We start from the raw sequence: 102,348 nt of genomic DNA on the forward strand, positions 1-102,348 counted from the left end.
GTCGCCCCCGGGGCCCCCGGGGGGGGGGGGGGGTGCCCGCGCGGGGGGGGGGGGGGCGCGCCCCCCCCCCCCCCCCCCCTGGTGCCGGGTCGGAAAGGGGCAGGAGCGGGATGGGTGAGGCCACCCCGCCCCTTGTTGGGTCAGGCGCTGCGGAGGTGGGCGCCGGTGCTGCTGGTGGCCTGGGCCACCGCGGCGTCGCGGGCGGCGGTGGTCTCTTCGACGGTCAGCGTGCGGTCGGCGGCGCGGAAGCGCAGGGTGTAGGCCAGGGACTTGTTGCCCTCGCCCACCTGCGCCCCGGTGTAGACGTCGAACAGCCGGATGGACTCCAGCAGCTCGCCCGCGCCCTCGCGCAGCGCGGCCTCGACCTGCGCGACCGGCACCTCTGCCGGGACGACGAGCGCGACGTCCTGCGTGGCGACGGGGTAGGAGGAGACGGGCACCGCCTGCACCGCCCCGGGCAGGGCGGCCTCCAGGACGCTGAGCTCGAGCTCCATCGCGCACGTGCGCGGCGGCAGGCCGAAGGCCTCGACGACGCGCGGGTGCAGCTCGCCGGCGTGGCCGACCAACGCCTCTCCCACGTACAGCGCCGCGCACCGGCCCGGGTGCCACGGCTCGTGCCGGTCGGCGCGGACCACGGGCTCCAGCCCGGCCTCACGCACGACCAGGCGCGCGGCCTCCACGGCGTCGGACCAGCCGGCCGGGCGTCCCTGGCCCCACCAGCCGGAGCGGTCGAACTCGCCGGCGAGCACCACCGCGACCCGCAGGGGCTGGCGGGGCAGCGCCGCGGCGATGCCGTCCAGCTCCCCCTGCGACGGCCGGCGCTCGACGCCGAGCACGGGCGCCTTGGCCGGGGCGCCGGGCTCGGGCCGGTAGACCAGCCCGGACTCGAACAGCGCCACGTCGCCGAAGCCGCGCCCGACGTTGCGGACCAGCGTCTTGAGCAGGCCGGGCAGCAGCGTGGTGCGCATGAGCGGTTCGTCCTCGCTCAGCGGGTTGGCCAGGCGGAGGGTGCGGCGCCGCGCGTCGTCCGCGGAGAGCTGCAGGCCGTCCAGGTCGCGGGTGCCGATGAACGGGTAGGCGAGCGTCTCGACGTACCCGGCGGCGGCGAGCGCGCGGCCCACGCGGCGGCGCAGCCGCTGGGCCTCGGTCAGCCCGGCCCCGGCCGGGGCGGCGGGCAGCACCGAGGGCAGGCGCTCGTAGCCCTCGAGCCGGATGACCTCCTCGGCCAGGTCGTTGGGGTCGGTCAGGTCGGGACGCCAGGAGGGCGGCGTCACGACCAGCAGCTCGGCCGGGTCGGGCCGGGCGGGCCCCTCGAGCACGTCGGCCGGGACGGCCTCGGCGACCGCCTGGCCGCTGGCGGCGCCCTGGGCGACGACCGTGCAGCCGACCTGCTCGAGGCGGCGCACGACGGTGTCGCGGCCGTAGGCGACGCCGGCGACCTGGTCGGGGTGGTCGGCCGGGATGACGATCGTCGCCGGCTCGACGTCGACGAAGGCGTGGGTGACCCCGGCCTCGGCGGTGCCGCCGCCGAAGGCGACCAGCATCTGCACCGCGCGCCAGGAGGCGTACAGCGGCAGCTCGGGGTCGACGCCGCGTTCGAACCGGCGCGATGCCTCGCTCACCAGGTTGTGGCGGCGCGACATGCGCGCCGTGCCGGTGGCCGAGAAGTGGGCCGCCTCGATCACCAGCTCGGTGGACTCGCCGGAGATCTCGGTGGCCAGGCCGCCCATCGTGCCGGCCATGGAGATCGCCCCGGAGGAGTCGGTGATCAGGATGTCATCGGGGTGCAGCTCGCGCACGACGTGGTCGAGCGTCTCGAGCCTCTCGCCCGGCTCGGCCCTGCGCACCACGATCGGCCCGGTGAGCCGGGAACGGTCGAAGGCGTGCAGCGGCTGGCCGAGCTCGAGCATGAGGTAGTTGGTGACGTCGACGGCCAGCGACACCGGGCGCATGCCCGCGCGGGCCAGGCGCACCTGCATCCACATGGGAGTCTCGGCCGAGGGGTCGAAGCCGGACACCGAGCGCAGCACGAACCGGTCGCAGGCCGTCGGGTCGGCGATCGAGGCCGGGTGGGCCTCGTCGTCGAAGGCGGGCGGCTCGATGTCGGCCGGGTCGCGCCAGGGCACGCCGAAGGCGGTGGCGACCTCGCGGGCGACGCCCCTGATCGACAGGGCGTACCCGCGGTCGGGAGTGACCTCCAGCTCGATGACGTCGTCGCGCAGGCCGAGCAGCTCGACCACGTCGGCGCCCAGGTGGGTGTCGGCGGGCAGGATGAGGATGCCGCTGTGGTCCTCGCCGATGCCGAGCTCGCGCGCCGAGCAGATCATGCCGTCGGAGACATGGCCGTAGGTCTTGCGGGACCCGACCTCGAACCCGCCGGGCAGGACGGCGCCCGGCAGCGCCACCGCGACGCGGTCGCCCACGGCGAAGTTGGTGGCGCCGCAGATCAGCCAGCGCGGCGCGGCCTCGCCGACCTCGACCGAGCAGTAGCGGATGGGCTTCTTGAACCCGGCGAGCTCCTCGATCGACAGGACCTCGCCGACGACGACGTTCTTGATGTCGTCGCCGACCGACTCGATCGACTCGAGCTTGAGCCCAGCGGCGGTGAGCTTCTCTGCGACCTCGTGGGCGGTGGCGGCCGGCAGGTCGACGTACTCCCGCAGCCAGGAGAGCGGGAACTTCATCAGGCCTCCATACCGAACGGGAGCGTGAAGCGCACGTCTCCCTCGACCATGTCTCGCATGTCCTCGGCGTTGTTGCGGAACATCAAGGTCCGCTCGACGCCCATGCCGAAGGCGAACCCGCTGTAGCGCTCGGGGTCGACGCCGCAGGCCACCAGCACGCGCGGGTTGACCATGCCGCAGCCGCCCCATTCGATCCAGCCCTCGGACTTGCAGGTGCGGCAGGGCGGGTTGCCCGGCACGGCCGAGGCGCCCCGGCAGACGAAGCAGCGCAGGTCCATCTCGGCCGACGGCTCGGTGAAGGGGAAGTAGTTGGGCCGGAACCGGGTGCTGATGCCCTGGCCGAACATGACCTCGGCGAACCGGTCGAGCGTGCCCTTCAGGTGGGCCATAGTCAGGCCCTCGTCGATGGCCAGCCCCTCGACCTGGTGGAACACCGGGGTGTGGGTGGCGTCGAGTTCGTCGGTGCGAAAGACCTTGCCCGGCGAGACGACGTAGACCGGAAGGTCGCGCGACAGCAGCGCGCGGATCTGCACCGGGGAGGTCTGGGTGCGCAGCACCATGCCGGAGTCGACCGAGCCGACGAAGAAGGTGTCGTGCTCGGAGCGGGCCGGGTGGTCGGGCGCGATGTTGAGCGCGTCGAAGTTGAACCACTCGCCTTCCAGCTCAGGCCCCTCGGCGACCTCGTAGCCCATGGCGACGAAGGCGTCGGCGATGCGCTCTTGGAGGGTGGTGAGCGGGTGGCGGGCGCCGCGCGGGCGGCGGTCCCACGGCAGGGTGACGTCGACGGTCTCCTCGACCAGGACGCGCTCGTCGCGCTCGGCGGTCAGCACGGCCTGCCGGGCGGTGAGCGCCTCGCCGATGGTCTTGCGCGCCCCGCCGATGCGCTTGCCGGCCTCGGCGCGGGCCTGGGGCGGAAGGGCGCCGATCTCGCGGTTGGCGAGCGCGATCGGCGACCGGTCACCGGCGTGGGCGAGCCGCACTTGCTTGAGTTCGTCGAGGTCGGCCGCCGCGTCGATGGCGGCTACGGCTTCGGCCTCCATGCGCGCCACCTCGTCGGCGTGCAACGGCGTCACCTCGACCGGGTCATAGGTGTTCGACAAGAGAGAGCTCCGTATCCAGGGCTTGAGCGGGCACGAGTCTAGTCCGTCCAGAGTGGCGGACCGGCCACGAACGGTGCGCTGTGGACGACCACCGCGATCATGCGCGAACGGGGCGGCGCTCACAGCCTCCTGACCGCGGCCGGACCCCGCGACCGCTGCCGCGGTCGGGCGCCGGACGCGACGCGGCCGAGCCGGCGGATGCCGGCGTGGTGTCGCCCACCGGCCGGTCCCGACGCCTCAGGCGAAGTCGGGGGTGCCGGCGGGCATGGTAAATCGGAACTCGGCGCCCCCGCCGGGCGCCCGCTGCACGGTGATCGTGCCGCCGTGGGCCTCCACCAGGCCCTTCACGATGAACAGGCCGAGGCCCGTGCCGCCGCGGCGGCGCCCGTTGCCGCGCCAGAACTGCCGGAAGACGCGCGAGGCCAGCTCGGGTGCCACACCCTCACCCTGGTCACGCACGGACACGGCTACTCCCCACTCGACGGGCTCCACCACTATGGTCACCGTACCTCGCCCGTGGCGCACCGCGTTTTCCAGCAAGTTGCCGAGGATCTGGTCGATCTTGTCCTGGTCGAGCCACATCTCGGGGAGCTCGCCGCGCGTCTCCAGGCGGAAGCGGTCCTCCGGCTCGCCCGCGGCGACCCGGCCGGCGATGATCTTGCGGGCCCGGGCCGGGACGTCGACCACCTGGCGGTGGATCTGCAAGCGGCCGGACTCGATGCGCGAGACGTCGAGCAGCTCGGTGATCAGCCGCGTGACCCGGTCGGCGTCGGCGTTGACGGTCTCGAGCATCACGCGCTTCTGGTCGTCGGTGAAGCGGCTCCACTTGGCCAGCAGAGTGGCGGTGAACCCCTTGACGCTGGTCAGCGGGGAGCGCAGCTCGTGGGCGACGGTGGAGACCAGGTCGGCCCGGCTGCGCTCGAGGCGGGCGCGCGCCGCGGCGTCGCGCAGGGTGACCACGACGCGCTCGACCTCGCCGCCCCGCGCGGGTCTGCGGACGAACCGGGCCGCGACCAGCAGCTCGTGGCCGCCGGGAAGATACAGGGAGCACTCGGGCTGGCGGCTGCGGATGCGCAGCCCTCCGTAGGCGTCCAGCCACTTCCACCAGTCGCGGCCGTCGTCGTCGCGGAAGGGCAGGACGTCGGGGAAGTACTTGCCGACGACGGCGTCGCCCCCCACGCCGGTGAGGCGGCAGGCGGCCCGGTTGAAGGCCACCACCCGGCCGCGGCCGTCGGCCACGATGACGCCCTCAGGAAGGTCGTCGACGTCGATCGAGCACGCGGCATCGGCGCCCCGCCGGTGGGTTTGCTCGCCGCGCACTATCGCCTCCCTCGACCCCTACAGCGCCGACAATAGCGGGTTTCCCGTACCCGGCGGCAGCCCCGCGCCAGCGCGGGACGGCACGCCTCGCCCGAAACATGGCGAGTTGTCCGGTAACGGATTTCCGGGCGGGCCGCAGGGGTCAGCCGGCGCGGCGGGCCCGCGCCGAGGCGTAGAGACAGACGGCGGCCGCCGTGGCCAGGTTGAGGCTTTCGGCGCGCCCGTAGATGGGCACCCGGACGACGTCGTCGGCCAGGCGGAGGATCTCCTCGGGGAGCCCCCACGCCTCGTTGCCGAAGATCCACGCCGTCGGCCCGGCGAGGTCCACGTCGTCGAGCGTCCTGTCGCCCGCCCCGTCGGCCGCCAGCACCCGCAGGCCCTTGTCCTTCAGGTGACGCACGGTCTGGGCCACCGGCGCCGCGGTGACCACCGGCAGGTGGAACAGGCTGCCGGCGCTGGCCCTGACGCACTTGCCGTTGTAGGGGTCCACCGAGGCGTCGGTGAACACCACCGCGTCCGCGCCCGCCGCGTCGGCCGTGCGCAGGACGGTGCCGGCGTTGCCGGGGTCGCGCACGTGAGCGAGCACGGCGACGAGCCCGGCCGTCTCGGTGACGGCCTCGGCGAGCGGGACGTGCACGAAACGGCAGACCGCGAGCAGCCCCTGCGGCGTGACCGTCTGGGCCAGCTCGGCCATGACCTCGCCGCTGGCGCCGTGCACCGGCACCCCCGCCAGCCTGGCGGCGGTCACGATGTCGGCGTGCCTGCTCTCGGCCTCGGCGGTGGTGAACAGCTCGACCGCGACGCCGGGCAGCGCCAGCGCCTCCCTGACGGCCTGCGGGCCCTCGGCCAGGAAGGACCGATCGCGGTCCCTGAACGCCCGCTTGGTCAGGCGCTTGGCGGCCTTGACCCGCGGCGACTTGACATTGGTCAGCTCGGACCCGGCCATGTGCCCCCTTAGCAACCCCCGGACCGCCGCGGCATGGCCCGCCGCGACGACCCGGAAAACGACGCGGAAAACGACGCGGAAAACAGTGAACGACCCGCTCCACGAGAGAACGAGTCGTTCACCAGGACGTGCGTCGCGATCAGCTCGCGGCCGGCGCGTTCACGTCGGCCGGAAGCGCCTTCCTGGCGGTCTCGGCCAGCGTGGCGAAGGTCTGGCTGTCGTTGACGGCGAGATCGGCGAGGATCTTGCGGTCGACCTCGACACCGGCGGCCTTCAGGCCCTGGATGAACCGGTTGTAGGTGATGCCGTTCGCGCGCGCCGCGGCGTTGATGCGCTGGATCCACAGCCGCCGGAAGGCGCCCTTCTTGTCCTTGCGGTCGCGGTAGGCGTAGGTCAAGGAGTGGAGCATCTGCTCCTTGGCCTTGCGGTACAGCCTCGACCGCTGACCCCGGTAACCACTCGCCCGCTCGAGGACGACGCGGCGCTTCTTCTTGGCGTTGAGCGCCCGCTTTACGCGTGCCATTGTTCTATCTCCCCGGGGGTTCGGTTACTTACCGAGCAGCTTCTTGATCTTCTTGGTGTCGGCATCGGACATGACGACCTCAGGCTTCAGACGGCGCGTCAGCGTCGACGACTTCCACTCGTTGTAGTGGGCACGGTTCGCGCGCCGGCGAATGATCTTGCCGCTGCCGCTGAGGCGGAACCGCTTCTTCGCACCGCTGTGCGTCTTCATCTTCGGCATCTCAGCCGTCTCTCCCTCGTTCGTCCGTGCCGATATCCCGGGTCAAGGTACCCCAGCCAGGCCGTTCGGCCGGCTGTGGCACCTCACCCGGTGTCGGTGTTCTCTACGCTCGCCGCCGGATCGTCAGGCGGGCCGCGTCACTCGTGCGGTTCCGAAGCCCCCGCCATGTCGGCGCCGACGCTCACGTCGTCATGCTCGATGTTCACGTCGTCATGCTCGATGTTCACGTCGTCATGCTCGATGTCGTCATGCGCCGGGTCGTCGGTCCGCGCGCGCGCGGCGGCCTTCTCGGCCTTGGCCTCGGCCTTCTTCTTGTGCGGCCCGATCACCATGATCATGTTTCGGCCGTCCTGCTTGGGCTGGGACTCGACGAAGCCGAGCTCCGTCACGTCCTCCGCCAGCCGCTGCAGGAGCCGGAAGCCCAGCTCGGGGCGGGACTGCTCACGCCCGCGGAACATGATGGTGACCTTGACCTTGTCCCCCGCTTTGAGGAACCGCACGACGTGACCCTTCTTGGTCTCGTAGTCATGCGGGTCGATCTTCGGCCGGAGCTTGATCTCCTTGATGATCGTGTGCGCCTGGTTACGGCGCGCCTCGCGTGCCTTCATGGCGGACTCGTACTTGAACTTGCCGTAGTCCATGAGCTTGCACACGGGCGGACGAGCCGTGGCCGCGACCTCGACCAGATCGAGATCGGACTCCTGGGCCAGCTTCAGGGCGTCTCCGATGGAGACGATGCCGACCTGCTCGCCGTTCGGGCCCACGAGGCGGACCTCGGGCACACGAATGCGCTCGTTGATGCGGGGCTCAGTGCTGATGGGACCTCCTAGGTACCTGGCATTTCCGCGTTCGTGCTCGACCGTGCCATGGGGCCTCACGCCGGAAAGCGAAAAGCCCCGCACGTCGCGCATGCGGGGCCACCGAGCTCTCAGATCATCGATCGAGAGCTCCCCGGAGTAGTCCGGTAGTGATCCTTGACCCGCCGGCCTCACAGCCGATCAGGTGGGAGGAAGACCTCCGCTTGCGCGTCCAGCGCGCACGCCGGACCGATCAAGCAGCAACATTACCACAACACCGTGCCCCCGCCGAATCATCCCACACCCCTGTCACCCTGCGCGAGCCTTCCGGTGCAGAGGGCAACGAAACGGCCGTTCGCCAGGGGCCGGAAGCTCAGTGTGTACGGGCCGAACGCCTGAGCAACTCGGTCTCGCCGGCGGCGCGCACCGGGTCCACCGGTACGGGGGCCTGGCCGGTGTACAGCTCGACCTGGCGGACGGCCTGGTGGAGCAGCATGGCGAAGCCGCCGATGACCGTTCCGCCCTTGTCGCGGACGGCGCGCGCGAGCCGGGTGGGCCAGGGGGCGTAGACCACGTCGAAGACGGCGGGCACGACCGCCACGGCCTCGGCGTAGGCGTCCGCCGCGCCCGACGGCAGAGTCGAGATGGCCAGGTCGGCGTCGAGGGCGGCGCCCAGCTCGTCGAAGCGCCGGACCGACAGGGCCATGCCGAGCCGGTCGGCCACCTGTGCGGTCTCCTCCGCCCGCGACCGGTCGCGCACGACCAGCGTCGCCTCCCGGAGCCCCAGCTCGCGCAGGGCGGCGAGCGAGGAGCCGGCCGTCGCGCCGCCGCCGAGGATGGTCGCCGAGCGCGGCGCCGCGACCCCCGCCTCGGTGAGCGCGCGGACGATGCCGTGCACGTCGGTGTTCTCGCCGTGCCGCGCTCCGTCCCGGAACACCACCGTGTTGACCCCGCCCACCCGCACGGCGAGGTCGGCGACGGTGTCCAGCAGCGGCAGGACCGCTCGCTTGAGCGGCATGGTGAGCGACAGCCCGGCCCATTCGGGGCCCATCGTGGCCATCAGCCCGGCCAGGCCCGCCTCGTCGCACTCGATGGCGTCGTACCGCCAGCCGGTGAGGCCGAGCGCCCGGTAGGCGGCGCGGTGCAGGCACGGCGACAGCGAGTGCGCGATCGGCGAGCCCAGGACCGCGGCGCGGCGCTCCATCAGCCGCCCGCCTGGTTGCGGTTGAACTCCTGGACGAACCTGTCGTGCTCTTCCTGGGAGTCGGTGAACTTGGTGATGCCGCGCTTGGTGTCGGTGGTGACGAAGAACAGCCAGGGCCCGTCGGCCGGCTTGAGCGTGGCCTTGATGGCGTCTTCGCCGGGGTTGGTGATCGGCCCCGGCGGCAGGCCCGGGCGCGCGTAGGTGTTGTAGGCCGACTTGCTCTTCAGATCGGCGTGCGTGGCGGAGACGCCGAACTTGTTCAGGCCGTACATGACGGTGCTGTCCATCTGCAGCAGCATCGGCGGCGTGCGCTGCAGCCGGTTGTAGATCACCCGGGCGACCTTCGGCATGTCGCGCTTGCTGCCCGACTCGGCCTGCACGATGCTCGCGATCGTCAGGACCTCCAGCGGGGTGTGGCCGACCCGCCGGGCCCCGGCCACCAGGCCGACATCGTCGGCGGCCTTCTTGTACCGCTCGACCATCGCGGCGAGCAGGTCCTCGGGGGCCGACTTGGGCGAGACCTCGTAGGTGGCGGGGAAGGCGAAGCCCTCGAGCCGCTTCTTGGCGTAGGACGGCAGGTCAAGCGCCTCGGCGTCCTTGGCCGCCTTCTCGAAGTCGCGCACGGGCTTGCCGGTCGCGGTCGAGAGCTGCTGGAAGATCTGGGAGAGCCGCAGCCCCTCGCGCACGGTGAGAGTGGTCTGCAGGCGGCGCTTGGGGTCCAGGAGGGGGACGGCGTTGGCCGCGGCCATGCCCTTGCGGAGCTTGTACTCGCCCGGCTGGAGGGAGGCGCTCTTGCCGGCGGCGCCGATGGCGTTGATGAACGCCCGCTCGCTCGCCACGACGCCCTGGTCGACCAGGGTCTGGGCGATGTCGGTGGCGCTCTGCCCCTCTTTGATCTCCACGAGGACCTCGCCGGAGCCCTGGCCGGTGTAGTCCTTGGGGATCGTGACGCCGCGGATCCAGTTGTAGCCGAAGTAGCCGCCGACGCCGAGGACTCCGACGATGATGACGATCGCGACGAAGAAGGCGACGAAGCCCTTGCGCCGCTGGCGCCGCTGGCGCTTCTTGCTGCGCCTTTGCGCGGATCGGGAACCACGAGACCGGCGCCGGGGACCTTCGTCGTCCTCGGCACCCAGCAAGCTATCGAGGTCGAGATCGTTCATGGGTGCGTTCGCCAATCTCCCGGTCGGACCGGCCCGCCGTCAAGCCAGTGCTCACAATCGGCAGGACCTACCGTATGGCCGGTCGGTCCGGCGCCGGGGGTCGCGCCGGTCCGCGTCACCGGGCGTGTACGGGAGGGGACGGCCGTACCGCCGGGCATCAGTGGTGCTGCCCGAGACGTTTGTGCAGCTCTTCTCGGTACTTCACGAACTCACTCTCTTTGTCAGTGAATTTCGTGATTCTACGCTGTGGGTCGACCGTGACAAACCAGTACCAATCACCCTTTGCCGGACGAAGTGCCGCGCTGAGCGCCGCCTCACCGGGGTTGCTGATCGGCCCGGGCGGCAGCCCGGGGTGCATGTAGGTGTTGTAGGGGGTGTCGCGCTTGATCTCGGCGTTCGACGCCACGATGCCGTGCTTGCCCAGGCCGTACATCACCGTGCTGTCCATCTCCAGCTTGGCTCCGGACGCGAGGCGATTGTAGATGACTCTGGCGATCTTCGGATAGTCGGCCTCCCTGCCCCCCTCCGCCTGCACGATGCTGGCGACCACCACCGCCTCGCGCGGCGTGAGGCGCAGGCGGGCGGCCTCGGCCTCCAGCCCGACCTGGGCGGCGGCGCGCCTGAACCGGCGGACCATCGACCGCAGCAGGTCGCGCGGGGTCGTCGTGCGCTCGATGTCGTAGGTCGCGGGGAACAGGAACCCCTCGGCGGCGCCCTTGGCGTAGGCGGGCAGCCCGAGGTCGGCGGGGCGGGCGAGCACCTTGGACAGCTCGGCGGCGGGCAGGCCCGACCCCTTGGCGAGCCGGGCGACGGCCTCGGCCGCGCGCAGCCCCTCAGGCACCGTCACCCGCTTGCGGATCCTGGACTGCGGCGCGAGAAGCGAGTCCAGCGCGGAGGCGGCCGCCATGCGCTTGCGCAGCAGGTAGCGCCCCGGCCGCAGGCTGCCGGACTGGCCGCGCTCCTCCACGGCGTGCACGAACGCGCGTGCGCTCGCCACCACCTCCGCCTTCACCAGGACCTCGGCGATCTGCCCCGCGCTCGCGCCCGGGGCGATCTCGACCACGACCGGGACCGTGCCCCTGCCCTCGAAGTCGGCGGGCCTCATCAGTGGCCGGAACAGGGTGAGCGCGCCGGCCAGCCCGGCCGCGATCACCACGGCGCTGCCGCCGGCGACCAGCAGGAGCAACCCGCGGCGCCCGCGGTCGGCGCGGGCCCGTTCGTCGTCCTCCTCGCCGCCCTCGTCGCTGAAAGCGATCAGGTCGCCGGGGTCCTCGGGATCGTCGGGCCTGTCGGGGCCGTCCGGCGGCCCGTCCTGCCGCTCGCGCCCGTCCCGTTCCCCGTCGGCCTCGTCCGGGCCCATCGGAACGCCACGGCCCCGCACCTCCGGCCCGCCGTCGTGCTGTTCGATGCGCGTCGAAACCGCTCGCTCCGCCGCGTCCGCTCGCTCCGCCCCGTCCGGACGGACGTCCCGGTCCGGTGCGTCCGCGCCCGCCGCGTCCGCTCGCGCGGGCCGGTCGGATGTGGTGGGCGGAACGTTCCAATCATCCCGCTTCACATCGGGCACATCAGGGGAAACGTTCGGGTCGCCGGGGCCGCCGGGGCCCGCCTGGCGGGTCACCGCGCGGGCCCGGCGCTCGATTCCCCGCCGGGGCGGCGCCCCGGCGGCTCGACGGGTCTGCCCGGCGGGGCGCCGCTCGCCCGCTCGGCGTCCAGGGCGGCCTGCAGCAGCACCACGGCGGCCGCCTGGTCGACCACCTCGCGCTGGTTCTTGGCCTTCACGCCGCTGGCGCGCAGCCCCTGCTGCGCGGTCACGGTGGTCAGCCGCTCGTCGTAGAGCCGGACCGGGGTCGGCGCCAGCCGCCCGGCCAGCCGGACGGCGAACTCGCGCGCAGCGGCGGCCGCGTGGCTCTCGCGGCCCGACAGCGAGGTGGGCAGGCCGACGACGATCTCGACGGCCTCGTGCTCGCCGGCGATCGCGGCGATGCGGTCGAGGTCGCCCCGGCCTCGCCGCACGGTCTCCACGGGGGTGGCCAGCAGGCCCGAAGGGTCGCTGCGGGCCACCCCGACGCGGACGGAACCCACGTCGACGCCGAGCCGGACGCCCGCCCTCACGGCGGGCTCCCGATGCGGGCGCCGGTGTTCAGGACAGGGCCTCCCGGACCGCGTGCTCGACGGCGCCGAGCGCGTCGCCGATCGCCTCCGGACGGGCGCCACCGCCCTGCGCGACGTCATCCTTACCGCCACCGCCACCCCCAAGTGCCTTGGCGGCGACGCCGACCAGTCGCCCGGCCTTGAGCCCCCGGGCGCGCCCCGCATCGTTCACAGCGGCGACCACGACCGGCCGGTCGGCGGGAACACCAGCGATCACGATCATCGCGGCGCGGTCACCGGGGAACCGGCCGCGCACGTCTAGGGCGAGTTTACGCAGGTCATCGGGCGAAGTGCCGTCAGGCGCGCGGTGGGTGACGACCGAAACGCCCTCGATGTCGCGGGCGGAGGCCGCGAGCTCGCCGGCCACCGCGAGCACCTGGGCCGAGCGGAGCTTCTCCAGCTCGCGCTCGGCGGTGCGCAGGCGGGTGACGATGCCCTCGACGCGCTCGGGCAGCTCTTCGCGGCGGGCCTTGAGCTGCTCGCTGAGCTGGGCCACCAGAACGCTCTCGCGGGCCAGGAAGCGGAAGGCGTCGATGCCGACCAGGGCCTCGACCCGGCGCACGCCGGCGCCGATCGACGCCTCGCCGAGCACCTTGACCAGGCCGAGCTGGCCGGAGCTGGCGACGTGGGTGCCGCCGCACAGCTCGCGGGAGTAGTCGCCGACCTCGACGATGCGGACCTCGTCGCCGTACTTCTCGCCGAACAGCGCCAGGGCGCCCATCGACCGGGCCTCGTTGAGCGAGGTGTGGTAGGCGTGGACCTTCAGGTCGTTGATCAGGATGGCGTTGACCTCGTCCTCGACGTCGCGCAGCACGCTCGGCGGGACTGCGCCGGCCGCGGTGAAGTCGAAGCGGAAGCGCCCCGGGGAGTTCTCGGAGCCGGCCTGCGCCGCGCTCTCGCCGAGCGCGTTGCGGAACCCGCGGTGCACCAGGTGGGTCGCGGTGTGGCTGCGGGAGATGGCCCGGCGCCGCTCGATGTCGATCTCGGCGTGCGCCTGGTCGCCCACGCGGATCTCGCCGTCGCGGACCTTGCCGCGGTGCACGACCAGGCCGGCGAAGGGCGACTGGACGTCCACGATGTCGACGTGCGCGCCGCCGGTGCCGATCACGCCCTGGTCGGACAGCTGGCCGCCGCCCTCGGCGTAGAACGGGGTGCGGTCGAGGACGACCTCGACCGTGGTGCCCGCGCCCGCCGCCTGCACCGAGGCGCCGTCGACGAGCAGGCCGATGACGGTGGCCTCGGCGGTGGTCAGGTCGTAGCCGAGGAAGTCGACCTTGCCCGCGCGGTCGAGCAGCTCGCCGAGCACGGAGATGTCGGCGTTGCCGGTCTTCTTGGCCGCGGAGTCGGCCTTGGCGCGGTGGCGCTGCTCGTCCATGAGGCGGCGGAAGCCCTCCTCGTCGACCTGCAGGCCCTGCTCGGAGGCCATCTCCAGCGTCAGGTCGATGGGGAAGCCGTAGGTGTCGTGCAGCTGGAAGGCCTGGCCGCCGGCGAGCGTCGCGGTGCCCTTGCGCTTGGTCTCCTCGACCGCCGCGTCGAAGATCGCGGTGCCGGTGCGCAGGGTGCCGAGGAAGGAGGTCTCCTCGGCGTCGATCACCGTGTGGATGTGCGCGGCGTCGCTCTTGAGCTCGGGGTACTGCCGGCCCATCGCCTCGATGGTGGTGGCGGTGAGCTCGTGCATGTAGCGCTCTTCGCCCGCGCCGAGCAGGCGCAGGTTGCGGATGGCGCGGCGCAGCATGCGGCGCAGGACGTAGCCGCGGCCCTCGTTGGAGGGCAGCACGCCGTCGCCCACGAGCATGACGCCGGCCCGCAGGTGGTCGGCGATGACGCGCAGCGAGACGTCGGCGCGCGTGCTGCGGCCGTAGCGGGACTTGGTGAGGTCGGCCGCCCGGTCGAGGATCTTGTAGGTGGTGTCGATCTCGTAGATGTTGTCGACGCCCTGCAGAATGGCCGCCATGCGCTCGAGGCCCATGCCGGTGTCGACGCTCTTGGCGGGCAGCTCGCCCGAGACGTCGAAGTCGACCTTGCTGCGGACCGCGCTGAGCTGGAACTGCATGAAGACGTTGTTCCAGACCTCCAGGTAGCGGTTCTCGTCCGCGACCGGGCCGCCTTCCTTGCCGTAGTCGGGGCCGCGGTCGTAGTAGATCTCGGAGCAGGGGCCGCCGGGGCCGGGCACGCCCATGTGCCAGTAGTTGTCGGCCAGGCCGCGGCGCTGGATGCGCTCGGCGGGGATGCCGACCTTGTTGTGCCAGATGCCGAAGGCCTCGTCGTCGTCGTGGTAGACGGTGACCCAGAGGCGCTCCTCGGGGAAGCCGAAGCCGCCCTCGGACTCGGGCCTGGTCAGCAGCTCCCAGGCGTACGGCAGGGCCTGGTCCTTGAAGTAGTCGCCGAAGGAGAAGTTGCCGAGCATCTGGAAGAAGCTGGCGTGCCGGGTGGTCTTGCCCACCTCGTCGATGTCGAGCGTGCGCACGACCTTTTGGGCGCTGGCCGCCCTCGGGAACGGCGGCTTCTTCTGGCCCAGGAAGTAGGGCTTGAAGGGCACCATGCCCGCATTGACCAGCAGCAGCGTCGGGTCCTCGGCGACAAGGCTGGCCGAGGGCACGACAGTGTGACCGCGCTCCTCGAAGAAGCGCAGGAAGCGGCGGGCGATCTCTGCCGACTCCATCTCAGCGGCCATCCTTTACGTCGTTTACGTGGATTTGTTCAACACTGTCGATGCCGAAGCGCGCTCGCAACTCGGTTTCCCTGCCGGCCGCCAGGCGCCGGACGTCGCCGGCGAGAAGGCGCGCCTCCTCGGCGAGGCCCATGGCGCGGTCGGCCGTGCGGCGCGCGACGTGGTCGGGCTTCAACGCTTGCAGCTTACGCATCACCCAGACCGCGATGTACGCGCCCAGGGCCATGTAGAACAGCCGGCGGATCACGCGCGCCACCGCCTGTCGCCCGCCTGGAACGCGGCGCCCCTGCGGCGGCCGGTGAACGCGGCGCGCAGGCCGTGCAGCAGCGCGGCGACCTTGATGAGCGGCCTGGCCAGGAGCGTCGAGGCGACGCCGGTGACCTTGACCATGTTGCCGCTGACCTGCTTCATGTCGACCGCGATGGCCTCGACGGCGACCAGCTGGCGGTTGGTCTCGGAGACCGTGACGCTGACCTCGTCCAGCAGGGGGATGACCCGCTCGCTCAGGTCGGCGACCATCTTGGCGGTCTCGGTGAGCAGCCGGGCCAGCCGCACCAGCACCACGGCCATGAAGCACACCAATATCGCCCAGAACAGTGCGACGATGAGGCCTGCGACCTCTCCCGCGGTAAGCATGTCGATGCGTCCCCTCGTAGGTGACCTACGGATGTTCGACCCGGCTGGGGCGATGGAATGGGGAGACCCTATCGCGCCCGGGCATGGCGCCCGCGCTGAGCGCGCCAGTCTGTGGACGGCGGGAGACTCGCCCCGCCCCGGCGGAGCGGCAGGTCGCACGGTCCCGGCGGAGTGGGCTCGCCGCGCGTCCACCGGGATCTCCGGCGATCTCCGGAGGCGGCCGGCGGGACGCTCACCCGGCGCCGCGCAGGAACTCGCGGATCTTGGCCCACCGGTCGGCGAAGTGCCCTTCGGCGCCGTGGCGGGTGGGCTCGTAGTAGCGCCGGTCGCGGACCTCCTCCGGCGCGTAGTCCTGCCGGACCAGGCCGTGCTCGAAGTCGTGCGGGTACTTGTAGCCCTTGCCGTGGCCGAGCTTGGCCGCGCCCGGGTAGTGGGCGTCGCGCAGGTGGCCGGGCACCTGGCCGATCAGCCCCCTGCGCACGTCGTCGGAGGCGGCGCCGATCGCCCTGGTGACGGCGTTGGACTTGGGGGCCAGCGCGCAGTGGACCACCGCCTGGGCCAGGTTGAGGCGGCCTTCGGGCAGGCCGATCATCTGCACGGCCTGGGCGGCGGCCACGGCGACCTGCAGGCAGGTCGGGTCGGCCATGCCGACGTCCTCGGAGGCGAAGATCATGATGCGGCGGGCCAGGAAACGGGGGTCCTCTCCCGCCTCGATCATGCGAGCCAGGTAGTGCAGGGCGGCGTCGGCGTCCGAGCCACGCATGCTCTTGATGAAGGCGCTGATGACGTCGTAGTGCTGGTCGCCCTGCCGGTCGTAGCGCACGGCGGCCTTGTCCACGGCCTTCTCGACGGTCTCGACGGTGATCTCGCCCTCGGGGACGAGCAGGGCGGCCGCCTCCAGGTAGGTGAGCGAGCGGCGGGCGTCTCCCCCGGCCAGGCGTACCAGGTGGTCCATGGCCTCGGGGGCCAGGGTCACCGCGCCCGCCAGGCCCCTGGGGTCGGTCAGGGCGCGGCCGAGGACGGCGCGCACGTCGTCCTCGGTCAGCGACTCCAGCGTCAGCAGCAGCGAGCGCGACAGCAGCGGCGAGATGACCGAGAAGAAGGGGTTCTCGGTGGTGGCGCCGATGAAGGTGACCCAGCGGTTCTCCACGGCGGGCAGCAGGGCGTCCTGCTGGGCCTTGTTGAAGCGGTGCACCTCGTCGACGAACAGCACCGTCTGGCGGCCGGTCATGCCGAGCTCGCGCTTGGCCTGGTCGATGGCCGCCCTGACGTCCTTGACCCCGGCCGAGACGGCCGAGACCTCGACGAAGCGCCGCTTGGTGACCCCGGCGACGACGTAGGCGAGGGTGGTCTTACCGGTGCCGGGCGGCCCCCACAGGAACAGCGACATGGGGGCCTCGCTCTCGACCAGACGGCGCAGCGGGGTGCCCTGGCCCAGCAGGTGGCGCTGGCCGACCACCTCGTCGAGGGTGCGCGGCCGCATGCGCACCGCGAGCGGCTCCTGGCCCTTGTGGGCCTCCTCCGCCGCCGAGTCGAACAAACTCTCCACGCGTCGACATTACCGCCGGCGCGGGAGGGCCTACGGCCGCGCCGGCGCCGGCCCTCAGTGCGCCCAGACCGCCGTCGCCCCGGTGTGGCCGGCCCGCAGGACGTAGAAGCCGGCGGCGGCGGCGAGCAGCACGGTGACCACGACCAGTACGGCGGTGGTCATCCTGCCCAATCTGCGGGAGGAGTAGACCAGCAGCAGCGAGGAGACGCCCAGCCCGAGCGTGCTGAACAGCAGCGGGTTGGCGTAGCTCTCGTGCTCCTCGATGCGCGCGGCCAGCGGCCCGCTCGGCGAACCGCCCGCGAACATGGTGCTCAGGAACGCCTCGCCGCTCTCCTTGGCCGCGAAGGTGACGGCCGGCGCGGCGATCGCGAGCAGGACGACGGCCCAGCCGATGGAGGGCCGCACGCGGGGCACGACGCCGTACACCACCGCGCCCACGGCGAGCAGCGGGATGAAGATCACGGCGGTATGGATGATGAGGGGGTGGGCGGGCAGTCCGAGAATCTGGTCGAACATCACATGGCTCCTGTCAGTGGTTCGTCCCCATATACGGATCCGGCCGGCGCGTGGTTCCGGCCGGGCCGGCGGCACGGTCCCCCTCCACCGCCTCCCCATGATCCCGGAACCGGCGTCAAGTCGCCATAAGAAGTTCCGCGCGACAACTTTCCTCGCGGCAACCAGGCTGGGCCGCCCGGCAAAGGACGATCGACCAGGCGATGCGAACTGGGCGTTTTATACGGGCTCGACGTAAAGGCCGGTACGATTCCCGAGCACATCAAGTCATCTATCGGCAAATGGAAGGCATACCGTGACCGACGTGGATCGCCAGACCCAGCTGGCACGGGAGCACCGCGAGCGGCAGGAACAGCGCAGCAAGGACACCGGCAACTCCAGGCGGAACACGGTCATCGGCGCCCTCCTGGGGGTGGTGCTCGTGGCCGGCGGCGTCATCGCCGCCGTGACACTCATGGGGAACGACGATCCCAAGACGCCCGACGCGGCCGCGCCCGCCGACTCGGCCTCCGCCTCCGCCTCCGCCTCCGCCTCGCCGGGGGCGTCCGTCCCGGCCGCGCTTCCCAGCACGGACGCCAAGCCTGCTGGCGTGACCTGCGAATACCGCAAGGACGACACGGGAGCGCCGGCGAAGAAGGTGGGCACGCCGCCGGCGAAGCCCGACACCCGGGGCAAGAACATGGTGATCACCACCAACCAGGGAACGATCGTCATCCAGCTCGCCACCGCGCAGGCGCCGTGCACCGTGAACTCCTTCGAGTTCCTCGCGAAGAAGAACTTCTTCGACAACACGCGCTGCCACCGCCTGGCGACCCCGGACACCGTGGGCCTCGGCATGCTGCAGTGCGGCGACCCGCTGGCCAAGGGCGACGCCAAGCACGCGACCGACGGCACCGGCGGCCCGGGCTACCTGTTCGCCGACGAGAACCTCGGCGGCATCCCGCTCGGCAGGGCCACGGTGGCGATGGCGCAGGCCTCGGAGGACGCCAACTCCAACGGCAGCCAGTTCTTCATCTCCTTCTCCGACGAGAACACCCAGCTGACTTCCTCGGGCGCCGCGTTCACGCCGTTCGGGGTCGTCACCAAGGGCATGGACGTCATCGACAAGATCGCCAAGGGCGGCATCATCCCCTTCAACGGCGACCCCCTCGCCGACGTGCGGGGCGAGGGCTCCAACGCCCCCAAGCTCCCGGTGATCATCAAGGACCTGCGGATCACCCGCTAGCCGGCGGGCACCTGTCAGCACAGCGGAGCCCCGGCGCGCCACGCGCGCCCGGGGCTCCTTCGCGTCTCAGCGGACCGGCGTCTCAGCGGACCGCGGCGGCGCTCACCCGGTGGCCTTGCGCGCCTCCGTGGCGGCCCCAGGGGCCCGTCCGGCGTCCACTCCGGCCTCCTTGCGCTGCTCGGGGGTGATGGGCGTCGGAGCGGCCGTCAGCGGGTCGAAACCCGAGGCGGTCTTCGGGAAGGCGATGACGTCGCGGATGGAGTCGCCGCCCGCCAGCAGCATGCAGATGCGGTCCCAGCCGTAGGCGATGCCGCCGTGCGGCGGCGGGCCGTACTTGAACGCCTCCAGCAGGAAGCCGAACTTGCTCTCGGCCTCCTCCTTGGAGATGCCGAGCACCTCGAAGACCCGCTGCTGCATCTCGGCCCGGTGGATACGGATCGAACCGCCGCCGATCTCCATGCCGTTGCAGACCATGTCGTAGGCGTAGGCCAGAGCCTCGCCGGGACGCTCGTGAAAGGTGTCGGCGAACTCGGGCTTGGGGCCGGTGAACGGGTGGTGCACGGCCGTCCAGCCGGTCTGGCGGCCCACCTCGTCCACCACCGGCTCGAACATCGGCGCGTCGACGACCCACAGGAAGCTCCACAGCGACTCGTCGATCAGGCCGCAGCGCCGGCCGATCTCCAGGCGGGCGGCGCCCAGCAGGTCGCGCGAGGGGCTGCGCGGGCCGGCGGCGAAGAACACCGCGTCGCCTTCCGAGGCGCCGACGGCCTCGGCCAGCCCGGCGCGCTCGCCGTCGGTGAGGTTCTTGGCGACCGGGCCGCCGAGCTCGCCGCCGGCCTGCACCAGCACGTACGCGAGGCCCCTGGCGCCGCGGGCCTTGGCCCAGTCCTGCCAGGCGTCCAGCTCCTTGCGGGTCTGTGAGGCGCCGCCGGGCATGACGACCGCGCCGACGTAGGGCGCCTGGAAGACCCGGAAGGTGGTGTCGGCGAAGTAGCCGGTCATGTCGACCAGCTCGCAGCCGAACCGCAGGTCGGGCTTGTCGGAGCCATAGCGGGCCATGGCGTCGGCGTAGGTCATGCGGGGAAGCGGGGTGGGCAGCTCGTAGCCCACCGTCTCCTTCCAGATGCGCCCGATCAGCGCCTCGCCCAGGGCGATGACGTCGTCCTGGTCCACGAAGGACATCTCGACGTCGATCTGGGTGAACTCCGGCTGGCGGTCGGCGCGCAGGTCCTCGTCGCGGAAGCAGCGGGCGAGCTGGTAGTAGCGCTCCAGGCCGCCCACCATGAGCAGCTGCTTGAACAGCTGGGGCGACTGCGGCAGCGCGTACCAGTTGCCCGGCTGCAGCCGTACCGGCACCAGGAAGTCGCGGGCGCCTTCGGGGGTGGACCGCGTGAGGTCGGGGGTCTCGACGTACAGGAAGCCGTGCTCGCGCATGACCTCGTGGGCCAGGTAGGTGGCGGTGGAGCGGATGCGCAGGGCGTTGCCGACCTGCTGGCGGCGCATGTCCAGGTAGCGGTACTTCAGTCGCGCCTCCTCGGACACGCCGGTGCCGCCCTCGATCGGGAACGGCAGCGGCGCGGACTCGCTGAGCACCTCGACCTCCGAGGCCACGATCTCGATCTCGCCGGTGGGCAGGTCGGGGTTCTCGTTGCCCTCGGGCCGGGCGCGGACCTCTCCGACGATCCTGACGCAGTACTCCGAGCGGAGGTCGTGCGCGTGGTCCTCCTCGCGGAAGACCACCTGCGCCGAACCGGACGCGTCGCGCAGGTCGATGAAGACGACGCCGCCATGGTCGCGGCGGCGCGCCACCCAGCCGGCCAGCGTGACCTGCCGGCCGGCGTGCTCCCTGCGCAGCGATCCGGCGGTGTGCGTGCGGATCATTTGGTCAGTTTCTCCTTCAGAGTCGAGACGATCTCAGCGAGTGGCACGGCGGTCTGTTCGCCGCTTGCAAGGTCCTTCACCTGCGCGGACCCGGCGGCGATGTCGCGCTCGCCGAGGATCACCGCGTACGTGGCCCCGGAGCGGTCGGCGCCCTTCATCGCGCCTTTGAGCCCCTTGCCGTCGAAGGCCATGTCGGCGGCCACGCCGACGGCGCGAAGCGCGTTGACGAGGGTGAACATCCGCCGCGCGGCCTCCTCGCCGAGCGGCACGCCGTACACCGCGACGCGGGCGGGCGACCGCTGGGCCAGGCCCTCGGCCTCGACGGCCATGATGATGCGGTCGACGCCCACGGCGAAGCCGATGCCCGGCAGCGCCGGCCCGCCGATGTCCTCCGACAGCCCGTCGTAGCGGCCGCCGCCGCCGATGCCCGACTGGGCGCCGAGCAGCGGGTGGTCGAACTCGTAGGTCGTACGGGTGTAGTAGTCGAGGCCGCGCACCAGCCGGGGGGTGTCCTCCCAGGGGACCCCGAGATCCTCCAGCAGGGAGCGCACGCGGTCGTGGTGGGCCTTGCAGGACGCGCACAGGTGGTCGGTGATCAGCGGCGCGTTCTCGACCTGCGCCCGCACCTCGGGGCGCTTGTCGTCGAGCACCCGCAGCGGGTTGACCTCGATGCGGGCCCGGGTGGCCTCGTCCAGGTCGAGCCCGCGCAGGAAGTCCTGCAGGGCGGCGCGGTAGGCCGGGCGGCACTGCTTGCAGCCCAGAGTGTTGAGCAGCAGCCGCACCCGCGTCAGGCCGAGGGCCTGGTAGCCGGCCCAGGCCAGGGCGATGGTCTCGGCGTCGACCGCGGGGTCCTCGGTGCCGATGGCCTCGACGTCGAACTGCTGGAGCTGGCGGTAGCGGCCCGCCTGCGGGCGCTCGTAGCGGAAGGCCGGGCCGGTGGTCCACAGCTTGACCGGGAGCTGGCCGGTGTGCAGGCCGTGCTCCAGCGTGGAGCGCATCACCCCGGCGGTGAACTCCGGCCGCAGCGTCACCGATCGGCCGCCCCGGTCGGCGAAGGTGTACATCTCTTTGGTCACGACGTCGGTCGACTCGCCGACGCCGCGGGCGAACAGCTCGGTGTCCTCGAAGACCGGCACCTCGATGTAGGAGTAGCCGGCGTTCTCGGCCGCCGTGGAGAAGGCGTCGCGGACCGCGAGGAAGATCGCGGAACGCGGCGGCAGATATTCTGGTACGCCCTTGGGCGCCTGAAAGCTCATCTACAGTCCCCTGGTTGGGCCCGCGAACGGCGCCGCCTCGGCGAGGTACGGGTTCGTCGCGCGTTCGCGGCCGATCGTCGTCTGTGGTCCGTGACCGGGCAGCACCGTCGTGTCGTCCGGAAGCGTCAGGCAGACGCTCCCCAGACTGCGCAAGATGGTCGGGTAGTCACCGCCCGGGAGGTCGCTGCGCCCGATGGAGCCGGCGAACAGCAGGTCCCCGGAGAACATCACACGCTCTCCTGGAAGCCTGAACGTCACCGACCCCCTGGTGTGCCCGGGCGCGTGGTCGACGGTGATGGCCATGCCGGCGATGTCGAGCACCGCGCCGTCCGACAGCTCGCGCACGTCGTCCGGCTCGGTGAAGCTCAGCCCGCCGAAGAGCTGCTGACGGGTCATGAGCGACAGGCCCTTGCCGGGGTCGGTCAGCAGATCACGATCTTCGGGGTGGATCCAGGCGGGCACGTCCCTCGCTCCGCAGACCGGCGCGACCGACCACATGTGGTCGATGTGACCGTGCGTCAAAAGCACGGCGACCGGCTTGAGCCGGTGCTCGCGCAGCATGTCGTCCAGGCCCCGGACGGCGTCCTGACCTGGGTCGACGATCACGCACTCCTCGCCGGCGGCGGGCGCGACCACGTAGCAGTTGGCCTGCAGGGAGCCTGCGGGAAAGCCGTCGATGAGCACGGAAGCGGTCCTCGGTGTGATCGATCTCGTCAAGGAAAGCGGATGGGAATGTAACCGAAGGGTACCGGTGCGGGTCGCCGGGCTGCGAACCATGACCCGTGGGCCGATACGATTCGCCCACTCCATAAAGGTGGCGGTCGTCCAGTGAGACGACCAAACACGACCAACTCGGACAGTCGGGAGGGCACAGCGGTGGCGACCGGCAAGGACCGTCAAAAGCAGCTGGCACGAGAGCATTACGAACGGCAGATACGCCGGCGCGCCGAGCGGCAGGCCCAGCAGAAGAAGGTGGCGGTCGTCGCCACCACCGTGGGTGTCCTGGTGGTGGTCGGCGGCATCTTCACGGCCGTGGCGGTGGTCGGGGGCGGCGACTCCAAGACCCAGGCCGCGGCGGCGACGCCCTCGGCCCCCACCTCCGCCTCCGCCGCCCCCTCGGCGGCGGCGGGACCCAAGCCGTACGACGCGGCCACCGGCACCTGTGACTACGTCGCCGACGCCAACGGCGGCCCGGCAAAGAACGTCGGCATGCCGCCCGCCAAGCCGGACAAGAACGCCAAGACGATGACCCTGGAGACCAACCACGGCGACATCGTGGTGGCCCTGGACACCGCCAAGGCGCCCTGCACGGTCAACTCCATGGCGTTCCTGGCCAAGAAGAAGTACTTCGACGGCTCCAAGTGCCACCGCCTGGGCCCGGCCAACTTCCCGATGCTGCAGTGCGGCGACCCGCTGGCCAAGGCGGACGGCAAGAACCAGACCGACGGCCAGGGCGGGCCGGGCTACCGGCTGGCCGAGGAGAACCTCTCGGGCGCCAAGTACACCCGCGGCGTGGTCGCCATGGCCAAGAGCCAGGCGCCCGGCACCACGGGCAGCCAGTTCTTCATCATCTTCGGCGACCTGCAGCTCCCCGCGGAGTACACACCATTCGGTACCGTCACAAAGGGGATCGAAATCCTCGACGATGTCAGCAAGAAGGGCGTCCTGCCCGGAGGCATGGGCGACGGCTCCGGGGCTCCGAAGGACCCGGTCGACATCAAACACGTGACAATCTCTGGCAAGAGCTGACGTAATACAACCAAGGACGCGTGGCGTCCTGGAGGCTGATTCGAGTGCGGGAGGACACGGTGAGCACCGACCCGTGGGGCCGGGTAGACGACGACGGCACCGTCTACGTTCGTACGGCTGAGGGAGAACGGGCCGTCGGGTCCTGGCAGGCCGGTGAACCGGAAGAGGCCCTGGCCTACTTCCATCGCAAGTACGACGAGCTGGCGACCCAGGTTGAACTGCTGGAACAGCGGCTTCGCGGCACCGACCTGCCACCCGCCCAGGCGGAGGCGACGATCGTCAAGCTGCGCGAGTCGATCACCGAGGCGCACGCGGTCGGTGACCTCGGCGCGCTGGAGGACCGCCTGGCGGCGCTCAGCGAGCTGGTCGGCAAGCGCCGCGAGGAGGTCAAGGCCGCCCGCGACCAGGCGCGCGCCCAGTCGCGGGAGATCAAGGAACGCATCGTCGCCGAGGCCGAGCGCATCGCCGAGGACACCACCCACTGGAAGTCCGGCGGCGAGCGGCTGCGCCAGCTGGTCGAGGAGTGGAAGACCGCCGAGCGCATCGACCGCGTGACCGAGGCGGCCCTGTGGAAGCGGCTGTCGGCCGCCCGCACGGCGTTCGCCAAGCGGCGCAAGTCCTACTTCGCCGGGCTGGACGAGCAGCGCGAGTCGGTGCGCAGCATCAAGGAGCGCATCGTCGCCGAGGCCGAGCAGCTCGCCACCTCCACCGACTGGGGCGACACCGCCTCGGCCTACCGCGAGCTCATGCGGCAGTGGAAGAACGCCGGTCGGGCATCGCGCGAGGCCGAGGACGAGCTGTGGGGCCGCTTCAAGGGGGCCCAGGACCAGTTCTTCCAGGCCCGTTCCGCGGTGTTCGCCGAGCGCGACGCCTCCCTGCGGGAGAACGCCGAGGCCAAAGAGCGCATCCTGGCCGACGCCGAGCGGATCCTGCCCGTGACCGACGCCCGGTCCGCGCGCGCCGCCCTGCGCGGCGTACTGGAGCGCTGGGAGGCCGTCGGGCCGGTGCCCCGGGAGTCCAGGGACAAGCTCGAAGGCGGGCTGCGCCGCATCGACGAGGCCGTCCGCAAGGCCGAGGAGACCGAGTGGAAGCGGTCCAACCCCGAGGCCCGCGCCCGGGCGCAGAACACCGTCGACCAGCTCCGCAGGTCCATCGAGCAGCTCGAGGGGCGCCTGGCCAAGGCGAGCGCCGCGGGCAAGGACAAGGACGTCAAGGAGGCCGAGGAGGCCATCGCCGCCCGCCGTTCGTGGCTGGAGGAGGCCGAGCGCACGCTGGCCGAGTTCTCCTGACCCGCGGCCCGGGAAGCCGTCCATCGGGGGGACGGTCCCGGGCGGGAGAGACCGGCGGCGATCACCCCCGCCCGGCCGCGGCCGACGCCGGTCCAGGAGCGTCGACAAGCGGGGGCACCCGAACGCACCGCTGACACTCGAGGGACGTCTGCGGTTGTGGCCGCAAATCGACGCCGCCGGCCGATCGCGCACGTCGCTGCCGAGGTCGACCGTTCCGCGTCACGATCGCGCCGGCGACCGTGCACCGCACCCTTGTCCGGCGAAGCCTCAACCGGCCACGAGACCTCGACTCGCCGACCGGCGAGCAACTGCGCGAGTTCATCCGCTACGAGCACGACCGGGTCGGCGACCTGGTCCACGTCGACATCAAGAAGCTCGAAGATCATCGATGTAGGCGTCCGCCTGGGTGCCGTCGGTGGCCATCGTGCTGCCATCCCCCCATGCCTTGACCACCTCCAGCTCGGCGAAGGTGCTGACCACATCGGCGATCGCGGCGTTCAAGGTGTCAGATCCGCAGTGGTCAGGCACCATGGCGGCTATGAGCCGCTTATCCTCGCGACGGCCTCGGTCCCGTACCTCCGCGCGCAGCGTTCGGCCATCGGCCCGTGCCGTTCGGGCGGTGGCGCGAAGACCCCGTTCTGGGCGGAAGCGAAAGATGCGCGATGTTCGCTGGAACGTCCAGTGGTGGGCCGCGCTCGCCACCGTTCTTGCTGGACTCATGTCCCTGCCCGCACTCGTCATATCTGTGAATGCACTAAGGGTCGCGGAGCAGCAGAGGCTCGATGCACACAAGATTGCGGAGCAGCAGAGGCTCGATGCGCAACGCCAGAAAGCCGAGGAGGACCAGGCGCTCAGGCGGGCGTTTGTCCAACGAATAACCTACGACGGGTCGGACAACGTGTTCTTCGATGACGGCGACCTCGTCTTCAGCAACGGCAACACGTCATTGGCCACTACTCGCATCCTGCTCAGGTTCACCCGCGACAAGGGGGCTGGTGCGGCCGCGAACTGGACCTACAGCCTCATGGAGTTCCGGGTGCCGGCCTGTACAGAGGCGACGTTCCGGATCACTAAGGGGCTTGAGGAGGAGATTCAAACCGAGGGTGTCACGTTTTCTAGCGTGGTGGCCGAGAATTACGCATCGGTCCTTAATCCCTATGACAACCGGTGGTGGTATGTCCTGGGGTTCGCTGACAGTGTCCCTGAACCTCTGACACAAGAAGACCACGTACTCCAGCAAGAGCAGTCGATGAGCGTTTTCACCGAACCGGACAAGAGCCGGGAGCTCTCGGGATGCGCATGACCGGCCTGCGGTCCGAGATCGACGTGCTCGCGGCGCCACTGATGACCGCCCGCTCCGCGACGACTTCACCCGGGCCGAAGGCCACCTGATCGAGGCCGCCCGGACGCGCGCGCGAGCTGTTGCGGGCAGGGAGCGGAGCCTCGCGCCGCCGGCGTAGCTCCTCGGCCAGGTGCGGGCGGGCGACAGGCGCCTATTCCAACGCCTCGGGATACTTCTCGGTGTCGTTCACCGTCCCGCGGTGCGCCTACTCCACGGTGACGATCAAAGGACTGGGCTGGGGAGGCGGCCAGTCCAATGAAGACTTCGTCTACGCCCTGTGCTGAGGGTGACCTGGCCGGCGGCCGGCGGACCGGCCTGTTGGTGACCTACGCCGCCGGGGCGCGGCCGGTCAGTTGGTGACGCGGTAGACGTCGTAGACGCCCTGGATGTTGCGCACGGCCTTCAGCACGTGGCCGAGGTGCTTGGGGTCGCCCATCTCGAAGGTGAACTTGCTGACCGCCGTGCGGTCACGGGAGGTCGTCACCGACGCCGACAGGATGTTGACGTGCTGGTCGGACAGCATGCGGGTGACGTCCGACAGCAGGCGGGGCCGGTCCAGGGCCTCCACCTGGATCGCCACCAGGAACACCGAGTCGTCGCCGGGCGACCAGCTCACCTCGACCAGCCGGTCGGGCTCGGAGCGCAGCTGCTCGATGTTGGGGCAGTTGGTGCGGTGGACCGACACCCCGTGCCCCCGGGTCACGAAGCCCACGATCTCGTCGCCGGGCACCGGCGTGCAGCAGCGCGACAGCCGCACCCACACGTCGGAGTCGCCCGCCACGATCACTCCGGCGTTGGTGCCGGTGCGCGGGCGGCCGCGCATCTTGGTCGGGACGGCCGCCTCGGCGATGTCCTCCTCGGCGGCGTCCACTCCCCCGAGGGACTGGACGAGCTTCTCGACCACCGACTGAGCGCCTGTGTGGCCCTCTCCGACCGCCGCGTACAGCGCCGAGACATCGGGGTAGCGAAGGTCCCTGGCGAGCGCCAGGAGCGTCTCTCCGGACATCAGGCGCTGCAATGGGAGGCCCTGCTTGCGCATCGCCCGCCCGATGGCCTCCTTGCCCGCCTCGATCGCCGTCTCGCGGCGCTCCTTGGAGAACCACTGGCGGATCTTGTTGCGCGCCCGGCCGCTCTTGACGAACTTCAGCCAGTCGCGGGACGGGCCGGCGTCGGGCGACTTGGAGGTGAAGATCTCGACGGCGTCGCCGTTGCTCAGCCGCGACTCCAGCGGCACCAGGCGGCCGTTCACCCGGGCGCCGATGCACCGGTGGCCCACCTCGGTGTGCACGGCGTAGGCGAAGTCGACCGGCGTCGCCCCCTCGGGCAGCGCGATGACCTGGCCGCGGGGGGTGAAGACGAAGACCTCCGACACCGACAGGTCGAACCGCAGCGACTCCAGGAACTCGCCCGGGTCGGAGGTCTCCTTCTGCCAGTCGAGGAGCTGGCGCAGCCAGGCCATGTCGCCGGCCTGCTTCACCCGCGCCCCGGCCGCGCCGGCGGTGCCCATCTCCTCTTTGTACTTCCAGTGGGCGGCCACGCCGTACTCGGCGCGGTGGTGCATCGCGCGGGTGCGGATCTGCAGCTCGACCGGCTTGCCCTCGGGCCCGATGACCGTCGTGTGCAGCGACTGGTACATGTTGAACTTGGGCATCGCGATGTAGTCCTTGAACCGGCCGGGCACCGGGTTCCACCGAGCGTGGATCGTTCCTAGCGCCGCGTAGCAGTCGCGCACGGTGTCGACCAGCACGCGGATGCCCACCAGGTCGTAGATGTCGTCGAACGCGACCTCGCGCGCGATCATCTTCTGGTAGATCGAGTAGTAGTGCTTGGGCCTGCCCTTGACCGCCGCGCGGATCTTGGCCTCGCGCAGGTCGGCCGAGACCTTCTCGATGACCTCCTGCAGGAACAGGTCGCGGCGCGGCGCGCGCTCGGACACCATGCGGGCGATCTCGTCGTACCGCTTGGGGTAGAGCATGCCGAAGGCGAGGTCCTCCAGCTCCCACTTGATGGTGTTCATGCCGAGCCGGTGGGCCAGCGGCGCGAAGATCTCGAGCGTCTCGCGGGCCTTCTGCTCCTGCTTGTGGCGGGGCAGGTAGCGCAGGGTGCGCATGTTGTGCAGGCGGTCAGCGAGCTTGATGACCAGCACCCGGATGTCGCGGGACATCGCCACGACCATCTTGCGCACGGTCTCGGCCTGCGCGGCGTCACCGAACTTGACCTTGTCGAGCTTGGTGACCCCGTCGACCAGCAGCGCGATGCTCTCGCCGAAGTCGGCGCTCAGCTCGTCCAGCCCGTAGGCGGTGTCCTCCACGGTGTCGTGGAGCAGCGCCGCGCACAGGGTCTCGTCGTCGGTGCCGAGCTCGGCGAGGATCGTCGCCACCGCCAGCGGGTGGGTGATGTAAGGATCGCCGCTCTTACGCTTCTGATCACGGTGGTGGTAGGCGGCGACGTCGTAGGCGCGCTCGATCACGCGCAGATCCGCCTTGGGATGCGTGGCGCGGACCGTCTTGAACAGCGGTTCCAGGACCGGATTCATCGCGCCACCCCATTGCCCCCCGAACCGGGAAAGCCTGCGGCGTGCGGCAGGCGCCGGCTTGTCGTCGGTGCCTGCGGACGTGGCTAAACCCGTATCGTCCGCGGGCGCGGAAACCGGCTCAGGGGTGTCGGTCACTTCGGGCAAGGCCACATCACGGGGCACTCAGACTCCTCACGTCGAGTCCAGATCCTCCAGTGTATCCACGCTGGAGAACGCCGACCTCGCGGAGGAGCCGATCAGACCACCACCAGGGCGCGCAGGTCGACGTCGGGAAGACGGTCGCGCCCCTTGAGGAAGGCGAGTTCCATCAGCACGGACACGCCGACGACCTGCGCGCCGGCCCGGCTGACCAGCTCCACCGCGGCCCGGGCGGTGCCGCCCGTGGCCAGCACGTCGTCGACGATGAGCACGCGCTCGCCCGGGAAGAAGGCGTCGCGGTGCACCTCGATGACGGCGGAGCCGTACTCCAGATCGTAGGACGCTTCCAGCGCCTCGGCAGGGAGTTTGCCCTTTTTTCGGACCGGCACAAACCCGGCTCCCGCGCGGTAGGCCACCGGGGCGGCCACGATGAAGCCGCGGGCCTCGATGCCGACGACCTTGTCCACCGCGAGGCCGTCGGCCAGCGCGTCGACCACCGAGGAGAAGGCCCCGTGGTCGCCGAGCAGCGGCGTGATGTCCTTGAACATCACCCCCGGCCGGGGATAGTCGGGCACGTCCCTGATGCGGTCGAGGATCGTCGTGGTGAGGTCGCTCATAGGGGGTCCTTTCCGGCGGCGGTGAGGCGCCCAGCGATCCTAGAGGACCGCCCGGCGGCCAGCAGGCGAGCGCCCCCGTGGCGGCGAGCTCACGGGGGCGCTGAGGGACGTGCGACTGCGGGGCTAGCGCTTCTTGCGCTTGCCCGTGGCCACCGACCCGTTCGCCGAGCCGGAGGTGGAGGCGGCGGCGGGCTCCTTGCCCTTGGCCTTGCCCGGGGACGCGGCGTCCTTGGAGGCGGCGACCCGGTTGGCGTGGACCCGCTTGGCGATCGCCAGGTACTTCGGCTCGCGCTCCTTGAGGTTGGCCAGCAGCGGCGTCGCCACGCACAGCGAGGAGTACGTACCGACGATCATGCCGACGAACAGGGCCAGCGACAGGTCCTTCAGCGTGCCCGCGCCGAACAGCGTGGTGCCGATGAACAGAATCGCGGCGACCGGCAGGATGGCCACCAGTGAGGTGTTCAGCGAGCGGATCAGCGTGTGGTTGAGCGCGTTGTTGGCGGCCTCGGTGTAGGTCATCTTGGCGGTCGTGCCCAGCTTGGCGGTGACCTCCTTGATCATGTCGAACACGACGACGGCGTCGTAGAGCGAGTAACCGAGGATCGTCAGGAAGCCCAGCATGGTCGCCGGAGTGACCTCGAAGCCCGACCAGGCGTAGATGCCGGCCGTGATGACCAGGTCGTGGATGAGCGCGACCACCGCGGCCAGCGCCATCTTCCACTCGAAGGCCAGCGTGAGGTACAGGATGATCGCGATCATGAACACGATCAGGCCGATGATGGCCTTGTTGAGGACCTCACCGCCCCAGGTGGCGCCGATGATCTGCTTGGAGATCTGGTTGTCGGGCACGCCGTACTTGGCGGAGATGGCGTCGGCGACCTTCGTCACGCCCTCTTCCGGCAGGCTCTGGGTGGTGACCCGCCAGCGTGTGCCGGCCTCCTGCACGATGACCTGGTGGCCGCCGACCGCCTCGACGGTGTCACGGACGTCGGCGATGGAGGACGCGGCCGGCTTGTCGAAGCTGAAGACCGAACCGCCCCGGAACTCGATGCCCAGGTTGAGCCCCTGGATGACCAGCCCGAGGATGGAGATCAGCAGCAGGACCCCCGACAGCGTCGCCCAGAGCTTGTACCTGCCGACGAAGTCGACGTTGACCTCGCCACGGTACAGACGGCGCCCGAGCGCCCCGATGGCAGACATCAGCCCTCCTGCGGAACGGTCGTGCGAGCGGCCGGCGCCTCGCGGCTCATGCGCTCGGCGTCGAGGCCCGACAGCTTGTGCCCCTTGGCGAAGAACGGGAGCTTGGCCAGCAGGGCGACGAACGGCTTGGTGAACAGGAACACCACCGCGATGTCGATCAGGGTGGTCAGGCCCATCGCGAAGGCGAACCCGGCCACGCCGCCGACCGCGAGGAAGTACAGCACCACGGCGGCGATGAACATGACCGCGTCGGCGATCAGGATGGTGCGCCGGGCGCGGGCCCAGGCGACCTCGACGGCGACCCGCAGCGACCGCCTGCCCTCCTTCATCTCGTCTCGCATGCGTTCGAAGTAGACGATGAAGGAGTCGGCGGTGATGCCGATCGACACGATGAGGCCGATGATGTGCGGCAGCGAGAGCCGGAAGTTGGCGTTGTGGCCCAGGATGACCACCGTGCTGTAGGTCAGGATGGTCGCCACCACGAGGCTGGCCACCGCGACGAGGCCGAGGCCCCGGTAGTACAGCAGGCAGTAGAAGACCACCAGGACCAGGCCGATGGCGCCGGCGAGCAGGCCGCCCCTGAGCTGGTCGGCCCCGAGCGTGCCGGAGACCTCCTCGATGGAGCTCTGCTTGAACTTCAGCGGCAGCGCGCCGTACTTGAGCTGGTTGGCCAGGTCGGTGGCGGACTTCTGGGTGAAGCTGCCGGAGATGCGGGCCTGGCCGCCGGGAATGGGCTCCTCGATGACGGGAGCCGAGATGACCAGGCCGTCCAGCACCATGGCGAGCTGGTTGCGCGGCTGCGGCGCGCTGGTGATCTGACCGGTGGTCTTGGCGAACTCGCTGGCGCCCTTGCTCTTGAAGGTGACCTGGACGATCCACTCGCCGGTGGTGGAGTCGACGCCGGAGGTGGCGCCGGACACCTCGGTGCCCTTGACGGCGGCCTTCTCCAGGATGTACCTGGCGTCGCCGTCCTTGCTGCACGCGGCGAGCTGCTTGTCCGGGTTGTCCTGGACGCCCTGGCCTCGGTCCTTCTTGGTGCAGTCGATCTTCTTGAACTGCTCGGCCACGGCCGGGTCGACGCCGGTGAGGTCCACGCCCGCCATCGGGTCGTCGGAGGGCTGCGCGGTCGGCTGGCCCGAGGGGGCCGAGGCGCTCGGCGCCGGAGTGGCCTTGGCGCTCTTGTCGGCCTTGCCGGAACCCGAGGCCGAAGTGGACGGCGCCGGGGTCGGGGTGGTCAGCGCCGACGACAGGGCGCGGCCCGCGGGCGTCGCGCTCGTCGCGGGCTTGGCCGTGGCGGCGGGCTTGGCGGTCGATGACGGCCGGCCGCTCGCGCCCGGCTTCGGAGTGCCGGTGCCCGAGGGCGCGGGCGTCGCGGGCGCGGTCGGCAGCGGGCTCGGCGCGATGACCGCCGGGGCCACCGCGAGCACTTGACGGAAGCGGAGCTCGGCCGTGGTGCCCAAGCGCCCGACGACCTCCTTCTGCCCGGCGCCGGGAACCGAGATGACGATGTTGTCACCCGATTTGGCGACCTCGGCATCGGAGATGCCCGTACCGTTCACCCGGTCGCGGAGGATGTTGACGGCCAGGTCGAGGCTCTCCTGGGAGGGAGCCGCACCTGCCTCCGTGACCGGAGACAGCGTCACCGTGGTGCCGCCGGCGAGGTCGAGGCCGAACTTGGGCACGAAGGCCTTCTGCAGTGCCATCACCCCGCCCATGGCGAGGATGAGCACCAAGAGGGCCAGGAGCACGCGTCCCGGCCTGCTCTGGCTACTGGTCGATGGGGCCACTGGTGGTCGATTCTTTCGTCAAGGGGTTTGCGGTGAGCCTACTCAGGACTTCTTGTCGCTCGGACCTTCGTCTCCGCGGATCTCCGGGGCGTCGGCCGGCTTGACGTCGGTGACGGGTTCCGGCTCGACGATTCCATTGTCCACCGTCTCCTCCTCGACCGGGACGAGCACGCGGCCGATGGCCGCCTTCGTCCAGCGGGTCTCGACGCCGGGCGCGACCTCGAGGATCACGTCGTCGTCCTCGACGGCGATGACGGTGCCGAACAGGCCGGTCGTGGTCATCACACGGGTGCCCGGCGTCACACTGCTCTGCATCTGCGCCTGCTCCTGCGCCCGCTTACGCTGCGGGCGGATGAGCAGGAAATAGAACACCACGACCAGCAAGATCAGTGGCACGAACGATCCAAGGCCCTGCACGGGGCTTCCTTCCGGTTAAGAATTGACCGGCCTGGCGCCGGCGGTCTGGCGGCGATCGGCACGGCCACACACTGATCGCGTCAGCGTACACAGCCAGCCAAGCCACGGAGTTTAGGCGAGCTTGTCAAAGCCCGGCAACGAACCCACGCTCTTGCAGGCGGGAAAGTTCCCGTTGTCACCGATCTGTGACCGGCGGATACGACCGGCTTGAAACTTTCAGTGCCCGCGCCGCCCTCCTGCGACGGCATCCCCGAGCAGCCCGAATGATCCGGCGTATCCCCCCAAACATGTGCACAGCTCGCAAGCAGCACCGCAGCCTCTGTCAACCTCCCAGTCAGAACGTGCGAGGGCCGCCACCTGCCACCGCCCCGCGCCGGGCGCCCGAGGCCGGCATCCCCCGGCTCGGCCCTGCCTCGCTCAGGAGGGACCGGGGTCGTCGAACAGGACCGGCTGGGCCGCCGCGCCGAAGGCGTCCGGCGGGGGGACCATGCCGAGGTGCGTCCAGGCCGAGGCCGTGGCCACCCGGCCGCGCGGCGTGCGCGCGATCAGGCCCTGGCGCACCAGGAACGGCTCGGCGACGACCTCGACCGTCTCGGGCTCCTCCCCCACCGCCACGGCCAGCGTCGACAGCCCTACCGGGCCGCCGCCGAACTTGCGCAGCAGCGCGCCGAGGACGGCGCGGTCGAGCCGGTCGAGCCCTTCGGCGTCCACCTCGTACAGGTTGAGCGCGGCCGAGGCGGTGTCCCTGGTGATCACGCCGTCGGCGCGGACCTCGGCGAAGTCGCGCACCCGCCGCAACAGCCGGTTGGCGATGCGGGGCGTGCCCCTGGACCTGCGGGCGATCTCGTGCGCGCCCTCGTCGGGGAGCTCGAGCCCGAGCAGCCGCGCCGAACGGCGCAGCACCTGTTCGAGCTCGGCCACGTCGTAGAAGTCCATGTGGGCGACGAAGCCGAACCGGTCGCGCAGCGGAGCGGGCAGCAGCCCGGCGCGGGTCGTGGCCCCGACCAGGGTGAAGGGGGCGATCTCCAGCGGGATCGCCGTGGCCCCCGGGCCCTTGCCGACGACGATGTCGACCCGGAAGTCCTCCATGGCGAGGTAGAGCATCTCCTCGGCGGGGCGGGCCATGCGGTGGATCTCGTCGATGAACAGCACCTCGCCCTCGGACAGGGTGGACAGGATCGCCGCGAGGTCGCCCGCGCGCTCCAGGGCGGGGCCGGAGGTCAGCCGCAGGGGCATGCCCAGCTCGGCCGCGATGATCATGGCGAGGGTGGTCTTGCCGAGCCCGGGCGAACCGCTCATCAGGACGTGGTCGGGCGGCCGGCTGCGGCGCAGCGCGCTCTCGAGCACCAGCGACAGCTGCTCGCGCACCCGGCCCTGGCCGATGAACTCGCCGAGGCGCTTGGGGCGCAGCGCCGACTCGACGGCCTGCTCGTCGCCCTCGGCGTCGGGGGACACCAGGTCACGCTCAAGGCTCACCGCAGTGCCTCCGTCACATGAGTAGGGCTCACCGGCAGCGCCTCCGTCACAGGGTCACGGCTCACGCGGCGGGGCCCGTCGCGAGGTCAATGCTCGCCGCCACGGGCCGGGACGTCCAACCCCCGGTGGGCGCGCCGGCGCCGCAGATCGCCTGGACGGCGCTCATCGCACGCTCAGGGCCCGCAGGGCGGCCTTCAGCAGGGCGGCGACCGCGGGGGTGCGCCCGGCGGCCAGCTCGGCGTCGGCCTCGGGGGACACGATGGAGATCGCCTCGTCGGCGTCCTTGGCGGAGTAGCCCAGCCCGACCAGGCCGGCGTGCACCTGCTCGCGCCAGGCGGGCTTGCTCGCCTTGCCGTTCAGCGCCGCGGCGACGGCCGCGTCCGGGGTGCCGAGCTTGTCCTTCAGCTCCAGGATGATGCGCTGCGCCCCCTTCTGGCCGATGCCGGGGACCATGGTGAGCGCCTTGACGTCGGCCCCGGCCACCGCGACCCGCAGGGCGTTGGGCGCGTGGACGGCGAGCATGGCCAGGGCGAGACGCGGGCCGACCCCCGAGGCGGTCTGGAGCATCTCGAACACCACGCGCTCGTCGTCGGAGCCGAAGCCGTAAAGAGTGAGCGACTCCTCGCGGACCACCAGCGAGGTGGCCAGGCGGGCCTGCTCGCCCACCCGCAGCCCCGCCAGCGTGCCGGGAGTGCAGTGGACCAGGACGCCGACGCCGCCCACCTCGACCACCGCGGAGTCGGGGGCGAGCGCGGCGACGCGGCCGGAGACCGAAGCGATCACTGGCCGGCTCCTTTCGCGGGAAGGCCGGAGGGCGGCGCCGCGGCGGGCCTGGCGCCGCGCGGGCCCGCCGCCGGCGGGCGCGTGCCGGTGGATCTGGCCTTGGCGAGGGCGTCGGCGAGGCGGTTCTGGGCGCCGCCGCGCCAGATGTGGCAGATGGCCAGGGCCAGCGCGTCGGCGGCGTCGGCGGGCTTGGGCATGGCGTCGAGCCGCAGCAGCCGGGTGACCATGGTGCCGACCTGCGCCTTGTCGGCGTTGCCGAACCCGGTGATGGCGGCCTTGACCTCGGAGGGGGTGTGCAGGGCGACCGGCAGCCCCCGGCGGGCGGCGCAGACGATCGCCACGGCGGAGGCCTGGGCCGTGCCCATGACCGTGCGCAGGTTGCTCTGGCTGAAGACCCGCTCGACCGCGACGGCGTCCGGCTTGATCTCGTCCAGCCAGCGTTCGATCTCGGCCTCGATGGCCACCAGGCGCTCGCCGATGCCCTCGTCGGCCGGGGTGCGCGCGACGCCGACCTTGACCAGCGACAACGGGGCGCCGGCCCGCCCCTCGACGGCGCCGAGACCGCATCGGGTCAGCCCGGGATCGACTCCCAGCACCCGCAGCTCAGGCAGCCGCACCCGCACGCCTCCAACCTCGCCGAACACCTGTTCGGGGGAACTGTACCGGCATCGGCGGCCCCGCGCACGCACCGGCCGCGCCGCCGTGTCCTGGCCCCGCACGGTGGCAGAGGCGCCGGAGCCGGGGTCAGAAGTAGTCGATCATGTAGGGCTTGGCGGCGAAGACGGCGCCGAGCCGGTCGTCGCCGTCCGGGGTGCCGCCGGTGAGCAGCCCGGCGCGGCGCAGGGTGCTGGTCTGGACGCCCGCGAACAGGGCCGACATGCCGCCGATGGTGAGGCGGGCCACCTCGTCCCCGGCGGGGCCCTCGGCGGGGGTGGCCGTGCCGGCTCCATCGCGGACGCGCAGCCGCCAGGCCCCGGAGTTGGACGGGCGCATGCGGTCCTCGACGACGACGACGGTGTCGAGGCCGGTCCCGGCCGGGTAGCCGCGGGCGGCGACGGCGGCTGGCAGGTCGATGAGGCGGAGCATCCAGCGGGTCTGCTCGACCGAGTCGCGTGAGCGCTCGCGCAGCAGCCACAGCATCGGGTCGTCCGGCTCGACGCTGGCCCTGACCGTGGCGGCGACCGAGGAGGCCGTGCCGACCAGGGACCACAGCGCCCTGGCCGTCGCCTCCGAGCCGGCCACCAGGTTCTCCACCTCGATGTTCCCCTCGTGCCAGCGGTAGACGACGAAGCCGTCCTCGGCGAGGTAGGCGAAGTCGTCCTCATCGGACAGCCACCGGCGGGCGGCGGACTCCTCCCACCCCAGCGGCCCGCAGGCCCGCGTGGAGGCGTAAACGCGTGCCATCGTGGCGAGCAGCTCGGGGGCGTCGCCGGGGCCCATCCTGCGCAGCTTCACGCCGTCGCCGGTCCCGAGGGCGCGCAGCGCCTCGGTGGGAACGGTGACGCGGCTGCGCGCGCCGGCGTGCTCGTAGCCGGCGCCGCGGTACACCGGGGTGGTGGCGGGGTACAGCGCCGAGATCACGTGGCCGAGCTCGGCACAGCGGTCGACGGTGGCCTGGATGAGCAGGCGCCCGACGCCGCGGCCGCGGTCCTCGGGGGCGACGGTGACGCTGGCGACCCCGCCCATCGAGACGGGCCGGCCGTGCCACCACTGGTCGAAGCGGATGATCCTGCTGGTGGCGACCAGGCGCGCGCCGTCGAAGACGCCGACGTAACGGCCGTCGTCCAGAGCAGCGGTCGCCATGGCGCGCCACTGCTCGGCGCTGCCGGGGGGAATGGGGCCGAAGGCGCGTTTGCGGTTGTCGAGCACGGCGCCGAGGTCGCCGACCGTCACGTCACGAATTTCCACAAGCGCCCAACCTAGGGCCCCGCCCCGACCAGGTCGAACCGTTTTTCTCCCCCTGCCGGCGGCCCGGCCGGACCGGCGTCAGTCGAGCTTGGCCAGCACGTCGTCGGAGACGTCGAAGTTGGCGTAGACGTTCTGGACGTCGTCGCTGTCCTCCAGGGCGTCGATGAGGCGGAAGACCTTGCGGGCCGAATCCTCGTCCAGGGGCACGCTCAGCGTCGGCATGAAGCTGCTCTCGGCGGAGTCGTAGTCGATGCCGGCGTCCTGCAGGGCCTTGCGGACCGGGACCAGGTCGCCGGCCTCGGAGACGACCTCGAAGGACTCACCGAGGTCGTTGACCTCCTCGGCGCCGGCGTCCAGGACGGCGACCAGCACATCGTCCTCGCTGAGGCCGCCCTTGGGCACGATGACGACGCCCTTGCGGTTGAACATGTAGGACACCGAGCCGGGGTCGGCCATGGACCCGCCGTTGCGGGTCATGGCGACGCGGACCTCGGAGGCCGCGCGGTTGCGGTTGTCGGTGAGGCACTCGACCAGCACCGCGACGCCACCCGGCGCGTAGCCCTCGTACATGATCGTCTGGTACTCGGCGCCGCCCGCCTCCAGGCCGCCGCCGCGCTTGCGGGCGCGCTCGATGTTGTCGACGGGCACCGAGCTCTTGCGCGCCTTCTGGATGGCGTCGTACAGCGTCGGGTTGCCGTCCGGGTCAGGACCACCGGTACGGGCCGCCACCTCGACGTTCTTGATGAGCTTCGCGAAGAGCTTGCCGCGCTTGGCGTCGATCACGGCCTTCTTGTGCTTCGTCGTCGCCCATTTGGAGTGGCCGGACATCGGCTAGAGCTCCCTCACCATCTCGACAAAATACGAATGAACCCGCGTGTCCCCGGTCAGCTCGGGATGGAAGGACGTAGCGAGCAGAGGTCCCTGCCGGACCGCGACGATCCTATCCCCAGGCTCGGCCCGTCCCAGCACCTCGACATCCGCGCCGACGGACTCGACCCACGGAGCCCGGATGAAGACGGCGCGCAGCCGACCGCGTCCCGCGAAGTCCAAGGATGCCTCAAAAGAGTCGACCTGGCGGCCGAAGGCGTTGCGACGCACGACCATGTCGATGCCGCCGAGGGTCTGCTGGCCCTCGACGCCGCCCTCGATGCGGTCGGCCAGCATGATCATCCCGGCGCAGGAGCCGTAGGTCGGCATACCGGACTTGACGCGCATGCGCAGCGGTTCGAGCAGCTCGAACGCCTCGGCGAGCTTCCACATGGTCGTGGACTCGCCGCCGGGCAGGACCAGCGCGTCGACCGCCTCCAGCTCGGCCTGGCGGCGAACGGCCACGGCCCTGGCGCCGGAGGCCTCCAGGGCCCGGACGTGTTCACGCACGTCGCCTTGGAGGGCGAGCACGCCGATCGTCGGCGCAGAGGTCACCGGTCTTCCTTCCCGTTCGGTCCATTGGTGGTGGCGCGGATGTCGTTCCCGACCGCCGAAGCGTACGGCCAAGCGGAACAACGTCCCAAACGGGCCCGGACTTCCCGGAGCGGGGCCGAGGCCGGCGGCCGGGTCAGGTCTGGCGGACCAGGCCGGGGATCCGGTCGGCGACGGTGAAGCCGGCGGCCACCAGGGCCGGTGCGCCGGGGGTGTTCACGTACTTGACGATCTTGAATTCGGCCCTGACCTCGGCGGGCTCCACCTTGAGCAGCAGGTAACCGCGGCGGCGCAGATGGAACCGCAGGTGGGGGTTGGTGTCCAGCAAAGCGTCTCTGGCGCGGTCGTGGTCGTGGCCGTTGCCACCGCTGCTGACCGAGGTCACGGCCAGCTCGGTGCCGATCAGGGGCGAGTCCTCGTCGTCGTAGTCCAGAGCGAGGTCGCCGGCCCAGTGGGAGTGCACGTCACCGGTCAGCACGATGGCGTTGCGCGTGCCGGCCTCCAGCCAGCCGCGGGTGACCCTGGTGCGCGAGGCGGTGTAACCGTCCCAGGCGTCCTGCCGCACGACCCTCTCGGGGCCGGGGTACTTGGTCCGCTGGCCGAAGAAGACCTGCTGGCCGATGATGTCCCACCGCGCCCTGGACTCGCGGAAGCCCTCCAGCAGCCATCGTTCCTGGGCTTTCCCGGTGATCGTGCGGCCGGGGTCGTCGGCCTTGGGGCAGTCGGCGAAGCCGGAGCCGCAGATCGGCCGGTCGCGGTACTGGCGGGTGTCGAGCAGGTGCAGAGTGGCCAGGCTTCCCCAGTGCAGGCGGCGGAACAGATGGATCGCCGCCCCCTTCGGGATCGACGCGCGGCGCAGCGGCATGTGCTCGTAGTAGGCGCGGAAGGCGGCCGCGCGCCGCGCGGCGGGCAACCGGCTCGTCCAGTTGTTGCGCACCTCGTGGTCGTCCATGATCGGCACCCAGGGCGCCGCCGCGTGGGCGGCCCGCAGGTCCGGGTCGGTCTTGTAGAGGGCGTGCCTGCGGCGGTAGTCGGCCAGGCTGGTGGCCTCGCCGCCCTCGTGGTCGCGCACGTTGCCGCCGGGACACGGCGCCTGGCCCTTGCCGTGCTCGTAGATGTAGTCACCAAGGTGCAGCACCATGTGCGGGCGCTCCTCGGCGACCCTGGTGTAGGCGGTGAAGTGCCCGTGCTGGTAGTTGGCGCAGGAGGTCACCGCGAGGGTGAGCGAGGCGGCGGGCGCGCCGGCGGGGGGCGCGGTCACCGCGCGGCCGGTCGGCGAGATGTAGGGGCCGGCCTTGAAGCGGTACCAGTAGTCGCGGCCCGGCTCCAGCCCGCCGACCTCGGCGTGCACGGCGTGGGCCCATTCGCGCACGGCGTTCTGGCTGCCGCGCCGCACGACGCGGGCGCAGGCGGGGTCGGTGGCGACCTCCCAGTACACCGGCACCGGGGCCGCCGGCATGCCGCCGTACCCGTCCTCGGCGAGCGGGGCCGGCGCCAGGCGGGTCCACAGGACGAAGCCGTCGGGCGCGGGATCGCCGGAGGCGACGCCGAGCGTGAAGGGCTCGCCGTAGGGAGCGCTCAGGGGTGGCACCCCCGGCACTCCGGCTATGAGCCCCATCACGAGGAACGATCGCCTGTCGATCACATGACGATCATCAACTATGCCCAGCAAACACCAGGTATAGCCATACCCAGGTCAGAGCGGATATTTCCGGACGATCAACGCGCCTCGGCCGCTGCGGGCGCACGTCTCGGCCGACATGTCATGATTCCAGGCGACAAATCGCCATGTAAGCCACACGCCGTCCCGATGGCCGCGAATGGGCACCGGGACGGCGGGAAGATCACCAGCCGCGCGTGGCCAGGCGCTCGCTGTCGGGAAGCGTGGCGACGTTGATGCCGACCATGGCCTCGCCGAGCCCGCGGGAGACCTTGGCGATGACGTCGGGGTCGTCGTAGAAGGTGGTGGCCTTGACGATCGCCGCCGCCCGCTTGGCCGGGTCGCCGGACTTGAAGATGCCCGAGCCGACGAACACGCCCTCGGCGCCGAGCTGCATCATCATGGCGGCGTCCGCCGGGGTGGCGATGCCGCCGGCGGTGAACAGCACCACGGGCAGCTTGCCGGTCTTGGCGATCTCGGCGACCAGCTCGTAGGGCGCGCGCAGCTCCTTGGCGGCGGCGTAGAGCTCGGCCTCGTCCAGGGCGCCCAGGCGCTTGATGTCGCCGCGGATCTGCCGCATGTGGCGGGTGGCCTCCACGACGTTGCCGGTGCCGGCCTCGCCCTTGGAGCGGATCATGGCGGCGCCCTCGGCGATGCGGCGCAGGGCCTCGCCCAGGTTGGTCGCCCCGCAGACGAAGGGCACCGTGAAGGCCCACTTGTCGATGTGGTTGGCCTCGTCGGCGGGGGTGAGCACCTCGGACTCGTCGACGTAGTCGACGCCGATGGCCTGCAGGACCTGGGCCTCGACGAAGTGGCCGATGCGGGCCTTGGCCATGACGGGGATCGAGACGGCGGCGATGATGCCGTCGATCATGTCGGGGTCGCTCATGCGCGAGACGCCGCCCTCGGCCCGGATGTCGGCGGGCACGCGCTCGAGGGCCATGACGGCGACGGCCCCGGCGTCCTCGGCGATCTTGGCCTGCTCCGCGTTGACGACATCCATGATCACACCGCCCTTGAGCATCTCGGCCATGCCGCGCTTCACGCGGGCGGTGCCGGTGACGGCGGTGGTCTCGGCGACTTCGGGGGTGCTGCTGGACACGGTCTTACCTCACGAGCGTGACGACGGGTTCCCGTCCCATGGTAGGCGCTGATCAGCCCGGCGCTCGCCGTCCGGATCGTCGCAACTCCACGGGCGCTTTGGACATGTTGTACGGGTACGACGGACCGCGTGCCCCGGATCAGGGCTGCACGGGCTTGGGCGCCGCCAGGACGATCCACACCTGGCCGGGGCTGAGGTTCATCGGCTCGCCGCCCTCGGTGGTGAACGTGGCGCCCTCCTTCTCCGAGGAGCGCGACCATTCCGCCTTGTAGGCCTTGCCGTCGCGCAGGACGACGGCCTTGCCGGTCCCGGTGGTGTGGATGAGGGGGGTGTAGCTGCCGGTGAAGTCGTGGAACTGCGAGCGGGTGGTCTTCGCGTACTGGACGACGATGGTGGGGGCGCCGAGCTGGCCGCCCTCGGCCGCCATGTCCTTCTTGCCGTCCTGCGTCACCAGCCAGCGCTTCTGGGAGGCCGCCCAGGTGAAGGTGAAGGTCGCCGCCGGATATCTCACGGTGAACGACTTCTTGGCGGTCCCGCCCTCCGGCGCGTCGCCGAAGGTGAGGCCGATGTCGCGCGCCTTGGTGGCCTTGGGCGCCTTCGCCAGCAGCTTCCTGGTGTCGGCGAACAGGTTGTAGGGGGCGACGCGGCCGGGCTGGCGGAAGTAGGCGCCCGGCGCGGCGCTGTCGGAGACGTCGTACAGCGACGCCTGCTGGACCAGCGGCACCATCTTGCTCTGCACGCCCGAGTAGGCCAGGGCGGGCTTGCCGAACATCGGCAGCAGGTGCAGGTCGGAGATGCGGGCGCTGCGCACCGGGCCGACCTTGGCGGGGATCTTGGAGGAGAAGACCGCCATGAGGCGGGTCAGGCCGCCCTCGACCTGCTCGACGAACACCAGGTCAGCGCTGCGCAGCCCGAGCTGCGGCTTGCCCGAGGAGGTGTTCTCGATCTTCACGGCGAGCACCGGCCGGCGCCCCGCCACCGGCTGCCCGGTGAACGGGTGCTCCGGCGGCGGGGTCGGGGAGGCCGAGGCCGATGCCACCGGCTCCGCGCCCTGCGACGCGGGCGCCGCGCCGCCGCCGCCGGAGGAGGAGCACGCCACGGCGGGCACCAGAACGGCCGTCCCCGCCAACGCGATGCCAATCACCCGTTTTGCTGGCACAGCTGCGGCTCCTCCCGATTCGTCGCGAAACGCCACGAAGCTTACCTATGCAGGCCCTGGCGAATACGCAAGATCGGTCGTATCACCCGAATCGAGGGCAAGTCGTTGCCAGTACTTGCCGCAATCCCTACCAAGGCCCCGTGGCCTACGGCCTGCCCTCCCGACGCGATGAGCCTCCTTGGCCGCCGGGACCTGCTCTGGCCCGGCTCGCCGTCAACCCAGGGCGGGTGGTGGGGCGCTCCCGTTGTAGAAGGGATTCTCGGGCAGGCGCCCGGGCGTGACCAGCAGTCGGACTACCCCGGCCTTCACCTGCCAGGCGTTCCACACCGTCCAGCCCCCGCCCACCCGGTCCGCGGGCAGCGGCTCGAAGGACAGGCCGCCGGTCTTCGGGTCGATCCGGATGAGGCTGAACACCGCCGACAACTCGCGCTTGCGCGCCTCGGCGAGGATCTCCCCGACCGGGCGGCCGTCCCGCAGGCGCACCCCGTGGAACATCCCCCCCGGCGCCAGGGCCGCGTCGAAGTTGGCGTACTCCTCCCCCGGCCTGGCCTGGCGGCCGATCCGGACGTCCACCCTCCCGGTCAGCCCGGCCGGGACCCGGATCACCATGACGCAGCCGGCGGACCGTCCGGGCTCGCACCCCCGGGGATCGGTTCCCAGCGTCAGCGGGACGCCGCCGAACCGGGGGCCGGAGGGATCCGGCGTGGCCTGCCGGTCGGGAGCCTCCTTCCCCCCGACCGCCATGCCGAGCATCGTCCCCTCGTATCCCGGCGAGACCGGCACCGGGCGCAGTTCGACCCGCAGGCCGACCGCCCGGAAGGCCTCGGTGTACAGGGCGTACTCGGCGAACGGGTCCTTGATGCGGGCGACGTACTGGTCGCCGTCGCGTCTGATGTCCACCGCCGCGTTGGCGTAGGACACCGCGACACCGCCTCCGTCCCGCACCAGGCTCGGCCCCACGACGACGCCCGTCGCGAGCAGGGCCGCGGCGGTGAGGCCGAGCGCCAGGCGGCGGGGACCGGGCCGGAGGGACCGGTGCCGCCGCCCGGCCAAGGGCCCGGTCAAGGGGGCGCCTGGGCTCCCTGCGGCCACCGCCTCCGGCCGCGTGACGACCGTGTCCGGCCCAGGGACCGCCGGCGCGTCGGCCCGCCGGCCCGTGATGGAGGCCAGCAGCGCCTGCGCGCCCGCGCCGGACCCCCCGCTTCCCTTTCTTCCGGGCTCCACCCGGGCCAGCGGCCGCAGCAACCGGCTGATCTCTTCCGCGTCGTTCACAGCGGCCTCCCCGCCGGGATCATCCGGCTGCCCGTCGTCAGGTGGACATCGGCCGCGCTCAGCGCGGCGGCGAAGCGCCTGCGCGCGCGGTGCAGCCTGACGCGCACCGCGTTGCGCGACACTCCGAGCATCGTGGCGATCTCGTCCCGGCCGAGCCCTTCCCAGGCGACCAGCGACAGCAGCTCGCGATCGTCGTCCGGCATGCTCCGGAACACCGCCGCGACCGCCCTCAGCTCGGCGCCGGCCTCCGGCGGATCGCCGTAGAGATCGGCCATCTCGGCGTCGAGCTCCACGTCGCGCATCCGCCGGCGGACCGACTTGCGGCGCTGGTCGGCCAGCACCCTGCGCGCCACGCCGTACAGCCAGAGCCTGGCCTCTCCGCCTCGCGGCAGGTCGGCCAGCTTGCGCCAGGCGATCGCGAAGGTCTCGGCCACGACGTCCGCCGCGTCCTGCGGCGAGTCGCAGCGCCGCACCGCGTAGGCCGTGATCTGGTCGTAGCACTCCCTGTAGACGGCCTCGAACCGGGCCACCTCGTCATCATCCACGCGCCGTCCCCATGGCGTCTCCTTCGTCAGTACCGGATGCGGACATCCCGTACATGGCTCGAGCGGACCCATCATTTCCGGCGAGCTACGCCAGGACGGCGGTCATGGTGCGCCGGCCGCCTGGCACCGCAGGCTCGCCGTCCGCTATGAGGCCGGTCGCCACATCGCCGTCATCGACGACCGGCCGCCGACCTCGCCTCGCGACCGGCCCTCGGTGGGGGGCACGCGTCGTCCAGCGCGGCGCGGAGGATCGCGTGGGCGTTCGCGCGCAGCATCTCGGCCGCGTCCTCCCGGGTCAGGCCCGCCACGTCGATCAGCCAGACCAGGGCCTCGATTCCGGTGGCGGCGCGGATCGCGATCGCGAGCCGCCGGGTGTCGAGGTGCGGCCGCAGCGGGACCAGGGCGTCTTCGATCCAGCCGATCGCCCGGCCCTGGCGGAGGGTCGGGCTCGGTGCGCCGGGCTGGAGCGCCAGGCGCAGCGAGGCGCGCAGTTGCGGCTCCCACTCCAGGGTGAGGCGGATGAACTCCCTGATCGCGAGGTCCAGGCGGGCGGCTGGGTCGTCCGGGGCGTCGTCGGGCAGGAGCGAGGACCGGCCGGTCTCGGGATGGGCGGCGGCCACGAGGGCCGACCGGTTGGGGAAGTACCGGTAGGCGGTCGTCCGGGAGATGCCGGAGGCGGCCGCGGCCTCCTCGACGCTCGGCTCGTGCCCGTCGGCGAGGAGGCCGCGGGCGGCGTCGAGGAGTTCGCGGCGGGTGCGCGCCTTCTGGCCGGTGCGGCCGGTCGCCTCGTAGGGGACTTCCATTCGTTCACGGTACTACGTATCCTTCATGGTACTGATATCCCATGAAGGGCCGGAGGTCCCATGAGCATGGATCCAGCCGTCACCGACCCCGCCCTCTACACCGTGATCTTCGAGAACGAACGCGTCAGGGTGCTGGAATACCGGGACCGTCCGGGCGACAAGACCTCACCCCATTCCCACCCCGACACCGTCATGTATCCGCTCGCGTCGTTCCGCCGCCGTGTCTCCAGCGGCGACCGCGCCGTGGAGGTCGCGCTGGAGCCCGGTGCGATCCGGTGGGTCGCCGCCCAGACCCACCAGGGCGAGAACATCGGCGACACCCCGTCGCACGCGCTGTTCATCGAGCTCAAGGAGCCCGCCCCCGCCCCCTCCCCGGGCACCGCGCTCGGCCCGGAGGAAGGCTGAGGGGATCTAGAGGCCATCCGCCCTACTACGCGTCGCGGGGGCTCCCGTCAGGCGGTGAGCTCGGCGGCGAGGTGGGCGCGGAACTCCTTGACGTGGACCGTGTCGGCGTAGGGGGTGAGGCGGTCGGAGAACCGCCTGACGCGCTCGACGGCCCGAACGGAGGTCAGCGACCGGGCCGCCGGAATCGCCGTCCGGGCCATATCGACGGCCCGCTCGACCTCTCCCATGCTCAAGTAGGCGTCGGCGGCGTTCACCCGGTTCAGCTGCGCCGAGCGTGGCCGGGCCTCCGCGAACTCGCGTACCGCCAGTTCGGCGCAATCGGCGGCCCGCTCGTGCTCGCCCAGCAGTTCCCAGCACATGCCCGCACGGGCGATCAGTTCCGGCTCGTCGTTCCAGGTGGCCCAGGCCGGGTCGCGGTCGCTCCGGCCCCGGGCGTGGACACGCTCGGCCTCTGCGAGCTTCAACTGGACGGTGCGTGCGCCATGTCCGTCCCGGCTCTCGCCAGGCCGGGTCCGCAGTGCCGTCGCCCAAGCCTCCTCGACCAGCAACATCGCCGCCACCCATGGCGGCGCGTCCACGCGCCGGGCGGCTTCCACGGCGGCCCCGGTCAGCCAGACGGCCTGCGCCGAATGCCGCAGGTACAACGCCTGATGGGTCATGCCCTCCAGGATGAGGGAGCCGATCATCGGGTCGCTGCCCAGTTTCGCCAGTTTGAGGGCCTGTCCGAAGTACTGCTGCGCCTGCCCATGACGGTGCAGGTCGAACGCGGTCCACCCCGCCATCCCCGTGAGCCCCGCGGCGGCCGACATGAGGGCGGCGCCGACCTTCTCGGTGTAGCGGCCGCGGAGCAAGGGGTGGACCATGGTGCCGAGGTAGTCGACCACGGCGGGCCGGACCAGGCCGGCGCCGAAGCGATGATCCATCTCGCCGAACGCCTGCCGCGCCTCCTCGATGCGCTGGACGTCCGACAGGCCCACCGAGGGGCCGGAGCCGTCGTGGGCGGCGGAGGCGACCGGGGCGCCGTAACTCCAGGCCGACAGCCAGCTTCCGAGGGCCGCGGGCACGAAGGGCAGGGCGGCGAGCACATGACGGCGATCGGGGTCCATGTCGCACCTCCACAGGCGTCCGGCGGCCTCGACCGTAGCCGCGAGCGACAGGTCGCTGAAGTCCGGGCGGAGCCAGGCTTCCGTATCGACCGGGGCACCGCCTTCGATCCACCGCTCGACCTCGGCCGGATCCACCGCGAACACCTCGGCCATCCGCGCCCGGTACACCGGCCGGATCGCCTGCCTGCCGCGCTCCCAGCGGCTCCAGGTGGTCGGCGACACCCACAGCGCCTCGGCGATCTCCTCCTGGCTCATGCCCATCCGCCTGCGCGCCCGCGCCAGCTCCGGCCTTCCCGCACCACGCTTCGACCCGCCCACGACCACCTCCATGACCACGCGTAATCAGACGGCGACCCATTGTCAATAGGGACGGCACGGATTCCCGGCCCCCCGTCCGAAACGACCGGGAAACGACCACTGGGCGCGCAGACGCGCACGGCGGGCGACGGAAAGGTCCCCGGGACGCTTGGACGGCGCGGCGAACGGCGACGCCCGAGAGGGGACCTGTCCTGCGGGCGTTCGGTCGGGTCTCCTGCTGGAGCACCGTCGCCGAGAGCCGAGAAGGAGCAGCCCGATGCGGCCGATCCCCCACTGGTCAGCGGACGCACCCGGCGTCCCCTCAGGACGCCCGACGATCCCCGCCCAGAGAGACCCGGGCGCCGACGGGCGCACCGTCGCAAACCCCATGGACGGCATGAACGCCGGTCCTCGCCCCGGGCGGTCGGCCTCGGCCGGCACCTGCTGGGGCGAGGCGCCCCGGCGCGACCGCGTCCCCGAAGGGGACGGGCACGGACGCGTCATTGGAGGGGACGAGCACGGACGCGTCATCGAAGGAGATGGGCTCGGAGGCGTTCGCGAGGAGACCGCGGACCGTCGTGCCGCCGAGCGGGGAGCCGGTTTCGCCGCGACCGGCGGGGCGGGCGGGGAGTTCCCTTTCGCGCTGGTGAGCGTGGTGGTCGCGGTGCTGCATCCCGGTTCGGCGTGCCGCCGTGGCCGCGCCCTGGTCCGGGAGGCGCTCCAGGCCGAGGGGCTGTCCGGCGAGGAGGTGCTGGACGCCGAGACGATCGTGGCCGAGCTGGTGGCCAACGCCGAGCGGCACGGCCTGCCGCCCTACGAGCTGCGGGTCTATGAGCTCGGCGGCGTGCCGACCTGGTGCGAGGTGGTGGACGGCGACCCGGATCTCGGCTGGATCCCGGCCGTCCTGGGCCGTCGGCACGGGCGGGTGGAAGTGGATCTGTTCTCCGAAGGCGGCCGGGGGTTGGTGCTGACCCGCGAGCTGTCGCAGGGCCACTGCCGCGCGTACGTCACCACGGCCTTCGCCGGCGGCGAGCCCGCCAAGGCCGTGGCCTTCGCCCTGCCGACCCGATCAGGCACCCGCCTGACCTGCCCTCCGCTGCTGCGCCACGCCCGGTCCCGGGCCCGCCTGCTGCCCTGACCGGGACCGCCGGGCGCAGGTCTGCTGGGCTCAGGTCTGCTGGGCGAAGGAGGCGGGTTCGGCGTCGTCGATCTCGAAGAAGGACGGGGGGTCGGTGTGGCCGGCCAGCCGCAGGGTGCGGGCCAGCCAGCGGCGCTGGGCCCGCCGGGTCACCTCGGCGGCGTTGTTGTAGAAGCGGCGCGAGTAGATGACCTTGGTGACGGCGGTGTCCAGCTCGGCCGCCAGAGCGGCCCCCTCGGGGGTCTCGGCCAGGCGCTCCCTGAAGCGGTCCTGGTCCATGACGGCCCTGATCGTGCGCGACAGGTCGCTCTCGGCGTGCTCGCGCTCCTCCGGCCCCGCCGAGCGGGCCTCGTGGGTGGCCGCGGCCAGCACCAGGCTGGTGGCCGGGTCCAGCACCCGTGAGGCGGCCAGCTCCATGCACACGGCGGCCCGGCTGATGAGCGCGGCGTCCAGGGCGGCCCGCGCGGTCTCCAGGCGGATGTGCATGCGGTCCAGCCGGCCGGCCCGCCAGGAGATGTAGACGGCGGTCAGCACGATGACCGCGCCGACGACCAGGCTGATGGTCATGGCGCTCACAGGACCACTCCGCGGCTCTCCTCTTCGACGCCGCCGCTGGTGGTCGCGGCGACCGTCTCGTAGACGCGCACGACGTCGCGGGCCACCGTGGACCAGTCGTACTTGCGCACGGCCACGCGGGCCTCGTCGGACAGCTTGGCGCGCCGCTCGGGGTCGTCCAGCAGGGACGCCGCCTCGCGGGCGAGGGAGGCGGCGTCGCCGGTGGTGAACAGCGCGCCCGCCTGGCCCTCGCCGAGCACCTTGCGGAAGGCGGGGATGTCGCTTGCCAGCACGGTGGCCCCGGCCGCCATGGCCTCGGCGAGCACGATGCCGAAGCTCTCGCCGTGGGTGTTGGGCGCGCAGAACACGTCCACGGAGTGGTAGGCGCGGACCTTGTCCTCCTCGCTGACCATGCCGAGGACGCCCACCCGGTCGCGGAGCGCCGCGGGCACCTTCGACAGCACCTCGTCGGCGTCGCCCGGCCCGGCCACCAGCAGCCGCAGGCCGGGACGCTCAGGGGCGAGCCGGGCGAAGGCCTCCAGCAGCACCGGCAGGCCCTTGCGGGGCTCGTCCATGCGGCCGAGGAACCCGATGACGCCGCCGCCCGAGCCGCCGTCGGGGCCCCAGCCGGGCAGCGGCTCGGCGTCGGTGTACCGGCTGACCGTGACCCCGTTGGGGATGAGGACCGCGTCGCCTCCGATGTGCTCGACGAGCGTCTTCCGCGCGGCGTCGGACACGGCGATGCGGCCGGAGATCTTCTCCAGCGCGGTGTGCAGCACGGGCGCGGTGACGGCCACGACCCGCGAGCGCTGGTAGGAGGCGTGGAAGGTGGCCACGATGGGCCCGCTCGCCGCCCACACGGCCAGCAGGCCGACCGAGGGAACGGCCGGCTCGTGGACGTGCAGCACGTCGAACCGGCCCTCGCGCAGCCACTTGCGCGTCCGGCCGGCCGACAGGAAGCCGAACGCCAGCCGCGCCACCGAGCCGTTGTAGGGCACGGGGACGGCCCGGCCGGCGGAGGTCACGTAGTAGGGCAGCGGCGCGTCGTCGGAGGCGGGCGCGAGTACCGACACGTGGTGCCCGTCGGCGATGAGCGCCTCGGCCAGGTCGCGGACGTGGGCCATCACCCCGCCGGGGACGTCCCAGGTGTAGGGGCAGACCATGCCCACCCTCACGGCGCGCTCACCCCGCCCCGGGCAGGCCGGGCCGCGGGCGCGGTCACCGGGGCTCCAGGTCGTCCAGCCAGAGCCGCTGGAGCATGTGCCAGTCCTCCGGGTGCTGGGAGATGCCCTCCTGGAAGACGCGGGCCATGCTCTGGGTCATGATGGCGACCTTCTCCTGCCGCGTCCCCTCGGCCGGGACGGGGATCTCCTCGTGGATGTGGATCGCCCAGCCGGCGTCCTCGAACCAGATGGTCGCCGGGTGGAGCGCGGCGCCGGTCTGGACGGCCAGCAGCGCCGGGCCGGCGACCATGCGGGTCCTGCCGTCGAAGAAGTCGACCTCGATGCCCTTCTCGGTCAGGTCGCGCTCGGCGGGCAGGCAGACCGCGCGGCCGGCGCGCAGCCGCTGGGCCAGGGTGCCGAAGGCGTGCGCGGTGCCGCCGCCCTGGGCCGTCAGCGGCAGCACCTCCATGCCCAGGCTCTCGCGGAAGGCCACGAACCGCTCGTACAGCGACTCGGGCTTGAGCCGTTCCATGACCGTGGTGAAGGTGTGGCCGCTGTGGACCAGCCAGGCGCCGGACAGGTCCCAGTTGCCCATGTGGGGCAGGGCGAGCACGATGCCCCGGCCGCTGTCGAGGGTGTCGAAGATGCGCTCGCCGTGGATGGCGCGCGTGCCGGTGAGGATGCGCTCCTTGCCGATCACCGGCAGGCGCAGCGCCTCCATCCAGTAGCGGAAGTAGGAGCGCATGCCGGCCCTGCTCAGGTCGCGGACCGAGGGGTCGGCGACGTCCTTGCCGGTGACCCTCGCCAGGTTGGACTCAAGGCGGCGCACGAGCTTGCCGCGCCTGCGCCAGATGAGGTCGGCGATGAGGCGGAAGGCCCACGCGGCCACCGGCTCGGGCAGCTTGGGCACCAGCACCCAGCCGAGGTGGAAAGCCCATACGACGAGCCGATCAGTCAACGCGAGGTTCACCCCCATGGGTAGGTCACAGGCTCCGGCGGGGCGCCGGTCGGGACTTCAGGGCATCATCGCCGATGCGCGGCCCGTAGGTTCATGTTGGCACCGTCTGGCGGTAAACGTGCACGATGCGCTGCACGGCGGTGAACGCGCTGGCGGCGGCGAGCAGCCACAGGCCCGCGGCCAGGATGTAGGGCACGCCGAGTCCGCCGAGTCCGGCGGCGACCAGGACGACCACCAGGCGCTCGGAGCGTTCGGCCAGGCCGACATCACAGGTGAGGCCGAGCCCTTCGGCCCGCGCCTTGGCGTAGGAGACCACGGCCCCCGCGACCAGGCAGAACAGCGCGACGCAGGCCAGCACGGCCTGCCCGGTGGACATGAACCACAAGATCAGCCCGGCGAAGACGGCGGCGTCGCCGACGCGGTCGAGGGTGGAGTCCAGGAAGGCCCCGAACACGCTGCCGTTGCCGAGCATGCGGGCCAGGACGCCGTCCAGCAGGTCCGCCAGGACGAAGAAGGTGATGACGACCGACCCGAGGAACAGCTGGCCGCGCGGATAGAAGCCGAGGGCTCCGGCGGCGACCCCGAGCGTGCCGAGGACGGTGATGACGTTCGGGCTGATCCCCCGGCGGGCGAGCGCCCGGCCGAGCGGGGACAGGACACGGGTGACGGCGGGGCGCAGGAGCTTCAACATCGCCGTCCGATCGTAGCCACTCCGGCCGCGGGGTCCGAACCGAGCGCCGTCCCCTCACCTGGGCCGCTTCCCCTGACGGGGAGCGGCGCGGCGCGGGCCGGAGAACGGCGGGGAACGACCCGGGGAGCGGGTCAGGAAGTCCACATGTCTTCTCGCGAGCACTTTTGCCTTTAGACCCTTGTGATCCGCGCCGGACGGGTGAAGGGTGAATGCACCGCGCTCTTTTTCGGGCGGCGGGCGCGGCGGCGGACGATGCGACCGCGCGCGGCCGCATCTCACGGCGAGACGCGGGAGGCGTTATGCCAGAGAGAACAGCGGGAGCCGCGGGCAGGGCACCCTCGGCCGACCGGCCGGATGCCGTGCGCAACGTCGTGCTGGTCGGCCACTCGGGGTCCGGAAAGACGACGCTCGTGGAGGCCCTGCTGGCCGCGACGGGCACCATCCAGCGCACCGGCCGGGTCGAGGACGGCACGACCGTCAGCGACTTCGACGAGGTGGAGGTGCGCCAGCAGCGTTCGGTCAACCTGTCGGTGGCGCCGCTCACCTACAACGGCATCAAGATAAACCTCCTGGACACCCCCGGCTACGCCGACTTCGTGGGCGACCTGCGGGCGGGCCTGCGCGCCGCGGACGCGGCGCTGTTCGTGGTCTCCGCCGCCGAGGGCATCGACGGGCTGACGCGCATGCTGTGGGAGGAGTGCGCCTCGGTCGGCATGCCGCGCGCCGTCGTCATCACCAAGATCGACCATCAGCGGGCCGACTTCGACGACGTGGTCACCGCCTGCCAGGACGCCTTCGGCGACGGCGTGGCGCCCCTCTACCTCCCGGTGGTCACCAACGGCCACGTGAACGGCCTGATCGGGCTGCTGTCGCAGAAGTTCTACAACTACGCGACCGGCACGCGCACCGAGAACCAGGCGGGCGCGGCCTACCAGGAGCAGATCGACGCCTACCGGGGCACGCTGATCGAGGGCATCATCCAGGAGAGCGAGGACGAGTCCCTCATGGACCGCTACCTCTCCGGCGAGGAGATCGACACCAAGGTCCTGATCGACGACCTGGAGAAGGCCGTGGCCAGGGGCGGCTTCTACCCCGTGCTGGCGACGTGCGCCGTGCAGGGGTCGTGCGCGATCGTCGGCATGCAGGAGCTGCTGGAGATCATCACCCAGGGTTTCCCCTCCCCCATGGAGCACCCGCTGCCCGAGATCACCACGATCGGCGGCAAGCCGGCGCCGGGCCTCGCCTGCGACCCCGACGGGCCGCTGGTCGCCGAGGTGGTCAAGACCACCAGCGACCCCTACGTCGGCCGCATCAGCCTGGTCCGGGTCTTCTCCGGCACGCTGCGCCCCGACATGGTGGTCCACGTCTCCGGGCACGGCCTGACCGAGCGGGGCCACGAGGACCACGATCTGGACGAGCGCATCGGCGCGCTGTCCTCCCCGCTGGGCAAGCACCAGCGCACCACCACCAAGTGCGTCGCCGGCGACATCTGCGCGGTGGCCAAGCTCAGCCGGGCCGAGACGGGCGACACGCTGTCCGACAAGGACCAACCGCTGCTGGTGACCTCCTGGACCATGCCCGACCCGCTGCTGCCCGTCGCCATCCGCGCCAGGTCCAAGGCCGACGAGGACAAGCTCTCGCAGGCCCTCGGGCGCCTGGTGGCCGAGGACCCGACCCTGCGCCTGGAGAACAACCCCGAGACGCGCCAGCTCGTCCTGTGGTGCATGGGCGAGGCCCACGCGGACGTGCTGCTGGACCACCTGGCCAAGCGCCACGGCGTCGAGGTCGAGCGCGTCGAGCTGCGGGTGCCGCTGCGCGAGACCTTCGGCGGCAAGGCCCAGGGCACCGGCCGCAACGTCAAGCAGACCGGCGGGCACGGGCAGTACGCCATCTGCCACGTCGAGATCGAGCCCCTGCCCTCCGGCGGCGGCTTCGAGTTCGTCGACAAGATCGTCGGCGGCGTGGTGCCGAGGCAGTTCATCCCCTCGGTGGAGAAGGGCGTGCGGGCCCAGATGGAGCGCGGCGTGCTGGCCGGCTACCCGGTGGTAGACATCCGGGTGACGCTGTTCGACGGCAAGGCCCACTCGGTCGACTCCTCCGACATGGCCTTCCAGATCGCCGGGCAGCTCGCCCTGAAGGAGGCGGCGGCCAAGGTGCCCGCCCTGCTGCTGGAGCCGGTGGACGAGCTGTCGGTGCTGGTCGAGGACGAGCATGTCGGCGCGGTGATGTCCGACCTGTCCTCGCGCCGTGGCCGCGTCCTGGGCACCGAGCCGGTCGGCACCGGGCGCACGCTTGTCAAGGCGGAGGTCCCCGAGCTGGAGATCACCCGGTACGCCATCGACCTGCGGTCCATGTCGCACGGCACGGGCACCTTCCACCGCTCGTTCCTGCGGTACGAGCCCCTGCCCTCCCACCTGGCCGACAAGCTCAGATCGGCCGAGTAGTCCCCGCCCCGGCGGCCCCCCGGGCTCCACCGGGGTGCCGCCGGACGCGGAGGTAAGGCAGTTGTCACCCGGGCTACAGGCGGGAACGGATCGGGCCCGCCCGGCCCGGGGAGCGGCGGGCGGGGCGGAGCGCCGAGGCGCAGGTGCCGGCCGGGAAACCGCCGTGTCCGTGCCGGACGGCGGCCGCCGTCATGGGCCGGCGCTCCCCGCCACGGCGGCCTCATATACCTCGTGTGTCACCGTGGCATCACGGTGCGATTTCTTTTATCGGGCCTTACCAGTGTTTGGCCGATGCCAGACTGATGTCCCATGCGAAACGGACATCGGCCTCTGCTCGCCGCCACCACCATGGCGGTGGTCACCACCGGCGTCGCCTATCTCTTCGGGCCTGGCGCCGCTCCCGCCGACAGCGAGGCCAAGCGCCCGGCCGCCGAAGCCAAGCGCCCTGCCGCCGAGGCCAAGCCCGCGACCGGCCAAGCCAGGTCCGCGGCCGCCCACCCCGCGGCGGCGAAGCAGGAGCAGGCGTGCGAGGCGAGCCCCAAATACCCCAAGCGGCAACTGCGGGGCGTGTGGATCGCAACCGTGCACAACGTCGACTGGCCGTCCAAGACCGGCCTGGACGCGGCGCGGCAGCAGGCCGAGTACGTCCGCATCCTGGACAACGCGGTCAAGCGCCACCTCAACGCGGTGTTCGTCCAGGTCCGCCCGGCCTCCGACGCGATCTACAAGTCCCCCTACGAGCCGTGGTCCCAGTGGCTGACCGGCACCGCGGGCCGCGATCCCGGGTGGGAGCCGCTGCCCTTCCTCATCGACGAGGCGCACAAGCGCGGCCTTGAGTTCCACGCCTGGTTCAACCCCTACCGCGCGGCCGACAAGGACGATGTGTCCAAGCTGCCCGCGAACCACCCGGCGCGCCTGCACCCGAAGTGGGTGGTCAAGCACGAGGGGAAGCTGTACTACAACCCCGGCCTGCCGGAGGTGCGCGCCTACACCGTCAAGGTGATCAAGGACGTGGTGCAGCGGTACGACATCGACGGGGTGCACTTCGACGACTACTTCTACCCCTATCCCGGCCGGGGCACGAAGTTCGGCGACGCCGCCGCCTTTACAAAGTACGGCAAGGGCATGTCGCTCGCCGAGTGGCGGCGGGAGAACGTCAACACGCTGGTCTCCCAGGTCGGCGCGGCCGTCCACCAGGCCAAGCCGTACGTCAAGTTCGGCATCAGCCCGTTCGGCATCTGGCGCAACAAGTCCGACGACCCCACGGGCTCCGACACCAAGGGCCTGTCCGCCTACGACGCCATCTACGCCGACGCGAAGGCGTGGATCAAGTCCGGGTCGATCGACTACGTCATGCCGCAGATCTACTGGCCGCGCGGCTTCGCCGCCGCCGACTACGCCAAGCTCGTGCCGTGGTGGGCCGACCAGGTCAAGGGCACCGGAGTGCACCTCTACATCGGCCAGGCGCTCTACCGCGTGGGCACCAAGGACACCGCGGCCTGGACCAGGGCCGGCGAGCTGCCCGCCCACCTGAGCCTCAACCGCAAGTACCCCGAGGTGCGGGGGGACGTCTACTTCAGCGCCGCCCAGCTCGCCAAGAACCCGCTGGGCGTGCTCGACGCGCTGGTCAAGGAGCACTACCCCCGCCCCGCGCTGCTTCCGCTGGTCCAGGACCGCGGCGGCAGGGCCCCGGCCGCCCCCACCGGGCTGACCCTGGCGGGCGGCGCGCTCAGCTGGAAGTCCTCCCCCGAGGCCCGGTCCTACGCCGTGTACCGGGTCACGGGCGCCAAGCCGGACGCGTGCGCGACCGCCGACGGCCGCAACCTGGTGGCCGTGGCACCGGCCGCCCCGGCCGCCGTCCAGTCCTTCGCGGTCACGGCCGGCGGCTCCTACCTGGTGACCGCCCTCGACCGCCTCGGCAACGAGAGCGCGCCCGCCACCGTCGTCCTGCCCTGATCCGGGGCCACGCCGGGCCGCGGGCGATGTTCACCGCGATTTCCTGGACCGGGCGGCGCGCTTTCCCGTACGGTTCCATGGATTCGCGGGTGGACGTCATGGGAGGTCAGTCAGTGGTGAGGCGGGCGCTGGGCGCATTGGCGGTGATCACGCTGTGCATGGTCACGACCGGCGCCGCGTGGGCGCACGCCCCCGGGCGGGCGGAGGCCGCGGGACGGGCCGACGCCCCTGGGCGGGTGGCGCTGATCGGCGTGCCGGGGCTCCACTGGGACGACGTGAGCGCCGAGACCACCCCGAACCTGTGGCGGCTCGCGGCGCAGAGCGCCATCGGTTCGCTGTCGGTGCGCACCGTCGGCCGCGTCACCTGCCCCTACGACGGGTGGCTGACGATCTCTTCGGGCGTGCGCTCCTCGGTCGGCGCCCGCTGCGGGCCGCCGCCCGCCGTGGAGCGGCAGGGCGGCAAGGCGGTCATCCCCGGCTTCGACTGGCTGTGGACGGTGCGCGACGCCGACTACGCCGGCTCGCTCGGCGCGGCCGTCCACGCGGCCGGCGGCTGCACCTCGGCCGTCGGCCCGGGGGCGGCGCTCGCGCTCGCCGACCGCTCCGGCGCCGTCGACCTGTACGCCCCGGCGCCCGACGGCGTCCGCGACTGGTCCGCCTGCCCCGTGCTGGCCGCCGACATCGACGACCTGGTGCGCCCCTACTACGACGGCGAGCTGCTGGCGGACGCCCCCGACAAGCTCACCCCCGCCGCCCGCCGGGCGGCGCTCGCCGCCGCGGACGCCGGCGTCGGCACGGTCGTGGGGCACCTGCCCGCCGACACGCGGGTCGTGCTGACCGGGCTGTCCGACCACGGCTCCGAGCCGCACCTGCGGGTGGCGATGTGGCGGGCGCCCGGCGCTCAGGACCACTTCCTGGGCGCGACCTCCACCCACCGCGACGACATGGTGATCCTGCCCGACGTGACCGCGACGATCCTGCGGGCGGCCGGGGCGGCGGTCCCCGGCACCGTCATCGGGGTGCCGTGGGCGCCCACCGGCGCGACCGGCACCGAGGAGGGCGTCGCCGCCCTGCGGCACGCCGACGTCGCCGGGCAGACCATCCGCGCCGTCGGCGGCGGCTTCTTCACCGGCCTCGCCGTGCTGCAGGTGCTGTTCTACCTGGTCGCCTTCCTGCTGCTGCGCCGCCGCCGGGCCCTCGGCGGAGTGCGCGTCGCCGCGCTCGCCCTGGCCTCGCTGCCGGTCTCGACCTACCTGGTGAACCTCGCCCCGTGGGAGCGCGCCGCGGCGCCGGCGGTCACGCTGGTGGCCGGGGTGCTCGCCTGCGCCGCCGCGCTCACCGTGCTGGCCCTCGGCGCGCCGGTCGCGTGGGCGCGGCTGCGCGGCCGTCCCGGCGCGGGCGGGGTGCTCGGGCCGCCGTCGGTGATCGCCGGGGTCACGGCCGCGGTGCTGGTGGGCGACCTGCTCAGCGGCACGCCCCTGCAGCTCGACAGCATCATGGGGTACACCGGCGTGGTCGGCGCCCGCTACTACGGCCTGGGCAACATCCCGTTCGCGCTGATGGCCACCGCCGTGCTGCTGCTGACCACCGCGGTCGCCGACGGGCTGGTGCGGGCCGGGCGCCGACGGGCGGCCGTCATCCTGGTGGCCGGGCTGGGCGGGTTCGCGATGATCCTGGACGGCTGGCCGGGGGTGGGCAGCGACTTCGGCGGCGTCATCGCCTTCGTGCCGGGCATCGCGGTCACCGCCCTGCTGGTGGCCGGCAAGCGGGTCTCGGTGGTCAGGCTCGGGGCGTTCTGCGTGGCCGGCGGGGTCCTGGTGATGGGCATCGCCTACCTGGACCACCTGCGGCCGCCCGCCTCGCAGACCCATCTCGGGCGGTTCGCCGGTCAGGTGATCGACGGCACGTTCCTGCCGGTGATCGGGCGAAAGCTCGGGGCCATGCTGAGCACGCTGCTGTCGCCCAACCTCATGCCGATCGTCATCGCGGCCTTCGCGTTCCTGGTCTTCGCGCTGCTGCGGCCGGGCACCGCCAGCGCCGGGGTGCTGCCGGTGGCCTTCGAGCGGGCGCCGATGCTGCGCGCCGGGCTGATCGGCGCGCTGGTGAGCGGCGTGGTCGGCATGCTGGTCAACGACTCGGGCGCGGCCGTGCTGTCGATGGCCCTGGCGCTGGCCGTGCCGCTGGTGCTGTCGGCCGGCATCCGCGCCCTGGCCCCGCAGGCGCCGGCCCGCCCGGCCCCCGCACTGAGCCCGCTGCCCACCTGAGCCGAGAAGGGCGGACGCGTCCGCCCCGCCGCCCGTCCGAGCCGCCCGTCGGAGCCGCCCGTCCGAGGTTGCGGCCGGCCGGCGGGTCAGGCGGGCCAGGCGCCGGCGAGCAGGTCGCGGGTGTCCTGCAGGAGCTGGGGCAGCACCTTGGTGTGGCCGACCACCGGCATGAAGTTGGTGTCGCCGCCCCAGCGGGGCACGACGTGCTGGTGCAGGTGGGCGGCGATGCCGGCGCCGGCGACGTGGCCGAGGTTCATGCCGACGTTGAACCCCTGCGCGCCGCTGGCCTTCCTCAGCGACAGCACCGCGCGCTTGGTGAAGTCGGCCAGCTCGGCGGTCTCCGCCTCGTCCAGGTCGACGTAGTCGGCGACGTGGCGGTAGGGCACCACCATCAGGTGCCCGGAGTTGTAGGGGTAGAGGTTGAGCACCGCGAAGACCGAGGAGCCGCGGGCCACGATGAGCCCGTCCTGGTCGCTCATCTTGGGGATCTCGCAGAACGGGCAGCCGTCGCCGGGGCCCGAGCCGCTCGGCTTGTTCTCTCCCTTGATGTAGGCCATGCGGTGCGGGGTCCACAGACGCTGGAAGTTGTCGGGATCTCCCGCACCGGGCTGCTCAATCGGCTCCTGCATGCCTTGCAGCATAGGACGCGGGGCGCCGGCCGCGCCTGCCGGGCACCGCCGCCCCGCCTCCTTCGAGCCTCAGACCTGGACGCGGCGCTCGACGGCGTCGACGATCTCGGCGATCGCGTCGTCCACGGGGACGCCGTTGTTCTGCTCACCGCTGCGGTAGCGGAAGGAGACCGCGCCGGCCGCGACGTCGTCGTCGCCGGCCAGCAGCATGAACGGCGCCTTCGCCTTCTGCGCGTTGCGGATCTTCTTCTGCATGCGGTCGGCCGAGGCGTCGACCTCGACCCTGATGCCCCGCTCGCGCAGCCGGCCGGCTATCTGCGAGAGGTAGTCGACGTGGGCGTCGGAGATCGGGATGCCGATCACCTGCACCGGCGCGAGCCAGGGAGGGAACGCCCCGGCGTAGTGCTCGACCAGCACGCCGAAGAACCGTTCGATCGACCCGAACAGCGCCCTGTGGATCATGACCGGGCGCTGGCGCCCCCCGTCCGCCCCCTGGTACTCCAGCTCGAACCGCTCGGGCAGGTTGAAGTCGAGCTGGATGGTGGACATCTGCCAGGAGCGGCCGATGGCGTCCCGCACCTGCACCGAGATCTTGGGGCCGTAGAAGGCGGCGCCCCCCGGGTCGAGCACCAGCTCGAGCTTCTCGGACTCGGCGACCTCGCGCAGCGTCTGGGTGGCCTCCTCCCAGTCTTCGTCGGTGCCGACGAACTTGACCGGGTCCTTGGTGGACAGCTCGAGGTAGAAGTCCTCCAGGCCGTAGTCGCGCAGCAGCTCGAGCACGAAGCGCAGCAGCGAGGTCAGCTCGTCGCGCATCTGCTCGCGGGTGCAGTAGATGTGCGCGTCGTCCTGGGTCAGGCCGCGCACGCGGGTGAGGCCGTGCACCACGCCGGACTTCTCGTAGCGGTAGACCGTGCCGAACTCGAACAGCCGCAGCGGCAGCTCGCGGTAGGACCGCCCGCGCGCCCTGAAGATCAGGTTGTGCATCGGGCAGTTCATCGGCTTGAGGTAGTAGCGCGCGCCCTCCAGCTCCATGGGAGGGAACATGCCGTCGGCGTACCAGTCGAGGTGGCCGGAGACCTGGTAGAGGTGCTCCTTGGTGATGTGCGGGGTGTTGACGAAGGAGTACCCGGCCTCCTCGTGCCGCTTGCGGGAGTAGTCCTCCATGAGCTTGCGGATCACCCCGCCCTTGGGGTGGAACACCGGCAGGCCCGAGCCGAGCTCGGGCGGGAAGGAGAACAGGTCGAGCTCGGCGCCGAGCTTGCGGTGGTCGCGCTTCTCGGCCTCCTCCAGCAGGCGCAGGTACTCATCCTGCCGGTCGCGCGACTCCCAGGCGGTGCCGTAGATGCGCTGGAGCTGCGGGTTCTTCTCGCTGCCCCGCCAGTAGGCGCCGCCGGAGCGCATCAGCTTGAACGCCGGGATGGACCGGGTGGAGGGCACGTGCGGCCCGCGGCACAGGTCCTTCCAGCAGAGCTCGCCGGACTTGGGGTCGAGGTTGTCGTAGATGGTGAGCTGGCCGCCGCCCACCTCGACGCTCTCCTCCTCGCCGGCGCCGCCCTTGAGGCCGATGAGCTCGAGCTTGTAGGGCTCGGCGGCGAGCTCCTCGCGCGCGGCCTCGTCGCTGACGGCGCGCCTGGCGAAGGTCTGGCCCTGCTTGACGATCTCGCGCATGCGCTTCTCGACGCGCTTGAGGTCGTCGGGGGTGAAGGGCTGCTCGACGTCGAAGTCGTAGTAGAAGCCGTTCTCGACGGGCGGGCCGATGCCGAGCCGGGCGCCGGGGAAGATCTCCTGGACGGCCTGGGCCATGACGTGCGCGGTGGAGTGGCGCACGATCGCCCGGCCCTCCTCGCTGTCGATGGCGATGGGCTCGACGACGTCGCCGTCGGCCACCTCGGCGGCGAGGTCGCGCGGCTCGCCGTTGATCTTGGCGGCGACGACCGACCGGCCGTCGGCCGCGAGCGCCTCTCCGGCCGTCGTGCCGCCCGCCACCACACGCTCGGCTCCGGCGAGGGTGATGCGTATTTCGAGGGCGGCAGACACGGTTGCTCCAAGGAGATGGGTGGGCGCGGGCACTCCGCTTGTCGTGCCCGATGCTACCGGGAAACCGGTCGGCGTTATCGCGCTCCCTACGCCTTGCTGCGGCGGTCCTCGGCCGGTTGCAGGCCGAGCGCGGTGAGCTGCGCGCGGGTGCCGCGGAAGACGTTGCGGTCGATCGGGCCGTGCGCGTACTGGTGGATCGCCCAGCGGTCCCACGGCGGCGGCACGACGGGGTGGCCCTTGGGATGACTGGGCGCGGCGATCCACAGAGGGTAGTCCTCAAGACCCGCGCAGTAGCCCTTCTTGGCGAAGGACAGGAAGGTGTAGATGAGCGGCCGCACCCCGGTGACGATGTTCACCACGTGGCACCAGCGCCGGGCGAAGGCGGCCACCCTCTGGGGCGGCAGGTGCCCGGAGTGCTCCAGGTCCAGGGCGATCAGGTCGCCGCGCCGCAGGCCGCCCGCCGCGTCGACCACGTCCAGGAAGTGGCGCACCTGGTCCTCGGCGTCGCCCTTCGGGTGGGCGAAGTGGTAGGCGCCGCAGACCAGCCAGTTCTCCCGCATGGCCGCCCAGTTGCGGGCGAACCACTTGTCGGTGAAGCCGGTGCCCTCGGTCGCCTTGGCGAATCCGAAGTCGACGCCGTCGCCGGCGTGCCCCGCCCAGTTGACGGCGCCCTGCCAGTTGGACACATCGATGCCGTGCAGCATGAAGCCTTCCCACATCCCCCGAACTCGCCCCCGGGGGATTGTAGTGAGGACACCCACGCGGAGGCGGCCGGACACGCCCGGGGCGGCGTCCCGGCGCGCGGGCGGGTGAGAGATGGTGGAGGTAGGACACTGGAAGGAGGCCCCCATGCAGGTCAAACAGTGGACAGTGGAGATCTACATAACCGAGGACGACAACGACGACCGCACCGTCGCGCGGGCCGTCCTGATGAACCGCGCCGGTATGCGGCGCGAGGGAGTCGGGTACGCCCGGCGCAACCCGGTCGACCGGCCCGTCCCGGAGATCGGCGACGAGCTGGCCGTGGGGCGCGCTCTGGCGGACCTGTCGGCCAAGCTGACCGAGGACGCCGCCGAGGACGTCGCCCAGATGGCGGGGCAGTCCCGGCGCGTGTGAGCGCCACCACGGGCTGGAGCGTGACGGTCCGCGACGCGGGGCGAAGGGGCGGCGCGTCGGCCGTCCGGCACGCGCGAGGCGAACGTCACGCGCATTCGGGACCTACGACCGTGACCCCGGCGCGCTCCGGGGAGTCGGATGGAACTGATGGTCCCGCGAACTATCCAGGGAGGTTCTCATGTCCATGCAGACGCGAAGCACGTCCAGGGGCCTGGTACCCGACCTGCTGGACTGGCTGGAGGCGCCCTTCACCGGAGGCGGCCGCCCCTACACCGCGGGCCAGATGGTCCGGTTCGAGGACACCGTGCGGGACGGCCACTACATCGTGCGCGCCGAGCTGCCCGGCATCGACCCCGAGCAGGACGTCGAGGTGGTGGTGTCCAACGGGATGCTGACCATCCACGGCGAGCGCAAGGAGGAGCGGTCCGAGCCGCACCGCACGGAGTTCCGGTACGGGGAGTTCAGCCGGTCGGTCCCGCTGCCGGCCAACGCCGGGGAGCAGGACGTCAAGGCCGTCTACCACGACGGCATCCTGGAGGTGGACATCCCGCTGGCGGAGGAGAGGCAGCAGAGCAAGCGCGTGCCGGTGGAGAAGGCCGACTAGCGCCGGGCGCTCCGGGCCCGGCCCGCGGGGACACGGGCCGGGCCCGGACGCGGTACTCCGGGCCGCGCGCGGGAGAGGTCACTGGGGTCGCCTTATGATTCGCGTGTTCCTGCTGGACGATCATGAAGTGGTCCGCCGGGGGGTCGCCGCCCTGCTGTCGGCCGAGGGCGACATGGAGATCGTCGGAGAGGCCGGCACGGCCGAGCAGGCCGTGGCGCGCATCCCGGCGCTCAGGCCGGACGTGGCGGTGCTGGATGTGCGGCTGCCCGACGGCAACGGCGTGGAGGTCTGCCGCGAGGTGCGCGCGAGGACGCCCGGGCTGGCCTGCCTGATGCTGACCTCCTTCGCCGACGACGACGCCCTGTTCGACGCCGTCATGGCGGGCGCGGCCGGTTACGTGCTCAAGCAGATCCACGGGTCCGACCTGGTCGGCGCGGTGCGGACGGTGGCGGCCGGCCAGTCGCTGCTGGATCCGGAGAGCACCGCGTCGATGCTGCGCCGCCTGCGCGAGCAGGCCGCCAGGAAGAGCCCGCTGGCGGCGCTCACCGGCCAGGAGCGTCACATCCTGGAGCTCATCGGGGAGGGGCTGACCAACCGGCAGATCGGCGAGCGGCTGTTCCTGGCCGAGAAGACGGTCAAGAACTACGTCTCCAACCTGCTGGCCAAGCTGGACATGCAGCGGCGCACGCAGGCGGCGGCGCTCGCGGCGCAGCTCAAGGCCGGCCGCCGCGACTGACCCCGCCCCCGCCGTCCGGCAGGTCACGGGCGGCCGGGGCCGCCTGGGACGGGGTGGCGTGGCGCCAGGCCATGCGCGCGCCCGGCGGGGAGGCGCCGGGGGCGGGAGGGCTCTGGAGGGCGAAGATGGCCGAGCGGATGCGCCGGATGGTGCCGTCCAGTTCGTCGATGGCGTGCCGCACCCTCGTGCGGGCCTCGGGCCGGTCGAGCAGGCGCATCGCGCCCATCAGCGTCATGGCCACCCCGAACAGCCGCTGGATGACCACGTCGTGCAGGTCCTTGGCGATTCGGTCGCGGTCCTCCAGCAGCAGCAGCCGCTCGGCGTCCGCGCGGGCCTCGGCCAGTTCCAGGGCGAGCGACGCCTGCCCGGCGAAGGAGTGCAACATGCGCACATGGGGCCCGCCGAAGGGCGGACGGCCGGGGCGCCGGCCGAGCGACAGCACCCCGCGCACCGCGCCGGCGGCGCCCAGCGGCACGGCGACGGCCGGCCCCGCGCGCGAGCGCTCGCACACCAGGGCGGGGATCGCCGTCTCCGCCGAATCGGCGACGACGACCGGTTCGCCGGAGGTGTAGGCGCGGCCCGGCAGCGAGTCGGCGACCGCGACCTCCGCGGGGCTGACCCGCCCGGCAGGCACGCCGTCGGCGACGGTGACGCGCAGCCGTTCCCCGCCGGCGCAGGGCAGCAGCACCACCGCGACGTCGGCGCCGGACATCTCGCGCGCCCGCCGGGCCACCAGCGCGAGCACCTCGGCCGAGCCGGCCCCCGACAGCAGGCGGGTGGTGACCTCCGAGGACGCCTGGAGCCAGATCTCGCGGCCGCGGGTCTCCTCGTACAGGCGGGCGTTCTCGATGGCGACGCCCGCCGCGGCGGCGAGGGCGACCACGATCGCCTCGTCGTCCTCCCCGAAGTCGCCTCCCCCGCGCTTCTCGGTCAGGTAGAGGTTGCCGAAGACCTTCTCGCGCACCCTGATCGGCACGCCGAGGAAACCGCCCATGGGCGGGTGGCCGGGCGGGAAGCCGGAGGACTCGGGGTGCTCGGCGATGCGGTGCAGCCGGAGCGTGCGCGGCTCCTTGATCAGCAGGCCGAGCAGGCCCAGTCCGTGCGGCCAGTGCTCGACGCGGGCGATCTCCTCCTCGCTCAGCCCGACCGGGATGAACTGCACCAGGGTGTTCTCCTCGCCGATCACGCCGAGGGCGCCGTAGGTGGCGTCCACCAGGGTGGTGGCCGTCTCGACGATGCGACGCAGGACGGTCTGCAGATCCAGGTCGCCGCCCACGGAGACGACCGCGTCCAGCAGCGCGTGGACCCGGTCACGGGTGGCGAGCACGGTTTCCAGCCGGGCCCGCAGCTCCGACAGCACCTCGTCCAGCCGCGTGTGCGGCATGAGGGAGCGCGGTGGGACGTCCGCCATACCAGGAGTGTCCCCATCGCGACCGCTCCGCGAATCCGGATAAAAGGGATATTCGACATATTTACCGATTAATGACGCCTCCGCCCGGCCGCGATCCGGCCGTCTCCCGGGGATGGACCACGGCGACCGGGCAGCGGGCGTGCCGCAGCACCTCGTAGCCGACCGAGTAGCCCGCCGAGCCGCCGAAGCCCGCGCCCGTGGCGTCGCCGTGCGCGCCGGAGCCCACGACCACCAAATCGGCCCGCCGGGAGGCGTCCGACAGCGCCGTGACCGGATGCCCGCGCATGGCGCGCAACCGGGCGGTGACCCCCGGGCACCGCTCCCGCCACATCGCCAGCCGCAGCCGCACCTCCCGCGTCACCTCACCCATCGCCTCGGCGAGGCCGCCGGCGCAGGCGGTCGCGTACGGGGAGATCGGCGGCGCGCTCCAGGCGTAGAGCACGCATACGCGCGCGCACCGCCGGGCGGCCTCGCCGAGCGCGTACTCCATGGCGGCCTCCGACACCGGGGACCCGTCGTAGCCGACGACGATCTCGCCATGACGCCGCCCGGGCGAGCGGTTGACCACGACCACCGGCGCCATGGCGTGCCAGGCGACATCGCGGCCCACCGAGCCGAGCACCGCCCCCACGAAGCCGCCGGGCCCGCCGCCGCCCAGGATCAGCTCGTCGGCGTCCTCGGCCTCGGTGCACAGCCGCTCGGCGGCGGCGCCGGTGAGCAGGGTCGCGCTCACCTGCAGGCCGGGCGCGTAGCCGCGCACCCAGTCGACGGTGGCCGCCAGCACGGCCCGCCAGTACGCCGTCAGCGCGTCGGGCAGCCACGGCGCGGACCGGTAGGGGTAGTCCATCGACCAGGGCTCGCGCACGTGCACGACGCGCAACCGGGCTCCTCTGCGCACCGCGTCGTCCGCCGCCCATTCCACCGCGGCCGCCGCGGAGTGGGAACCGTCGACGCCGACCACGATCTGTCCCGCCATGGCGCACCTCCCCCTCGCCTACCACCCTCACACGAGGCACCACCGGACCGGCGCGCGCCCTCCCCGGGGCGGCGGAGTGGGCTCACAGATACAGCGGCGGCACGGTGATCAGGTCGTCGGTGGCGAAGCCGAGCCGGTCGTCGACCTCGATCACGCCGTCCACCGCGTGCACGGACTCCACCACCAGCGGGATCTGCGAGCGCCTCGGGACCGTCCCGGTGAGCGCGACCAGCCCGTGCTCGACGAGGATCGACAGGGTCCGCGGCTCGACGCCGGCCCCGCGCACGGCCTCCTCGACGTCGTCGAGCACCTCCGCGGGCGGCCGGACGAAGATCTTGAGCAGGTCGGCCTGGTGCACGGTGCCGACGATCTTGCCGGTGACGCGGTCCACGACGGGAAGCTGCCTGATCCGGTGCTCGTGCATGAGGCGGGCCGCCTCCCGGACCGGCGTCACCTCGGTCACGGTGATCGCGGGACTGCTCATCACCTGGGCGGCCGTACCCCCCTTGCCCCCTTTGCCCCCCTTGCTCCCCTTGCCCCCCGCGGCCATCGTGTGCCCACGGTCCGGCCCGCGGCCCTCGATGACCGCTTCGACGCGCTCGGCGCCGATCTCCCGCAGCAGCAGGTCGTCCGCCGACACCACTCCGACCGGCCGGCGGCCGGAGTCGACGACGGCCACGGCGCCGACCTTGAAGCGGCGCATCGTCTCCACCAGGTCGGCGAAGCAGGTGTCCAGCCTCACCGCGATGGCGACCCTGCCCATGACGTCGCCGACATTCACGACCATGGTTGCCTCCCCTGTCCAGCGCCCTGATATCGATCGTCCCGCCGGCCGGGAAGAGCTGTCAGCGGCGAAGGTCCCCAGCTCGACGGGACCTTCGGCTCGCCCGCGCACGCCGCGAACAGGGCACCCGTCCAGCACGGACTCAGCGGACCCGCCAGAGACGGCGCCCTCTGACAGGGGCGGTCCGCACGACGGACGCCCGGCCCGGGCCGCTTGCATCCATCCGGGGATCGAGCTAACCTACGAATCAAGTCAGAGGTTTCCTCGACGCAGATATTCAGAGGAGGTTCCGGAGATGCTGTTGACGTCGATCGATCCCTTCGTTCAGGAGGTTGAGCGCCAGTTCGACCGCCTGACCCGCGGCAGCCTCGGCTGGGGGGAGGGAAGCGCCCGCGCAGTCATGCCCCTCGACGGCATCCGCCGCAAGGACGACGTGCTGCTCCGCTTCGACCTTCCCGGCATCGACCCCGACTCCATCGAGGTGACCGTCGACCGCGGCGTGCTGAGCGTGAGCGCCGGCCGCGCGGAGGAGCTGTCCGAGGACGACCGCCCGTTCGTCCGCGAGCGCCCGATGGGCACCTTCACCCGCCGCGTGTACCTGTCCGAGCACCTCGACAGCGAAGCCGTGGACGCCGCCTACCACAATGGCGTGCTGCAGGTCCGCATCCCCGTCCTGGAGCGCGCGAGGCCGCGGAAGGTCGAGATCCAGCGCAGCGACGACGCCAAGGCGATCCGCGCCTGATCCGCCACCCCCGAGAGACGATGGGCCGGCACCGCGCGAGCGGCGCCGGCCCGACGCGCCTGGAGGCGCCCATGACCCGGCTTCCCATCGACGACCACCACGCGCCGTTGTACTCCTTGGGGCAGGTGGCCGACATGCTCGAGGTCCAGCAGTCCTTCCTGCGCCGCCTGGACGAGTTCGAGGTCGTCCGCCCCCAGCGCTCCTCCGGCGGCCAGCGCCGCTACTCGCGCGCCGACATCACCCGCGTGCAGTACGTGGCCGAGCTGTCCGGCGAGGGCATGACCCTGGTCGCGATCCGCCGGATCCTGGAGCTGGAACACCAGGTGCGGGCGTTGCAGGCCGAGCTCGCGGCCACCCGCCGCCTGCTACCCCCGCCCGCCGGCTGACCGGGCGGCGGCCGTGGAGGCATGCGGTCACCGCACTAAGCCCAGGGGCGGAAGACCGCGCGCACGCACCCGTCCTTCTTGTTCTTGAACAGGTCGTAGCCGTGCGGCCCGTGCTCCAGCGGCATGGTGTGGGTCGCCATGTGGGCCGTGCGCAGCTCGCCGTTGCTCACCATGTCGAGCAGTCTCGGGATGTAGCGCTGCCCGTGCTGCTGGGCGCCCCTGACGGTCAGGCCCTTGTTCATCATCGCGCCGAGCGGGAACTTGTCGACCAGCCCCGCGAAGACGCCGAGCACGAACACCGAGCCGCCCTTGCGGCAGGCGTAGATGGCCTCGCGCACCGCGGCCGGACGGTCCAGCGTGAGGCCCGCCCGCTGCTTCACCCGGTCGTACAGGCGTGTCGGCCCGGCGCTGTCGGCCTCCAGCCCGACGGCCTCGATGCAGACGTCCGGGCCCCTGCCGCCAGAGCGCTCCTTGAGCTCGGCGACCACGTCGGTGCGGGTGTAGTCCAGGGTCTCGGCGCCCACGTGGCGCTCGGTCATGGTCATGCGCTCGGGGTGGCGGTCGATGGCGATCACCCGCTCGGCGCCCAGGAGCATCGCCGCGCGGGCCGCCATCTGGCCGACGGCGCCGCAGCCCCACACCGCGACCACGTCGCCGGGCTTGACCCCGCCGAGGTCGGCGCCCATCCAGCCCGTGGGCGCCGCGTCCGAGCAGAACAGGGCGTCCATGTCGCTCACGCCGTCGGGCACGGCGAAGGCGCCGTGGTCGGCGAAGGGGACGCGGACGTACTGGGCGTGGCTGCCCTTGAACCCGCCGGTGGCGTGGGAGTAGCCGTAGATGCCCGCGGACGGCTGCCCCCACAGCATGTCGGTCAGACCGGGATCGGGGTTGGAGTTGTCGCAGGCCGACCACAGGCCGTTCTCGCAGTTCCAGCAGCGGCCGCAGCCGATGATCGAACACACCACGACCCGGTCGCCGGCCTTGTGCCGGCGCACCCCGGTACCGACCTCGACGACCTCGCCGAGGAACTCGTGCCCGATCACGTCGCCCGCCCGCATGGCCGGGATGTAGCCGCCCAGCAGATGCAGGTCGGAACCGCAGGTCGTGGTGAGGCCGACCTTGACGATGGCGTCCTGGGCGTTGAGGATCCTGGGGTCGGGGACGCGCTCCACCGACAGCTCGTTCACGCCCTGCCAGCACAGTGCCTTCACAGCCGCCCCTCCCCGCCCGCGCGCTGCACGGCAAGATCCAGGATCTTCCCGGCGGGAGTGGGCCGCGTGCTCGGCGGCGCGTCCGGCAGCAGCACCTCCCCCGTCTCCATCAGGCACTTGGACTCCCGCAGCGCCCTTCGCACCGCCTGGCGCGGATCCTCGCCGCCAAGCCGGGCGAGCACCTGCGTGGCGCCGGTGGGCACCCCCGCGAGCGGGCGGGCGCCGAGTTCGGTGCCGCGGCCTCCGGGCGCCTCGCGCACCCGCACCTCCACGGTGTCGCCCAACCTCGCCAGCGGCTCGGGGAGCCGGCCCTCCGCCAGCACCTCCTCCGGCCGGCGGTTGATGGTGACCATCAGCCAGCGGGCGGCCTCCCGCCGCGTCCTGGCCTTGCTCCGGCGCGAGGAGCGCCATCGCATCACGCCCAGGCCGATGCCGCCGAGCGACACCGCCCCCAGAACCGCACGTTTCATTGCCCTCTCCCCCTTGATGGACAACTGCTCCCATGGCTACCCGCTCGCACCGGGCGCTACCTCGGCGCCGGCGGCACTTGAGGAGGAGTTGACGACCCGCTGATCGCGTCATGGCCCCGCGTGCGGGCGGCCCTCGGTCACCACGCCCTTGGTCACCATGCCCTCGTTCAGCGCGTCCGGCGGGCGGTCCAGGGGCGCGGAGGCCATGCTCCTATGACTTATAGGAGCGGAAAGGTACGACAAACCGCCATACGCGGGTACGCGGGGCCGCTAAGGATCGGCGGGCATTCACCGGCACGACGACCGGTCAATAGGCTCGCCGGAGGCATTGCATATCGCGATCGCATGTAACGCGGCGGATTGGGCACGGGACGGCGGCGAATGTCCGGAAGCGGACAGCGGACGCCCGCCGGGCCGCCGCGATAGGCTCCGCGCCGGAAAATGCCCGGGCAATCGCCCCGGCCGCGGCGAGCATTCCCATTACGGCCGGTGAGACGGCATGCGGTCGGACAGGACCCTCCCGGCAGGTTCGGGCCGGCCGCGGAGTAGGCGGGTGAGAGCGGCGTGACGGCAGACGCTATCGCAAGATGGTGACGTCGGTAAGGCGGATGCGTCAAGTCGTCATGTCCCGGCCGGATCGGTTCGGATTGACATGGCCGAGGGCCGGCATACCCGGCGCCCGGGCACGGCAAGGCGCACACGGCGGTTGTCGCGCGGCGATCCCGCGACCTCTCGCACCTGTTAAGCGTCGGTTACGGGTGGAAAGCCGCCTTGCCGGCGGCGTGCTGCCTGCCCATTGTTTCCGGGGACTCCTCCAGAGCCGGGCGGCGGCACGGCTAACACGTAACGATGGTAAGGAATAGTGCTCAATGTGACAAAGTGACTGAAGCCAGCACTACCCTTCCGCGAATGGCGACCCGAGCACGCTCGACGGGGCCGCCCCTGGACGCGCACCGACCAGCGCCGCGGATCCGCAGGTCAACCCCGTCGTCCACGAGGACGGCGGAGGCCGGGCGGGGCCGTCCTCCCCACTGGGACGGCCTCTGCCCGCTGCGAGCACGGCGGCCGCAAACGCGGTCCGCGTGCGGCGACCCGCACGGCGGATCACATGCTCGCCGGGCGACTAAACCGGGCGGGACGGCTTAATCAATCACTGAGCCTGTTCGTACTGTGCCACGATGTGCGAGGCGATGCGGCCCCGCTCGCTGACGTTCAGGCCATGCGCCTTGGCCCAAGCGCGGATCTCGGAGCTTTTGTCGCGAGAGGGACGCTGAGAGCCGCCACGCTTGCGCCCCCGGGCGGGAGCGCTCTCAGCCCGGCGCGCGCTGGACACGAAAGGCGAAAGAGCCTCGCGGAGATTCCTGGCGTTTTTGTCGTTCAGATCGATCTCGTAGCTGGTGCCGTCAATCGCGAAGGACACCGTCTCTTTTGCTTCGCCACCTTCCAGGTCGTCGATGAGAAGCGTCTGGATCTGTGTCGCCATCTTCCACTCCTTTCACAGGGCATAGTTTGACCCCTCAAGAATATACCCGATTTCCGCCGCCTCCCACGTGTGGAACAGGGCGGCGCATTGGCCGGCTCTTGGGGCTAAGTTAGCGCGGTTTCCGGCCCGCCCTCGGTTTACCACGTCGATCAGCGCGTCATCGGCCCGGAACGACGCCACATCGGCCGCCAAACTGGTGTCAGCACCACTTAATTAGGCGATGGCGGATAGTGTCGACTACACAATCACCCGGGCCGCCTCCCGCGCCCGGCGCGGTGTCGTCCCGCGTCGTCGTGCGTCGTGATCCGTCGTCGTGCGTCGTCCCGGTCGCCACGCGGCCCGCGAAGGCCGCGGCCGGCGGGCCACCATGGCGGGGACACCGGCGTCCGCAGGAGGCGGGCGGCCGTACAGTTGCCTGCATGGGCATGGTCAAGACCGTAGGGCTGGTGCTGCACCCGCAGCGGGACTCGAAGGAGGCCATCGACACCATCATCGAGTGGGCCCGCACCAGGAGCGTCACCGTGCTCGGCCTGCCCGACGAGGTGGGCCGCATCGACTGCAGTGCCGTGCGGGTCGACGCCGCCACGCTCGTCGAGCGCGCCGACCTGCTGGTGAGCCTGGGCGGCGACGGCACGATGCTGCGCACCATGCGGCTGGCCTCCGAGCGCATCACCCCGGTCCTCGGCGTCAACCTGGGCAAGCTGGGCTTCCTCGCCGAGATCGACGTCGAGGAGCTGCCGCCGGCGCTGTCGGCCATCGACAACCACCGCTTCACCGTCGAGCCGCGCATGGCCGTCCGGGCGTCCATGCCCGACGGCGAGACGGTCACCGCGTTCAACGACATCGCCCTGGTGCGCATCCCCGGCGAGGGGCTGTCGGCGGTGTCGATCTCGGTGGGGGGCCAGCCCTTCGTCCGGTACGCCTCCGACGCCGTCATCGTGGCCACCTCGACCGGTTCGACGGCCTACAACTTCTCCGCCGGCGGCCCGCTGGTCTCGCCGCTGGTCGAGGGGTTCCTCGTGGTCCCGGCCGCGGCCCACTCCTCCTTCAACCGGGCCCTGGTGCTGTCGGCCGACGAGGAGGTCACCCTGGACCTGCTGCCCTCCAGCGGGCAGCTCGCCGTCGAGGTGGACGGCTCGGTCGGCGCGCGGCTGTCGCCCGGTGACCGCCTCACCGTGACGGCGGTGCGCTGCGCGGGCCGCGTGGTCCGCCTCGGCACCACCACCTTCTACGAGCGGGCCCGCCGCAAGCTGCGGGTCAGCGGCAGCGCCGAGGTCGACTGACGCACCGGCGGGCCGTCAGTAGGCGGCGTGGTCGGCGATGTCGACCTTCGAGCGGTCGGGCAGCAGCAGAGTCGCGGTGAATCCGACGACCGCCCCCGCGATCATGAACAGCGCGATCGCCTGCCAGCCGAAGTCGTGCAGCAGCCAGGTCGCCACCAGCGGCGCCGGGCCTCCCGCGATGAGCGAGGAGAGCTGGTACCCCAGCCCGGCGCCGCCGTACCGCAGGCCGGTCGGGAAGCTCTCGGCGATCATCGCCGCCTGCGGGCCGTACTCCATGGAGTGCTGGATCTGCACGATCATGATGGTCAGGAACACCACGACCGGGATGGCCGTGTTGAGCGCCATGAAGTACGGGAACGCCACGAGAGCCAGCACCACCGCTCCCGTCGCGTACACCTTGCGCCGGCCGACCCGGTCGCTCAGGTGGCCGAAGGCGGGGATGGCCGCCAGCTCCAGCGCCGCCGCGCAGGTCACCGCCGCCAGCGCGAACCCGCTGGACAGGCCGACCTCCTTGACGACGTAGGTGAGCGCGAAGGTGGTGAAGATGTAGAACGGCAACTGCTCGGAGGCCCGGGCGAGCGCGCTCAGCACGACCTCCTTGGGGTGCCGGGTCAGCACCTCGGCGATCGGCAGCCGCGCCACCTGGCGCCGCTCGATCACCTGGGCGAACAGCGGCGTCTCCATGACGCGCAGGCGCACCCACAGGCCGACGGCGACCAGCAGGATGCTCGCCAGGAAGGGCACCCGCCAGCCCCACTCGACGAAGGCGTCGCCGGCGGTGGTCGCCAGCAGGGACATCATGCCCGTTCCGAGGATGAGGCCGATCGGGACGCCGGTCTGCGGCCAGCTCGCCATCAGCCCGCGGCGCCTCTGGTCGCCCCATTCCATGGACAGCAGCACCGAGCCGCTCCACTCGCCGCCGACCGCGATGCCCTGCAGGACGCGCAGCACCACCAGCAGCACCGGCGCCGCGACGCCGATGGACGCGGTGCCGGGGAGCACGCCGATCAGGGCGCTGGACACCCCCATCAGGGCGAGGGTGACGATGAGCGTCGCCTTGCGGCCGATGCGGTCGCCCCAGTGCCCGAAGATCGCCGCTCCGACGGGCCGGGCGGCGAAGCCCACCGCGTAGGTCGCGAAGGAGGAGAGCGTCCCGGCGTACTCGCTGGACTGGGGGAAGAAGACCTGCGGGAAGACCACCGCGGCGGCCGTCCCGTACAGGAAGAAGTCGTACCACTCGATGGCGGTGCCGACGACGCCGGCGAACGCGGCCTTGCGCCGCTGTGACCGCATGTCCTCGGCGTGGAGATCGCTGTCCGGGGGCACCTGATCCTCCTCAGGAGCGGAGATGGTGACTGCGATCTTCACTCCGGGCCGCCACCGTCCGCAAGGGCCCCTGTGATGTGGTTCACATCCGGTCCGCTCACCTGGCCCGGCGATCCGGCCGTCCGGCTCCCGCCGATAGGGTCGGTGCCATGGACGGCTCGCCGGTCCCCTGGGACACCCTCGGCGTGATCTCCGCGGGCGGGGTGATCGGCGCGCTCGCCCGCTTCTGGCTCGGCGCCGCCTTCCCGCATCCGCCCGGCGGGTTCCCGTGGACGACCTTCGGCATCAATGTGGCCGGATGCCTGCTGATCGGCGTGCTGATGACCACGATCGCCGAGGCGGGCCAGGTGCACCGGCTGCTGCGCCCCTTCCTCGGGGTGGGCGTCCTCGGCGGGTTCACCACCTTCTCGGGGTACATCGTGGACATCGGCCGCGCGACCGCCGCCGGAGCGCCCGGCGTCGCGCTCGCCTACCTGGCGGGGACGGTGCTGTGCGCCGTGCCCGCCGTGTACGCGGGCGCCGTGCTCACCCGCGCGGCGCTGCGGCTGCTCCGCACGGGGCGGTCATGACCAGGGACGAGGCCGGCATGGCGGACATGGTGAAGACGATGAAGCTCCAGGGCCCCGCCCTCCGGCTGTCGGTCTTCGTCGGCGAGTCCGACCAGTGGCACCACCGGCCGCTGTACCACGAGATCGTCCGCCGCGCCCACGAGGCGGGGCTCGCCGGGGCGAGCGTCGTGCGCGGCATCGAGGGCTTCGGCGCGACCTCGCGCATCCACACCTCCCGCATCCTGTCGCTGTCGGAGGACCTGCCCGTCGTGGTCATCATCGTGGACGCCGAGGAGCGCGTCCGCGCCTTCCTGCCCCGCCTGGACGAGCTGGTGACCGAGGGGCTGGTCGTCCTGGACCAGGTCGAGGTGATCCGTTACACCGCCCGGCCCGGCGGGACCGCGCCGTGAGTGTGCTGCTGGTGATCCTCGGCGCGGCGCTGGGCGCCCCGCTGCGCTACCTGACCGACCGCTTCGTGCAGGCACGGCACGACGCGGCCTTCCCCTGGGGCACTTTCACCGTGAACGTCTCCGGCTCGGCGCTGCTCGGCTTCCTCGTGGCGCTGCCCGCGGGCGACGGGGTGATGGCGTTGCTGGGCACCGGGTTCTGCGGCGCGCTGACCACGTACTCGACCTTCGGCTACGAGACGCTCCGCCTGGTCCAGAACGGCGCACGGCTGCTGTCGGCGCTGAACGTCGCCCTGAGCGTGGCGGCCGGGCTGGCCGCCGCCGGCTGCGGCGCGCTGCTGGCCCGCCTCCTCGCCGGCTGACCGCCGCGCCGCCCGGCCCGCCGCGGGCGCGGCGGGCACGCCTTTCAACGGGCGAGGGCGCGGCGCAGGGCGGCGGAGCGTCCGGCGACGGCTCTGCGGCTCAGCTCGGCGCCCGGCACCAGCGCGTCGAACCCGTGGAAGGCCCCCGGGTACATGTGGAACTCGGTGGACACCTCCGCCTGGACGAGCCGGCGGGCGTAGTCGGCGCACTCGTCGCGGAAGACCTCCAGCTCGCCGACGTCGATGTAGGCGGGCGGCAGCCCGGACAGGTCCTCCGCCCTGGCCGGCGCCGCGTACGGCGGCACGCCGGCGGACCCGGCCGCCTCGCCCAGCAGCGCCCGCCAGCCGAAGGCGTTGGCGGCGCTGTTCCACGCCACCGCATCCTCCGACCGCAGGGACGAGGGGGTGGTTCCCCGGTCGTCGAGCATGGGCGCCAGCAGCAGCTGGAACGCGACGGCGGGGGTGCCGCGGTCGCGGGCCAGCAGGACGGTGCCCGCAGCGAGCCCTCCGCCGGCGCTCCCTCCGCCGACGGCGATGCGCGCGGGGTCGACGCCGAGGTCGCCGGCGTTCTTCGCCGTCCACACCAGGCCGGCGTAGCAGTCCTCGACCGGGGCGGGGTACGGGTGCTCGGGAGCCAGGCGGTACTCCACCGAGACCGCCACGCAACCCACGTCGCGCACGAAGGTCGCCACCCGGGCGTCGTCCATCTCCACCAGGCCGAGGATCATCCCGCCGCCGTGGATCCAGTACAGGCACGGCAGCGGCGTCGGGCCGCGGCGCTCGGCGGGCCGGTAGACGCGGAGCCTGAGGTCGGGCGCGCCGTCCGGGCCGGGCACACGCTGGTCCTCGACCGTGACGCCCGGACCGGTCATCGGCGGCATGGCCGCGAACGCGCCAGCCATCCGCCGTCGCAGGGCAGGCAGGTCCTCGGGGGACATCCGGGCGAAGTCGATCGGCGGGATGAAGGCGTGCTCCAGCCCCGCGGCCAGCTCGGGGTCCATGTTGGGATGCGGCGGCATGCGGTTCCCCTCGTGCGAAGTGCGCCGCGCACTGCGCGGCGGAGCGGACGGGGGGATGGCGGACGGGCCGTCGAACGGGCGGTCGGCGGCGAAGCGGACGACGGTGCTACGCGGACGGCGCCTGATGACGCCTGATGACGCCTGATGACGCCTGATGACGCCTGTCGAGCATCCGCCGCCGCTTCGGCGCCGACAACCGCGACATGCCTCCCATGACCGACTGTTTCCCGTCCGATCGGCCTGACGAGAGACCACCCGCCCGCACACCGCGCCTCCGCCGCCGGCCGCGCCGTTCCCCGCGGGCAGCGCACCGCGGCGTGGCGCGGCGTGGCGCGGCGGGGTGGTCAGGTGCGGCGGGACAGCATGCGGTCGCGGGCTTGACGGGCCGCGTGCCACGCCTCGTGGGCGGTGCCGGGACGGGCGCGCCGCTGCGCCCAGGCGAGCAGCCCCGCCCCGGCCACGGTGGCGGCGCCCGCCGCGATGATCACACCAGGACGGCGGCGCGCCTGGGTGGAAACCTGCTCCGCCACACTTCTGAGCCGCTCGGGAACAGGCTCACGGGCCGTCTCCCCTGTGCCCGGGCCGAGGCCCAGGCCGGTGTCCATCTCGGTGTCCATGCCGGTGGCCCCCTCGCCGGTCCGGGTGTGGGCGACGCCGCGCAGGCGGTCGGCCATCTCAGCGGCCTTCTCCTTCGCGGCGGCGGTGGTGCCGGTCACCTTGTCCCTGGCCGCGGCCGTGGTCTCGGTCACCTTCTCCTTGGCGGCGGCCTTGGTCTCGGCCACCTTGCGCTGGGCGCGGGACTTCACGTCGACCTTGTGCGCGAGCGCCTCGACCGTGCGGCCGAGCTCCTCGCGGGTGCGCACGATGTCGTCCCGCAGCCGGTCGGCCTCCGAGACGCGCGTGCCGCCGTGCCCGCCGTCGGGCGAACCGTGCCCGTCGGGCGAACCGTGGCCGGACTCGGCGGCCGCGTGTCCGGGCTCGGCCGCCGGCGTGGATTCGGCGGCGCGGACGGGCGTCTCGGACAGCCCGGCGAGCGGGTCGCCCCTGCCGTGGCTGACCACGGGCTTCACGTACGGCTTGGGCGGCGCGTGGACCTCGGGCACGTTGAGCGAGGGGCCGGCGGACTCAGGCGTCGCGGTGCCCGGCTCCTGTCTGCGCAGGCCCACTTCGCCCGCGGTGGGGCGGTGGTCCGCGCCGATCGGGTCGTTCTCGGTCATCGGTGTGCACTCTCCTTCACGGCGTCGACATCGGCCTTGATGCTGCGGATGGCCTCCTGCGGCAGGGGCGGCGTGGCCCTGGCGACCTGCCGCTTGCCCACGAGCGCGAGCACGGCGGCGACGATCAGCAGCACCACGCCCACGATCAGGGCGGAGATCCAGGGCGCGAGCGCCTGGGCCACCAGCAGGATCAGCGCGGCGACCAGCGCCCCGCCGCCGTACAGGGCGACCACTCCGGCGCCGCCGAACAGGCCGGCGCCGAGGCCGGCCTTGCGGCCCTTGCCGGTGAGCTCGATGGCGGCCAGCCGGATCTCGTCCTTGACCAGCCGGGACACGTCCTCCGACAGGTGCCGGACCAGCTCGGCGGTCGACAGGGAGGCGTACGGGTTCGCGGCGGGCCGGCCGTCTCCCAGGTCCGTGGCGGCCGCGCGGCCGTCCTTCAGGTCGGTCATGGCTGTTCCCCTTCCTTTCCCCGGCTCCGGCAGCGCGGCGCCGGCCGGGAGCGGCTATGAACGGCGGAGCAGGCTGATCACCGCCCGTTCGACGCCGCCGTGCGTCGCGAGCTGGCCGAACCCGGCGTCGGCGCCGAGCTCGACCAGCGCCCGCTCGATCGTGCGGCCCTTGTCGAAGGCGTCGATCACCCGGGGGTCGACGTAGGAGGCCCGCGCCACGGCCGGGGTGTTGCCGAGGTAGTCGGCCACCTCGTTCATCACACGGCTGACGGCGCGCTTCCTGCCGGTCCTGTTGCGGGCCCGGGCGGAGACGGCCAGGCCGACCGCCGCCAGCACGGTGGCGTGCCAGGTGCGGAAGTCCTTGGCCGTCACCTCGAAGTCCATGGTCTCGCGCAGGTAGGCGTTGATGTCCTCGCTGCGCACGTCCACCCAGACCGAGCCCTCCTGGTAGCGCAGCAGCTCTCCGTCGCCGCCGTCGCGGTGCAGCGCGGTGACCACCTTGCAGACCTCGGCGTCGATGAGCCGAACCTCCCTGGGCTTGCCGCCCTTGGCCGGGTAGGAGCAGGTGACCATGCCGTTTCCGCAGGTCACATGCTCGGTTCGCAGGGTGGCGAGCCCGTAGGACTCGTAGGACTCGCCGCCGACGCGGAAGAAGCCGATGTCGAGCATGCGGGCCGCGGCGGCCAGCACGCGGTCGCGGCCGAGGCCGCGCCGCTGCAGGTCCTTGCCGACGCGTTCACGGAAGGCGGGGAGCCTGCGCGCCATCTCGCACACGCGGTCGAACTTGACACGATCTTGCTCCTCCCGCCACACGTCGTGGTAGCGGTACTGCCGCCGGCCGGCGGTGTCGGTCCCTACGGCCTGGACGTGGCCGTCGGCGTCCCGGCAGATCCATACCTCGCGCCACGCCGGCGGGATGGCGAGGGCTTTGAGCCTCTCCAGCGTCCGCCGGTTCTTCACCGGCCGGCCGTCCGGCCAGTGATAGCTGAACCCGCGTCCCCGGCGCCTGCGGCGGATGCCCGGTTCGGCGGGATTGCTCTGTCGCAGCTCCACGAGGACCCCATACCCGTGCTGAGCGCGGCAAACGGCCGGGCCGTCCAGGTTGCCGCCTGGCCGCCGGCGGGAGCGCGCAGCGGGTGTGGCGAGGCGCGCCCGCCACACCCGGCCGGGCACTCCGTTACTGCCGCATCGGCATCTTGCGGTTTCCCACCGCCATGGCGCCGAGGCCGAGCAGCAGGATGACGATGCCGGTGATGACGTTGTTCCAGATCGACCCGGTCGTGTGGGACCGGATGATCCACGGGGACAGGATCGTCCAGACCCCGAGGATCGGCGCGATCCACGTCAGCCCGTACGTCCGGCCGAACGCCGACGCGAACCCCAGGGCGAGGGCGGCCAGGGCCAGCCCGGTGACCATGTTGCTCACCGACAGCCGCGACAGGCCGTTGAACCCCACCACCCACGGGGATATCGCGAGATAGAGCCCCGCCAGGAGCGTCAGCCCGTCTATCACCTGCGCCGCCATGCTGGAGCTCGCCCGCTCGTACTTGGCTCTCATGGCCACGATGTCGGGGTGCGCCTCCAGGCCGGTCGGTCTAGTCATGACCTCACCGCCTCCCGTTTTGCTTCTCGGAACGGATCAATTTCGCCATACCCGAGATGGAGGCCGGGATCACGGTGACCTGGGCAAATAATTCCAATCGTCATGACTGATCATGAGATTGAACGCCATGGAACGCCATTTCGGCCGCGGACCGCGCGTGTCCCAGACACTCCGGCGTACCCGCGGTCCGTCCGGCGCCGGGGCGCCCGGTCCCGGACGAAACCCCTAGCGGCCCCGTCCGACCCCACCTGGCCTCCCTCGCCCCCGCTCGGCTCCGCCCCGAGCTTGACAGCCGTGCGCACGGGATGGTTACTTAGGCCTGCCTTACCTTATTTAGGTTAGGCATACCTAATCATTACCTCGTCCAGCCCTTCCCGGCATCGCCCCCATCGCATGAAGGACCAGACCGTATGAAGGAGCGGACGCCATGACCCGCGTCTATGATCTCGTCGGCATCGGCTTCGGCCCGTCCAACCTCGCCCTCGCCGTCGCCCTCGCCGAGCGCGGGGACAGCCCTCTGGACGCGGTGTTCCTGGAGAAGCAGGAGGCGTTCGGCTGGCACCGCGACATGCTCCTCGACGGCGCGACGATGCAGGTGTCCTTCCTGAAGGACCTGGTCACCATGCGCAACCCGGTCAGCCGCCACAGCTTCGTCAATTACCTGCACGCGAAGGGCAGGCTGGCCGACTTCATCAACCTCAAGACGATGTACCCGACCCGGCTGGAGTTCCACGACTACCTGTCCTGGGTGGCCGCCGACTTCGACGACCGGGTGCGGTACGGCGCCGAGGTCGTCACCGTGCGGCCGGTCGAGGACGCGGACGGGCGGGTGGAGCTGCTCGACGTCGTCGTCCAGCGCGGCGGGCCGGACGGCGAGCTCGCGACCTGCCGCGCCCGGAATCTGGTGGTCGCGGCCGGTCTGCGGCCCACGCTGCCGGACGGGATGGTGACCGACGGCCGGGTGTGGCACAGCCAGGAGCTGCTCACCCGACTGGACGGCCTGACCTCCCCGCCGCGCCGGTTCGTCGTCGTGGGCGCCGGGCAGAGCGGCGCCGAGGTCACAGAGCACCTGCACCGCAGGTTTCCCGGCGCCGAGATCTGCGCCGTGTTCGCCCGCTACGGGTACAGCCCCGCCGACGACAGCCCCTTCGCCAACCGGATCTTCGACCCGGCCGCCGTGGACGACTTCTACGCCTCCCCCGAACCGGTGAAGCGCATGCTGCTGGACTACCACGCCAACACCAACTACGCCGTCGTCGACCTCGACCTGCTGCGGGAGCTCTACCGGCGGGTGTACGAGGAGCGGGCGGCCGGGACCGAGCGCCTTCGCGTCATGAACATGTCCCGGGTGACCGGGCTGAGCGACGAGGGCACCCATGTGGAGGTGACCGTGCGGTCGCTGGCCGGCGGCGAGGTGGAGAGGCTGCGGGCGGACGCCGTGGTCTACGCCACCGGGTACCGGCCGGTCGACCCGCTGGACCTGCTCGGCGCGGCCGGCGCGTACTGCCTGCGCGACGAGCGCGGCGGCCTGCGCGTGGGCCGCGACCACCGCCTGGAGACCGCCGGCGGCATGGACTGCGGCATCTACCTGCAGGGCGCGACCGAGCACACCCACGGCCTCACTTCCACGCTGCTGTCGACCACCGCCGTGCGGGCCGGAGAGATCCTCGGCTCCATCCTGGGCCCGGCCGGACGCCCGCACGTGCCCTCCGCCTCCTCCCCCAGGGCCACAGGGTGACCGGCGACCCCGGTGCCGGCGGCACCGCGCCCGGCGCCGATGCCGGCGGCCTCGGGACCGGCGGCTTCTCGCGGGCGCGGACGGGTGCGCCCGGGCGGGCGGTACTGCTGCGCGCCATCCGGGGACAGCGGCGCGACCTCGCGCTCGGGTCGGTGCTCGGAGCCGGTCACCAGGCCGGCGAGGCCCTGGTCCCCGTCCTGATCGGCGTCGTGATCGACCAGGCCGTCGCCGGCGGCGACGCCGGGGCGCTGCTGGGGTGGCTCGCGGTGCTCGCCGTCGTGTACGTGGGGCTGTCGTTCGGTTTCCGCTTCGGCGCCCGCGCCGGGGAGCGAGCCGCCGAGCGGAGCGCCCACGCGCTCCGCGTCGAACTGGTACGCCGCGTGCTGGATCCCGGCGGCGGGGCGGAGAACGGCAGGCTGCCGGGCACCCTGGCCACCATCGCGACCGAGGACGCCAAGCGCGTCGGCGCCGTCGCCATGGCCGTGATGATCGGCATCTCGGCGCTGACGGGGCTCCTGGTCGGCGCCGTGGTGCTGCTGCGGATCTCCGTGCCGCTCGGCCTCACGGTGCTGGCCGGGACGCCCGTACTGCTCTGGCTCGGGCATCTGCTCGGCAAGCCCCTGGAGCGCCGCAGTGAAGCCGAGCAGGAGCGTGCCGCGCACGCCTCCGGTGTCGCCACCGACCTGGTGACCGGGCTTCGCGTGCTCAAGGGCATCGGCGCCGAGTCGGCGGCCGTCGCCCGCTACCGGCGCGCCAGCCGCGACTCGCTGGCGGCCACGCTGCGGGCGGCCCGGGCGGAGGCACTGCAGAACGGCATGGTGCTGACCCTCACGGGATGCCTGATCGCCGTCGTCGCGCTCACCGGCGGCCGGCTCGCCCTCCAGGGCGACATCAGCCTGGGCCAGCTCGTCTCCGCGGTCGGTCTCGCCCTGTTCCTGCTGGGACCGCTGGAGGTGTTCTCCTACGTCAACGCCGACGTCGCCCAGGGCCGGGCCTCGGCGGCGCGCATAGCCGAGGTGCTGTCCGCGCCGCCGCAGGTGACCTCCGGCGGCGCGCGGCCGGCGCGGCCCGTGCGGGGCGCGGTCCGGCTGCGCGGCGTCAGCCACGGCGGGCTCCGCCAGGTGGACCTCGACGTCGCCCCCGGCGAGGTGCTCGGCGTGGCCGCCACCGATCCGGCGGACGCCACGGCGCTGCTGCGCTGTCTCGGCCGCCGCTCCGACCCCGACTCCGGGGTGATCGAGCTGGACGGCGTACCGCTGAACGAGTTCGACCCGGCCGACCTGCGCATGGCGGTGCTGGTCGCCGACCACGACGCGGAGCTGTTCGAGGGCACCCTGCACGACAACGTCGGGGCCGCGGCGCCCGGCGACGCCGGCTCCGGCCGGATCGCCCGCGCGCTGGCGGCGGCCGGGGCCGACGAGATCGTCCGGGCCCTGCCGCTCGGCGGCGACACGGCGGTGGGCGAGCGCGGAAGCTCGCTGTCCGGCGGGCAGCGCCAGCGCGTGGCCCTGGCCCGGGCCCTGGCCGCCGAACGGCCCGTGCTGGTGCTTCACGACCCGACCACCGCGGTGGACGCGGTCACCGAGTCACGCGTCGCCGCCGGTATCCGCGAGTTCCGCCGCGGCCGCACCACGATCTTGGTCACCACCAGCCCCGCGCTGCTCGCGGTCACCGACCGGGTGATCCTGCTCGACGACGGCCAGGTCACCGACACCGCCCCGCACGCCGAACTGGTGCGACGTCACGCCGCCTACCGCACGGCGGTGCTGGCATGACAGGCGACACCGGCACGCCCCACGGCACCGGCATGACACGCGACGCCAGTGCGACAGGCGGCACCGGCACGCCCGGCAGCCCCGACATGTCTCGCGGTGCCGGCATGGGCGGCGTTACCGACATGTCCGGCGGTACCGACATGTCCGGCGGTGGGGCGGGGACGGACGTCGCCGGGGATCGCCTGACACCGGCCACGTCCGCGCCCGTCCGCCCTGAGGAGGGACGGGCGCTGCTGCCCACGGCGAGCCCGGCACGGACCTGGGCCGCCGCGAGGGAACTGCTGCGACCGCACCGGGGCCTGGCGTTCGGCGGGTTCGCGGTGATGGTCGCCGCCACGGCCGCCGGCCTGCTCATCCAGCCACTGCTGGGGCACATCGTCGACCTGGTCGCCGGACGGCGCCCCGCGCAGGCCCTCACCGCGCCCGCCGCGCTGCTGGTGCTGGTCGCCGTCGTCCAGGGCGCCGGCACCGCGCTCGGGCTGTCCCTGATATCGCGGCTCGGGGAGACCGCGCTCGCCCGGCTGCGCGAGCGGTTCGTCGGACGCGCCCTTCGGCTTCCCCTCGCGCAGGTGGAGCAGGCCGGGTCCGGGGACCTCACCGCCCGGGTCACCGGTGACGTCTCGCGCGTGGCCGAGGCCGTGCGGACCGCCCTTCCCGAACTGGCCCGCTCACTACTGGCCATCGTGCTCACTTTCGCAGCGCTGGCCGTGCTCGACTGGCGGTTCCTGCTCGCGGCGCTGCTGGTGGTGCCGATCCAGGCGCACACCGCGCGCTGGTACGTGCGCAACGCCGTGCCGTTGTACGAGCGGCAGCGCGTCGCCGACGGGGCGCAGCGGCAGCAACTCCTGGACAGCATCAGCGGCGCCTCCACCGTCCGGGCGTTCCGGCTGGAGGCCGAGCACGAAAAGCGGGTGACGCAGCGGTCGTGGTCGGCGGTGGAGCTGACCATGCGCGGGGTACGGCTAGTGCTGCGGTTCTACAGCCGCCTGCACGTGGCGGAGTACATCGGCCTGGCGGCGGTCCTGGTCGCCGGTTTCCTCCTCGTGCGCGGCGGCGCGGTGTCCATCGGCACCGCGACGGCCGCGGCGCTGTACTTCCACAGCCTGTTCGCGCCGATCAACTCCGCGCTGGTCCTGGCCGACGACGCCCAGTCGGCCGCCGCGAGCCTCGCCCGGCTGGTCGCCGTCGCCGACCAGCCGGCACCCGAGGACCCCGTACCCGGCCGGGCACCCGAGCGACCGGCACCCGAACGGGCTTCGTCCGAGCGACCGGCACCCGGCCTGCCGGCACCCGAGCGGCCGGCATTGGGTGGGCAGTCATCCGAGGGGGCGTCAGCGGAGCCGTCGTCGGAGGGGGCGTCGTCGGAGGGGGCGGGGCGCGCGGAGGATGCCGGAGGCTCGCTGCTTCCGGGGGACCCCGTGGTGACGGTCAGCGGGGTCGGGCACGCGTACGAGGCCGGGCGGTCCGTGCTGCACGATGTCGATCTCGTCATCCGCCGCGGCGAGCGTGTCGCGTTGGTCGGCGCCAGCGGGGCGGGCAAGACGACGCTCGCCAAGCTCATCGCCGGCGTCCACCGCCCGACGCAGGGCTCGGTACGACTGGCCGTCCCTGAGCGGGACCGGCCGGGCCCCGCGGTGGCACTGATCACCCAGGAGACGCACGTCTTCGCCGGGCCGCTGGCCGAGGACCTGCGGCTGGCCCGCCCGGAGGCGACCGACGGCGACCTGCGCGAGGCCCTGGCCCGCGTGGAGGCCCTGACCTGGGTGGAAGCGCTGCCGGAGGGCCTTTGGACGGTCGTCGGCGACGGCGGTCACCGCCTCACCGCCATGCGGACACAGCAACTGGCCCTCGCCCGGCTCGTCCTGGCCGACCCGCCGGTGGCGGTGCTCGACGAGGCCACGGCCGAGGCGGGCAGCACCGGGGCCCGTGCCCTGGAGCAGGCCGCCCTGCGGGCGATCGAGGGCCGTACAGCCCTGGTGGTGGCGCACCGCCTCACCCAGGCCGCGACCGCCGACCGCGTCGTCATCATGGACGGCGGCCGGGTCGTGGAGAGCGGCCTCCACGACGAACTGCTCGCCGCCGGCGGACCCTACGCCGCGCTCTGGGAGTCCTGGTCGGACGCCCGTTCCGGCGCACTCCACCTTCCCCCCACGCACAACGCACCGATCCTCTGACGAAAGCCGAAGGAAATCTCGATGTCCCGTTCCACCAGAGGCACCCGGCTCGCCGGGGTGCTCGCCTCCGTCCTGCTGCTCTGCGGCACCGTCGCCGCCTGCGGCTCCGGCACCGGATCCGGCGGCGGCTCCGCCCCCAGCGCCGCCGACCCCTCCGGCGCCCCCGGCGGCGGCGCCTTCCCGGTGACCATCGAGCACAAATACGGCGGCACCACCATCGCCGCCGCGCCCAAGCGGATCGTGACGGTCGGGCTGACCGACCAGGACTCCGTACTGGCTCTCGGCTCGGTGCCGGTCGGCACCACCGAATGGCTGGGCGGCTACAAGGGCGCCATCGGCCCCTGGGCCACCGACCGGCTGGGCGCCGCCGCCGCGCCCACCGTGCTCAAGGACACCGGCACGGGACCGCAGGTGGAGAAGATCGCCTCACTGGCCCCCGACCTGATCTTCGCTTTGTACTCGGGGCTGACCAAGGAGCAGTACGCGACCCTGTCGAAGATCGCCCCCGTGGTGGCCCAGCCCAAGGACTACGCCGACTACGGCGTCCCGTGGCAGCGGCAGACCGAGATCATCGGCAGGGCGCTGGGCAAGGAGGCGGAGGCCAAGAGGCTCGTCGCGGGCGTCGAGGCCGAGTTCACCGCCGCCAAGCAGGCGCACCCGGAGTTCGACGGCGCCACCGCGGTGATCGCCACCCCGTACCAGGGGATCTTCGTGTACGGACCGCAGGACAACCGCTCGCGCATTCTGAGCTCGCTGGGCTTCACGCTGCCCTCCGGCCTGCAGCAGGCCGTGGGCGACCAGTTCGGCGCCAACATCAGCAAGGAGCGCACCGACCTGCTGGACACCGGCGCGATCGTGTGGATCGTCGCCGACCCCGCGGCGGACGCGGCCAAGCTCCACAAGGACAAGCTGTACGGCGACCTGAAGGTCGTCCGGCAGGGCCGCGAGGTCTTCGTCAAGGAGACCGGCGACTACGGCAACGCCTTCTCGTTCGTCTCGGTGCTGAGCCTGCCGTACACGCTCGACCGGCTGGCGCCGCAGCTCGCGGCCGCCGTCGACGGCTCTCCCGCCACCGAGGTCACCGAACCGGCCTCCTGACCCGCCCCGGCACACCGGGCACCGCCCGCGGAGAAGGGCCGGCCCGCGACTCCCATCGCGGCCCGGCCCTTCTCGCGTACGCCCTCGGGGTCAGCCGTCCTGGTCCACCAGGCTCTTCGGGCGCATGTCGGTCCAGTTGGCCTCGATGTAGGCGAGGCACTCCTGGCGGGCGGCGGGCCCGTGGACGGCGGTCCACCCGGCGGGGACCTCGGCGAAGTCCGGCCACAGGCTGTGCTGCCCCTCGGCGTTGACCAGCACCGAGTAGACGCCGTCGGGGTTGTCGAAGGGGTTGCTCATCTCGGGTTCTCTCTCCTCAGGATCGGCGGAACGGTTGTCGGGGGTCGTGGTGGTCAGCGGTCGCCGCCCAGCGCCTCGGCGCGGTCGACCAGGGCTCGCAGCACGCGGAACCACGTCTCGGCGAGGTCCCGCACCGCCTCCTCCGGCAGCAGCCGCGAGGCGTAGGACCAGTGGGCGGTCAGCTCCGGCCCGCCGGGGTGGTCCTCGGTCAGGGCGTTGACCGTGAGCGCGTGCGACATCGGCATACCGGGGTCGGCGTCGAGGTCGGCGGCGTCGTCCTCCGGGGCGTAGGACCAGTCGGCCGCGTCGGGCCGGCCGAAACGGCCCATGTAGTTGAACTCGATACCCGGCTCGCCGAGACGGGAGAGTTCCGGCCCCGTCGCCGGGTTCAGGTGCCGCAGCAGGCCGTGTCCGATGCCGGCGGCGGGGAGCGAGGACAGGTGCTCCTTGATCCGGCCCACCGCCTCGTCGAGCGCCGGCCCACCGGCGAGCGCGTCGTCCAGGTCCACAGGTCCTGGATCAAGGCGGACCGGGACGACGCTGGTGAACCAGCCGACCGTGCGCGACAGGTCCGCGCCGCCGGCCAGTCGCTCATCGCGGCCGTGGCCTTCCAGGTCCACCAGGACCGCGTTGCCGGAGCCGCGCCCGCCCGTCCGGCGGTGCCGGTCGGCGACGGCCAGCGCCAGGGCGGTCAGCAGCACGTCGTTGACGGTCGCGCCGAAGGCGGCGGGCACCCGGCCGAGCAGCGGAGCCGTCCGGTCGGGGGGCAGGGTGAGTGACAGGTGACGCGTGGTGGCGACCACATCACGCCCGGGGTCGAGCGGCACCGCCACGGCGATGGTGCCGCCGCCCGACAGAATCGAGGTCCACAGCGGGAGCTCGTCCTCGCGGGCGGGGTCGACGGCGCGGGCGCCCAGCATTCGCGACCAGCGGCGGAACGACACCTCGACGGGCGCGAGCGCCGGGGGGCGCCCGGCGGTGACCTCCCGCCAGGCGGCGGCCAGGTCGGGCAGCAGGATCCGCCAGGACACGCCGTCCACCACCAGGTGATGGACCAGCAGCAGCAACCGCCCGGGCGTGCCCCGGCCGGCGTCGAACCAGACCGCCTGCACCATGGCGCCCGCGTCCGGGTCGAGGCGGGAGCGTGCGGCGTGGGCGTGCTCGGCGATCACCGCGCGGAGCGCCGTCCCGTCGGCCCCCGCCGCGTCGACGCGAACGAGCCAAGCCGCCACACCAGCGGCGCCGTCCGCGTCCGCCACACCGGGAATGCCATTCGTGCCGAGGGCTCCGGTCGTATCAGGGGCTCCGGTCGTGCCGGGGACTCCGGTCGTACCAGGGGTGGGGACGTGCAAGGACCACTGCTCGGTCCCCGACAGGTCCGCCGCACCGGAGGCCGGCGCCCGCTCCCCCGCGTGGCCGGCGGCGGGCCGGGTCCGCACCAGGCGGGCCCTGAGCATGCCGTGCCGGTCCACGACGGCTTGGAGCACCGACGCGAGCGTGGGCTCGTCCAGGTCCCGCGGGGTCCGCAGCAGCGCCGCCTGGTGGTATCCCTTGATCGGGCCGCCGCGCTCCCGCATGGCATGCATGATCGGAGTGAGCGGGACCATGCCGGTGCCTTCGTCGTGCGCGTTGCCGCCGGCGTCCGGGCCGAGCGTGACGGCGACGGTGGCCAGCGCCGCGACCGTACGGTGCTGGAACACCTGGCGCGGGGTGATCCTCAAGCCCGCCGCCCGCGCCCGGCCGACCAGTTGCATCGCGACGATGCTGTCGCCGCCGAGGGCGAAGAAGTCGTCGTCGGCACCGGCACGCGGCAGTGCGAGCACCTCGGCGACGACGGCCGCGAGGGTGCGCTCCGGTTCGCCGGCCGGCTCGCGCCCGGTGCGCGTGGTGAAGTCCGGCGCGGGGAGCGCCTTGCGGTCGAGCTTGCCGTTGGGCAGCAGCGGCAGCTCCGGAACGACGACCACCGCGGCCGGCACCATGTACTCCGGCAGACGGGCCGCGGCGTAGGCACGCAGCGCGGCCGGCCCGGCGGGCCCGGCAAGGTCGGCCGGGGAGGCCGAGTCGGCCGGGGCCGCGCAGTCGGCCGGGTTGACGGGCCCGGAAGGGTCGGCGGGGTCGGCGGGGTCGGCGGGGTCGGCGGGGTCGGCGGGGTCGGCGGGGTCGGCGGGGTCGGCGGGGTCGGCGGGGTCGGCGGGGTCGGCGGGCGTGGACGGGACCACGTAGGCGACCAGTTGTCTGACCCGGGGGCGGTCCTCGCGGGCGACGACCACGACCTGGGCGACGGACTCGTGCCGGTCCAGCACGGCCTCGATCTCGGCCGGCTCGACGCGGAAGCCGCGGATCTTCACCTGGTCGTCGGCCCTGCCGCCGTAGTCGAGCCGGCCGTCGGCGGTCCATCGGGCCAGGTCGCCGGTGCGGTACATGCGGGCGCCGGCCTGCTCGAACAGCCCGGCGAACGGGTCGGCGACGAACCGCTCGGCCGACAGGCCCGGGCGGCCGAGGTACCCCCGGGCCAGGCCCGCGCCCGCGAGGTACAGCTCGCCGGTGACGCCGCGCGGGACGGGCCGCAGCGCGGCGTCGAGCACGTAGGCGCGGGTGCCGTCCACCGGGCGGCCGACCAGCGGGGAGGCGCTGTCCCCGACGCGGGCGACCAGGGCGTCCACGGTGGACTCGGTGGGGCCGTAGAGGTTGAACGCCTCCGTGGAGCGCAGGGCGGCCAGGCCGGCCCAGAGCGCGTCCGGCACCGCCTCGCCGCCGACCCCGACCACGGCGAGCGGGCACTCCCCGTCCTTGATCAGCCCGGCCGCGGCCATCTGCGCGAGGAAAGAAGGAGTGACCTCGATGAAGTCCAGGCCGTGCTCGCGGATGGTCTCGGCGGTCAGCTGGGGGTCGCGGCGCGTCTCGTCGGAAAGGATGTACAGCGCGTGCCCGTCCAGCAGCCACAGCTGCGGCTGCCAGGAGGCGTCGAAGGAGAACGACCAGGCGTGGCCGACGCGCAGATGACGGCGGCCGGTGGCACGCCTGGCCGGCTCGTGCAGCGTCCGGCGGTGGCTGTGGAACAGGGCGACGAGGCCGCCGTGGCAGACCACCACTCCCTTGGGCCGGCCGGTGGACCCGGAGGTGTAGATCACATAGGCCGGGTGGCGCGGGTCGGGGGTGGTGGCGAGGTCGTCTCCGCGCCGTGCGGCGAGCCCGCGAGCGGTCTCGGGCGCGTCGAGCCGGAGGAGCGGGACGCCGCCGTCCGGCAGGACGGCCGCGAGGTCCTCGCCGGTCACCAGCAGGACGGGCCGGGCGTCGTCGAGCATGCCGAGCACCCGCTCGGCGGGCAGGGCCGCGTCCACCGGCAGGTAGGCCGCGCCGGACTTCAGCACGGCCAGGACGGCCAGGATGAAGTCCGCTGAGCGCGGTAGCGCGATGGCGACGATGCGCTCGGGCCCCGCGCCGTGCTCGGCGAGCAGCCGCGCGAGCCGGTTGGCGCGCTCGTTGAGCTCACGGAAGGTCCACCGGACCGGCCCGGCGACCACGGCCACGGCCTCGGGAGTGGCGGCCGCCTGCGCCTCGAACAGTCCCGGGACCGCCAGGGACCGCTGATCTCGTGCGGCGGCGGGGAGGGCGTCCGGGATGCCGTTCCAGGTCATGAGCATGGTGTGGCGGTCGGCGGGGGTGAGGACGTCGACGCGGCCGACGAGCCGGCCGGCGTCGGCCGCCATGGTCTGGAGGATGTGCGCCATCGAGGCCGCCATCCGCCCGGCCGTCGCACGGTCGAACAGGTCGGGCCGGTACTCGGCGGTGAGGGCCAGGCGTTCACCCGGCTCGATCGCCCAGGTGAAGGGGTAGTGGGTCGAGTCCTGGTGGTCGAGCACGGCGGGACGCAGCCCGTCCGCGGTCCCGGACGCGGGCTCCTCGGCGTCGGGGTAGGACTCGAAGACGACCAGCGTGTCGAACAGGTCGCCGAGGCCGGCCCGTCGCTGGATGTCGGCCAGGCCGACGTGCTGGTGGGCGATGAGCCGAGACTGCTCGTCCTGCAGGCGGCCGAGGAACGCCGCCAGGCTCTCGCCGTCGCGGACCCGTACGCGGACGGGGATCGTGTTGATGAACAGGCCGATCATCGACTCGACGCCGTCGAGCTCCGGGGGCCGCCCGGAGACGGTCGCGCCGAAGACCACGTCGTCGCGGCCGGTCAGCCGGGAGAGCAGGATGCTCCAGGCGCCCTGGACCAGGGTGTTGACCGTCAGGCCGTGTGAGCGGGCGAAGGCCGACAGGGCCTCGGTCGCCTCCCGGGTGAGACGCGTGGTGTGCGTCTCGGGCACGATCGGCGCCCGGTCCGGGTCGGCGGGCGCGAGACGGGTGGGCTCGGCCAGACCGTCCAGCGCCTCCGCCCAGGCGCCGGCGGAGACGGCGGCGTCCTGGCGCGCCAGCCACGCGAGGTACTCCCGGTACGGCGGGGCCGCCGGCGCGCCGTAATGGTCGACCCCGTCCACCCCGTGCGCGTACAGGTCGGCGAGTTCGCGCATGAGCCGGGGGATCGACCATCCGTCCAGCAGGAGGTGCTGGTGGGACAGGACCAGGCGGTGGCGGCCCGGGCCGAGGCGCACCAGTGCCATCCGCAGCAGCGGCGGGTCCGCCGGGGTGAACCGGCGCCGCTCCTGCGCGAGCAGACGGGTCCACCGAGCCTCCCGGTCGAACCCGCCGAGCTCGCCGGGCTCGGAAAGATCCACCTCGCGCCAGGGCAGGGCGACCGCGCGCGGCACGACGGCCACCGGGCGGCCGGAGGACAGGTACCGGAAGCCGGCGCGGAGGTTGTCGTGCCGGTCCAGCAGCGCCTGCCCGGCCGCGCGCAGCCGGACGGCGTCCAGCGGGCCGTCCACCTCGTAGGTCACCTGGACGGTGTAGACGTCCGGCCCGTCATCGCCGGAGTCGAAGGACGCGTGGAACAGCAGGCCCGCCTGGAGCGGGGTGAGCGGCAGGACGCCGGCGACACCGGTGACCGGCAGCTCGGCGCGCTCGGCCACGCTGAGGGCGACCAGCCCTGCGGACGACCCGGCGCCGTCCGGGTGGTCCGCGTCGTCCGGGACGCCGGCGATGGCGGCCAGGGCCGTCGCGGTCCTGTGCAGGAAGACGTCCCGGGGACTGATCACCAACCCGGCGGCACGTGCCCGGCCGGCCAGCTGGATGGCGACGATGCTGTCGCCGCCGAGGGTGAAGAAGTCGTCCCCGGCTCCCACGCGCGGCAGGCCGAGCACGCCGGCGAACAGCTCGCACAGCAGTTCCTCGCGCGGGGTGCGCGGCAGCGTGCCGGTCACCTCGGCCGCGAAGTCGAAGGCGGGCAGCGCCCTTCGGTCGAGCTTGCCGTTCGGGGTGAGCGGCAGGGCGTCCAGCGTGACGAACCCCGCCGGGACCATGTACTCGGGCAACGCGGCCCCGGCGTGGTCCCGCAGCGCGGCGGCGCTCGGCGCCGTCGCTCCCGGGGCCGGCACCAGGTAGGCGATGAGGTGCTGGTCCCGCATGGCCACCACAGTGTGGGCCACCCCCTGGTGGCGGGCCAGCACCGCCTCGACCTCGCCCGGCTCGACGCGGAACCCGCGGATCTTGACCTGGTCGTCTGCCCTGCCCAGGAACTCCAGCTCCCCCGCACGGCTCCAGCGCGCCAGGTCGCCCGTCCGGTACATGCGCGTTCCGGGCGGCCCGCAGGGGTCGGCGACGAAGCGCTCGCCGGTCAGGCCGGGACGGCCGAGGTACCCCCGGGCGAGCTGGACGCCCGCCAGGTACAGCTCGCCGGGCACCCCCGGCGGCACCGGGCGCAGCGCGGCGTCCAGGACGTGAGCCCGCGTGTTCCACACCGGCCGGCCGATCGGCACCGGGTCGGCGCCGGGCGGAACCCGGGTGGCCGTCACGTCGACGGACGCCTCGGTGGGCCCGTACAGGTTGTGCAGCTCGGCGGGCAGCACGGCCCCGCATCGGGCGGCGAGGTCCGCGGGCAGCGCCTCGCCGCTGCACATCACCCGGCGCAGTCCCGAGCACCGCGCGGCGCCCGGGTCTGCGAGGAACGCCCGCAGCATCGACGGCACGAAGTGCACGGTGGTGACGTGCTCGTCCTGGATCAGCCCGGCGAGGTAGGCCGGGTCCCTGTGGCCCTCGGGCCGCGCCACCACCAGTGCCGCCCCGGTGATCAGCGGCCAGAAGAACTCCCACACCGACACGTCGAAGCCGGACGGCGTCTTCTGCAGCACGCGGTCCGAGGCGGTCAGCGCGTACTCGTCCTGCATCCACAGCAGGCGGTTGACGATGCCCTCGTGCGGCACCACCACGCCCTTCGGCCGGCCGGTGGACCCGGAGGTGTAGATGACGTACGCCGGGTGCCGGGGGTCGTAGGACGCGGGTAGCTCCGCCTGAGGGCCATCGGGCAGCCCCTCGCGGAGCACGCACACCGGCCGCGCTTCCTCGATCATGAGCTCGACGCGCTCGCGCGGGTGGTCCGCGTCCAGCGGCAGGTACGCCGCGCCCGCCCGGTGCACCGCGAGCAGGGCGACGACCAGGTCGGCCGAGCGCGGCAGCGCGACCGCGACCGTGCGCTCGGGGCCGGCGCCCATCGCGGCCAGCGTCCGCGCCGTGCGCTCGACCCGGGCGTCCAGCTCGGCGTAGGTCAGGCGCTCCTCGCCGCAGACCAGGGCGAGCGCGCCGGGGGTGCGCGCCACCTGCGCGCGGAACAGTTCGGGCAGGGTGGTGGCGGGCACCGCTCGCGCGGTGGCGTTCCAGTCGCCGACGACGAGTTCGCGCTCCTCCTCGTCCATGATCTCCAGGTGCCGCACCTGGACGCCGGGGTCGGCGACGATCTGCTCCAGCAGCCGGACCAGCCGCCGGGCGATGCGCTCGACCGTCTCGTGGTCGAACAGGTCGGCGCTGTACTCGATCCAGCCCTGGATGCCCTGGCCGTCGCCCTGTTCGGCGAAGTCGAAGCTCAGGTCGAACTTCGCGGTCTCCTGGCCGAGCGGTTCGGGCCGGGCGTCGAGCCCCGCCAGGTCGGGGGCGCCGCCCTGGTCGGCCAGGTAGACGACCATCACCTGGAACAGCGGGTGCCTGGCCAGGGAGCGGGCGGGGTTGATCGCCTCGACCAGCCGCTCGAACGGCAGGTCCTGGTGTTCGTAGGCGGCAAGGTCGCTCTCGCGCACCCGCCTCAGCAGCTCGCCGAAGGTCGGCGCGCTGGACAGGTCGGTGCGCAGCACGAGCGTGTTGACGAAGAAGCCGACCAGGTCCTCCAGGCGCTCGTCGGTGCGTCCCGAGATCGGTGCGCCGAGGGGGATGTCCTCACCGGCGCCGAGCCGGTGCAGCAGCGCGGCGACGGCCGCCTGGGCCACCATGAACATGCTGACGCCGTGGCCGCGGGCGAGCCCGCGAAGGCCGCGCTCCAGCTCGGCGGGGATGGACAGGCCGACCGCCCCGCCGCGGTGGCCGCTCTCCAGGGGACGCGGCCGGTCCGCGGGGAGCGGCAGCTCCTCCGGCAGCCCGGCCAGCGCCCGGCGCCAGAAGCCGAGCTGGCGTGCCTCCAGGCTGCCGGGGTCGCCGCCGTCCCCGAGCACGTCACGGTGCCAGAGGGTGTAGTCGGCGTACTGGACGGGCAGCGGCGCCCACCGCGGCGCCGTGCCCTCGCGGCGGGCGCGGTAGGCGGTGGACAGGTCGCGCCACAGCGGCCGGTCCGACCACTCGTCGCCGGCGATGTGGTGGACCACCAGGAGCAGCACGTGCTCCCGCGGCGCCACCTCGAACACCCAGGCGCGCAGCGGCGGCTCCCGGTCCAGGTCGAAGCCGTGCCCGGCGGCCCCGGCCAGTCGCCCGGCGAGCGCGTCCGGCGCGACCCGCTCGAAGCGGACGACGGCGGGGACCTCTTCGGGGCGCAGGACACGCTGGCAGGCGCGCCCGTCCCGCTCGGGGAACACCGTGCGAAGGCTCTCGTGCCGGGTCATCACGTCGCGCACGGCGTCGCGGAGGGCGCCGAGGTCCAGTTCGCCCGACAGGCGCCAGGCCGCCGGGATGGTGTAGGTGGCGCTCGGGCCCTCCAGCCGGTGCAGCACCCACAGGCGCTGCTGTGCGAAGGACAGCGGCGGCAACTCGGGGCGCGGCGCGGGGGCCAGAGCGGGCCCGCCTCCCGGCGCCTCGCGCAGCCGTCCCGCGAGCCGGGCGACGGTTGGCGCCTCGAAGACCGCGCGCAGGCCCACCTCGGCGCCGAGCGACGCGCGAACCCGGCTGACCAGCCGCATCGCCAGCAGTGAGTGGCCGCCGAGCGCGAAGAAGTCGTCGTCCACGCCGACCCGTCCGACCCCCAGCACGGCGGCGAACAGCTCGCAGAGGATCTCCTCCCGGGCGTCGCGAGGACGCCGCCCGGAGGCGGGGGCCGCCGCCGCGTCGGGGACGGGCAGGGCGAGCCGGTCCAGCTTGCCGCTGATCGACCTGGGCAGGGCGGGCAGTTCCATGAACGCGGCGGGGATCATGTGGCCGGGCAGCGCCGCGGCGAGGTGCGCCCGCAGTGCGGCGGGGTCGGCGCCCCGCCCGGAGGAGGGGACCGCGTAGGCGACCAGCCGCCGATCGCCGGGGGCGTCCTCGCGGACCGTCACCGCGGCCTGCGCCACGTCGGGGTGGGCGCGGAGCACGGCCTCGATCTCGCCGAGCTCGATGCGGAACCCGCGCAGCTTCACCTGGTCGTCGGCCCGGCCGAGGAACGCGAGCGTGCCGTCGGCGCGGCGCCGCACCAGGTCGCCGGTACGGTACATGCGCTCGCCCGGCCCGCCGAAGGGGTCGGCGACGAACCGCCCGGCGGTCAGCCCGGGCCGGCCGAGGTATCCCAGGGCCAGTCCCTCACCCGCCAGGTACAGCTCGCCCGGCACCCCGGCGGGCACCGGCCGCAGCATCGCGTCCAGCACGTGGGCGCGGGTGTTGGCCAGCGGCGCGGCCCACGGCTCAGGGCGTTCCGGGCTCGGTCCGTGCCACCCGTAGGCGTCGACGGCGCACTCGGTCGGCCCGTACAGATCGTGGACCACCGTTCCCGGCAGCGCGCGCAGCCGGTCCCACAGCGGCGGCGGTGTGGCCTCGCCGCCGACCGCGATGACCCGCGGACGGGGACGACCGGGGTCCAGGAAACCGTGGTGGACCAGCTCCCGCAGGTAGGTCGGGGTGAGGTCGGCGAAGTCGACGCGCTGGTCGGCGAGGTAGGCCAGCAGCGCGGCCGGGTCGGTCATGGTGTCCTCGCCGACGACGTGCAGCTCGTGCCCGGCGAGCAGCCAGAGCATCGGCTCCCAGGAGCCGTCGAAGCTGAACGACGCGGCGTGCGCCGCGCGCAGCCTGCGGCCTCCGGCGGCGCGCACGGCCGGGTCGATGAGGTCGGCGCGGTGCGAGCCGAACAGGTTGCCGAGACCGCGGTGGGTGCCGAGCACGCCCTTGGGCCGGCCGGTGGACCCGGAGGTGTAGATCACATACGCCACCGCGCCCGGCGGCACGGCGACCCTCGGCCCCGGGACCTCGCCCTCAGGCACCGTGACCCTCGGCCCCGGCACCTCGACCTCCGGCAGCGCGACCCTCGGCCCCGGCACCTCGACCTCCGGCAGCGCGACCCTCGGCCCCGGCACCTCGACCTCCGGCAGCGGCTCCGGCACCGGCACCGGCACCCCCGGCCCCGGCATCGCGCCGGGGGGACGGCCGTGCGGCCGGGCGGCGCCGTGCCGGGCGTCGTCCAGCAGCAGGACGCCGCCTCGCGCGGCGGGCAGGCCGGGGGCGATGGCCGCCGTGGTGAGCACGCGGGCCGGCGCGGCGTCGTCCAGCATGTACGCGAGGCGTTCGGCCGGGTAGGCGGGGTCGAGCGGGAGGTAGGCGGCGCCCGCGCCGAGCACGCCCAGAATGGCCGGCACCATCTCGGCCCGCGGCAGGGCCAGCCCCACCACGTCCCCCGCCGTCACGCCGTGCCGCAGCAGCAGCCCGGCGACGCGGTCGGCTTCGGCGGCCAGCTCACCGAAGGTCAGCGTCCGGCCGCCGGCGACCAGGGCGACATGGTCGCGGTGCGCGCGGGCCGCCTCGGCGAACAGCTCAGGGACCGTACGCCGTTCGACCGGCCGCGCGGTGTCGTTCCAGGCGCCCAGCGACGCGCGGCGCTCCTCCTCGGTCAGCACGGACAGCCGGCCGACCGGCACGTCCGGTCCGGCGGCGAGCAGGCCCAGCAGCGCGACGGCGCGGCCGGCCATGGCACGGGCCGTACCGGGGTCGGCCAGGTCCTCGGCGTACTCCAGCAGCAGGGTCAGGCCGTCCTCGCCGGCGTGGTCCACGAAGGTGAAGTCCAGGTCGAACTTGGCGGTGTGCACACGGGCCGGCCACCACTCGGTGGGCAGGTCCAGCACCCGCGGATCGCCGCCGGGACGGTGGTGGTAGCCGAGCATCACCTGGAACAGCGGGTTGCGTCCCGGCACGCGCGGCGGGTTGAGCGCCTCGACGACCTGCTCGAACGGCAGGTCCTGGTGCTCGAAGGCGGCCAGGTCGGCGTCCTTGACCCGGGCCAGCAGTCGCCTGAACGTCGGGTCGCCGGACAGGTCGGCGCGCAGCACCAGGGTGTTGACGAAGAAGCCGACGAGGTCGTCCAGGGCGCTGTCCGTGCGCCCGGCGATGGGGGCGCCCAGCGGGATGTCGGTGCCCGCGCCCATCCGGTGCAGCAGGGTGGCGACCGCGGCCTGGAGCAGCATGAACATGCTGGTGCCCGTCTCGGCGCACAGGGCGCGCAGGGCGCGGGCGGTGGCCGCGGGCAGCCCGGCGCGCACCTGGCCGCCGCGGCCGGTCGGCTCGGCCGGGCGGGGCCGGTCGAGCGGCAGGGGGATCTCCTCCGGCAGCCCGGCCAGCGTCCCGGTCCAGAACGCGAGCTGCCGCGCGCCCTCGCCACCCGAGTCGGCCGGGTCCGTCGGGTCCGTCGGGTCGGCCCGGTGCGCCGAGTCGGCCCGGTGTGCCGGGTGGACCGGGCCGGCCAGGTCCGGCGGGTCGCCGAGCAGCTGCCGCTGCCAGAGCGTGTAGTCGGCGTACTGCACCGGCAGCGGCGCCCATTCGGGCGCCCGGCCCTCGCGGCGGGCCCGGTAGGCGGCGTCGAGGTCGGTGAGGAACGGCCGGTCGGACCACTCGTCGGTCGCGATGTGGTGCAGCACGATCGCCACCACGTGGTCCAGCGGCCCGGCCCTGAGCACCTCGGCCCGCAGCGGGATCTGGACGGCGAGGTCGAACGGGCGGGCCACCGCCGCCGCGATCCTGCCTTCCAGCCGCTCCGGCGGGCAGTCCTCGACATGGAAGAACGACCCGATCTCATCGACATCCAGAATGAACTGGAACGGTCCCGCCTCGTCCACGAACGGGCGCACCCCGTGCGGTCCGGCCTCCTCCGCAGGAAGGCGCACTCCTGGCCGGAACTCGTCCAGGGACGGGCGCACCGCGTACTGCGCGGCCTCCTCCTCCGACGAGGGCGCCCCGTACGGGCCGGCCTGGTCGGGCGCGGGCGTGGTGGGCGGGGGGCCTGCCTCGGGGAAGACGGTGCGCAGGGCCTCGTGGCGGGCGACCACGTCGCGCAGGGCCTGGTGGAGCGCGCCGGTGTCCAGCGCGCCGCGCACGCGGAAGACCAGCGGAAGGTGGTAGGCGTCGCCGCCGCTGAGCCGTTCGGCCAGCCACAGCCTCCGCTGAGCGGGCGACAGCGGGACGCGCCGGGGACGGTCCGCCACGGGCTCGACGGCCGGGCGGGCCGGGCGGGCGGCGCTCGCGCGACCGGCCAGCAGGGCGGGCGCCGGGGCCTCGAACAGGTCGCGGATGGCCAGTTCGGCGCCCAGCTCCGCGCGAGCCCGGCTGATGAGCCGGGTGGCGAGCAGCGAGTGGCCGCCGAGTTCGAAGAAGTCGTCTTCGGCGCCCACGGCCGGCAGGCCCAGCACCTCGGCGAACAGGCGGCAGAGCACCTCTTCCTCCGGTGTCGCCGGCCCCCGTCCGCCGGCGAGCGGCGCCGCCGGTTCGGCCGCGGGCAGCGCGCGCACGTCGAGCTTGCCGTTGTCGTTCATGGGCAGCCGGTCGAGGGTGACGAACGCGGCCGGGACCATGTAGTCGGGAAGCCGGCGCCGCAGATCCTCCCGGAGGCGGCGCGGCAGGCCGCTCGCGCCGGCCGCCGAGGCCGGGGTGTTGCCGTACGGGGGCGTGCCACCGCCCGGCAGGTAGAGGCCCGCCGTGAGGCGGAAGTCCCCCCGCACGAAGACCGCGTCGTAGGCGCCCGGCTCGCGCGACCAGGTGGTGAGGACGCGGTAACCCTCCCGTGCCCCGAGCGCGTGCAGATCCTCGGGCTCGACTCCCCCGTCCATCGTGGCGCCGCGCTCGCTGCCCGCGCGGGCGTCGGGGACGCCCGTCACCCGCAGCCGCCCGGTCCGCGTCTCCCGCAGGCGGCGGGCCAGCTCCCCGCTCTCCCTCGGCAGATCCTCGCCGGAGGCGGGTCCGGCGGTCGCGGGCGCGTCGTCCTGCCGGCCGGTGAGCGCGTCGGCCCAGGGCAGCACCGGTTCGTCGCCGAGGTGGACGTCGGGCTCGCCGTCGTAGAGGACGGCGTCGTAGCGGTAGCGGGTCAGCTCGTTGTGGTGGTGCCCGCGCTTGGTGCGCAGGTCGACGCCGAAGCCCAGGGTGGCGAAGTAGTCGGGATCGACGAGCAGTTCCTTCTCCAGCGCGATCCCCCGTTCGACGGCCGCGTGGAGGCGCTCGGCGGCCTCGCGCCCGTCCGGGCCGTCCGGGCCGTCCGGACCGCCGGTGTCGCCGGTGTCGCCGGCCGAGCGGGCCAGCCGGACGCCGGTGTGGAAGGCGCGGGCGAGCCGGAGGTTGCGCACGTCGCCGACGAACAGGGCGCCGCCCGGCGCCAGCAGCCCCATGGCGCCGCGGATGACCCCCGTCAGGTGGTCGATGTCCGGAAGGTACTGGATGACGGAGTTGATGATGATCGTGTCGAAGTAGCCGGCGGGTAGCCCTTCGGTGTCATGCGCGGCCTGGCAGCGCAGCTCGACCTTGGCCGCCAGCGCGGGGTCCCGGCGCAGGTCCTCGCCGATCTTGCGGATCACGGGCGCGGCGAGGTCCGTCGCCCAGTACGCCTCCGCCTCGGGCGCCAAGCGCGACAGCAGCAGCCCCGAGCCGACGCCGATCTCCAGGACGCGGCGCGGGCGCAACTCGCGGATGCGGGCGACGGTCTCCTCGCGCCACTCGCGCATGTGCTCCAGCGCGATGGGCCCCCCGTCGTAGCTGCTGTCCCAGCCCGCGAAGTCCTCGGTGAACACGGCGGTGCCGATGCGCTCGTACTCCTCGGAGTAGATCTCCCGCCATTCGCCGATCCACTCCCGTTCCGCCGACTCCCGCCGTTCGCCGGTGGGCTCGGCGGGCACGACGTACCCCACCAGGCGCCGGGCGCCGGGGGTGGAGGGGTCCTCGGCGGCGACCACGGCGGCCTGGGCCACCTCCGGGTGCCGGGCGAGGGCGGTCTCGATCTCTCCCAGCTCGACCCGGTGACCGCGGATCTTCACCTGGTCGTCGGTGCGGCCCAGGAAGTCGATGTTCCCGTCGGCGCGGCGCCGCACCAGGTCGCCCGTGCGGTACATGCGCTCCCCCGGCTCGCCATGAGGGTCGGCGACGAACCGTTCGGCGCTCAGCCCGGGACGGCCGAGGTAGCCGCGGGCCAGGCCGACGCCCGCGATGTACAGCTCGCCGGGGACGCCGGGGGGAACCGGGCGCAGCCAGGCGTCCAGGATGTGAGCGCGGGTGCCGCGGATGGGACGTCCGACGGTGGGGGTGGGGCTGTCGTCCGTGCCGCCGCCGAGGGTGTTGATCGTGTACTCGGTGGGCCCGTAGAGGTTGTAGCCGTAGGTGCCCTCGGTGTCGCGGAGCCGGCTCCAGACCGTCTCGGACACCGCCTCCCCGCCGAGCAGCACCAGCGGCGGGCGGTGCCCGTCGAGCAGCCCCTGCTCGATCAGCAGGTGCGCGTAGGTCGGGGTGAGGTTGACGACGTCCACGCGGTGGTGCTCGCAGTAGGCGACCAACGCCTCGGCGTCGCGCCTCAGCTCCTCGTCGCACACGTGCACCTCGTGCCCCTCGACCAGCCACAGGAGCTCCTCCCACGACATGTCGAAGGCGAAGGACACCGTGTGGGCGATGCGCAGCCGGCGGCCTCCGGCGGAGGCGACGGCCGGGTGGAAGATCTCCTTCTGGTGGTTGAGCTGCATGTTCGTCAGCCCGCGGTACGGGGTGACGACGCCCTTGGGACGGCCGGTGGAGCCGGAGGTGTAGATGACGTACGCCGGGTGCTCCAGGCTGAAGCGGGGACGGTCGGCCTCGGTGACCGGGCCGCCGGACAGCCCCGCCAGCTCTAGGGCCACCGCCGGGTCGTCGAGCCGCACGCGGGGGACGCCGGGCACGCCCCCCTCCAGCCGCGGCGCGACGGCACCCGTGGTCAGCAGCAGGGCCGGACGGGCGTCCTCCAGCGTCATCGTGAGCCGGTCGTCGGGGTGGTCCAGCTCCAGCGGCAGGTAGGCCGCGCCCGTGCGCAGCACGGCGAACAGCGCGGCCACCATGTCGACGGCGCGGGGCAGGGCCAGCGCCACGATCTTCTCGGGCGCCGCACCCCGCGCCAGCAGCAGCCGCGCCATGCGGTTGACGCGGGCGTCCAGGGCGGCGTAGCTGACGCTCAGGCCGCCGAAGACCAGGGCCGTGGCCTCAGGAGTGCGGGCGGCCTGGGCGGCGAGCAGGTCGGCGATGGTCTCCTCCGGGACGGGCACCCGGCCGGCGGCCCGTTCCCGTTCCAGTTCGGCGCGTTCGGCGGGCAGCGTGTGGCCCAGGCGGCCGACGGGCGCGTCCAGGTCGTCCACCAGCCGCTCCAGCAGCAGGGCGAAGCGGTCCAGCAGTTCCTGGGCTCGCGGAGGGCCGATGACGTCGGGCCGGTGCGCGAGGGTGACCCGGATGCGCTCCCCCGGCGTCACGACGAGGTTGACGGGATAGTGGGTGGCGTCCACGTTGGCCACGGCGGTGGCGCCGTGCCGGTCGGCGAGCTCCGCGAGCCGCTCCTCGGTGTCGTTGTCGCGCATCACGAAGAGCGTGTCGAACAGCCGCCGATGGCCGGTCTCGGCCTGCAGGACGCCGAGACCCAGATACTCGTGCGGCATGAGGGCCAGGCGCTCGCCCTGGACGCGCCGCAGCAGGTCCAGCACGGGCTCGGCCGGGTCGAAGGCGATGCGGGCGGGAACGGTGTTGAGGAACATGCCGATGACGTTCTCGACGTCCGGCACCTCGCTCGGACGGCCGGCGACCGTCGTGCCGAAGACGACGTCGAAGCGGCCGGTCGCGGCGGCCAGCACCAGGCCCCAGGCGGTGGTGAGCAGCGTGTTGAGCGTCAGTCCCCGGCGGCGGACGGCGTCGCGCATCCGGTCGCCGAGATCCTTGGGCAGGACGGTCTCCCGGCTCTCGGGGATGACCGCCCCCATGTCGCCGCCCGCGGTGGCCGCGAGCAGGGTGGGCTCGTCCAGGCCGGCCAGCGCGGCCCGCCAGGCGCGGGCGGCGGTCGCCGGGTCCTGTGACTCCAGCCAGGTCAGGTAGTCGCGGTAGGAGCCGGGGCGCGGCAGCCCGCGCTCGTCGCCGCCGGTCTCGTAGAGGGCGAACAGCTGGGCGAGGAAGATCCAGGCCGACCAGCCGTCCCACAGCAGCAGGTGCCGGCCGATGACCAGCCGGTCACCCCGGGCCTCGCCGAGCCGGATCAGCAGCATCCGGAAGAGCAGCGGCCGGGCCAGGTCGAACCGGCGGGTGCGCTCGGCGTCCATCAGCTCGCGCAGCCGCGCGTCCTGCTCGGCGGCGGGCAGGTCCGACAGGTCGGCCTCTTCGAGCGGTATCCCGGGGTCGGCGACGATGAACTGCGCAGGCCGGCGCAGCCCGGCGCTGGTGAACCCGGCGCGCAGGCCGGGGTTGCGGGCCAGCAGCACCCTGGTCGCCTCGCGCAGGCGGCCGGCGTCCAGGCGGGTGGCGAAGTCGAACGACTCGTGAACGGTGTAGACGTCCAGGGCGCCGTCGCCGTAGGTCGAGTGGAAGAACAGTCCTTCCTGGAGCGGCGCGAGCGGCCAGACGTCGGTCACGTCACCACCGCCGAGCCGCCGCACCCGCTCGTACTCGTCTGCGGTGAGCGTGAACCCGGCGCCCTGGTCACCGGTACCGGCATTCGCGACGTCACCGGTGCCGGCATCCGTAGCCTCACCGGCACTCGCAGCGGCAACGGCGACGGCGGCGTGATCGGCGACGGCGGCGGCGTCGCAGGTAGGAGTGACGGCGGTGGCGTGGGCGGCAGCGTCGGAGGCCGCGGCGCCGGAGGTCGCGGCGCCGGAGGTCGCGGCGCCGGAGGTCGCGGCGCCGGAGGGGGGGGCGGGGGGGGGGGGGGCGGGGGCGG

81 protein-coding genes are annotated in these 102,348 nt (G+C 72.7%); 22 read left to right on the plus strand and 59 right to left on the minus strand.

Annotation, left to right across the window (positions count from 1 at the left end; translation table 11 throughout):
• Nucleotides 1–140: 140 nt before the first annotated feature.
• The 16 genes from ACWEN6_RS33735 to ACWEN6_RS33810 form a co-directional block, all read right to left on the minus strand.
• Complete coding sequence (locus ACWEN6_RS33735; protein ID WP_452575964.1) at nt 141–2,684, minus strand: phenylalanine--tRNA ligase subunit beta; 2,544 nt, start codon at nt 2,682–2,684, stop codon at nt 141–143.
• Nucleotides 2,684–3,724 carry a phenylalanine--tRNA ligase subunit alpha gene (gene pheS / locus ACWEN6_RS33740; protein WP_452576081.1) on the minus strand — a complete coding sequence of 347 codons (1,041 nt, stop codon included), beginning with the start codon at nt 3,722–3,724 and terminating at the stop codon, nt 2,684–2,686. The genes ACWEN6_RS33735 and pheS overlap by 1 nt, the downstream gene beginning before the upstream one ends.
• A gap of 297 nt (nt 3,725–4,021) precedes the next feature.
• The gene (locus tag ACWEN6_RS33745) at nt 4,022–5,104 is read right to left on the minus strand and encodes a sensor histidine kinase (protein ID WP_354847906.1); all 1,083 of its coding nucleotides are present in this window, start codon (nt 5,102–5,104) and stop codon (nt 4,022–4,024) included.
• 142 nt (nt 5,105–5,246) lie between these two features.
• Complete coding sequence (locus ACWEN6_RS33750; RefSeq protein ID WP_354923649.1) at nt 5,247–6,050, minus strand: TrmH family RNA methyltransferase; 804 nt, start codon at nt 6,048–6,050, stop codon at nt 5,247–5,249.
• Between the two features lie 139 nt (nt 6,051–6,189).
• On the minus strand, nt 6,190–6,573 hold the full coding sequence (rplT, locus tag ACWEN6_RS33755; protein WP_452575966.1) for a 50S ribosomal protein L20: 384 nt from the start codon (nt 6,571–6,573) through the stop codon (nt 6,190–6,192).
• 24 nt (nt 6,574–6,597) lie between these two features.
• A complete protein-coding gene (rpmI, locus tag ACWEN6_RS33760; protein ID WP_189163794.1) occupies nt 6,598–6,792 on the minus strand; it encodes a 50S ribosomal protein L35 in 195 nt (64 codons plus the stop codon).
• Nucleotides 6,793–6,929: 137 nt separating this feature from the next.
• The gene (infC, locus tag ACWEN6_RS33765; RefSeq protein ID WP_452575968.1) at nt 6,930–7,703 is read right to left on the minus strand and encodes a translation initiation factor IF-3; all 774 of its coding nucleotides are present in this window, start codon (nt 7,701–7,703) and stop codon (nt 6,930–6,932) included.
• A gap of 259 nt (nt 7,704–7,962) precedes the next feature.
• The gene (locus tag ACWEN6_RS33770) at nt 7,963–8,793 is read right to left on the minus strand and encodes a shikimate dehydrogenase (protein WP_452575970.1); all 831 of its coding nucleotides are present in this window, start codon (nt 8,791–8,793) and stop codon (nt 7,963–7,965) included.
• Nucleotides 8,793–9,956: an endolytic transglycosylase MltG gene (gene mltG / locus ACWEN6_RS33775; RefSeq protein WP_452575972.1), complete on the minus strand. Its 1,164-nt coding sequence runs from the start codon at nt 9,954–9,956 to the stop codon at nt 8,793–8,795. The genes ACWEN6_RS33770 and mltG (ACWEN6_RS33775) overlap by 1 nt, the downstream gene beginning before the upstream one ends.
• Nucleotides 9,957–10,113: 157 nt before the next feature.
• A complete protein-coding gene (gene mltG / locus ACWEN6_RS33780) occupies nt 10,114–11,316 on the minus strand; it encodes an endolytic transglycosylase MltG (RefSeq protein ID WP_452575974.1) in 1,203 nt (400 codons plus the stop codon).
• Nucleotides 11,317–11,570: 254 nt separating this feature from the next.
• Nucleotides 11,571–12,068, minus strand: coding sequence for a Holliday junction resolvase RuvX (gene ruvX, locus ACWEN6_RS33785; protein WP_452575976.1), 498 nt, complete (start codon nt 12,066–12,068; stop codon nt 11,571–11,573).
• A 28-nt stretch (nt 12,069–12,096) separates the two neighbouring features.
• A complete protein-coding gene (alaS, locus tag ACWEN6_RS33790) occupies nt 12,097–14,769 on the minus strand; it encodes an alanine--tRNA ligase (protein WP_452575978.1) in 2,673 nt (890 codons plus the stop codon).
• Between the two features lies 1 nt (nt 14,770).
• A complete protein-coding gene (locus ACWEN6_RS33795) occupies nt 14,771–15,025 on the minus strand; it encodes a hypothetical protein (RefSeq protein ID WP_452575980.1) in 255 nt (84 codons plus the stop codon).
• Complete coding sequence (locus ACWEN6_RS33800) at nt 15,022–15,414, minus strand: DUF948 domain-containing protein (protein WP_354923662.1); 393 nt, start codon at nt 15,412–15,414, stop codon at nt 15,022–15,024. Before ACWEN6_RS33800 ends, ACWEN6_RS33795 begins: the two co-directional genes overlap by 4 nt.
• A 232-nt stretch (nt 15,415–15,646) precedes the next feature.
• Complete coding sequence (locus ACWEN6_RS33805; RefSeq protein WP_452575982.1) at nt 15,647–16,963, minus strand: replication-associated recombination protein A; 1,317 nt, start codon at nt 16,961–16,963, stop codon at nt 15,647–15,649.
• Nucleotides 16,964–17,017: 54 nt separating this feature from the next.
• Complete coding sequence (locus tag ACWEN6_RS33810) at nt 17,018–17,479, minus strand: DUF2231 domain-containing protein (protein ID WP_354847872.1); 462 nt, start codon at nt 17,477–17,479, stop codon at nt 17,018–17,020.
• 292 nt (nt 17,480–17,771) lie between these two features.
• Here ACWEN6_RS33810 and ACWEN6_RS33815 point away from each other — a divergent pair, with 292 nt between their 5' ends.
• On the plus strand, nt 17,772–18,701 hold the full coding sequence (locus ACWEN6_RS33815; protein ID WP_452575984.1) for a peptidylprolyl isomerase: 930 nt from the start codon (nt 17,772–17,774) through the stop codon (nt 18,699–18,701).
• A gap of 102 nt (nt 18,702–18,803) precedes the next feature.
• Here the strand turns inward: ACWEN6_RS33815 and aspS are convergent, their stop codons facing one another.
• From aspS to ACWEN6_RS33830, 3 genes are read right to left on the minus strand one after another with little or no spacing between them, the layout of a single operon-like run.
• Nucleotides 18,804–20,582 carry an aspartate--tRNA ligase gene (gene aspS / locus ACWEN6_RS33820; RefSeq protein WP_452575986.1) on the minus strand — a complete coding sequence of 593 codons (1,779 nt, stop codon included), beginning with the start codon at nt 20,580–20,582 and terminating at the stop codon, nt 18,804–18,806.
• Nucleotides 20,579–21,838 carry a histidine--tRNA ligase gene (gene hisS, locus ACWEN6_RS33825; protein ID WP_452575988.1) on the minus strand — a complete coding sequence of 420 codons (1,260 nt, stop codon included), beginning with the start codon at nt 21,836–21,838 and terminating at the stop codon, nt 20,579–20,581. Before hisS ends, aspS begins: the two co-directional genes overlap by 4 nt.
• Entirely contained in the window at nt 21,839–22,522 is a 684-nt protein-coding gene (locus ACWEN6_RS33830; protein ID WP_380831720.1) for an MBL fold metallo-hydrolase, read from the minus strand.
• Nucleotides 22,523–22,714: 192 nt separating this feature from the next.
• On the opposite strand from ACWEN6_RS33830, the gene ACWEN6_RS33835 reads away from it, so the two are divergent.
• Together ACWEN6_RS33835 and ACWEN6_RS33840 are read left to right on the plus strand one after the other, a co-directional pair.
• Nucleotides 22,715–23,587: a peptidylprolyl isomerase gene (locus tag ACWEN6_RS33835; protein WP_452575990.1), complete on the plus strand. Its 873-nt coding sequence runs from the start codon at nt 22,715–22,717 to the stop codon at nt 23,585–23,587.
• Between the two features lie 59 nt (nt 23,588–23,646).
• Nucleotides 23,647–24,876 carry a DUF349 domain-containing protein gene (locus ACWEN6_RS33840; RefSeq protein ID WP_452575992.1) on the plus strand — a complete coding sequence of 410 codons (1,230 nt, stop codon included), beginning with the start codon at nt 23,647–23,649 and terminating at the stop codon, nt 24,874–24,876.
• A 366-nt stretch (nt 24,877–25,242) separates the two neighbouring features.
• Here the strand turns inward: ACWEN6_RS33840 and ACWEN6_RS33845 are convergent, their stop codons facing one another.
• Nucleotides 25,243–25,617, minus strand: coding sequence for a Tn3 family transposase (locus ACWEN6_RS33845; RefSeq protein WP_452575994.1), 375 nt, complete (start codon nt 25,615–25,617; stop codon nt 25,243–25,245).
• Between ACWEN6_RS33845 and ACWEN6_RS33850 the strand changes: the two genes are divergently transcribed.
• The gene (locus ACWEN6_RS33850; RefSeq protein WP_452576085.1) at nt 25,532–26,179 is read left to right on the plus strand and encodes a hypothetical protein; all 648 of its coding nucleotides are present in this window, start codon (nt 25,532–25,534) and stop codon (nt 26,177–26,179) included. The two genes, ACWEN6_RS33845 and ACWEN6_RS33850, sit on opposite strands and share 86 nt — an antisense overlap.
• Before the next feature lie 388 nt (nt 26,180–26,567).
• Here ACWEN6_RS33850 and ACWEN6_RS33855 read toward each other — a convergent pair whose 3' ends face one another.
• From ACWEN6_RS33855 to ACWEN6_RS33935, 17 genes are all read right to left on the minus strand, one after another.
• Entirely contained in the window at nt 26,568–28,754 is a 2,187-nt protein-coding gene (locus ACWEN6_RS33855) for a RelA/SpoT family protein (RefSeq protein ID WP_452575996.1), read from the minus strand.
• 236 nt (nt 28,755–28,990) lie between these two features.
• Entirely contained in the window at nt 28,991–29,509 is a 519-nt protein-coding gene (locus ACWEN6_RS33860) for an adenine phosphoribosyltransferase (RefSeq protein WP_452575998.1), read from the minus strand.
• 123 nt (nt 29,510–29,632) lie between these two features.
• Complete coding sequence (secF, locus tag ACWEN6_RS33865; RefSeq protein WP_452576000.1) at nt 29,633–30,709, minus strand: protein translocase subunit SecF; 1,077 nt, start codon at nt 30,707–30,709, stop codon at nt 29,633–29,635.
• Entirely contained in the window at nt 30,709–32,457 is a 1,749-nt protein-coding gene (secD, locus tag ACWEN6_RS33870) for a protein translocase subunit SecD (RefSeq protein ID WP_452576002.1), read from the minus strand. Before secD ends, secF begins: the two co-directional genes overlap by 1 nt.
• 81 nt (nt 32,458–32,538) lie before the next feature.
• Nucleotides 32,539–32,913 (minus strand): preprotein translocase subunit YajC, encoded by a 375-nt coding sequence (gene yajC / locus ACWEN6_RS33875; protein WP_354847841.1) that lies wholly within the window; start codon nt 32,911–32,913, stop codon nt 32,539–32,541.
• Nucleotides 32,914–33,330: 417 nt separating this feature from the next.
• A complete protein-coding gene (gene ruvB / locus ACWEN6_RS33880) occupies nt 33,331–34,389 on the minus strand; it encodes a Holliday junction branch migration DNA helicase RuvB (RefSeq protein WP_452576004.1) in 1,059 nt (352 codons plus the stop codon).
• Nucleotides 34,390–34,551: 162 nt separating this feature from the next.
• Nucleotides 34,552–35,172, minus strand: a complete 621-nt coding sequence (gene ruvA / locus ACWEN6_RS33885; RefSeq protein ID WP_354847832.1) for a Holliday junction branch migration protein RuvA — start codon at nt 35,170–35,172, stop codon at nt 34,552–34,554.
• On the minus strand, nt 35,169–35,774 hold the full coding sequence (ruvC, locus tag ACWEN6_RS33890) for a crossover junction endodeoxyribonuclease RuvC (protein ID WP_452576083.1): 606 nt from the start codon (nt 35,772–35,774) through the stop codon (nt 35,169–35,171). The genes ruvA and ruvC overlap by 4 nt, the downstream gene beginning before the upstream one ends.
• A gap of 142 nt (nt 35,775–35,916) precedes the next feature.
• Complete coding sequence (locus tag ACWEN6_RS33895; protein WP_452576006.1) at nt 35,917–37,080, minus strand: GNAT family N-acetyltransferase; 1,164 nt, start codon at nt 37,078–37,080, stop codon at nt 35,917–35,919.
• A 78-nt stretch (nt 37,081–37,158) separates the two neighbouring features.
• Nucleotides 37,159–37,908, minus strand: a complete 750-nt coding sequence (locus ACWEN6_RS33900) for a YebC/PmpR family DNA-binding transcriptional regulator (protein ID WP_452576008.1) — start codon at nt 37,906–37,908, stop codon at nt 37,159–37,161.
• A gap of 3 nt (nt 37,909–37,911) precedes the next feature.
• Nucleotides 37,912–38,502, minus strand: a complete 591-nt coding sequence (pdxT, locus tag ACWEN6_RS33905) for a pyridoxal 5'-phosphate synthase glutaminase subunit PdxT (RefSeq protein ID WP_354923684.1) — start codon at nt 38,500–38,502, stop codon at nt 37,912–37,914.
• A gap of 133 nt (nt 38,503–38,635) precedes the next feature.
• On the minus strand, nt 38,636–40,144 hold the full coding sequence (locus ACWEN6_RS33910) for an alkaline phosphatase D family protein (RefSeq protein ID WP_452576010.1): 1,509 nt from the start codon (nt 40,142–40,144) through the stop codon (nt 38,636–38,638).
• Nucleotides 40,145–40,343: 199 nt separating this feature from the next.
• Nucleotides 40,344–41,261 (minus strand): pyridoxal 5'-phosphate synthase lyase subunit PdxS, encoded by a 918-nt coding sequence (gene pdxS / locus ACWEN6_RS33915; protein WP_452576012.1) that lies wholly within the window; start codon nt 41,259–41,261, stop codon nt 40,344–40,346.
• A 139-nt stretch (nt 41,262–41,400) separates the two neighbouring features.
• A complete protein-coding gene (locus ACWEN6_RS33920) occupies nt 41,401–42,420 on the minus strand; it encodes a DUF3048 domain-containing protein (RefSeq protein WP_452576014.1) in 1,020 nt (339 codons plus the stop codon).
• A 213-nt stretch (nt 42,421–42,633) separates the two neighbouring features.
• Nucleotides 42,634–43,692 carry a hypothetical protein gene (locus ACWEN6_RS33925; protein ID WP_452576016.1) on the minus strand — a complete coding sequence of 353 codons (1,059 nt, stop codon included), beginning with the start codon at nt 43,690–43,692 and terminating at the stop codon, nt 42,634–42,636.
• The gene (locus ACWEN6_RS33930; RefSeq protein ID WP_380831741.1) at nt 43,689–44,237 is read right to left on the minus strand and encodes an RNA polymerase sigma factor; all 549 of its coding nucleotides are present in this window, start codon (nt 44,235–44,237) and stop codon (nt 43,689–43,691) included. The genes ACWEN6_RS33925 and ACWEN6_RS33930 overlap by 4 nt, the downstream gene beginning before the upstream one ends.
• A gap of 170 nt (nt 44,238–44,407) precedes the next feature.
• The gene (locus ACWEN6_RS33935) at nt 44,408–45,040 is read right to left on the minus strand and encodes a TetR/AcrR family transcriptional regulator (protein WP_452576018.1); all 633 of its coding nucleotides are present in this window, start codon (nt 45,038–45,040) and stop codon (nt 44,408–44,410) included.
• Between the two features lie 60 nt (nt 45,041–45,100).
• Here ACWEN6_RS33935 and ACWEN6_RS33940 point away from each other — a divergent pair, with 60 nt between their 5' ends.
• Complete coding sequence (locus tag ACWEN6_RS33940) at nt 45,101–45,445, plus strand: hypothetical protein (protein ID WP_452576020.1); 345 nt, start codon at nt 45,101–45,103, stop codon at nt 45,443–45,445.
• Nucleotides 45,446–45,492: 47 nt separating this feature from the next.
• Here the strand turns inward: ACWEN6_RS33940 and ACWEN6_RS33945 are convergent, their stop codons facing one another.
• Nucleotides 45,493–46,869 (minus strand): helix-turn-helix domain-containing protein, encoded by a 1,377-nt coding sequence (locus ACWEN6_RS33945; protein ID WP_452576022.1) that lies wholly within the window; start codon nt 46,867–46,869, stop codon nt 45,493–45,495.
• Nucleotides 46,870–47,125: 256 nt separating this feature from the next.
• On the opposite strand from ACWEN6_RS33945, the gene ACWEN6_RS33950 reads away from it, so the two are divergent.
• A complete protein-coding gene (locus ACWEN6_RS33950; protein WP_452576024.1) occupies nt 47,126–47,986 on the plus strand; it encodes an ATP-binding protein in 861 nt (286 codons plus the stop codon).
• A gap of 30 nt (nt 47,987–48,016) precedes the next feature.
• Here ACWEN6_RS33950 and ACWEN6_RS33955 read toward each other — a convergent pair whose 3' ends face one another.
• The 4 genes from ACWEN6_RS33955 to pgsA form a co-directional block, all read right to left on the minus strand.
• Complete coding sequence (locus ACWEN6_RS33955; RefSeq protein ID WP_380831780.1) at nt 48,017–48,553, minus strand: hypothetical protein; 537 nt, start codon at nt 48,551–48,553, stop codon at nt 48,017–48,019.
• A gap of 5 nt (nt 48,554–48,558) precedes the next feature.
• Nucleotides 48,559–49,716, minus strand: a complete 1,158-nt coding sequence (locus tag ACWEN6_RS33960; protein WP_452576026.1) for a glycosyltransferase family 4 protein — start codon at nt 49,714–49,716, stop codon at nt 48,559–48,561.
• A 43-nt stretch (nt 49,717–49,759) separates the two neighbouring features.
• Nucleotides 49,760–50,662: a phosphatidylinositol mannoside acyltransferase gene (locus ACWEN6_RS33965; protein ID WP_452576028.1), complete on the minus strand. Its 903-nt coding sequence runs from the start codon at nt 50,660–50,662 to the stop codon at nt 49,760–49,762.
• Between the two features lie 91 nt (nt 50,663–50,753).
• Nucleotides 50,754–51,353, minus strand: coding sequence for a phosphatidylinositol phosphate synthase (gene pgsA / locus ACWEN6_RS33970; protein WP_452576030.1), 600 nt, complete (start codon nt 51,351–51,353; stop codon nt 50,754–50,756).
• A 299-nt stretch (nt 51,354–51,652) separates the two neighbouring features.
• Here pgsA and ACWEN6_RS33975 point away from each other — a divergent pair, with 299 nt between their 5' ends.
• The 3 genes from ACWEN6_RS33975 to ACWEN6_RS33985 all read left to right on the plus strand — a co-directional run bounded on the left by ACWEN6_RS33975 (nt 51,653) and on the right by ACWEN6_RS33985 (nt 58,017).
• Complete coding sequence (locus ACWEN6_RS33975) at nt 51,653–53,797, plus strand: elongation factor G-like protein EF-G2 (RefSeq protein ID WP_452576032.1); 2,145 nt, start codon at nt 51,653–51,655, stop codon at nt 53,795–53,797.
• Between the two features lie 309 nt (nt 53,798–54,106).
• The gene (locus tag ACWEN6_RS33980; protein WP_452576034.1) at nt 54,107–55,753 is read left to right on the plus strand and encodes a family 10 glycosylhydrolase; all 1,647 of its coding nucleotides are present in this window, start codon (nt 54,107–54,109) and stop codon (nt 55,751–55,753) included.
• 98 nt (nt 55,754–55,851) lie between these two features.
• Nucleotides 55,852–58,017 carry a hypothetical protein gene (locus ACWEN6_RS33985; RefSeq protein ID WP_452576036.1) on the plus strand — a complete coding sequence of 722 codons (2,166 nt, stop codon included), beginning with the start codon at nt 55,852–55,854 and terminating at the stop codon, nt 58,015–58,017.
• A gap of 86 nt (nt 58,018–58,103) precedes the next feature.
• Here the strand turns inward: ACWEN6_RS33985 and ACWEN6_RS33990 are convergent, their stop codons facing one another.
• From ACWEN6_RS33990 to ACWEN6_RS34000, 3 genes are all read right to left on the minus strand, one after another.
• Nucleotides 58,104–58,646: an HIT family protein gene (locus ACWEN6_RS33990; RefSeq protein ID WP_354847778.1), complete on the minus strand. Its 543-nt coding sequence runs from the start codon at nt 58,644–58,646 to the stop codon at nt 58,104–58,106.
• Nucleotides 58,647–58,715: 69 nt separating this feature from the next.
• Nucleotides 58,716–60,683 (minus strand): threonine--tRNA ligase, encoded by a 1,968-nt coding sequence (gene thrS, locus ACWEN6_RS33995; protein ID WP_452576038.1) that lies wholly within the window; start codon nt 60,681–60,683, stop codon nt 58,716–58,718.
• Nucleotides 60,684–60,769: 86 nt separating this feature from the next.
• Entirely contained in the window at nt 60,770–61,387 is a 618-nt protein-coding gene (locus ACWEN6_RS34000; protein ID WP_354847773.1) for a glycoside hydrolase family 25 protein, read from the minus strand.
• A 145-nt stretch (nt 61,388–61,532) separates the two neighbouring features.
• Between ACWEN6_RS34000 and ACWEN6_RS34005 the strand changes: the two genes are divergently transcribed.
• From ACWEN6_RS34005 to ACWEN6_RS34015, 3 genes are all read left to right on the plus strand, one after another.
• Nucleotides 61,533–61,799 carry a DUF1876 domain-containing protein gene (locus tag ACWEN6_RS34005; RefSeq protein ID WP_354923706.1) on the plus strand — a complete coding sequence of 89 codons (267 nt, stop codon included), beginning with the start codon at nt 61,533–61,535 and terminating at the stop codon, nt 61,797–61,799.
• A gap of 178 nt (nt 61,800–61,977) precedes the next feature.
• Nucleotides 61,978–62,403 carry an Hsp20/alpha crystallin family protein gene (locus ACWEN6_RS34010; RefSeq protein ID WP_380831763.1) on the plus strand — a complete coding sequence of 142 codons (426 nt, stop codon included), beginning with the start codon at nt 61,978–61,980 and terminating at the stop codon, nt 62,401–62,403.
• A gap of 94 nt (nt 62,404–62,497) precedes the next feature.
• A complete protein-coding gene (locus ACWEN6_RS34015) occupies nt 62,498–63,139 on the plus strand; it encodes a response regulator transcription factor (protein ID WP_354847764.1) in 642 nt (213 codons plus the stop codon).
• Here ACWEN6_RS34015 and ACWEN6_RS34020 read toward each other — a convergent pair.
• The 3 genes from ACWEN6_RS34020 to ACWEN6_RS34030 all read right to left on the minus strand — a co-directional run bounded on the left by ACWEN6_RS34020 (nt 63,117) and on the right by ACWEN6_RS34030 (nt 66,313).
• Nucleotides 63,117–64,550, minus strand: a complete 1,434-nt coding sequence (locus tag ACWEN6_RS34020) for a GAF domain-containing protein (protein ID WP_452576040.1) — start codon at nt 64,548–64,550, stop codon at nt 63,117–63,119. The genes ACWEN6_RS34015 and ACWEN6_RS34020 overlap by 23 nt on opposite strands.
• Before the next feature lie 61 nt (nt 64,551–64,611).
• Nucleotides 64,612–65,526, minus strand: coding sequence for a universal stress protein (locus ACWEN6_RS34025; RefSeq protein ID WP_452576042.1), 915 nt, complete (start codon nt 65,524–65,526; stop codon nt 64,612–64,614).
• 82 nt (nt 65,527–65,608) lie between these two features.
• Entirely contained in the window at nt 65,609–66,313 is a 705-nt protein-coding gene (locus ACWEN6_RS34030) for a CBS domain-containing protein (RefSeq protein WP_452576044.1), read from the minus strand.
• A 292-nt stretch (nt 66,314–66,605) separates the two neighbouring features.
• On the opposite strand from ACWEN6_RS34030, the gene ACWEN6_RS34035 reads away from it, so the two are divergent.
• Both ACWEN6_RS34035 and ACWEN6_RS34040 read left to right on the plus strand, forming a co-directional pair.
• Nucleotides 66,606–67,052, plus strand: a complete 447-nt coding sequence (locus tag ACWEN6_RS34035) for an Hsp20/alpha crystallin family protein (protein ID WP_452576046.1) — start codon at nt 66,606–66,608, stop codon at nt 67,050–67,052.
• Between the two features lie 71 nt (nt 67,053–67,123).
• On the plus strand, nt 67,124–67,438 hold the full coding sequence (locus ACWEN6_RS34040; RefSeq protein ID WP_452576048.1) for a MerR family transcriptional regulator: 315 nt from the start codon (nt 67,124–67,126) through the stop codon (nt 67,436–67,438).
• Nucleotides 67,439–67,473: 35 nt separating this feature from the next.
• Here the strand turns inward: ACWEN6_RS34040 and ACWEN6_RS34045 are convergent, their stop codons facing one another.
• The 3 genes from ACWEN6_RS34045 to ACWEN6_RS34055 all read right to left on the minus strand — a co-directional run bounded on the left by ACWEN6_RS34045 (nt 67,474) and on the right by ACWEN6_RS34055 (nt 70,602).
• Nucleotides 67,474–68,649 carry a zinc-dependent alcohol dehydrogenase gene (locus ACWEN6_RS34045; RefSeq protein WP_452576050.1) on the minus strand — a complete coding sequence of 392 codons (1,176 nt, stop codon included), beginning with the start codon at nt 68,647–68,649 and terminating at the stop codon, nt 67,474–67,476.
• Nucleotides 68,646–69,119, minus strand: a complete 474-nt coding sequence (locus ACWEN6_RS34050; RefSeq protein ID WP_452576052.1) for a hypothetical protein — start codon at nt 69,117–69,119, stop codon at nt 68,646–68,648. The genes ACWEN6_RS34045 and ACWEN6_RS34050 overlap by 4 nt, the downstream gene beginning before the upstream one ends.
• Before the next feature lie 1,150 nt (nt 69,120–70,269).
• The gene (locus ACWEN6_RS34055) at nt 70,270–70,602 is read right to left on the minus strand and encodes a histone-like nucleoid-structuring protein Lsr2 (RefSeq protein ID WP_354847746.1); all 333 of its coding nucleotides are present in this window, start codon (nt 70,600–70,602) and stop codon (nt 70,270–70,272) included.
• A gap of 419 nt (nt 70,603–71,021) precedes the next feature.
• On the opposite strand from ACWEN6_RS34055, the gene ACWEN6_RS34060 reads away from it, so the two are divergent.
• Complete coding sequence (locus ACWEN6_RS34060; protein ID WP_452576054.1) at nt 71,022–71,885, plus strand: NAD(+)/NADH kinase; 864 nt, start codon at nt 71,022–71,024, stop codon at nt 71,883–71,885.
• 15 nt (nt 71,886–71,900) lie between these two features.
• Here the strand turns inward: ACWEN6_RS34060 and ACWEN6_RS34065 are convergent, their stop codons facing one another.
• Nucleotides 71,901–73,253, minus strand: a complete 1,353-nt coding sequence (locus ACWEN6_RS34065; protein WP_452576056.1) for an MFS transporter — start codon at nt 73,251–73,253, stop codon at nt 71,901–71,903.
• Nucleotides 73,254–73,360: 107 nt separating this feature from the next.
• Between ACWEN6_RS34065 and ACWEN6_RS34070 the strand changes: the two genes are divergently transcribed.
• The 3 genes from ACWEN6_RS34070 to crcB are packed head-to-tail and all read left to right on the plus strand — an operon-like array spanning nt 73,361 to nt 74,528.
• Nucleotides 73,361–73,780 (plus strand): fluoride efflux transporter FluC, encoded by a 420-nt coding sequence (locus ACWEN6_RS34070; protein WP_452576058.1) that lies wholly within the window; start codon nt 73,361–73,363, stop codon nt 73,778–73,780.
• Nucleotides 73,777–74,169 carry a DUF190 domain-containing protein gene (locus tag ACWEN6_RS34075; protein WP_452576060.1) on the plus strand — a complete coding sequence of 131 codons (393 nt, stop codon included), beginning with the start codon at nt 73,777–73,779 and terminating at the stop codon, nt 74,167–74,169. Before ACWEN6_RS34070 ends, ACWEN6_RS34075 begins: the two co-directional genes overlap by 4 nt.
• On the plus strand, nt 74,166–74,528 hold the full coding sequence (crcB, locus tag ACWEN6_RS34080) for a fluoride efflux transporter CrcB (RefSeq protein WP_452576062.1): 363 nt from the start codon (nt 74,166–74,168) through the stop codon (nt 74,526–74,528). Before ACWEN6_RS34075 ends, crcB begins: the two co-directional genes overlap by 4 nt.
• Nucleotides 74,529–74,572: 44 nt before the next feature.
• Here the strand turns inward: crcB and ACWEN6_RS34085 are convergent, their stop codons facing one another.
• The 5 genes from ACWEN6_RS34085 to ACWEN6_RS34105 form a co-directional block, all read right to left on the minus strand.
• Nucleotides 74,573–75,547 (minus strand): alpha/beta hydrolase, encoded by a 975-nt coding sequence (locus ACWEN6_RS34085; protein ID WP_452576064.1) that lies wholly within the window; start codon nt 75,545–75,547, stop codon nt 74,573–74,575.
• 344 nt (nt 75,548–75,891) lie between these two features.
• Nucleotides 75,892–76,764, minus strand: coding sequence for a DUF3618 domain-containing protein (locus ACWEN6_RS34090; RefSeq protein ID WP_452576066.1), 873 nt, complete (start codon nt 76,762–76,764; stop codon nt 75,892–75,894).
• Nucleotides 76,761–77,216, minus strand: coding sequence for a phage holin family protein (locus ACWEN6_RS34095; protein WP_354847725.1), 456 nt, complete (start codon nt 77,214–77,216; stop codon nt 76,761–76,763). Before ACWEN6_RS34095 ends, ACWEN6_RS34090 begins: the two co-directional genes overlap by 4 nt.
• A 54-nt stretch (nt 77,217–77,270) precedes the next feature.
• Nucleotides 77,271–78,269, minus strand: a complete 999-nt coding sequence (locus tag ACWEN6_RS34100) for a DNA topoisomerase IB (RefSeq protein ID WP_452576068.1) — start codon at nt 78,267–78,269, stop codon at nt 77,271–77,273.
• A 124-nt stretch (nt 78,270–78,393) separates the two neighbouring features.
• Nucleotides 78,394–78,819, minus strand: coding sequence for an SPW repeat protein (locus ACWEN6_RS34105; protein WP_354847720.1), 426 nt, complete (start codon nt 78,817–78,819; stop codon nt 78,394–78,396).
• A 427-nt stretch (nt 78,820–79,246) separates the two neighbouring features.
• Between ACWEN6_RS34105 and ACWEN6_RS34110 the strand changes: the two genes are divergently transcribed.
• The 4 genes from ACWEN6_RS34110 to ACWEN6_RS34125 are packed head-to-tail and all read left to right on the plus strand — an operon-like array spanning nt 79,247 to nt 85,604.
• Complete coding sequence (locus ACWEN6_RS34110) at nt 79,247–80,557, plus strand: lysine N(6)-hydroxylase/L-ornithine N(5)-oxygenase family protein (RefSeq protein WP_452576070.1); 1,311 nt, start codon at nt 79,247–79,249, stop codon at nt 80,555–80,557.
• Complete coding sequence (locus tag ACWEN6_RS34115) at nt 80,554–82,332, plus strand: ABC transporter ATP-binding protein (RefSeq protein WP_452576072.1); 1,779 nt, start codon at nt 80,554–80,556, stop codon at nt 82,330–82,332. The genes ACWEN6_RS34110 and ACWEN6_RS34115 overlap by 4 nt, the downstream gene beginning before the upstream one ends.
• A complete protein-coding gene (locus ACWEN6_RS34120) occupies nt 82,329–84,506 on the plus strand; it encodes an ABC transporter ATP-binding protein (RefSeq protein ID WP_452576074.1) in 2,178 nt (725 codons plus the stop codon). Before ACWEN6_RS34115 ends, ACWEN6_RS34120 begins: the two co-directional genes overlap by 4 nt.
• 21 nt (nt 84,507–84,527) lie before the next feature.
• Nucleotides 84,528–85,604: an iron-siderophore ABC transporter substrate-binding protein gene (locus ACWEN6_RS34125; protein ID WP_452576076.1), complete on the plus strand. Its 1,077-nt coding sequence runs from the start codon at nt 84,528–84,530 to the stop codon at nt 85,602–85,604.
• A gap of 90 nt (nt 85,605–85,694) precedes the next feature.
• Here the strand turns inward: ACWEN6_RS34125 and ACWEN6_RS34130 are convergent, their stop codons facing one another.
• Entirely contained in the window at nt 85,695–85,901 is a 207-nt protein-coding gene (locus tag ACWEN6_RS34130) for an MbtH family protein (protein ID WP_380832115.1), read from the minus strand.
• Nucleotides 85,902–85,954: 53 nt separating this feature from the next.
• Entirely contained in the window at nt 85,955–102,040 is a 16,086-nt protein-coding gene (locus ACWEN6_RS34135; protein ID WP_452576078.1) for an amino acid adenylation domain-containing protein, read from the minus strand.
• Between the last annotated feature and the right edge of the window lie 308 nt (nt 102,041–102,348).

The sequence above is a fragment of the Sphaerisporangium sp. NPDC004334 genome, from assembly GCF_053602655.1.

What these genes read in the sequence shown, in the direction of transcription:
- ACWEN6_RS34085 (WP_452576064.1), bottom strand. Translation starts at nt 75,547, where the DNA reads ATGCCGCCGCATCCCAACATGGACCCCGAGCTGGCCGCGGGGCTGGAG.
- ACWEN6_RS33985 (WP_452576036.1), top strand. Translation starts at nt 55,852, where the DNA reads ATGGGAGGTCAGTCAGTGGTGAGGCGGGCGCTGGGCGCATTGGCGGTG.
- ACWEN6_RS34105 (WP_354847720.1), bottom strand. Translation starts at nt 78,819, where the DNA reads ATGACTAGACCGACCGGCCTGGAGGCGCACCCCGACATCGTGGCCATG.
- rpmI (WP_189163794.1), bottom strand. Translation starts at nt 6,792, where the DNA reads ATGCCGAAGATGAAGACGCACAGCGGTGCGAAGAAGCGGTTCCGCCTC.
- secF (WP_452576000.1), bottom strand. Translation starts at nt 30,709, where the DNA reads ATGTCTGCCATCGGGGCGCTCGGGCGCCGTCTGTACCGTGGCGAGGTC.
- ACWEN6_RS34025 (WP_452576042.1), bottom strand. Translation starts at nt 65,526, where the DNA reads ATGGCGGGACAGATCGTGGTCGGCGTCGACGGTTCCCACTCCGCGGCG.
- hisS (WP_452575988.1), bottom strand. Translation starts at nt 21,838, where the DNA reads ATGAGCTTTCAGGCGCCCAAGGGCGTACCAGAATATCTGCCGCCGCGT.
- mltG (WP_452575972.1), bottom strand. Translation starts at nt 9,956, where the DNA reads ATGAACGATCTCGACCTCGATAGCTTGCTGGGTGCCGAGGACGACGAA.
- ACWEN6_RS34000 (WP_354847773.1), bottom strand. Translation starts at nt 61,387, where the DNA reads ATGCTGCACGGCATCGATGTGTCCAACTGGCAGGGCGCCGTCAACTGG.
- ACWEN6_RS34095 (WP_354847725.1), bottom strand. Translation starts at nt 77,216, where the DNA reads ATGACCGACCTGAAGGACGGCCGCGCGGCCGCCACGGACCTGGGAGAC.
- ACWEN6_RS33980 (WP_452576034.1), top strand. Translation starts at nt 54,107, where the DNA reads ATGCGAAACGGACATCGGCCTCTGCTCGCCGCCACCACCATGGCGGTG.
- ACWEN6_RS33770 (WP_452575970.1), bottom strand. Translation starts at nt 8,793, where the DNA reads ATGGAGCGCCGCGCCGCGGTCCTGGGCTCGCCGATCGCGCACTCGCTG.
- ACWEN6_RS33975 (WP_452576032.1), top strand. Translation starts at nt 51,653, where the DNA reads ATGCCAGAGAGAACAGCGGGAGCCGCGGGCAGGGCACCCTCGGCCGAC.
- ACWEN6_RS34010 (WP_380831763.1), top strand. Translation starts at nt 61,978, where the DNA reads ATGTCCATGCAGACGCGAAGCACGTCCAGGGGCCTGGTACCCGACCTG.
- ACWEN6_RS33810 (WP_354847872.1), bottom strand. Translation starts at nt 17,479, where the DNA reads ATGTTCGACCAGATTCTCGGACTGCCCGCCCACCCCCTCATCATCCAT.
- pheS (WP_452576081.1), bottom strand. Translation starts at nt 3,724, where the DNA reads ATGGAGGCCGAAGCCGTAGCCGCCATCGACGCGGCGGCCGACCTCGAC.
- ACWEN6_RS34075 (WP_452576060.1), top strand. Translation starts at nt 73,777, where the DNA reads ATGACCAGGGACGAGGCCGGCATGGCGGACATGGTGAAGACGATGAAG.
- ACWEN6_RS34035 (WP_452576046.1), top strand. Translation starts at nt 66,606, where the DNA reads ATGCTGTTGACGTCGATCGATCCCTTCGTTCAGGAGGTTGAGCGCCAG.
- ACWEN6_RS33990 (WP_354847778.1), bottom strand. Translation starts at nt 58,646, where the DNA reads ATGCAGGAGCCGATTGAGCAGCCCGGTGCGGGAGATCCCGACAACTTC.
- mltG (WP_452575974.1), bottom strand. Translation starts at nt 11,316, where the DNA reads ATGGGCCCGGACGAGGCCGACGGGGAACGGGACGGGCGCGAGCGGCAG.
- ACWEN6_RS34070 (WP_452576058.1), top strand. Translation starts at nt 73,361, where the DNA reads ATGGACGGCTCGCCGGTCCCCTGGGACACCCTCGGCGTGATCTCCGCG.
- ACWEN6_RS34015 (WP_354847764.1), top strand. Translation starts at nt 62,498, where the DNA reads ATGATTCGCGTGTTCCTGCTGGACGATCATGAAGTGGTCCGCCGGGGG.
- ACWEN6_RS33750 (WP_354923649.1), bottom strand. Translation starts at nt 6,050, where the DNA reads ATGGCCGGGTCCGAGCTGACCAATGTCAAGTCGCCGCGGGTCAAGGCC.
- ACWEN6_RS34055 (WP_354847746.1), bottom strand. Translation starts at nt 70,602, where the DNA reads ATGGCGACACAGATCCAGACGCTTCTCATCGACGACCTGGAAGGTGGC.
- ACWEN6_RS34020 (WP_452576040.1), bottom strand. Translation starts at nt 64,550, where the DNA reads ATGGCGGACGTCCCACCGCGCTCCCTCATGCCGCACACGCGGCTGGAC.
- ACWEN6_RS33940 (WP_452576020.1), top strand. Translation starts at nt 45,101, where the DNA reads ATGAGCATGGATCCAGCCGTCACCGACCCCGCCCTCTACACCGTGATC.
- ACWEN6_RS34050 (WP_452576052.1), bottom strand. Translation starts at nt 69,119, where the DNA reads ATGAAACGTGCGGTTCTGGGGGCGGTGTCGCTCGGCGGCATCGGCCTG.
- ACWEN6_RS34125 (WP_452576076.1), top strand. Translation starts at nt 84,528, where the DNA reads ATGTCCCGTTCCACCAGAGGCACCCGGCTCGCCGGGGTGCTCGCCTCC.
- ACWEN6_RS33935 (WP_452576018.1), bottom strand. Translation starts at nt 45,040, where the DNA reads ATGGAAGTCCCCTACGAGGCGACCGGCCGCACCGGCCAGAAGGCGCGC.
- ACWEN6_RS34110 (WP_452576070.1), top strand. Translation starts at nt 79,247, where the DNA reads ATGACCCGCGTCTATGATCTCGTCGGCATCGGCTTCGGCCCGTCCAAC.
- ACWEN6_RS33855 (WP_452575996.1), bottom strand. Translation starts at nt 28,754, where the DNA reads ATGAATCCGGTCCTGGAACCGCTGTTCAAGACGGTCCGCGCCACGCAT.
- infC (WP_452575968.1), bottom strand. Translation starts at nt 7,703, where the DNA reads ATGCGCGACGTGCGGGGCTTTTCGCTTTCCGGCGTGAGGCCCCATGGC.
- alaS (WP_452575978.1), bottom strand. Translation starts at nt 14,769, where the DNA reads ATGGAGTCGGCAGAGATCGCCCGCCGCTTCCTGCGCTTCTTCGAGGAG.
- ACWEN6_RS34005 (WP_354923706.1), top strand. Translation starts at nt 61,533, where the DNA reads ATGCAGGTCAAACAGTGGACAGTGGAGATCTACATAACCGAGGACGAC.
- ACWEN6_RS33955 (WP_380831780.1), bottom strand. Translation starts at nt 48,553, where the DNA reads ATGACCATCAGCCTGGTCGTCGGCGCGGTCATCGTGCTGACCGCCGTC.
- ACWEN6_RS34040 (WP_452576048.1), top strand. Translation starts at nt 67,124, where the DNA reads ATGACCCGGCTTCCCATCGACGACCACCACGCGCCGTTGTACTCCTTG.
- ACWEN6_RS33900 (WP_452576008.1), bottom strand. Translation starts at nt 37,908, where the DNA reads ATGTCCGGCCACTCCAAATGGGCGACGACGAAGCACAAGAAGGCCGTG.
- ACWEN6_RS33735 (WP_452575964.1), bottom strand. Translation starts at nt 2,684, where the DNA reads ATGAAGTTCCCGCTCTCCTGGCTGCGGGAGTACGTCGACCTGCCGGCC.
- ACWEN6_RS33845 (WP_452575994.1), bottom strand. Translation starts at nt 25,617, where the DNA reads ATGACGAGTGCGGGCAGGGACATGAGTCCAGCAAGAACGGTGGCGAGC.
- ACWEN6_RS33950 (WP_452576024.1), top strand. Translation starts at nt 47,126, where the DNA reads ATGCGGCCGATCCCCCACTGGTCAGCGGACGCACCCGGCGTCCCCTCA.
- ACWEN6_RS34090 (WP_452576066.1), bottom strand. Translation starts at nt 76,764, where the DNA reads ATGACCGAGAACGACCCGATCGGCGCGGACCACCGCCCCACCGCGGGC.
- ACWEN6_RS33850 (WP_452576085.1), top strand. Translation starts at nt 25,532, where the DNA reads ATGCGCGATGTTCGCTGGAACGTCCAGTGGTGGGCCGCGCTCGCCACC.
- ACWEN6_RS33800 (WP_354923662.1), bottom strand. Translation starts at nt 15,414, where the DNA reads ATGCTTACCGCGGGAGAGGTCGCAGGCCTCATCGTCGCACTGTTCTGG.
- rplT (WP_452575966.1), bottom strand. Translation starts at nt 6,573, where the DNA reads ATGGCACGCGTAAAGCGGGCGCTCAACGCCAAGAAGAAGCGCCGCGTC.
- ACWEN6_RS34120 (WP_452576074.1), top strand. Translation starts at nt 82,329, where the DNA reads ATGACAGGCGACACCGGCACGCCCCACGGCACCGGCATGACACGCGAC.
- ACWEN6_RS34030 (WP_452576044.1), bottom strand. Translation starts at nt 66,313, where the DNA reads ATGGTCGTGAATGTCGGCGACGTCATGGGCAGGGTCGCCATCGCGGTG.
- pgsA (WP_452576030.1), bottom strand. Translation starts at nt 51,353, where the DNA reads ATGTTGAAGCTCCTGCGCCCCGCCGTCACCCGTGTCCTGTCCCCGCTC.
- ACWEN6_RS34130 (WP_380832115.1), bottom strand. Translation starts at nt 85,901, where the DNA reads ATGAGCAACCCCTTCGACAACCCCGACGGCGTCTACTCGGTGCTGGTC.
- ACWEN6_RS33860 (WP_452575998.1), bottom strand. Translation starts at nt 29,509, where the DNA reads ATGAGCGACCTCACCACGACGATCCTCGACCGCATCAGGGACGTGCCC.
- ACWEN6_RS34060 (WP_452576054.1), top strand. Translation starts at nt 71,022, where the DNA reads ATGGGCATGGTCAAGACCGTAGGGCTGGTGCTGCACCCGCAGCGGGAC.
- aspS (WP_452575986.1), bottom strand. Translation starts at nt 20,582, where the DNA reads ATGATCCGCACGCACACCGCCGGATCGCTGCGCAGGGAGCACGCCGGC.